The following is a 114,657-nucleotide window of genomic DNA, read 5'->3' as shown; positions in this document are numbered from 1 at the left end:
GACCGCGGACTGCCCTGGCCAGTTCGGGCAGACCTGCCAGGCTCCTGCCCTGGTTCTTGCCGATCAGGATGCGACCATCGGGCGCGAGCAAAAGGATCGAGGCCAGCGTGGCGTCCGATGTCGCGTTCACCACAGGGGCGAGGCGGGCCGCGGCTGCCTGGACATCGGGCGCCGGGCCGCCGGGCAGGGCGGCGGGCTCGGGTCGCTCGGGCAGCGGCCTGGTGCCGAGGTCGATGGTCGAGAGCGGCCCGCCGGCAATACCGCTCGATACGCGCGGGGTGAGCTCCGGCCCGGTCGAGCCCGGCCATTCGGCGCTGGCGAGCGCGGCGAGCGCGGTCCCCTGCGCGATTAGCTCGGCCTCGGTTTGGCGGACCAGGGTGTTCTCATAGACGCGCAGGAACAGCGCGCCGACGCCGGGCAGGGCGGCCACGAACACGAAGGTGACGAGCAGGATCGTCCGCAGCCGCAGCCTTGGCCAGTAGCGGCGGACCGGCGCCTTGATCGCCTCGATCAGCCCTCCGAACATGCGCCGATACGGTAGCCGATGCCGGCCCGCGTCTCGATCAGGTCCTGCGCGCCCGCCTGGCCGAACTTGGCGCGCAGGTTGCGGACATGGCTGTCGATCGTCCGGTCGGTGAGCGCGAAGCCCGGGCCGCGCAGCCGGTCGATCAGCGCGTCGCGGCTGAACACCTTGGAGGGCATGGTGGCCAGGGTGCGCAGGATGCCGAATTCGGTGACGGTGAGCGGCACGGCGATGCCCGCCCAGCTCGCCTCCCAGCTCTCGGGATCGAGGCTGAGGCGGCCGTGGCGGATCGCTGTGCCGGCGCGATCGACATCGGGGGCATGGGCGGCGGTCCGGCGCAGCACCGCCATCACCCGCGCCACCACTTCGCGGGGGGAGAAGGGCTTGGTGACATAGTCGTCGGCACCCAGCTCGATGCCGATGATCCGGTCGATCTCGTCGTCGCGCGACGAGAGGAACAGGATCGGCAGCCCGCCCTCGGCGCGCAGCCGCCGACAGACCTCGAGCCCGTCCATCCGCGGCATGTTGATGTCGAGCACGATCAGGTCGGGCGCCTGGGTCTCGGCGATCTGCAGCGCCTCCTCGCCGTCCGCTGCCTCGATCGTCTCGAGCCCGGCCTTGGCGAGGGCGAAGACGAGCAGCTGGCGGATGTGCGGATCGTCATCGGCGACGAGGATGGTGCGGGGCATGGGGCATTGGATCATCGCGAGGGTGTTCCGGTCAACGGCGGAGTGGTGGTGGCGACGGCATTGGCGACCGGATCGCTCTCGGAGGTGACGCTGGGCGCGGGCTCGGGAGCAGGGTCGTCGCGGATCCAGCCATCGCATTCGCGGTGCGTTCCCGGCCAGGTCGCGGCAGGGGCCGGCGGATTGGCGCCGAGCAGCCGCCGCGCGGTGTCGAGCCGGCGCTGGTTGCGCCAGGTCCAGCTGCGCCAGTCGGCCTGGCGGCGGACCAATGTCTCCAGCACCTCGGCGCGCACATAGCGGACGCGGTCGCGGAACCTGGGCGGCAGCGGCCGGCGCTCGAGTTCGATCAGCGAGAGGAGCGAGGAGGGGCCGGTCCAGGAAAGGTAGCACAGGTCGAGCTCGACGCCGCGCCCGCCCACCTCGCGGGCATGGCGGACGTTCCAGGCGGCGGCGCTTGCGTCGAGGTCGACGACGCTCGCCGCGCCCAGCGCCAGCGCGGCCATCAGCGCATTGGCGTTGATCAGCCAGGCGGCACTGCGTCCCGCCAGCATCCGCCAGCAGATCAGCACCAGCCCGATCGCCACCAGTCCCATCCAGGCGAGCGCCGCGATGCGGAAGCCGGTGAGCGAATAGGCCTCGACATAGTCGAGCGTGCGCAGGATCGAGGAGGCGACGAGCAGCAGGTTCTGGGCGACCCACAGCACCACCAGCCGGCGGATCGCCGGATTGGCGGCGCTGGCCGATCCGGGCTTGAGCGCGACGAGCACGAACAATCCGGCGAGCAAAGCGGTGGCGATCAGCGGATAGGCGCCGCGATGGGCATAATCGGCCAGGGTGACGCCTTCGGGCAGCGCCGCGCCGCTCCACAGGAAGGCAAGGTCGAGCCCGTTCTGCAGCGCGAACACCGCGTTGAACAGGATCAGCGAGAGCAGCAGGGTCGCCTGGGGAAGGCCCGGCAGCTCGATATCGGCGCTGGGCATCCTGGCGACGATCCGCGTGGCCCAGCGCGTGGGGCGCAGGCTCGGCCACACCACCAGCAGCACCAGGGCCCAGAAGATCACGCTGAACGACGAGGGCAGGCTGACCTGGGTGAGTCCCCGGGCGATCAGCGGATTGGCGCTGGCGAACAGCGCGAGGAACAGGCCGGTCATTGCCAGCGGCAGGACGAGCAGTGCGGCAAGCCCCGAACTGCTCGGCCGTCCCCGCCGCGGCCGGGCGCGGAACAGGCGGATGCCGTCGAGAAGCGGGGCGAGCGGGCCGGTCATCGCATGGGCGAGCAGCCTCAGGCCCCAGCGCCAGGCATCGTCGAACCTGCCGATCCGCGGCATCAGCGCCGCGATCGACAGCGCGCTCCAGAACAGCACCCAGCCGAGCAGGCTCGGGGCATGTGCCAGCACCCCGGTGAATCCGGCTGCGACGGCCAGCGCCACCAGGCTTGGCCGCCGGCGGAGCGCCGGGCGGCTGAGCAGCAATGCCAGGATCCAGCCGAGCGCCAGCGCGCCGATCCACGAGCCGATCGCCGTGCCCAGGAACAGCTGGTCGGCGGCGGCGATCAGCGCGATCGCGGTAGGTAGCTTGACGAGAAAACTGTAGCGGTTGCGGGCCATGCGGGTCTCCCAGGTTCGGGAGCTTCTATGGCGGCCGGCCGTCCAGCGCCGGCGGCGCGGCGCGAGGAGAAGCCGTGCAGAATCGGTGCAGGCGCTAGGCGACCAGCGCCGGAAGCTCCGATCGCTGGCGCCCGCCGATCCAGGTCGCGCTGGCCTGCCCGGCATCGTCGAGCAGCACCAGGTCGGCGGCGAGGCCCGTGGCGATACGGCCATGCGACTCGGCCAGGCCCATCAGTGCCGCCGGGTTGGCGCTCGCCATCTGCACCGCGGTCGCCAGGTCGAGGCCGAGCATCGACACTGCGTTGCGCACCGCCGTCGCCATGTCGAGGTGCGAGCCGGCCAGCGTGCCGTCGTCGCTGCGGCAGACGCCGTCCCGCACGGTGATGCGGCGGCCCTGGAGCAGGAAGCTGCTCGCATTCGAGCCGACCGAGGGCATCGCATCGGTGACGAGCATGAAGCCGCTGGCCGGCTTGCAGCGCAGCGCCAGGCGCAAGGTGTCGGGGCTGACGTGATGGCCGTCGACGATCAGCCCGCAGACCAGTTCGTCGCTGTCCAGGCTGGCGCCAACCATGCCCGGCTCGCGCGAGCCGAGCGGCGACATCGCGTTGAACAGGTGCGTCACCCCGCGCATGCCGGCCGCGACCGCCGCCTTGGCCTGGGCGTGGCTCGCATTGCTGTGTCCGGCAGCGACGACGATTCCGGCCGTGACCAGCGCTTCGATCTGGGCGGTCGAGACGCGTTCGGGCGCCAGCGTGACCAGCGTGCGGCCGCGTTTCAGGCCCGCCAGCACCGCCATGCCCTCGGCATCGAGCGGGCGGATCTTCTCGCCCGAATGGATGCCCTTGCGCTCGATGTTGAGGAACGGACCCTCGATATGGATGCCGAGCACGCCGGGCACCCCCGCCTCGATCGCGGTATCCACCGCCGTCACCGCGCGGCGGATCACGTCCAGATCGTCGCTGATCAGCGTCGGCAGGAAGCCGGTGGTGCCGAAGCGGCGGTGCGCGGCGCCAATCGCGGCGATCCCCTCGACCGTCGGCGAATCGTTGAACAGAACTCCGCCGCCGCCATTCACCTGGGTATCGATGAAGCCGGGGACGAGCGTGCCGAACAGGCGCTGCCGGTCGACATGCGCGGGCAGCGCATCGGCCGGCACCACGCCGGCAATCCGGGCGTCCTCGATCAATATCGCGACATTCTCACGCAGCGCCCCGTGGATCAGCGCGCGATCGGGAATCAGCCCCCGCATCGGATCGTTTCTGCCCCTCCTTGCCCCGTTGGTCCGGCCGTTACCGGATGCGGCATTAGTACCAATAACATACCATATGTCAGCAGAAAATTGCACAGGTCTGTAACCTGAGTGTAAAAATGTGTCTTGACGCCTATCCCACTCTAAGGAATGGTACAGGTATTGGTATGCGACTGGTCTGCCGGCGACGTACCACAACAAATTATAAGCAAGTTCAGAATCCATTCTGACCAAGGGGATGAGACATGGGGATCCGGGGATTTCTTATCGGCACGGCCAGCGCTATGGCGCTGCTCACCGGTGCCGCGCATGCACAGACCAGCGACACCACTGCCCAACCTGCCGATGAAGGCGAGATCGTCGTCACCGGCTTCCGCGCCTCGCTCGCGCAGTCGATCGACGCCAAGCGCAAGGCCGATGCGATCATCGACTCGGTTTCGTCCGAGGATGTCGGCAAGTTCCCCAACACCAACGTCGCCGAAGCGCTGACGCTGGTTCCGGGCGTCACCGTCGACCGCCAGTTCGGCCAGGGCGAGAAGGTCTCGATCCTCGGCACCGATCCGGCGCTGAACCGCACGCTGCTCAACGGCCAGACCGTGGCCTCGGCCGACTGGTTCATCCTCGATTCGCCGGGCCGCACCTTCAACTATGCGCTGCTCGCGCCGCAGCTGGTCAACCGCGTCGACGTCTACAAGTCGCCCGAGCCGCGGATCGACGAAGGCTCGGTGGGTGGCACCGTCAACGTGCTCACCCGCAAGCCGCTCGAGCTCAAGCCGTTCGTGGTCGCCGGCTCGCTCGGCTATCTCTACAATGACCGCTCGGAAAAGGGCGACGTCCAGGGTTCGGCGCTGGTCAGCTGGCACAATGCGAGCAAGACCTTCGGCGTCCTCGCCTCGTTCCAGCGCACCAAGGACCGGCTGCGCCGCGACGGCCTGGAGGCCTATGGCACGATCAACGCGAACTTCTGGAACGGCGCCAACGATGCGCTGACCAGCTCGCTCCCGCAGAGCATGATCCCGGTCAATCCGGATCCGACCAAGCAGGTCACCGGCACCGGCCAGTGCACCGGCACCTGCGCCACCACCCTGCTCGCCAATCCGAACGCCAAGTTCCCGAACGCGTTCGGCACTTCCTATTTCGAGCAGGGCCGCGAGCGCCTGACCTATTCGGCCACCGCCCAGTGGAAGCCGGTCGACCAGCTGACGATCACCGCCGACTGGCTGCGCATCGACGCGACCTACGACAATCTCAACCAGTCGATGTACGCCTTCCCGGGCAACACCTGGAACAGCGCGGGCCGCCTGACCGGGCTCAACGTGCAGGACGGCATCGTCAAGTCGGCGACGTTCAACAACGCGCTCTCGGTGCTCGATGCGCAGTACCGCGTCGCCGAGATGCACTCGCAGACCTTCCACGGCCAGATCGGCTGGGACGACGTGCACTGGGACCTGAACGTCGAAGGCGGCGTGTCCGATGCGGACGGCGGCACCAAGAAGCAGGTGTTCCTCGAGTTCCTCAACTGGGCGAACTACACCGTCGACATCAGCGGCGCGCCCGACAAGCCCGGCACGATCAGCTACACCAGCAACGTGCTCGGCAACCCGGCCGCCTTCGCGACCGATCCGGGCTGGAGCGGCAACCTGGTCAACAAGCCGACCACCGACAAGGAGCGCTATGGCCAGGTCGATTTCGGCCTGAAGTTCGACGGCGTGCTCAAGCGCATCCAGCTCGGCTACAAGTACCGCAAGCACGAGACCGCCCAGGAATATGAGGGCATCGCACTGACCGGCCTGGCCGTGCCGGCCAGCAATTTCGACACCCGCACCGTCAAGGACAATTACCTGTCCGGCTTCGACGGCATCAACGACCAGATGGCGGGCCGCTTCATCATCAACGGCGATTCGATGGTGAACTATGTCCAGGGCCGTCCGAACCTGCCCACCCCGTCCAAGTTCGCGGCTTCGGAATTCACCGCCGGCAACTGGGACATCAACGAGCAGATCCACGCCTTCTACGCCCAGGCGAACTTCGACGCCGGCGGCTTCCGCGGCAATTTCGGCGTGCGCTACGTCCACACCAGCACCGACAGCGCGGGCTATGTCTGCAAGCCGGGCGCGACCTGCAACGCCCAGGCCGACTGGGTGTGGCAGACGACCAAGTCGAGCTACGACAATGTCCTGCCGAGCGTGAACATCATCGCCGATGTGAAGAAGGACCTGATCTTCCGCTTCGCCGCGGCGCAGGTGATCGCCCGCCCGAACTATGCCGACATGACCAACTATTTCTGGCTGTCGGACCAGATCGGCACCGGCGGCGGCGGCAATCCGGACCTGAAGCCCTACAAGTCGAACAACTTCAACGCGTCGCTCGAATGGTATCTGGCGCCGCGGGCGATCCTGTCGGGCGAAGTGTTCTACAAGGACATCAGCAACTACATCCTGCAGCAGACCGCGCCGGAGCAGCACTTCAATTCGTCGCGCAATGCGGTGACGACCTATCAGATCGCCCGGCCGTTCAATGCCGGCTCGGCCGAGGTGAAGGGCTTCGCCATCGCCTATCAGCAGAGCCTGCCCTTCGGCCTCGGCATCCTCGCCAACTATACCTACTCGGATGGCAAGGCGAGCACCGGCGGCGACCTGCCCTACAACTCGCGCCACCAGGCCAGCCTGAGCCCGTTCTTCGAGACCGGCCCGATCGCCCTGCGCGCGACCTATACCTGGCGCTCGAAATACTTCACCGGCATCGACCGCGGCGACCAGATGTACGTCCGCGACGCCGCCAATATCGACGTGTCGGCGACGTACAACATCACCAAGGAAATCGGGCTGACCGTCTCGGGCATGAACCTGACCGACAGCCAATACTATGCTTATGCCAATACGCAGGCGCTGCCGCGCGGCGTGTACAAGAACGGCCGCAAGCTGCTCGCGACCGTCAATGTGAACTTCTGATCTCCAACCTGGTGTAGTGCACTGGGGCGGCGGCGGGGCGAGCGATCGCACCACCGCCGCCCCTCTTCTTTCTGAGGGGCGGCTCGGCCGGCCAAGGTCTGGTCGGCGTTGCGTTGGTTACTCCCCGACGAAGGCAGGGAGCAGAATGTCGCCTAGGAGGTAGTCCCGCCGGGCTGAGAGCCTGCCTCCGGCGCGGCAGGCGCCTCTTCCTCCGGCTCGCTCCAGGAACCCCGCTGCACCGGGATCACCGAAACCGGCTCGGGCAGGGCGGCCTGCTCCTCGATCGGCGCCGGTTCGGGCTCGTAGATCGGCTCGGGCTGATAGTCGGCGGGCTCGGCCGGCAGGGCGATGGGGCTCGCGCGCGGCGGTACCAGGTTCTCGGGATAGGCCGGCGGCGGCGCGGCGCGGCTGACCGGATAATAGCCGGCGCTGTCCGCGGTTGCCGCCATATCGTAGGTCGCTGGCGGCCGCTGCTTGTAGAAGTCGAACGCGCCGGTGCGGGTGTAATTGGCCAGCCCCATGCCGGCCAGCCCGCCGCCGAGCAACGCTACGCCGGCACAGACCAGCATTCCCTTGTGCAAAGCAGTCGCCATATGCGCCTCCGAAGCGCTGAACCCTTGGCGGGGGCCTGCTGTTCCAAGGCACCGTCGAGTCGAACTTGCTCCCGCTTTCCCACAGGCGTAGCGCTGCCGCATGACCGACTCCTCCAAGCCGCTCGACTATGTCGAGGCCCATCTCGACGACAGCCTCGACCGCCTCTTCGCGCTGATGCGCGTGCCTTCGGTCTCGACCGATCCCGCCTATGCCGAACAATGCCAGCATGCCGCGCAACTGCTCTCCGACGAGCTGAACGCGCTCGGTTTCGATGCCCGCGTTGCGCCGACGCCCGGCCACCCGATGGTCGTCGCGCATCACGACGGTGACGGTCCGCACATCCTGTTCTATGGCCATTACGACGTGCAGCCGGTCGATCCGCTCGAGCTTTGGAAGCGCGATCCGTTCGATCCGGTGATCGAGACGCGCGGCGACGGCGCGAAGCAGATCGTCGGCCGCGGCGCCTCGGACGACAAGGGCCAGCTGCGCACCTTCGTCGAGGCGTGCCGCGCCTGGAAGGAGACCGAGGGCCGGCTCCCCTGCAAGGTCACCATCCTGTTCGAGGGCGAGGAAGAATCCGGCTCGAAGAGCCTCGAGCCCTTCCTCCATGCCAATGCCGAGGAGCTGAAGGCCGACTTCGCGCTGATCTGCGACACGCTGATGTGGGACACCGAGACGCCGGGCCTCACCATCGGCCTGCGCGGCATGGCTGCCGGCCAGGTGACGATCCGTGCGGCGTCGCGCGATCTCCACTCCGGCCTCTATGGCGGCGCTGCGCGCAACCCGATCCAGCTGCTCTGCTCGATCCTCGGCGAGATGAAGGACGCCGATGGCCGGGTGACGCTCGACGGCTTCTATGACGGCGTGCCGGAGCTCGACCCCGCAGTGCGCGCGAGCTGGGACGCGCTGGGCTTCGATCCGGCGGAGTTCCTCGGCGAGATCGGCCTCAGTGTGCCCGCCGGCGAGAAGGGCCATGACGTGCTCGAGCAGATCTGGTCGCGCCCGACCGCCGAGGTCAACGGCATCTGGGGCGGCTATACCGGCGAAGGCTTCAAGACGGTGATCCCGGCGGAAGCGCATGCGAAGGTGAGCTTCCGTCTGGCCGGCACGCAGAATCCGGAGAAGGTCTGGGCGTCGTTCGAGGACCATGTCCGTTCGCGCCTGCCCGCCGATTGCTCGGTCGAATTCACCGGCCGCGGCCCGGGCAGCCCGGCGGTCACCGTCTCCAGCGACAGCCCGCCGCTCGAGGCCACCCGCGCCGCGCTCGATGCCGAATGGGGCAAGGCGGCGCTGATCGGTTGCGGCGGCGGCATACCCGTCGTCACGTCGATCTCGAAGATCCTCGGCATGGACACGGTGCTGGTCGGCTTCGCGCTGACCGACGACAATATCCATTCGCCGAACGAGAAATACGATCTGAAGAGCTTCCACAAGGGCATCCGCTCCTGGGTCCGTATCCTCGAGAAGATCGGCGAGATGGCGAAGGTCCCCGCCTGATCGCACTGGCCCGAATCGGCCATCTCGGCTAGGTTCGGGCCATGCGGACAGGGGCTCATATCATCGCAGCTTTGATCGGTTGCGCGGCGTTGGCGGGGTGCAACCAGGGGCCCGTGAAGCCGGTGCAGAAGGCCCAGGCGAGCGAGGTCCGGCCCGTTGCCGCCGTGCCCAGGCCCGCCGGCCCGGCCGCACCGCTTCAGGCCTGGCTGGTCGGCAGCTGGTCGTTCGAGAACAGCTGCGCCAGCGATTTCATCGCGCACTATGCCGCGGACGGCGCGCTCGACAATAGCGGCGAGACCGGCAGCTGGGCGCTGGCCGGCGACACCGTCACCGAGACGATCCGCGAGCGCTATGACAGTGCCGCCGATGGCACCGACAAGGTCAACCCGCCCGAGACGCGCAGCTACACGATCGCCCAGATCGACAAGGATCACGGCACGATCACCTATCAGGGCCGCAAGGTGCCGATGCTGCGCTGTTGACGGCGCGGGCGCGGCGGCCGATAGCGGGGGCATGGTTCCCCTTTCGTTCGCTGGCCATGAACTGATGGCGCTGCCCGAAGGCGCGCTCTACTGGCCGGCGCGCGAGGCACTCCTCGTCGCGGACCTGCATTTCGAGAAGGGCAGCTGGTTCGCCCAGCGCGGCCAGATGCTGCCGCCCTATGATTCGATCGCGACGCTGCAGGCGGTGGCGGCGCTCGCCGAGCGCACCCGGGCGCGCGAGCTCTGGTGCCTGGGCGACAGCTTCCACGATTCCGAAGGGTGCGAGCGGTTGCCCGGCGATGCCCGGGCGCTGCTCACCGATCTCACCGCCCGGCTCGACTGGCGCTGGATCACCGGCAATCACGACAGCCTGCTGGTCGATCCTTGTGGCGGTACGATCCTGGAAGAGGCCGAGGTCGATGGGCTGGTGCTGCGCCACGAGGCCGAACCCGGCGATCCGCGTCCTGAGCTTTCGGGTCATTTCCATCCCAAGCTCCGCCTGCGCGTCCGCGGGCGTCAGGTTGCGCGGCGCTGCTTCGTCGCGTCGGCGACCAAGCTGATCCTGCCGGCGTTCGGCGCGCTCACCGGCGGGCTCGACGCGCATCACCCGGAGATCGTCCGCGCGGTGGGGCGCAAGGCCCAGGCACTGGTCGCGCTCGAGGATCGGCTGCTCCGCTTCCCGCTCGCCGCCTGACCGGCCCTGTCTAGTTCGCTTCCCGGCCCTTCTCGAAATCGGCGCATTCCACCGGGCCCTGGCCGATCACCGCGCATTTGGCGTCGCCGAGCACGCGCACCACGCCGCTCGAGGTCGTGCTGATCCGGGCATTGTAGCGCACGGTCATCGCCAGTTCGCCGCTGCTGCCGGAGACGAGCTGCGCGTCGGCGGTGGTGAAGGCCGCGGCGTCGAGGCTGCTCGATCCATAGAGCCGCACCCGCGCGCGCATCGCGGTGCCGGCGATCGCGATCGTGCCCGATCCGGCCAGGGTAAGGCTGATGTCCTGCGCATCGACCCTGGTGATGTCGATGCGCCCGGTGCCGTTCTGCGCCACGTCGAGCTTGTCGCCGCGCATCTCGGCCAGCTTGAGCTGGGTGCCGCCATTGGTCTGCACCACGCGTAGTGCCGGCACGGTGACGCGGATGCGTGCGCCGCTCGCCATCTTACCGGCGGCGGACTCCCAGCTCTGCGTGCCGGAGTTGAGGATGAGCGTGCTCGCATCGACGCGCACGTTCACGGCGTCGATCGCCGCGCGGTCGCCGCTGATCGTCACGCCGGGCGATCCCGGCGCGACTTCCACGGCGAACGGTCCGTCGATGCGCAGCCGGTCGAAGCCGGTGACCATCACCACCCGCTCGTCGCCAGGCGCGGCGGCTCCGAGGAGCAGGAGGAGCGGGGCAAGGGCGAGCCGGTGCATGGCTCACCCTCGCGCGGCTTCACGGCTTAGGCAAGCTCAGGAGCAGTGCGCCTCGCCCGGGCCGGTCGCGCTGATCGAGCATTTCGCACCGCCGGTCAGCTCGACATCGCCGGGGCCGGCGATCGAGATCGAGGCGCCGCCGGTCACCTTGCCCTTCAGGCTGCCCGGGCCGAGGATGGAGATGCTCGCGCTGCCGGCGGTGAAGCCGGTGGCATCGATGTCGCCGGTGCCCTTGATCGAGGCGTTGAGCCGGTTGGCGGTGCCCGCGACGGTGATGTTGCCCGTGCCGGTGATCGACAGGTCGGCATCGGTGGCGGCGAGCGCGCCGACGCTCAGGTCGCCGGTGCCGGTGACCGCGCCGCGGAAATCGCCCTCGGCCTTGTCGATCTTCATGTCGCCGGTGCCGGTCAGGCTCGCGCCGGTCAGCTTGGGCAGGGTGACGTGCACCTTCACGCCGTGATCGCCATCGCTGCTCCACGAGAAGCCGCGGCGGTCCTTGCGGGTGACGCGCAGCGTGCCGTCGACTACCTGGACCACCAGTTCGTCGAGCACCGCGCTGTCGCCTTCGGCGCTGACCGCGAACTGGGCGCCGCTGGTCACGTCGATATCGTCGGGTCCGCGCAGCTCGACCTTGGTGAAGCCGGTCGCGTCATAGCTGCGCTTGGCGGTGACGCCGCTCGGCTTGACGTCGTGACCGTCCTTGCCGCCATCCTTTTCCCAGCTGGCGTGACAGGCGCCGGTGGCGAGGAGCGGCACCAGGGCGAGGGCGATCAGGCTGCGCATCGAATATCTCCCGAATATGTGTGTTGCTTGTGCAATACACTATCGATCAGACAAGGAAAAGGGGCGGTTTTCAAGGCCGCCCCTCTCCTGAGGTCTTCGATGCCAACCTGGATCAGGCCGGAACCTTGTCCTTGTTGTGGATCGCCGCAGCCTTGCGCAGGATGTCGAGGATCTTCTCGAGCGCGGCCGGCTCGTCGGTCTCTTCCATCGCCGCGAGCTCGCGGGCGAGGCGGCTGGCGGCCGCTTCGAAGATCTGACGCTCCGAATAGCTCTGCTCGGGCTGGTCGTCGGCGCGGAACAGGTCGCGGACCACTTCGGCGATCGACACCAGGTCGCCCGAGTTGATCTTCGCTTCATATTCCTGGGCGCGGCGCGACCACATGGTGCGCTTCACCTTGGGCTTGCCCTTCAGGGTCTCCAGCGCTTCCCTGAGCGTCTTGTCGCTCGAAAGCTTGCGCATACCGACGCTTTCCGCCTTGTTGGTCGGAACGCGCAGGGTCATCTTCTCTTTTTCGAAGCGCAGAACGTAAAGCTCGAGCTGCATTCCAGCGATTTCAGATTTCTGGAGCTCGATAACACGGCCAACGCCGTGCTTGGGGTAAACGACATAATCGCCGACATCGAAGGACAGCGCCTTTGCAGCCATGTGCGAGGAACCTTTCGTGATAACCGGCCCCGACGGGCTCGGCGTCCACCCCGGCAATGCAGGGCAGGCAGATCGGGGCGACTTCTCTTTGCTTCTCCGGGCGGAGGTGAGTCTTCCTCCGTCGCGCCCCATTTAACACGCTTGCAATAAAATTACCAGCCAAACGTCACCGTTTGACCGCGCAAAAATGCGGTTTCTCGCAGGTTTATGTGGATTTCGCGTTGGTAACCGCCAAATCGGGTAAGCCTAGCTGCCCGAACCGGGCTCCGTCGAAAAGAACTGCTCGAACTTGCCCTGCACGTCCTTCATGGCATCCGCATCGGCGGGTACGTCGCCCTTCTGCGTGATGTTCGGCCAGGACTCGGAATAGGTGCGGTTGAGCTCCAGCCACTTCTCCAGGCCGTTCTCGGTATCCGGCAGGATCGCCTCGGCCGGGCATTCGGGCTCGCAGACGCCGCAGTCGATGCACTCGTTCGGATTGATGACGAGCATGTTCTCGCCCTCGTAGAAGCAGTCGACCGGACAGACTTCGACACAATCCATGTACTTGCACCGGATGCAATTGTCGGTGACGACATAGGTCATGGAAACGGCCCCTTGGAACGAAAACGTGCCGGTCCTGCTATGCCTGTGACACTGCCGCGTCAATCAAATGGCGCTTCCTGCGAGACGTTCTCAGTCACCCTCAGGTCCTGATAACAGGCGCTTCCTTCGGCCGGCGGGCCCCTTCGCGCCGGCAATTGCTCGACCCGGATCACGCGCACCTTGCCATAGAGCGGGAAGGCGACGACGCAGCCGATGCGCACCGTGGCGGAGCTGCGCTCGATGCGGCGGCCGTCGATGCGCAGCGTGCCCTTCTCGGCGATCGCCTGCGCCGCCGAGCGCGTCTTGGCGAGGCGCGACCACCAGAGGAACCGGTCGATCCGCATCGCCGCGCCCTCAGCCATGTTTCAGCTCCGCGAGCACCGCAAAGGCATTGTCGCGCGGCGGCGCCTTGGGCTTGGGCGGCGCGACCAGGCCCTGCCAGATCCAGCGCTGCGGCTCGCCGTCCATGCCCCGGGCGGTGCGGAAGCCGAGCTGCGCCATCAGTCGCGCCAGCGTCTCGGGCGTAAGTCCCATCGACGTGGCGAGCGCCGGATCGGGGGTGAAGGGCTTGCGGCCCCCCTTGTTCTCCTTGGCGCGGCTGTCATGCGCGGCGCGGGCGATCCGCTCGACCAGGTCGACCCGCACCGCCTGCGCGCCGAGCGGACGATAGCCGTGCGGCAAGTCGGCGCCCGGCGTGCCGCGCGGCAGCACGGTGGCACCTTCGCGCGGCGCTTCGGCCAGGCCCATCAGCTCGCGTCGCCAGCGTGCCGCGGCAGGCTTGAGCAGGGCGGGGGCGAAGATGTCGAGCGTGCCGATGGTGATGCCGAGCTTGCGCAGCCGCTGGCGTGCCGGCGTGTCGAGCGCCTCGAGCAGCGTCGCGGCGGCGCGGCGCGGCAGCAGCCCGCCCGCCTCGAGCAGCGCGGCGGCGAGTGCACGCAGCGGCGAGCCGGCCTGCGGGTCGCGCGTCGCCTCGTCGAGCTTGCCCAGCACGGTGAGGTGCCTGCCGATCTGGTCGGCGAACCAGCGCTCGACCCGGGCCTGCACGGCGGCCTTGGCCTGGGGTTCGAGCACGTCGAGCGAACGGTCGAGCCGGATGCGCGGACGGGCGATATTGGGGCCGGGCTCCAGCGCGGCCACCGCCACGCCGTTCCAGCTAAGCACCGCGCCGACGAGCGCGATGTCCGTGTCGGGCGCGTCGATCAGCGCCTGGCCGCGCTTGCGATACTCCTTGCCGAGCCGCTTCTCGGCGGCGGCGAGCAGCATGCGCTTGTCCGAGGCCCGCGCCTCGGGCGCCACCGAGAAACGGAAGCCGGTGAGCGTGCCGAGCGCATGCTCCTCGACCGTAACTTCGCCTTCCGGCCCGATCTCGACAGGCAGGTTCGAGGCATCGGCGCCGATCTGGCGGAGCAGCACGGTGGTGCGCTTGTCGACGAAGCGCTGGGTGAGGCTGGCGTGGAGCGCGTCGGAGAGCTTCTCCTCCACCGCGCGGGTCCGTTCGGCCCAGTGTATCGGGTCCTCCAGCCAGTCGGCGCGGTGGGCGATATAGGCCCAGCTGCGCGCCGCCGCGATGCGCCCGGCGAGCGTCTCGACATCGCCGCCCATATTGTCGAGCCGCTGGATCTCGTCGGCGAACCATTGGTGCGGAACATGGCCGCGTCCTTCGGAGAGATGCCCGAACAGGCGGCCGACGAAGCGACTGTGCGGCTCGGCGCCGAGCTTGCGGAAATCGGGCAGGCCGCACGCCGCCCAGAGCCGCTTGACCATCGCCGGCGAGCGCACCCGCTGGCGAACCCAATCCTCCTCGGACAGGCGCTTGAGCACCGAGAGGTCGACCGCTTCGGGGGCGGCGCGCAGCACCTCGCTGTGCGGCTTGGCCTCCAGGCTGGCGATCAGCGCCTCGACGCTGCCGAAATCCGGTTCGCCCTGGCGCCAGAACAGCTTTTCGAGCGGCGGCACCCGGTGCGCCTCGATCGCCAGCACTTCCTCCGGCGTGAAGGCGCCGGGACCCTCCTCGTGCAGCGCGCCGAAGGTGCCGTCCCGCTGGTGGCGCCCGGCGCGGCCGGCGATCTGCGCCATCTCGGCGATGGTCAGCCGGCGCTGGCGGCGCCCGTCGAACTTGGTGAGCGAGGCGAAGGCGACATGGTGCACGTCCATGTTGAGCCCCATGCCGATCGCATCGGTGGCGACGAGATAATCGACCTCGCCGGCCTGGAACATCGCGACCTGGGCGTTGCGGGTGCGCGGGGACAGCGCGCCCATCACCACCGCCGCGCCGCCCCGGAGGCGCCGCAGGGCCTCGGCCACCGCATAGACTTCCTCGGCGCTGAACGCGACGATCGCCGAGCGGCGGGGCAGGCGGGAAAGCTTCTTGGCGCCGGCATAGCTCAAGGTCGAGAAGCGCGGCCGGCCGATCACCTCCGCCTCGGGCACCAGCGCCTTGAGCATCGGCTTCAGCGAATCCGAGCCGAGGATCATCGTCTCCTCGCGGCCGCGGGCGCGCAGCAGCCGGTCGGTGAAGACATGGCCGCGCTCGGGATCGGCGCCGAGCTGCGCCTCGTCCAGTCCGACGAACGCGACCTCGCGCTCCAGCGGCATCGATTCGGCGGTACACAGGAACCAGCGCGCCTTGGGCGGGCAGATCTTCTCCTCGCCGGTGATCAGCGCGACCTCGGCGTCGCTGCCCTTCATTTTCACAACGCGATCATAGACTTCGCGCGCCAGCAGCCGCAGCGGGAAGCCGATCATGCCACTGGCATGACCCGCCATCCGCTCCACTGCCAGGTGCGTCTTGCCGGTGTTGGTCGGGCCCAGCACGGCGGTGATCTCGGAACGCGCGAAACGACTCATTGCAGTTCCCAAGATCGTTCCGAGTCAGCCCTTAAGCAACTCCCCCGGATTGGTGATTCGCCTTAACCATGTTGGAATTACTCACGAATATGCTGAGAGCTTCGCTTCATCGGCGAGCCGGCACAACTCGCCGCACGAGTCGGCCCCAGACCGGGTACTTAATTTGACTTTAAGCCCTGCCTTGCAGAGTGATTATGTCGGTAGCCGGGGGTTTACGGCACGACATCGACGACCTTTTGGGGGGCGTTGCGCCTTGTATTTGCGGAGTGACCATGGAGAGGGCCTGACGGGCGGAGCCGCATCGGCACGCGCCGCGGCCCCTGCGCGTGGCTTCTCCGCCCGGTTGAGCGAGCGCTTGGCCGACTTCGAATTCGCCCCCGATCTCGGCTCGCGCATCGGCACGCTGACCTGGTATCGCGGCGCCGCGACCTGTGTCGGGCTGATCACCGCTACCCTGCTCCTCGCGCCCGGCTTCGAGAACCCGATCTACGGCACCGTCCCCGCGCCGGTTTCCGGTGCCGAGTTCGACGCGACCCAGGCCCAGGCGATCAAGCCGATCGGCATGGGTTCGGGCACCGGTGCGCGCCTGGCCGCGACCAATCTCGTCGCGCCGCTGAGCGACACGCCGGAGCGCCCGATCCTCGAAGGCTCGACCAAATATACCGGCTCGCTGCTCGGTTCGCTGCTGCGCTCGGGTGTGGGCAAGACCGACGCGAACATGGTCGAGCAGCTGGTCACCAAGGCAGTGGCGAGCGGCGACCTCCAGCCCGGTACCCTGCTCGACTACACGCTCGGCCGCCGCGTCGACAAATCGCAGCCGCGCCCGCTCGAGAAGCTCGAGATGCGCGCGCGCTTCGACCTCAAGCTCGAAGTCGCCCGCAATGGCGGCGCGCTCGATCTCAAGCAGATCCCGATCGCGATCGACCGGACGCCGCTGCGCATCCAGGGCACGATCGGCTCCTCGCTCTATCGCTCCGCCCGCGCCGCCGGCGCTCCGGCCAAGGCGGTCGAGAGCTATATCCGCACGCTCGCCACCCGCACGCCCGTCTCGCGGCTGGGGTCGGACTGCAGGTTCGACATCATCGTCGGCCAGGCGCGCGCCGAGACCGGCGAAGTGCAGCTCGGCAGCCTGATGTACGCCGGCGTCAGCGGCTGCGCGAGCAAGGTGCAGCTCGCGCCGTTCGAGCAAGGCGGCAAGACCACCTGGTTCGATGGTGCCGGCAAGGGCAACTCGACCGGCGCGATGGCGATGCCGGCCAATGGCCGCTTTTCCTCGGGCTTCGGCATGCGCCGCCACCCGATCCTCGGCTATACCCGCATGCACAAGGGCGTCGATATCGCTGCGCCTTGGGGCTCGCCGGTGTTCGCTGCCAGCGACGGCGTCGTCCAGTTCGCCGGCCGCAGCAGCGGCTATGGCAACTTCATCAAGGTCACGCACGGCAATGGCTATGGCACCGGCTATGGCCATCTCAGCCGTATCTTCGTCCGCAATGGCGAGACGGTGCGTCGCGGCCAGCGGATCGGCGCGGTGGGCAATACCGGCCTTTCGACCGGCCCGCACCTCCACTATGAGCTGTACCGCAACGGCATGGCGGTGAACCCGCGCTCGGTGTCGTTCACCTCGACCCAGCAGCTCACCGGCGGCGATCTCGGCGAGTTCAAGGCGCAGCTCAACCGGCTGCTCTCGGTGCCCGTCGGCCATGGCGCGGTGAAGGACGCCGAGGACTGAGGCGCATCCGCGTTCGACGCATGCGATCCGTGGAACCCGCTATGCCCGAACTTGCAATGTAGGATTTCGCCTGCTCCATACTGGTGGATGCGAGCTCCTGTCCTCTTCCGCACCGATTGCGTCCGCCGCGATCCCTTGCGGGGGAGGGGAGAACAGGGGCCCCGTGCCATAAACTTCGTAAACTTCCGCGCATCGGGGCGGGCGCGAATCGGCGCTGGTTCGCCGGGGCGATCGGCCTTCGGGCCTCCGGCACGGGCTGAAATCGACGCCGCCCTTTTGCACTGCACCGCAAACGCGGTATCGCTGCGATGCAATGGACCTCTACCTCCCGATCGCCAACCTGTCGGTCAACGCGCTCGTCATCGTGGCGCTGGGCTTTGGCGTCGGGCTGCTCTCGGGCATGTTCGGGGTGGGCGGGGGCTTCCTCACCACGCCGTTGCTGATCTTCTACGGCATCCCGCCGACCGTTGCCGCCGCATCCGCCGCCAGCCAGGTGACCGGTGCCAGCGTCTCGGGCGTGCTCGCGCATTTCCGCCGGGGCGGAGTCGATCTGCACATGGGGGCGGTGCTGGTGGTAGGCGGCGTGATCGGCAGCATTGCCGGGGCGGGCCTGTTCACCCTGCTCCAGAAGAGCGGCCAGATCGATGTGGTGATCGGCGTGCTCTATGTGCTGATGCTCGGATCGATCGGCGGGCTGATGCTGCACGAATCGGTCCAGGCGATCCGGGTGACGCGCGGTGCCCGCCCGCCGCGCCCGCGCAAGCGGCGGCATCATCCGCTGGTCGCGATGCTCCCCCTGCGGTGGCGCTTCTATTCCTCGGGCCTCTACATCTCGCCGCTCGCGCCACTGCTGCTCGGCTTCTTCACCGGCATCCTGACCGTGCTGCTCGGCGTCGGCGGCGGGTTCATCCTGGTGCCGGCGATGCTCTATCTGCTCGGCATGGGCACCCAGGTCGTGGTCGGCACCTCGCTGTTCCAGATCCTGTTCGTCACCGCGGCGGCGACGATGGTCCACGCCACGACGACCAAGGCGGTCGACATCGTCCTTGCCGCGCTGCTGCTGCTCGGATCGGTGGTCGGCGCGCAGATGGGCGCGCGTTTCGCGCTGGCGGTGAAGCCCGAATATCTGCGCTTCATCCTCGCGGTGATCGTGCTGCTCGTCGCGGTGCGCATGCTGCTCGGCCTCGCCTGGCAGCCGGACGAGATCTATTCGGTGGAGCTGTTGTGAAACGGTTCGCGCTGCTCCTCCTGGCCCCCCTGCTGATGGGGCAGGCCAAGCCGGTGCTGGTCCCCGATGTCTCGCAGCGCGACATCGAGATCGCCTATTCCTTCACCGGTGCCGAGCTGCTGCTGTTCGGCGCGATCCTCTATCCCGGCGGCCGTGCGCCCGGGCAGGACGAGAAGCCCGCCGACATCGTCGTGGTGGTGAAGGGGCCGACCCAATCGGTGCAGGTGCGCGAGAAGGAGAAGGTCGCCGGCATCTGGGTCAACGCCCAGCGGATGCGCTATCGCTCGGCGCCCAGCTTCTACGCGATCGCCTCGTCGCGCCCGATCGACCGGATCGTCGACGAACGTACGCGCGCGATCTACGAGCTCGGCGTCGATAGTCTGCAGCTTTCGCCAGCCTCGGGCGCCACGCCCGAAGTGCAGGCCCGCTTCGACAAGGGGCTCGAGGATCTGCGTGCCAGCACCGGCCTCTATTACCAGGCGCCCGGTGCGGTGGAGATCACCGATGGCGTGCTGTATCGCGCCCGGCTGGCGATTCCGGCGCGCGTGCCGATCGGCAAGTTCACCGCCGAGACCTTCCTGATTCGCGACGGCCGGGTGCTCGCCGCCGCCGTACGCGGGATCGAGATCCGCAAATCAGGCTTCGAGCGCTTCGTCGCGCATTCGGCAGAACACTATTCGGTACTCTACGGTATCGTTGCCGTTGCCCTCTCGATTCTCTTCGGTTGGGGCGCCGGCGCGATCTGGAAGCGCTTCTAGGGGCGGTCGGGACTCATCCAATATTTACCTCCGCTGGCGCAGATTGCGTGCGTCAATGGGGAGCAGCCGAATGGACGGCCAATTTGGCGCGCGCGGGTTTGAAGGCGCGGCGTCGGTTTCTGTGAATGAGGGCCTGCCCTCGCGCGCGCCGATCGAGCCGATCGGCGCGGTGCTGGAGATCGCCGGTTCCTCGAGCCAGGTGCTGATCGATCCGGAGGCGCTGAACGCGCTCGCCAGCCATGGCGACCCCACCGTCGCCAATGCCGGCCAGGTCGGCAGCCAGGTGAAGGTGCGCGTCGGCGCGACCTGGCTGATCGCGAACGTCCGCTCGCTCAAACTTCAGGGCGACCATATCGCCGCGTACATCGACTTCCTGGGCGAGGGCGATGAGGAGCGGCTGACCGGCAAGCTCTACAAGTTCCGCCGCGGCGTGACGCGCTATCCGACGCCGGGCGCCCCGGTGTTCCCGGTCTCGACCGCGGACCTGAAGCAGATCTACGCGGCCGAGGACCGGGCGCATATCGAGATTGGCAATGTCTATCCGACCAAGGACATCCGCGCGGCGCTCTATGTCGATTCGATGCTCGGCAAGCATTTCGCGCTGCTCGGCTCGACCGGTACCGGTAAGTCGACCGCGGCGGCGCTGATCCTCCACCGTATCTGCGAGCTCGCGCCGCAGGGCCATGTCGTGATGATCGATCCGCACGGCGAATATGGCAGCGCATTCAAGACCACCGGCGCGCTGTACGACGTCACCAACCTGCAGATGCCCTATTGGCTGATGAACTTCGAGGAACATTGCGAAGTGTTCCTCACCACCGAGGGCTCGGACCGGCAGGTGGATGCGGACATCCTCGCCAAGTGCGTGCTCGCGGCGAAGCAGAAGAACCGGCTGGCCGCCGAGATCGGCAAGCTCACCGTCGATGCGCCGATCCCCTATCTCCTGTCGGACCTGACCCAGATCCTGCAGCTCGAAATGGGCAAGATGGACAAGTCGACCGACACGGCGCCCTATCTGCGCATCCGTGCCAAGATCGACGAGATCAAGGGCGATCCGCGCTACGCCTTCATGTTCTCGGGCATGCTGGTGGCGGACACGATGGCGAGCTTCCTGTCGCGCGTCTTCCGCCTGCCGGGCGACGGCAAGCCGATCTCGATCATCGACGTGTCGGGCGTGCCGAGCGAGATCACCTCCGTGGTGGTTGCGGTGCTCAGCCGCATGGTGTTCGACTTCGCGATCTGGTCGCGCGGGGAGAACAAGCGGCCGATCCTACTCGTCTGCGAGGAGGCCCACCGCTACGTCCCCAACGAGCGCAATGCCGATGGCTCGTCGGTCGGCCGGATCCTCAGCCGGATCGCCAAGGAAGGCCGCAAGTACGGCGTCTCGCTGGGCCTGATCACGCAGCGCCCGTCGGATCTGGCCGAAGGCGTGCTCTCCCAGTGCGGCACGATCCTGTCGATGCGCCTCAACAACGAGCGCGACCAGGCTTTCGTGAAGGCGGCAATGCCCGAAGGTGCGCGCGGCTTCCTCGATTCGATCCCGGCGCTTCGGAACCGCGAGTGCATCGCGGTGGGCGAGGGTGTCGCCACGCCGATCCGCCTGTTGTTCGACAATCTCGAGGACAACAAGCGGCCGGCTTCGGACGATCCGCTCTTCTCCGAGCTGTGGCGCGATACCGGCGGCGAGGAGCAGATCCTCGAGCGCACGATCCGCCGCTGGCGCGCGCAGGGCAAGTAGGCTCTAGAAATCGGCACCGAGGGTGAGCGCGAGGCCCGAGCCGGGCCTTGCCTCGCCGGCGACGCGCTGCCGCCAGTCCAGCGCCAGGCGAAGGTTGCGCACTGCCAGCGTCGCCGAGGGACCGACATCGAGCCTTTGCGCGTCGCGTTGCACGGCACCCCAGGCGCCCGCGCCCAGGCCGAGACGTAGGGGTCCGCTCGCTCCCATCATCCGCATGCCGCGAGCCGCGCCATCGGCATAGGGTTCGGCGCGTCGCCGCAGTACCGCTCCGGCCTGGCCATAGGCCTCCAGGCGGAAGCCGCGCCAGTCCCGGTCGATTCCCGCGATGGCGCCGATCCCGGTGCCGCCGGGATTGCCGTCGAGCCCGAAACGGCGTTCGGCGACCAGCCGGACCGGTGCACGGGTCGGCTGCCATTCCAGGCCCAGTGCCGCCTCCCGGCCCTTGCCGGATAGCGGGGCGGTGACGCGGCCATAGGCGGCGATCCGCTGGCGCGGTGCGACCAGCCAGGCGACTCTCGCCCCGGCCTGGCCGCCGCCGATCTGTCCGCCGGGTGCCGCCACCGGGCTGCCATTGCCCCGCGCGACCATCCACAGGCTCAGCGACCAGCGATCGGGCAGCGGATCGAGCCGTTCGGGGGCGGGCATCGCCATGGGCGGCAGCGATGTCCGCGCCGGTGTCACGGCGAAGGACGGCTGCAGGGGCTCGGCTTCGCCATATTGGGCGAGCGCCATCAGTGCGAGCTGCACGCGGGGATCGTCGTCGCCGAGCGGGAGGCGATAGCGGGGCGGCAGCGGCGCGGATGTCCTTTGGAGCGAATGTTTCCCGGCCACGGGCTGCCGGACGTGCGGGGTCTGGGGCAGGGGTTCCGTCCCGGCGAGGGGCAGGGCGGCCTGGATCGCGGCGGGCAGCGAACCGGTCTGCGGCCAGAGCATCGCCACGCGCGCGCCCGTCCAGGTGACAGCGACCATCGCCAGGAAGCGTAGTGGCCGCCCGCGTCCGATCATCCGCCTTCTGCCGGTTTGAGATCGGGGAAACGGTGCGCGGTCTTGTCCCAGCGGGGCGGGGCGCCGGCGAGCATGCGGACATAGAGGCCGAGCGCGCGCCGTGCGGCGAGCAGCGCGACGGCGTTGCTCGAGAAGATGCGCGGTACCGACCACAGGCCTTCGCGCCAGCCATAGGCGCGGGTGACGAAGGCGGCGCGGACGGCTAGGCGCCAGGTCAGCAGCGCGAAATTCGCCAGGAGCAATGCCTGCATCAGCGGCGACTGGTCGGGTGGCACGCTGCCCGCGAGCAGATGGGCGCCGAACGAAATTCCCCAGGCGACGATCGACAGATAGGCGAGGGCGAGCACCGGGATCTCCAGCGTCGCGCGGCGGTCACGCATCCGCATCCAGTTGTCGCCGATCTGCCGCCAGCCGCCCCAGCCCGTCCGGTCCCAGCCGGCGAGCGCGATGCCGGTCATCCAGCGCGCCTTCTGCCGTACTGCCGCCTCGATCGTGTCGGGGAAATAGGCGCGCACCGCCACCAGCGGGCCGCCCGGCGCCTCCGCGATCCGGACCAATCGGGCCGGCGCGCCGAGCGCCGCGATCGCGAAGCCCAGTTCGTAGTCTTCGGTCAGGCTGGTCGCGTCGAACGGCGCACCGTCGCGCAAGTCGGCGAGCCGCCCCAGCACGTCTCGTCGGATCGCGCAGCCGACCCCGGCGAACGGCAGCCCTGCGCCGATCGCCTGACGGACGACCAGCGATCGACCATGGCTCTCTGCGAACTCATCCAAATAATGCCCGGCGAAGAAGCGCGAATGCGCATGGGCGAGCGGCAGCACCGGCAGCTGCACCGCCGGATGCGTGAGCAGCTCCCGGGCATAGACGCGCAGCTCGAGCGGATGGACCAGGTCTTCGGCATCGTGCAGCGCCACCGCGCTGGCGGTGAAGCCTTCCGCCGCCTCGTCGCGCAGCAGCGCGCGCCACAAGGTGTTGAGGCAGTCCGCCTTGGTCGTTCCGCCCGGGCGCGGACCGATCACCAGTCGGACGCGTGCGTCCATGAGGGCGACTTCGGCCACCGCCGTGATGGTCGCCGGATCATTGGGATAGGCGCCGACATAGATCCGGTAGTCCGGGTGATCGAAGCGTTCGAGCGCCGAGCGTAGCATCTCGCCGATCACCGCGGCCTCGTCCCAGGCGGGCACGAAGACCGCGATCCGGCCGGCCGGAACCGCCTCGTCGAGCGTGGGCGGGAGCGCCTCGCGACCGCGCAGCCGCCGCGACGCGTAGATCAGGTCGACGAGCAGGTCGTCGATCCCGCCGACGACGAACCACAGCGCCGCGAACAGGGTCATCTCGCGCGCCACGACATCCATGACAGTGATCAGCGCCTCCCCAGTCGGCACCGCGAGCCCCTCCGATTCGGAAGCGGAATTAAGCCGTGCCGCTGACGGAACGATCAAGCGGCGCAGTGCATTTTGGCTCCGAAACGGACGCGGTTGATTCGTCGCTGGACTCGCAACAGGGCCCGGCTATCGTGCCGCCGCTGCCCGAGGGGAGGTTGCCACCATGAAGCTTGTTGCCCGTCTAGGCGTTTTGGCGCTGGTCCTGGCGCCGATCGGCGCCGTCACTGCGTTCGGCGACAACAGCCCGCAGGTGGAGATGGCGACGCCCGGCGTCGGGGACGGCGCGATCGAGCGCTTCACTGCCCGCTTCAACGTGCCGATGGTGCCGCTGGGCGACCCGCGTGCCGAATCCCCCTTCAAGGTCGATTGCCCCACCGGCGGCCAGGGCCGCTGGGTCGACCAGCAGACCTATGTCCACGAATTCGCCAGCCCGCTCCCCGGCGGGGTCACCTGCAAGTTCACCCTGCGCGACGGGATCAAGAGCCTGTCGGGCTACGACCTGCAGGGCCAGAAGGAATTCACCGTCGATTCGGGCGGCCCGATCGCCCGCGCGGTGCTGCCCAATCGCTATGGCAGCGAGATCGAGGAAGACCAGGTCTTCGTCGTGGCGGCTAACCTCGCGCCCGATCCCGCCTCGGTCGGTGCCAATGCCTATTGCGCGGTCGATGGCCTGGGCGAGAAGATCCCGGTCGACGTGCTGCCTGCCGATGTCGCGCCCAAGCTGCTCGCCGATCTCGGCACCGATCGCTGGCAGGTCCAGAGCTTCCTGAGCGAGGCAGGACTGCCCCAGGCGCTGCCGGAAAAGGCCGAGGATCGCGCCAAGTCGCTCGCCAGCGTGGTGGCGGTGAAGTGCCGCCGCCCGCTGCCGCCGGGCCGGGACATGGCGTTGGTTTGGGGGAAGGATATCAAAAGCGCCTCGGGACGCGCCGCCGGCACCGATCAACGCTTCGATTTCACCGTCCGCAAGGAATTCAGCGCCCGCTTCGAATGCTCGCGCGTCAACCCGACCGCGGGCTGCAGCCCGGTGCAGGACGCCTGGGTGCGCTTCTCCGCCCCGATCCCCAAGGCGCAGGCGGAAGCCGTCCGCATCAAGGCGGCCGACGGCAAGGAGCTGAAGCCGATCTTCGGGGACGACGACAAGAACAAGGCGACCGTCGCCGACCTGAAGTTCAAGGCGCCGCTGCCGGCCGAGACCACCGCCAAGGTCGTCTTCCCCGCCAACATCACCGACGAGAGCGGCCGCAAGCTCGCCAATGCCGAGCGCTTCCCGCTCGACGTGAAGTTCGACGCGCCGCCGCCGCTGGTGAAGTTCGCCGGCAATTTCGGCATTCTGGAAGCTAGGGAAGGCGGCGTCCTCCCGGTCACCGTCCGCAATGTCGAGCCCGACCTGCAGGGCATGCAGATGGCGGTGTCGGGCCAGAGCCTGAAGGTCGAGGGCGGCGATGGCGAGATCGCCAAGTGGTTCCGCGCGCTCGCCGACGCGGCCGAGGACAAGTCCGACGAAGTGAAGCGCGGCGAAGAAACCGTGAGGATCAACCAGACCGGCGCCAAGCCGCTGCTCACGCCCGCCACCGGCAAGCCGCTCAAGATCGGCCTGCCCGGCAAGGGCAAGGAGTTCGAGGTCGTCGGCATCCCGCTCGGCAAACCGGGCTTCTACATCGTCGAGCTGGCCAGCCCGCGGCTGGGCGAGGCGCTGCTCGGGCGCAAGGCGCCGCGCTATGTCGCCACCGGCGCGCTCGTCACCAACATGAGCGTCCATTTCAAATGGGGCCGCGACCAGTCACTGGTCTGGGTCACCGCGCTCGACAGCGGCCAGGGCGTTGGCGAGGCCGAGGTGCGCATCACCGACAGCTGCACCGGCCAGCTGCTCGCCAAGGGCAAGACCGATGCCTCGGGCCGCCTCGGCGTCCCCGCCGGCCTGCCCGCGCCGGAGACCTATACGAGCTGCGAGAACGACTCGAGCCCGCTGATGATCTCGGCACGCAAGGCCGACGATTTCAGCTTCACCCTCACCCAATGGGGCGAGGGCATCCGCCCGTTCGACTTCGACCTCAACTATGGCTGGTCGGCGCCGGAGGAGAAGTTCCACACCGTGTTCGACCGTTCGCTCGTCCGCCAGGGCGAGACGGTGCACATGAAGCACATCGTGCGCACGCCGATCGCGACCGGCTTCAGCGCCTCGCCGGCGTTCAGCGGCACGCTGCGGCTCAGCCACCGCGGCTCGGACACCCAGTACGACCTGCCGCTTGCCATCGACCAGAACGGCGTGGGCGAGACCGAGTGGACCGCGCCGCAGGGCGCCAAGATGGGCGATTACGACCTCACCGTCCTCACCAAGGACGGCGAGGGCAAGGAGAAGACGATCTGGACCGGCCAGTCGTTCAAGGTCGACGAGTACAAGCTGCCGACGATGAAGGCATCGGTCGCCGGGCCCAAGGACGCCGCGGTGCGCCCCTCCACGCTGCCGCTCGACCTGTTCGTCGGCTATCTCTCGGGTGGCGGTGCCGCCAGCCTGCCCGTCGAGACGCGGATCGGCTATTTCGCCGACTTCAAGACCCCCGAAGACTATGACGGCTACAGCTTCGGCGGCCGGGCGATGATCGAAGGCACCAAGCCGATGAACGGCGAGGGCGAGGACGAAGAGGTCAAGCTGCCGCCGACCCAGACGTTGCCGGCCACGCTCGGCGCGGATGGCACCAGCCGGATCAATGCCGAGGTGCCGCAGACGCTCGAGCAGAACACCACGATGCTGGTCGAGATGGATTATCAGGACGCCAATGGCCAGATCCTGACCTCGTCGCGGCGCATCCCGATCTTCACATCGGGCGTCCAGCTCGGCGTGAAGACCGATGGCTGGCTGATGAAGCAGGACGATCTGCGCCTGCGCTTCGTCGCGCTCGACACCAATGGCAAGCCGATCGCCAACCAGGCGATCTCGGTCGAGCTGTACAGCCGCGAGATCCTCACCGCGCGGCGCCGGCTGATCGGCGGCTTCTACGCGTACGACAACCAGATGAAGACCACGCGGCTGAGCGCCACCTGCTCGGCGACCACCGACGCCCAGGGCCTGGCGAGCTGCGCGCTCGACCCCGGTGTCTCGGGCGAGGTCTATGCGGTGGCGACCACCAAGGACGCCAATGGCAATGTCGCGCGGGCGACCAAGTCGGTCTGGCTGGTCGGCGATGACGACTGGTGGTTCGGCGGCGACAATGGCGACCGCATGGACGTCATCCCCGAGAAGCTCGAGTACAAGGCGGGCGAAACTGCGAAGTTCCAGGTCCGCATGCCCTTCCGCGACGCGACCGCGCTGGTCACCGTCGAGCGCGAAGGCGTGCTCTCCAGCTTCGTCGTCGGGCTGACCGGCAAGGACCCGGTGATCGAAGTGCCGATGCCGGGCGATTATGCGCCGGACGTGTTCGTCTCGGTCATGGCGGTGCGCGGTCGCGTGACCGGCTGGCAGAACTGGCGCTCGAACATCGCGCGCGACTGGGGCGGTCCCTGGTCGAAGGACGGCGGCGAGCCGACCGCGACGGTCGATCTCGCCAAGCCCGCCTATCGCCTGGGCATCGCCAAGGTGAAGGTCGGCTGGGAAGGCCATAAGCTCGACGTTGCGGTGAAGGCCGACAAGCCGAGCTATGCCGCGCGCGACAATGCGCAGGTCGACGTCACGGTGAAGACGCCCGACGGCAAGCCGGCCGCCAGCGCCGACGTCGCCTTTGTCGCGGTGGACGAGGCGCTGCTCCAGCTCTCGCCGAACGAGAGCTGGGACGTGCTGACCGCGATGATGGGCGATCGCCCGATCTCGGTGCTCACCTCGACCGCGCAGACCCAAGTGGTCGGCAAGCGCCACTATGGCAAGAAGGCCGTCGAGGCCGGCGGCGGCGGTGGCGGCGATCTCTCCGGGCTCAACCGCGAGAATTTCCAGCCGGTGCTGCTGTGGAAGGGCAAGGTCGCGCTTGATGCCAATGGGCATGCGAAGGTGCAGGTGCCGCTCAACGACGCGCTGACGTCGTTCAAGCTCGTCGCGATCGCCACTTCGGGCCCGCAGCTGTTCGGCACGGGCAGCGCGAGCATCCGCTCGTCGCAGGACCTCACCATCTATGCGGGCGTGCCGCAGCTGGTGCGCACCGGCGACCAGTTCGGCGCGATGTTCACGCTGCGCAACGGATCGAGCAAGCCGATGAAGGTCACCGCCACGGTGGCGCTCAACCCGGCCTATGCGACCGGCAAGCCGCTGACTGTCGAGATCCCGGCGGGCGGCGCCGCGCCGGTGGTGTGGAACCTCACCGCGCCGCCGCGCGACGGCAAGCTCAGCTGGACGGTCACCGCCAAGTCGGCGGACGGCAAGTCGGCCGACAAGGTCACGGTGGCGCAGGTCGTGGCGCCGGCCGTGCCGGTCGAGACCTGGGCGGCGACGCTCGGCCGGGTCGGCACGGGCACGCAATTCCCGATCGCGCCGCCGGCGGGTGCGCTGCCCGGCTTCGGCGCGGTCGAGGTGAGCCTGACCGACAGCCTCGCCCCGCCGCTTTCGGGCGTGCGCGAGTACATGTCCGCCTATCCGTACAACTGCCTCGAGCAGCGCACGTCGCGCGCGATCGCGCTGGGCGATACGGGGATGTGGAACCTGATCGCCAGCGACATCCCGGCCTATCAGGACGGTGACGGCCTGCTGCGCTACTGGCCGGGCGACTGGCCGGGCTCCGAGGCGCTGACCGCCTATATCCTGTCGGCCAGTGGTGAGGCGGGCCTGCCGCTGCCGGAAGGCCCCAAGGGCAAGATGCTCGAGGCGATGAAGGCCGTACTCGACGGGCGTCTGCGTCACGAGGACTATGGCGATGTCCGCCTGCAGCGTGTCGCTGCCTTCACCGCGCTGGCGCGCCAGGGCGCGGCGACTTCGGCGATGCTCGGCCAGATCGGCATGGCGCCGGCCGAGATGCCGACCAGCACGCTTTCCGACTATGCCATGGCGCTCGGCAAGGTGCAGGGCCTGGCCAATGGCCAGCAGCTCCGCATCGATGCCGAGAAGGTGCTGCGCACGCGCCTGGTCTATGAGGGCACCCGCGTCGACATCTCGGACAAGGGGCACATGGCCTGGTGGCTGATGTCGTCGGACGACGAAGCGGCGATCAAGGTGCTGCTCGCCACGCTCGGCCGCCCCGGCTGGGAGAATGACTCGGCCAAGCTGATGGTGGGCATCGCCGCCCGCCAGCAGCGGGGGCATTGGGACACCACGACTGCCAATGCCTGGGGCACGATCCTCGCGCGGCGCTTCATGGGGCTCTACCCGGCCGAGGCGATCGCGGGCGTGACCACTGCCAGCTTCGGCAGTGCGAGCCCGCTGAGCCTGAACTGGCCGCTCGCTGAGCCGCAGCGCAGCTTCAGCTTCCCGCTGCCCGCCCAGGCCACGCCGCTGGTGCTGAACCAGTCGAGTGCGGCCGGTCCCTGGGCGTTCGTCCGGGTGAAGGCGGCGGTGCCGCTCACCCAGCCGCTGATGGCCGGGTACAAGGCGACCAAGAAGGTCGAGGCCGTGAAGCAGGCGGTCGCCGGCCGCTGGACGCGCGGCGACGTGGTCAAGGTGACGATCAGCGTCGAGGCTTCGGCCGAGCGCAACTGGGTGGTGATCAACGATCCGGTGCCCGCGGGCGCGACGATCGTCGGCAATCTCGGCGGCCAGTCGGAGATGCTCGCCAAGGACGCCGGCACCAGCGAAGGCGTCTCGCCCAGCTATATCGAGCGCGGCAATGACAGCTGGCGCGCCTTCTATGGCTGGGTGCCGCGCGGCAGCTTCACCGTGTCGTACGTGATGCGGCTCGACGCGGCGGGCAAGTTCAACCTGCCCGCGACCCGGATCGAGGCGATGTATGCGCCCGAGATCCGCGCGCAGCTGCCCAATGCCGTGCTGTCCGTGGCGCAGCGGTGACGGCGAAGGAGGCACTCGACCACCTCCTCGCCTTCGCCCGCCGCTGGACGAAGCGCATCGACGATGCCCCCGAGGCGCTGCATGCTTGGTTCGGGCGGGAGCGGGCGGCGTGGAAGGACAAGGGGTGGCGTGGCGTCGTCACCCCGCCGCGCGTGGTCGGCACGGTGCTCGGCCTGTTCCTGCTGGTGTCGGGGAGCTTCTGGTGGGTGACGCGCCCGCCGGCGCTGCCCGACTATTCGGCGGTTCGGGCCGGCTGGCATCCGTCCGAGGCCTGGCTCTACGACCGGCACGGCGTGCTGATCGACTCCAGCCGCATCGACTACCAGGCGCGCCGCCTTGCCTGGACCCGGCTGCAGGACGTTTCCCCGGTCGCGCGCGATATCCTGATCGCCGCCGAGGATCGCCGTTTCCGCGCGCATGGCGGCGTCGACTGGATGGCGCTGACCGGCGCGGCGCGCGACCGGATCGAGGGCAAGCGCGGGCGCGGCGCTTCGACCCTGTCGATGCAGGTCGCCGCCTATCTCGCCCCCGATCTCGCCGCGCCGGGCAGCCGCGGGGTGCGCGAGAAGCTTCGCCAGATGCGCGCGGCGTGGAGCCTCGAATCGCGTTGGAGCAAGGACCAGATCCTCGAGGCCTATCTCAACCTCGCCGGCTTCCGCGGCGAGGCGCAGGGGATCGGCGCCGCCGCGCTCGGCCTGTTCGGCAAGACGCCGGCGACGCTGACCCGCGACGATGCGCTGCTGCTCGCCGCCCTGCTGCCCAATCCGCAGGCAGTACCGGGCGAAGTCGCGCGCCGGGCCTGCGCGCTGAGCCGCGACAGGGATTGCACCCGCTTCGCCGGCGCCGCTGCCTCGATGCTCGGCCCGGCGCGCAGCCTCGCGCTCGATCCGGGGCTGGCGCCGCATCTCTCGGCCGAACTGCTGACCAAGCCGGGCGCGAAGATCACCACCACGCTCGATGCCGGCATCCAGCGCGCCGCGATCACCGCGCTCAAGCGCCAGCTCCAGGGGCTGGGCGGCAGCCGCGCGCGCGATGGCGCGGTGATCGTGGTCGACAATGCGAGCGGCGACGTGCTCGCCTATGTCGGCGGGATCGGCGGCGAGAGCACCGCGCCGGCAGTCGATGGCGCCTCGGCCTATCGCCAGGCGGGTTCGACGCTGAAGCCGTTCCTCTACGCGATGGGCATCGAGAAGGGCTATCTCACCGCCGCCTCGATCCTCGACGATTCCCCGGTCCAGCTCGACACCGCCTCGGGCCTCTACGTGCCGCAGAATTACGACAAGGCGTTCAAGGGGCCGGTCTCGGCGCGCATCGCGCTGGCCGGCTCGCTCAACGTGCCGGCAGTGCGCACCCTGCTGCTCACCGGGGTCGATGCGTTCCGCGACCGGCTATGGGACACCGGCTATCGCGGGCTGGTCGAGGACGGGCAATATTATGGCTATTCGCTCGCGCTCGGATCGGCCGAAGTGACGTTGATGGAGCAGGTCGACGCCTATCGCAGCCTGGCGCTTGCGGGGCGCTGGTCGCCGCTTCGCCTGACGATGGACGCCAAGACCGAGGCGCCGCGGCGCACCACCACGCCCGAGGCTGCCTGGATCGTCGCCGACATGCTCGCCGATCCCAATGCGCGGGCCGGCACGTTCGGGGTCGATTCGGCGCTGCGCCTGCCTTTCTGGGCGGCGGTGAAGACCGGCACGTCCAAGGCGATGCGCGACAATTGGTGCGTCGGCTTCACCGATCGCTTCACCGTGGGTGTGTGGGTCGGCAATCTCGAGGGCGATCCGATGCGTGCCGTCTCGGGCACCAGCGGCGCGGCGCCGGTGTGGCGCGACGTGATGCTGGCGCTCAATGAGGCGAACCCCGGCAAGGCGCCGCCGCGCCCGGCCGATATCGAGGAGCGCCAGATCCGCTTCGCCGCCGGGATCGAGCAGCCGCGCCGCGAATATTTCCTGAAGGGCACCGGGCTCGACCGCGTCGCCTATGCCCCGGCCGAGGCGCGCCGGCCGCGGATCGTCAATCCGGTCGCGGGCAGCGTCTATGCGCTCGATCCCGATATCCCCCAGGACAATCAGCGCCTGGCGATTTCGGTGTCCGGCCAGGCGCTTGGCCACCGGCTGATTCTCGACAAGCGCGACCTGGGCACCGCCGATTCGCACCCGCTGATCCTCGCCCCGCCGGGCAAGCATCGCCTCGCCTTGGTCGACCTGGACGGCAAGGTCGTCGACCAGGTGCTGTTCACCATCCGATAGCGCGTAAAATCGGGGAATGTTGAGGGAGCGAAACGCTGATTCGGGCGTTTCGGCAAATGGTCCCACCCCCTTTCGGGACCGTGCCCAACGGCACCGGCCGCACGGCCCAAAGGGCGGTGCGGCCGAAGCCTTTGATCTTGCGAGATTACCAGTAGAAGCCGGGGATCGTGCGGATCACGATGCCGCGCCGCGTGTCGATCAGCAGCACGTCGTTATAGTGGCGCACCCAGCTCTGGTAGCGGTCCGCGCGCGGCAGGTGATAGCGCCACGGATCGGCGATCACATAGCGCGAGCCATAATAGCTCGGGGCGATCCGGCCGCCGGCGCGGAACGCATTGTAGCGGAACGGCGCGTTCCAGCTGCCGCGCGAATAGAGTGCGCGGTTGCGATCGCGATTGTAGCGCCAGTCGTCACGCGCCCAGGCGCGGTCCCGGTCGCGCAGGTCTTCGCGATATTCGCGGTGCGCCTCGCGCACGTCGCGCCGCTCGTCCCGGATGTCGCGACGGTCGCCGCGGCGATGGGCATCGCGCAGCTGGCGCTCCTGCTGGCGGATATCCTGGCGGTCGCGGCGCAGCTCCTCGCGCGACTGGGCATTGGCTGCGGTCGGCAGCGCCACGGCCGGCATCGCGACGGCGGCGAGCAGCGCGGCGGTTACGAACGTCTTCATGTCTTCCTCCAAAGCACTGACCGGATTTGCTTTCCGGTAGAGCGCCTGTTTGGAGAAGCCTCGCTGAACGGCCCGGGAACGGCGCCGTCAGCGAAATGAAAGGCGCAGGCCGCGGCCAGCTACTAGGGGCCGTTGCCGCCGCCACCGCCCGGGCCACCGGTACCCGGCGCGCCGACGGTGCCGATATTGCCGAACAGATCCTCGAAGAAGCCGCGCTTGTGGCCCAGCGTCGGGGTGGTCTTGCCGTACGGATCGACCGAGGCGATCAGGTCCTTGCCGGTCCGGTCGACCGCGGCGACGTTGCCCTTCGCGTCGAAGGTGATGCGCAGCGTCGTCTGGTCCTTCGCCTTCAGGCCCTGATAGCCGAGGTTCGCGCTCTGGCGGGAGATGTAATACCACTCGCCTTCGTTGAACTGGCTGGTGAAGGTCGGGCGGCCCAGCGTCTGGAGCACCGATTCGCGCGTATCGATGCCGGGCTGGACCGAATCGACCAGCTCGGTGTCGATGATATAGCCCTGGTGGGTGCGCACCGGCACGCAGGCGGTGGTGCCAAGCGCGGCTGCCAGCAGGGCGGCGCCAAGCGCGCGGGCGGGAATCGACATTCTGGTCTCCAGGCAAACGCGTACCGGCGTCACGCATTGCATCGCACGCCGTTCGCCTCAATATGCGGCAAAATGCGGCCAAACAAGGTCGCGCTCCCAGATAGCAGGACCGAACCGGCACATGCGCTTGCTCCAGCGGCTCTTCCAGGCTCCCGACCGCGGTGCCGCCCCGATTCTCTACGCCGCGATCGTCGCGCGCGGTCGCCAGCCGCACTGGTACGAAGCCGGCGCGGTACCCGACACGATCGACGGCCGGTTCGACATGATCGCCGCGGTGATGAGCCTGGCGCTGCTCCGGCTCGAACAGGACGAGGCGGCGGTGCCGTTCAGCACGCACCTCACCGAAGTGTTCATCGACGACATGGACGGCCAGCTGCGCCAGATCGGCATCGGCGACATCGTCGTCGGCAAGCATGTCGGCAAGATGATGGGGATGCTCGGCGGCCGGCTGGGCGCCTATCGCGAGGGCCTGGCAGGGAATACGCTGGGCGAAGCGCTGGTCCGCAACCTCTATCGTGGCGAGGCGCCGGACCCGCAAGCGCTCGCCCATGTCGAGACCGAGCTGCGCGCCCTTCATGCGAAGCTGAGCGAGACGCCGGTCGCCACCCTGATCGCCGGAGAGCTGGCATGATCCAGAACGAGTTCAACCGCCCGCAGCGGCTCGACACGATCGGCGCCGGCGAGAGCCAGATCCAGGTCCAGGCCGAGCCGGCCGAGCGCATCGCGCTGGCCGAGCGTTTCGGCCTCAAGTCGATCGGCAACCTCACCGCCGACTATCGCATCCGCCGCGACGCGCAGGGCATCATCGCCACCGGCCATCTCTCGGCCAAGGTGGTCCAGGCCTGTGTGATCACCGACGACCCCGTGCCCGCCCGGATCGAGGAGGATTTCGCGATCCGCTTCCTGCCCGAGAGCGAAGGTGAGGACAGCGACGACGAGACCGAGCTGAGCGAGGACGAGTGCGACATCGTCTTCTATTCGGGCGGCGCGATCGATCTGGGCGAGGCGGCGGCCGAGACGCTGGCGCTGGCGCTCGACCCCTATCCGCGCAGCCCCGCCGCCGAGGCCGCGCTGCGCGATGCCGGGGTGATCAGCGAGGACGAGGCGAAGCGGCTCGCCGAGGAAAGCGGCCCGTTCGGTGGTCTGGCCGGCCTGAGGGACAAGCTGGGCAAGGGTTGAGGCGGACCGAGGGGCAACATGCCCCTTCGATCCTCCCCCTAACGGGGAGGATTCTGAATATCGTACGCCCTCAGGCGGCTTCGCTCTCGTCTTTGTCGACGATGCCGGCGCGCTCTCGGCGATCGACCGAGAGCTCGAACACGTCGTGCCGCGCCTGGGCGCCATCGACGTCCATCGTCGCCAGCCCGCGATCGACTTCGTCCAGGTCGATCTCGGCGATCAGCAGTTCGGGCGCGGTGCCGGCCTGGGCGATCACCACGCCGTCGGGCGCCAGGATCGCGCTGTGGCCGCGCTGGATCTGGCCGTCGGGAAGGCGATCGAGCAGCTTGCGCGCCGATCCGTCGCCGCCGGCCTTCTCATAGCCGGCGATCAGCTCCTGCTTGTACTGGATGGTGCCGGCCGCGAGGACGAAGGCACGGCCCTCATAGGCATAATGCGCCGAGGCGAGCATCGCGATGTCGGTGACTTGCGGCCAGGCGGCGACGTGCACCGTCTCGCCCTCGTGATGCATCGCTGCGCGGGCCAGGGGCATCCAATGCTCGGTCGAGGCGAGCTGGCCGATCTTGCCCCAGGGCGCGGTGTGCAGCCCCAGCGTCGATCCGTCGCCGCGCCCGAGCATCAGCTTCTCGGCGGGTGTCAGGATCAGCTTGCGGTGGCGGAGCACCGGCGCCTTGGGCCGGAACAGGAATTGCGTAGCGTAGAGGCTCTGGCGGACCCGCTCATAGCCGCCGATCGACACCGCGACATCGGCGATGTCCACCGTCCATTGCAGCGGCTGGAAGCGCGGATCGTCGCCGCGGATCGCCTGGTCGAGCAGCAGCGCGTGCAGCTCGCGGGTGCCGGGATGATCCCAGAGGCGTGCGGGGGCGATATGCTCGAGCCAGGCCGGATAGCCGCCCAGAAAGCCTTCCCCAAAGGCGATGACGCGCGCGCCCTTCTCGATCGCCTCGCGCGCCTTGGCAATGGCTCGGTCCAGCCCAGCGCCGATGGCGAGGGGAACCGGCGAATCCTGTACGATGGCGACCTTGAGCTTTTTCGTCACTCGACCCAGTCCAACCCGATCTCACGGTAAAGCGAACGGTCTTCCTGCCATTCCGGCCTTACCTTCACGTGAAGATAGAGATGAACCTTTACGCCCATGAGACGGGAAAGCTCCGCGCGGGCACGGGCGCCGATCTCCTTGATGCGGGTGCCGCCCTTGCCGAGCACGATCGCGCGCTGGGTCTCGCGCTCGACCAGGATCTGCTGGTGGATCTCGACCGATCCGTCCTCGCGTTCCTTGTACTGTTCGGTCTCGATCGCGCTCGAATAGGGCAGTTCCTGGTGGAGCTGGAGATAGAGCTGCTCGCGGGTCACTTCGGCGGCGAGCATGCGATCGGTCGCGTCGCTCACCTGGTCCTCGGGGAAGTGCCAGGGGCATTCGGGCATCGCTACGGCCAGCGCTGCCTTCAGCTCGGGCACGCCGTCGCCGGTCTGGGCCGAGACGAAATAGGTCTCGTCGAACGGCAGGATCTCGTTGAGCTTGGCGGCGTGACCCAGGAGTCGCGGCTTGTCGGCCACATCGACCTTGTTGAGGATCAGGATCTTGCGCTCGCGCCGGCCCTTCAGGCTCTCGATCACGGTGTGAACCTTGGGGCCGATGCCGCCCTTGCCATCGACGATCAGCGCGATCAGGTCGGCACCCTCGGCGCCTTCCCAGGCGGCGGCGACCATCGCGCGGTCGAGCCGGCGCTCGGGGGTGAAGATGCCCGGCGTGTCGACCAGGATCAGCTGGGCGTCGCCCTCGATCGCGATGCCCATCACCCGGGTGCGCGTGGTCTGTGCCTTGGGGCTGACGATCGCGACCTTCTGGCCGACCAGCGCATTGACCAGCGTGGACTTGCCGGCGTTGGGAGCGCCGACGATCGCGATCAGGCCGCAGTGCTGGGTGGGGAGGGTGTCGGTCATATCAGTTCCAAATTCCCCTTCCGCGTGGCGGAGGGGTTAGGGGAGGGGGTGTCGAATATAGCAGGAAGGGGAATTATTGCCCCTCCCCCGGTCCCTCCCGCAAGCGGCAGGGGAGAAACGGGTCACGCCTTGAGCTTCACCAGCAGCGCCGCCGCGGCCGCGGTCTCGGCATCCTGCTTGCTCGTGCCCTGCGCCTCGGCCTCGGCGAAGCTGCCGATCGACACCTTCACGGTGAAGCGCGGCGCGTGGTTCGGTCCCGAGCGATCGGTCACCGCATATTCGGGCGGGCGGCGATTGTTCGCCGCCGCCCATTCCTGCAGCGCCGATTTGGGGTGCCGGGGGGCGCTGGCATGCGCGTCGATGTGCTTTGCCCAGGCCTTGCGGACGAAGTCGCGGGCCGGTGCGAAGCCGAACTCGAGATAGAGCGCGCCGATCAGCGCTTCCATCGCATCGCCCAGCACATTGTCGCTGTCCGCGGCGCCGTCGCCGCGTGCCTGCTTGCCCAGGCGGAGCAGCGGCGGCACGCCCACTTCGCGCGCCACGTTCGCGCACATCGCGCCGGTCACCAGCGCGTTGAGCCGGCGCGACAGCGCGCCCTCGGGCTCGTTGGCGAAGCGCTCGTACAGCCATTCGGCGATGGCCAGGCCGAGGACCCGGTCGCCGAGGAACTCGAGCCGCTCGTAATTCTCCGCCGCCTGGCTGCCATGCGTCAGCGCGCGCTGATAGGGGGCCAGGTCAGAAGGGCGCTGGCCGAAAGTCTTGGCGATCCATTCCCCCAGGTCGGGAATGCTCAAAAGCCTTCCCCGATCCGGCTCCAGCGCGCCGCGGTGAACCAGGTCCAGGGCAGGAACCAGTTGGCGCTGCCGTCGGTCGACCAGAAGCTCAGCACGGCCTTGCCCTCGATATTCTCGAGCGGGACATAGGCGATGCCCTGGCCCTCGGGCGGCTGCGAGAAGCGGCTGTCGGTCGAATTGTCGCGATTGTCGCCCATCAGGAACGCATGGCCTGCGGGCACGTGGAAGACCTCGGTATTGTCCTGCGGGGTCAGCCCCTGGTCGAGCACGTCATAGCTCTTGCCACCCGGCAGCGTCTCGCGGAAGCGCGGCAGCTTGCACACCGGATCGCCCTTGGCGCTCACGCCCTGGAACAGGGTGGGGCAATTGGTGAAGTTCGGCGTGACCGGCAGCTCGAGATCGGCGACCTTCTGCTTGGGGATCGCCTTGCCGTTCAGGATCACCTGGCCGTTGACCACCTGGACGCTGTCGCCCGGCAGGCCGATGACGCGCTTGATCCAGTCCTCGCCATTATGGCCGGGCGCCTTGAACACCACCACGTCGCCGCGCGCCGGCGTGCCGGGGAAGATGCGGCCCGGGATCAGCGGCAGGCTCCAGGGCAGCGAGTGCTTGGAATAGCCGTAGTTCCACTTGGTGATGAACAGATAGTCGCCGATCAGCAGCCGCGGCATCATCGATTCCGAGGGGATCGAGAAGGGCGAGAAGATGAAGCTGCGCACCACGAACACGATCAGCGCCAGCTTGACGAGGAAGAGGCCAAGGTCCTTCCACTCGTTCTTGGGCTTTTCGGCCGTCGCCGCCGCGGCGGGAGTGGCAGGCTTCTCGTTCAGGGAATCGGCGGGGGTGTTTTCCATGGATATCTGCTCTGCTTGGGGCGGGCGGTGAGGTCAAGCCGATGAATGGAGTGGCGGCGGAGAGATTGGGACGATAGGGGCTGGCTTGTCGCAAATGGAGATGAACATGAGCTTGCCCGACTGGTCCGCCGTAAAATCGCTCGAGGCCTCCACGCTGACCGAGCTGTTCGCGCGCGACTCCGACCGGGTCGCCAAGCTCTCCGCCGATGTCGCGGGCATCCACTTCGACTGGTCGAAGACCCATCTGACGCCCGAGCTGATCGCGGCCTTCACCAGGATCGCCGCCGACATGGGCCTGGTCGCCAAGCGCGACGCGCTGTTCGCCGGCGAGAAGATCAACGTCACCGAGGGGCGCTCGGTGGAGCACACCGCCGAGCGCGGCGAAGGCTCGCCCGACAGCGTCGCCCGTGCCCAGGCCTATCATGCTCGCATGCGCGCGCTGATCGACGCGATCGAGGCCGAGGCGTTCGGCCCGGTCCGCAGCGTCATCCATATCGGCATCGGCGGCTCGGCACTGGGCCCGGACCTGCTGGTCGACGCGCTCGGCCGCGACGCCGACCGCTATGAGGTCGCGGTGGTCTCGAACGTCGACGGCGTCGCGCTGGAGACCGCGCTCGATCGCTTCGATCCGCAGACCACGCTCATCGCCATTGCGTCGAAGACCTTCACCACCACCGAGACGATGCTCAATGCGGAGAGCGCGATCTCCTGGCTGATGCAGGGCGGCGTCGAGGATCCGTACGGCAAGCTCGTCGCACTCACCGCCGCGCCCGAAAAGGCGATCGCCTTCGGCATCGACGAGACCCGCGTGCTGCCGTTCGCCGAGTCCGTCGGCGGCCGCTACTCGCTCTGGTCGTCGATCGGCTTCCCCGCCGCCCTCGCGCTGGGCTGGGACGCGTTCGAGGAACTGCTCGAGGGCGCTGCCGAGATGGACCGCCATTTCCGCCTCGCCCCGTTCGAGGCGAACGCGCCGGTCCTCGCGGCGTTCGCCGACCTCTATTACACTCAGGTCCGCGGCTGCGAGACCCGGGCCACCTTCGCCTATGACGAGCGCCTGGGCCTGCTGCCCAGCTATCTCCAGCAGCTAGAGATGGAGTCGAACGGCAAGCGGGTGACCGCCAAGGGCGAGCCGGTGACCTATCCGACCGCGCCGATCACCTGGGGCGGCGTCGGCACCGATGCCCAGCACGCCGTGTTCCAGCTGCTCCACCAGGGTACCCGCCTGGTGCCGCTCGAGTTCATCGGCTCGATCGAGCCGGGCGACGGGCTTGCAGAAGAGCATCACCGCCAGCTGCTGCTCAACATGTTCGCCCAGGGTGCCGCGCTGATGGCCGGCCGCAAGAACGACGATCTGGCGCGCGACTATCCGGGCGACCGTCCGTCCGCCACGCTGCTGCTCGACACCGTCGATCCGCGCACGTTGGGCGCGATCCTGGCGTTCTACGAGCAGCGCACCTTCGTGAACGCGGTGCTGCTCGGCATCAACGCGTTCGACCAGTTCGGCGTCGAGCTGGGCAAGGAAATGGCCAAGGCGGCGGGTGCCGGCGACCAGAGCTTCGACGCATCGACCAACGACCTGATCGCCCGGGCGTTCAAGTGAGCGGCGACGACGAGTACGTCTATGACGAGGCGAGCGGGGAGTGGGTCCCCGCCGCCGAAGCCGCGGCCAAAGCGGGCGCCGCCGATAGGGTCGAGGTCCGCGATTCGGTCGGCAACCTCCTCCAGGACGGCGACCAGGTCACGCTGATCAAGGACCTGACCGTCAAGGGCGCTGGCCAGACGCTCAAGCGCGGCACGCTGATCAAGTCGATCCGCCTGACCGGTGACGCGCAGGAGATCGACTGCAAGTACGAAGGCATCAAGGGCCTCGTCCTGCGCGCGGAGTTCGTGCGGAAGCGGTAACAGCCTCCTCCGTCGGGATGACGGTTGGCGGAAAGTCCCCGTTTACCCGCTTCCGTTAGACTCGCCCCTTCACGGCAAGGGGCAGGCCGATGGACCAGCGGCGGATCGTACGGGAAAGCGAGCGGGCGGCGATCGAGCGCTGGTTCCCGGTGAGCCCGCTCGGGCCGTTGTTCGATCCCGGCACCGGCGATCTGCTGCCCGCGCCGGCGGCGTCGATCCCCGGCTGGCAGGCCGAGGCGTTCGCGCGGATCGATCGCTATGTGGAGCGCGAATATGTCGCCGGCCAGGTCCATGGCTGGATGTTCGTGGCGTTCATGATCGGCCTGTCGCTGATCGCGACCTTCGCGCATCTGCCCGTCGGCACGACGCTGGTGATCGGTGGCGCGGCGGGCGGGGCGATCCTGCACGGCTGGCCGATCTGGCAGCTCTATCGTTTCCGCCGCGACCTGCGCCTGATCCGCGAGCGCATCCGCGGCGAGCTGGCGCTGCGCACCCCGATCCCGCGCGAGCTCGCCGCCCGGTATCGCCGGCGCAATCCGTGGCGGATCGCGCTGCATGCCTGGGTGTGGGGGCTGATCTTCCTCGCCCTTGCCGCCCAGCATTTCGTGTCGCCCGAAAGCGTGCCCGCGGCGCTGCTCCCGCTCGCGCTCGGCGCGGTCGGAATCGCCTGGATCCTGCATTTCCTGTCGCGCCGGATCGACCTGGGCCAAGGGTGAGATTGGCAGAGCGCCGCGCGCATCCTATCTCCCGGCCTCGAAACGACCCGGAAGGACAAGCACGTGGCCGAATACGACTATGACCTCTTCGTGATCGGCGCCGGTTCCGGGGGCACCCGCGCCTCGCGCGTCTCCGCCGCGTACGGCGCGAAGGTCGCGGTGGCGGAGGAATATCGCATCGGCGGCACCTGCGTGATCCGCGGCTGCGTGCCCAAGAAGCTGCTCGTCTATGGCGCGCATTTCGCCGAGGACCTGAAGGACGCGCGCCGCTTCGGCTGGAACGTGCCCGAATGCGATTTCGACTGGGCGGTGCTGCGCGACAACGTCATGGCCGATGTCGATCGCCTCAACGGGCTCTACACCCAGACGCTGCACAACAATAACGTCGAGACCTTCCTCGAGCGCGCCACGGTCACCGGTCCGCACGAAGTCACCCTCGCCTCGGGGCGTAAGGTCACCGCCAAGTACATCCTCGTTGCCACCGGCGCGCATCCGCACGTGCCCGAATTCCCGGGCAGCGAGCATGGCATCACCTCGAATGAGGTCTTCCACCTCGAAAAGCTGCCCAAGCGCATCCTGATCGCCGGCGGCGGCTATATCGCCAACGAGTTCGCCGGCATCTTCAACGAGTTCGGCAGCCACGTCACGCTGGTCAACCGCACCGACGTGATCCTGCGCGGCTATGACCATTCGATGCGCGACCGCCTGCTCCAGATCTCGCTGATGAAGGGGATCGATTTCCGCTTCCACTGCGACTTCAAGTCGATCGAGAAGCTGGAGAATGGCGCGTTCAGGGTGACGCTGAGCAAGCACGAGCCGATCGAAGTCGATTGCGTGCTCTTCGCCACCGGCCGCGTGCCGAACACCGAGGGGCTGGGCCTCACCGATGTCGGCGTCGAGCTCGACGACAAGGGTGCGGTTAAGGTCGACGCGGACAACAGGACCGCGGTCGATTCGATCTATGCGGTGGGCGACGTGACCAACCGGGTGCAGCTCACCCCCGTCGCGATCCGGGAAGGCCAGGCGTTCGCCGACACGCTCTTCGGCGGCAAGCCGCACCAGGTCGACTACAGCTGCATCCCCAGCGCGGTGTTCAGCCACCCGCCGCTCGCCAGCGTCGGCATGACCGAGAGCGAGGCGCGCAACAAGCTCGGCTCGATCGCGGTCTACCAGTCCGATTTCCGCGCGATGAAGAACGTGCTGGCCGATCGCAACGAGCGCGCGCTCTACAAGATGATCTGCGACGGCACGACCGGCCGGGTCGTCGGCCTCCACATGATCGGGCCGGATGCGCCGGAGATCCTTCAGGCGGCGGCGGTGGCGGTGAAGGCCGGCCTCACCAAGGACGCCTTCGACCAGACCGTGGCGCTGCATCCGACCATGTCGGAGGAATTGGTGCTCATGAAGTAACCAATTCCTCCCCCAGCTTGTCCGGGGGAGGGGGACCGCCGCCGAAGGCGGTGGTGGAGGGGCCGTCACGGCACTCGGCGGTGTTCCACCGTCGCCCCTCCACCCCGACGCTTACGCGTCGCGGTCCCCCTCCCCGAGCAAGCTCGGGGAGGAATTTGATTTGGCGAAACGGGTGGCCGCCGCCCTCGCCAGCGTCGGCCCCAGCGCCAGCACCGCCAGGAACCGCAGCGCCTGCATCGCCATCACGAAGGGCTGGTCGACCGGCACCGAGGTGGCGATGATCGCCACCGAATCGAGCCCGCCCGGGCTCACCGCCAGATAGGCGCTGACCGGATCGATCCCCGTAAGCCGGGCGACCACCAGCGACAGCGCTGCCGAAAAACCGATCAGCACGAAGGTCGAGAGCAGCACGCGGGGTAGCGCCTTCGCCGCCAGCGCGAATGTCTCACGGGTAAAGGCGAGTCCGATCCGCCATCCGACCAGCGCATAGCTCACCGCCAGCACCGGCTCGGGCAGGGTCATGCGCAGCACGCCCATGGCATGGAGCGCGATGCCCACCGCCATCGGCACCAGCAAGGCGCCCGCCGGGATTCGCAGCTTGAGCCCGGCGACCGCCCCGATCCCCGCCACCGCCAGCGTCGCCAGCGAAGGAATCAGCGGCGCAGGGGCGAGCATCGTCACCAGCCAGTCGCCGCCATGATGCGCGCCCAGCGCCGCGGCGAGGATCGAGGCGGCGCCAGCCACGCACACCACCCGGGTATAGGTCATGAACGCCACCAGCCGCGCGTCCGCGCCGAACGCATCGGCCATCACCACCATCGCCGAGGCGGCGCCCGGCATCGATCCCCAGATCGCCGTGCTTCCGGGCAACACCCGCCAGCGGCTGAGCAGATAGCCGAGCAGGCTGCTCGCCCCGAGCGTCGCCGCGGTCACGCCGAGGAACAGCGGCCATTGGGTCACCACCCGGGCGAAGGTGCCGATATCGAGCGTGCCGGCGATCAGGCAGCCGATCACCGCCTGGGCGCCGACGAACAGCGGCCTCGGCAGGCTCAGCCCCGCGCCGCGCGCCGAAAAGGCGATCGCGGCCACCATCGGCCCGAGCAGCAGCCCGGCCGACAGCCCGATCCATTCGAGGATCGCCGTGCCCGCCGCCGACGCCGCGAGCAGCGCCAGCCACAGTCCGGCGGTGCGGCCGCTCAAAGCTCTTCGGCGAGCAGCGCGTCGGTCTCGGTCTTGGGCTCGCCGTCGCCGGTGCGGCGGGCGATCGTCGCGGTCACCGCGACGTCCATGGTGACGTTGCCGAGCGTGCGGAACAGGTCGGGCACCGTTTCCACCGCGACGAGCAGGCCCAGCGCCTCGATCGGCACGCCCATCGCCACCGCGACCGGCGCCACCGAGGCGAAGAAGCTGATCGTGCCGGGCAGGCTCACCGATCCCATGGTGGTGATCGCCGCGGTGGCGATGCCGGCGGCGAGCTGGCCGGGGCCGATCGGCGTGCCGGTCAGGTGCGCGACATAGAGAGCCACCGCCAGGTTCATTGCCGGGCTGGTCGCGCGGAACACCGCCACGGCGATCGGCAGCACCACGCCCGATACGGTGGCGGGCGCGCCCAATGCCTCGCTGGAGCGGAGCATGGTCGGCAGGCTGGCGAGCGAGGAGGAGGTGCTCAGCGCCACCACCTGGCTCGGCAGCACTTCGCGGGCGAAGCGGCCGATCCGCATCCGGGCGCCGATCGCGGCGATCGGATAGGCGGAGAGCAGCACGATGATGCCCAGCGAAGAGACGATCAGGATATAGTGGAGCAGCGCACCGAACGCGGCTGCGCCGGTCTCCATGCCCAGGCCGAAGGCCAGGCAGAACACGCCGATCGGGGCGAGCATCAGCACCCAGCCGATCACCACGATCATCGCGTCGGCGATCGCCTGGAAGAAGTCGAGCAGCAGCTTGCGGCGCTCGGTCGGCAGCCGGGTGATCGCGAAGGCGAAGACCATGGCGAACACGGTGAGCGGCAGGAAGGCATCGGCGCTGGCGGCGGCGACGATGTTGGTCGGCACGATCTTGTCGAAGAAGTCGCTCAGGCTCGGCACCTGCCCGGCCACCTTGGCGCTCGACAGCGAGGCGCGCAGTGCCTCGGCCCATTCGTGCGGCAGCGGGAAGAGCTGGAGCAGCATCGGCGTGACGAACGCCGACAGCAGCGTGTTGAACCACAGGATCGCGACGAAGCAGATCAGCGCGCTCGCGGCGATGCGGCCGGCACGCGCGGCCTCGGCCGAGGCGGCGATGCCGATCACCAGCAGTGCCACGACCAGCGGCACGATCACCATCTGCAGCCCGTGCAGCCAGGCCGAACCGATCGGCTTGGTGAAATAATGCAGGGCGAAGCCACCCGCGCCCGGCGCGTAATTGGCAAGCGCTATCCCCACGCCCAGTCCCGCGACCAGCGCGATCAGGATTCTCAATGCTTGCGACATGCTCGCCCTTTTTGATTTTCCGCGCTAATCGGATGGCGGTTGAGGGCCCGCAAGGTCGCGAGAAAACGGCACATGGCAAGAAAATATTTCGGTACGGACGGAATCCGCGGTGCGACCAACGTCGCGCCGATGACCGCGGCGATGGCGATGAAGGTCGGCATGGCGGCCGGCGCGCATTTCCGCCGGGGCGATCATCGCCACCGGGTGGTGATTGGCAAGGACACGCGGCTTTCGGGCTACATGCTCGAAAATGCGCTGGTCGCCGGCTTCACCTCGGTCGGCATGGACGTGGTGCTGCTCGGGCCGATGCCGACTCCGGCGGTGGCGATGCTCACCCATTCGATGCGCGCCGACATGGGCGTGATGATCTCGGCCAGCCACAATCCCTATGCGGACAACGGCATCAAGCTGTTCGGCCCGGACGGCTTCAAGCTCTCCGACGCGGACGAGCTGGCGATCGAGGCGCTGATCGACGGCGAGGTGCCGCTCGCCCAGTCGGCCGATATCGGCCGCGCCCGTCGCGTCGAGGATGCGCGCGGCCGCTACATCCACTTCGCCAAGTCGACCTTCCCCGAGGAACTGACGCTCGACGGCCTCAAGATCGTCGTCGATTGCGCCAATGGCGCGGCGTACCAGGTCGCCCCCTCGGCGTTGTGGGAGCTGGGTGCCGAAGTGATCGCGATCGGCGTCACTCCGAACGGCAAGAACATCAATGACGGCGTCGGCTCCACCGCGCCGGGCACCTTGTGCGAGACCGTCGTGGGTTCGGGGGCGCATATCGGCATCGCGCTGGACGGCGATGCGGACCGGCTGATCGTGGTCGACGAGCAGGGCAAGGTCGTCGATGGCGACCAGCTGATGGCGACGATCGCCGGCGGCTGGGCGCGTCAGGGCCGGCTGGCGGGCGGCGGCCTCGTCGCCACCGTCATGTCGAACCTCGGGCTCGAGCGGCACCTGTCGGCGCAGGGCCTCGGCCTGATCCGCACCGCGGTGGGCGATCGCTACGTACTCGAGAAGATGCGCTCCTCCGGCTACAATGTCGGCGGCGAGCAATCGGGCCACATCATCCTGTCCGATTATGCCACCACCGGCGATGGTCTCGTCGCATCGCTCCAGGTGCTGGCCGAGCTGGTCCGTGCCGGTGCGCCGGCCAGCGAAGTGCTCCACCGCTTCGATCCGCTGCCCCAGCTGCTCAAGAATGTCCGCTTCAAGGGCGGCAAGCCGCTCGACGATCCGCGGGTCAAGGACGTGATCGCCGCGGCCGAGGCCGAGCTGGACGGCAAGGGCCGTCTCGTCATCCGCGCCTCGGGCACCGAGCCGGTGATCCGCGTGATGGCCGAAGGCGACGACAAGGCGCAGGTCGAAACGGTGGTCGACCGCATCTGCGGCGTGGTCGCGGAGGTCGCGGCCTGATGCTCGAGATGCGCCCCGATTGCGAACGTTGCGGCGTCGATCTGCCGGCGGACGAGGGCGGCGCGTTCATCTGTTCGTTCGAATGCACTTATTGTGCGGACTGCGCCGACGCGTTCGACGAACGCTGCCCCAATTGCGGTGGCGAACTGTTGGACCGGCCGGCGCGTGTCGGTAAGGCGCTGGCCAGCAACCCGGCCTCCACGGCGCGCCGGTTCAAGGGTTAACTCCAGGGGCAGAGGCACATGACTCCTCGCATCCTCATCATCGCCGGCTCGGATTCCGGCGGCGGCGCGGGCATCCAGGCGGACATCAAGACCGTCACCATGCTCGGCGGCCATGCGATGACCGCGATCACGGCGATCACCGCGCAGAACACGCTCGGGGTCAGCGGCGTCCATCCGGTGCCCACCGAGATGGTGATCGCCCAGATCGAGGCGTGCGTCGCCGATATCGGCGTCGACGCGGTCAAGATCGGCATGATCGGCTCGGCCCGCACCGCGCTGGCGGTGGCGGAGAAGCTCGCCGAGCTGCCCGGCGTGCCGGTGGTGTTCGATCCGGTGATGGTCGCGACCAGCGGCGCCACCCTGGCCGACGATGCCACGATCGCCGCGTTCGAGCGGCTGATGGACCGCGCCACCGTCGTCACCCCCAACATTCCCGAGCTCGCCGCGCTCGGCGGCGATGCCCGGGCGCTGGTCGCCGCGCATCGCTGCGCCGTGCTGGTGAAGGGCGGCCATGTCGAGGGACCGGTGGTCACCGACCGGCTCTATTCCGCCGATCCCGAGGATCCGCCCGAGATCGAGTGGAGCAATCCGCGCATCGATACCGACAGCACCCACGGCACCGGTTGCACCCTGTCCTCGGCGATCGCCTGTGGCCTGGCGGTCGAATGGGACCTGCCGGAAGCGATCCGCCGTGCCCGCCGCTTCGTCCGCATCGCGATGCTGGAGGCACCGGGGCTGGGCCGCGGCCATGGTCCGATGGGGCACCAGGCGGTGCGGCTCGACCTCAACATGAGCTTCTTCGAGCCGATGCTGAACCAGGTGACCGTGCCCGCCACCGATCTGGCGGCGAGCGAGCGCTTCTACCGGCTGCTCGGTCTCACCCAGGTGGTCCGCGCCAGCCCGCGCTATGCCCGCTTCGAGACCGAGGGCGGCGCCACCTTCAGCATCGCCACCGATCCCGGCTACACGGCGCCGGTCGTCTATTTCGAATGCGGCGACCTCGACGTCACCGTGGCCTATCTCCAGCAGCAGGGCGTGCAGTTCGAGCAGGACCCCAGGGACGAGAATTGGGGCTGGCGCGAGGCGCGGCTGCGGGATCCGGCCGGCAATTCGGTTCGTCTCTATCAGGCTGGCGAGATGCGCCGCTATCCGCCATGGCGGGTCGGTGATGCCTGACCTGAAGTTCGAGCGGAAATACGGAAAGCTGCACAATGGCCCGGTGGCCGGGGTGGACGAGGCAGGCCGTGGCCCGCTCGCCGGGCCGGTCGTTGCCGCCGCCGTGGTGCTCGATCCGAAATGCATTCCCGAGGGCATCGACGATTCGAAGGTGCTCACCGCCGCCAAGCGCGCGCGGATCAGCGCCGAACTGCTCGGCTGCGCCAGGGTCGGCATCGGCATCTGCACGGTCGAGGAGATCGACAGCCTCAACATCTTCTGGGCGACGATGCTGGCGATGACCCGCGCAGTCGCCGCGCTGGAGCTGGCGCCGGCCTTCGTGCTGGTCGACGGCAATCGCTGCCCGGACTGGGAGCATCGGAGCCATGCCGTGGTCGGCGGCGACGCGCTCAGCCTGTCGATCGCCGCTGCCTCGATCATCGCCAAGCATCACCGCGATTCGATGATGATCGCGCTGGACGCGCTCCATCCCGGCTATGGCTGGGCGAGCAACAAGGGCTATGGCGCCAAGGTCCACCAGGAGGCGCTTCGCACGCTCGGCCCCACGGTGCACCACCGCAGGAGCTTCGCGCCGGTCGCCCAGGCGCATTTCGATTTCGGGATGCCGGCGGCGGAATGAGGGCGCGTGCCTCCCTCCTGGGAGGGAAGCACGCGCATCGCGTCAGGCGGATTCGGGGACCGCCGGATCACGTTCAGGCATATTCATAGACCAGCACGAGCCCGGCCGCCCCGGCGCCGCCCTGGAAGCCGGACTGGCTGGCGATCGCCGCGGCGCCGCCGCCACCCGCGCCCGGTGCCTGCCCGGCAGAGCCTCCAGTCGCGCCGCCGCCGCGCCCGCCGCCGCCGAAGGCCGAGGAGCCGCCGATGCCGCCGACGACGATGGTGGTTGCCAGCGCGAAGCCCTCGCTACCCGTCGCGCCGGCCGCGGCGACCAGGTTGGCGCCGGTGGGAAGCGCGGAAGTGCCGGTGCCGCCGAACAGCAGCGGTGCAGTGCTCGCGATGCTGCCGAAGCCGCCACTGCCGCCGGGGACCGCGAGAATCGAGCCGAAGCTCGATGCGCCACCGGCACCGCCGCTATTGTTGCCGATCGCGGCCGGCGCGCCGCCCGCACCGACGACAACCGCAGCGCCGTCGAAGCCGCTGGTGATCAGCGTCTCGGCATAGGCGCCCGCGCTGCCGCCGCTGGCGCAGGACACCTGGCTCGACGAGGTTGCCGTGCAGCTGCCGCCGGCGCCGCCACCGCCCACTGCACGGATCAGCACCCGGCTGGTGCCCGGCGTCGCGGTATAGGTCGCGCTGGCGGTGAATCGCTGTACCGCCAGCAGGCCGCCACCGCTGCCCGCTGCCAGCGTAACGCGCTCATCCCTGATTCGCGCATTGCTGATCGCGGTCATGCCGGGATCGAGCCGCAGCTGTGCCACCGGCAGCTGGCCGGCCGGGAGGGCGGGCGGGACCGGGTTGGCCGCTTCCGTGCCCGTCGTGACCGTGAGCAGCCCGGTGGTCGGGCTGATCGTCACCCGGTCGATTCGCGGGCTGGCGGCAGGCGGCGCGATCGCCCCGCTGGTCTGCGCCTTCACTTCGAGCGGCGCGCCGGCGACGATCAGTGCACCGGCGTCGATCGACACCGCCATCGACGGCGGGGCGGTCTCGTGCGGCGCGAACGCGGCGGCCAGCCGGGCCAGCACGGTCAGGTCGCCGTTCAGCGTCGGAAAGGGGGAGCCGGTGTTCGGCTGGTTGAAATCGATGCTGCCGTAAGTGTGTACGGTCATGAGGATACTCCAATGAACATGAACCACATGCCGGGCGATCCGTCGGGGGCGCCTCCCGTCCGAATCACTCAACGTTCATGATATGTTCTTCGATTTCCTACATGTCACGGGGAAATCTCGGTGCGTGAGCGAGGCCGGGAATGCGCACATCTGCCGAACGCTGCCCGCCGGCATGCCCGCATGTGATTCGGTCGACGGGCGCCGGTCGCATCGTCGCGTCGATTGAATCGCAGGCTGGGCGCGAAATGAGTCTTTTTCGTCACACCCCATATCTAGTGCCTGTGGATAACTTCTTGACTCAGTATGTGGATAAGTTCGCTCGTCGTTCCACAAGTTAACGGAATCACAGGTTTTTTCGTTAACTAATCTCCGCTTGACGGATGACCGTTCCGCGACAGAAACCGCCTCTCCAACAAGGGGAAAGAGGTTAATGGGGGTTCTCGAAAAGGGCAGACTCAAGCCGGCAACGGTGCGTAACTGGGTCGATGTGTTGCCCTACGACACGATCCTGCAGCAGGACTGCATCGAGGCGATGCGGGCACTGCCGGCGAAGTCGATCGACTGCATCTTCGCCGATCCGCCCTACAACCTGCAGCTCGGTGGCGACCTGAACCGTCCGGATGGCAGCGCCGTCGACGCGGTCACCGACGAATGGGACAAGTTCGACAGCCTCGCCGCCTATGACGCGTTCACCCGCGAATGGCTGGCCGAGGCGCGCCGCATCCTGAAGGACGACGGCACGATCTGGGTGATCGGCAGCTATCACAACATCTTCAAGGTCGGCTCGGCGATCCAGGACCTCGGCTTCTGGATCCTCAACGACATCATCTGGCGCAAGGCCAACCCGATGCCCAACTTCAAGGGCACCCGGTTCACCAACGCGCACGAGACGCTGATCTGGGCGAGCACCGGCGAGAAGGCGAAGTACACCTTCAACTATCGCTCGATGAAGACGCTGAACGACGAGATCCAGATGCGCTCGGACTGGGAATTCCCGATCTGCGGCGGCCAGGAGCGCCTCAAGAAGGGCGGCACCAAGGTCCACCCGACCCAGAAGCCCGAAGCCCTGCTCTACCGGATCATGCTCGCCTCGACCAAGCCGGGCGACGTCGTGCTCGACCCGTTCTTCGGCACCGGCACCACCGGCGCGGTCGCCAAGCGGCTCGGCCGCCGCTGGATCGGCATCGAGCGCGAGACCGCCTATGTCGAGGCGGCGAACGAGCGCATCGCGGCGGCGCTGCCGCTCGACGAATCGGCGCTGAAGACGATGCAGGCGCCCAAGAGCCAGCCGCGCGTCGCCTTCGGCCAGCTGGTCGAGAATGGCTTCCTGAAGCCCGGCACCGTGCTGACCGACGGCAAGCGCCGCTGGAAGGCCGTGGTCGGCGCCGACGGCTCGCTCACCTGCGAAGGCCAGGCCGGCTCGATCCACAAGCTCGGCGCTACGCTGCAGAACGCGCCGTCGTGCAATGGCTGGACCTTCTGGAACTATGAAGCCGCCGACGGCCTCAAGCCGATCGACGCGATCCGCCAGAACTACCTGCTGGCGACCCAGCCCTGACCATAACCGTCATCCCCGCGAAGGCGGGGATGACGATTCGAGGGGGAAGGGGAGCGCCGCACTTTCCGCTTCCAATGTTGGATTTCGTCTGAGACGGTTTTCCGCATGGCCAGCCGCTCTCTCCGCACTTTCCGCATCAGGCCGTCCGATGGGACGGGAAGCCTCGCGCGCGTGGATGTCGTGACTTTTGTGACTTTCCGCGGCGCATGACCCTCGATCTCCCCCTGTCCGCGCGGCTCTATCTCCGCCCTGTCCAGCTCGCCGATTCGCCCGTGGACCGGGATGGCGAGGTCGTCCGGCTCGCCGGTGGCCTCAGCTGGTGCTCGGCTTTCGAGCTGATCGCGCGCGAGGGCGGCAAGCGCATCCTCCAGCGCACGATCCCCGTCGCCGATCTGCCCGACGATCCCCGCATCGCCGCGATCCTCCAGCGGATCACTGCGCCCCGCGCGCCGCTGCAACTGGGCGAGCGTATCGTCCGGCTCGATCAGCCCCAGGTGATGGCGATCCTCAACCGCACGCCCGACAGCTTCTCCGATTCACGCGCGCTTCGCGAGGATGTCGATGCCGCGGCGAGTGCGGGCGTGGACATGGCGGCGGCCGGTGCGGCGATCCTCGATATTGGCGGCGAATCGACCCGGCCGGGTGCCGCCGAGGTCTGGGAGGGCGAGGAGATCGAGCGCGTCGTACCGGTGATTCGCAAGCTCGCCGCCGGCGGCGCAGCGATCTCGGTCGATACCCGCCGCGCCGCGGTGATGGCGGCTTCGCTCCAGGCGGGCGCGCACTTGGTCAACGACGTCGCGGCGCTGCTCTACGATCCCCAGGCGCTCGACGTGGTGGTCAAGGCCGGCTGCCCGGTCGCGCTGATGCATTCGCCCGAGCCGCAAAAGGGCCCGCATGGCGGCGATGGCTATGCCGACGTGCTGCTCGACGTGTACGACTGGCTCGAGAAGCGCGTCGAGGACGTCGTCGCCGCGGGGGTCGACCGGTCGAAGATCCTGGTCGATCCGGGCATCGGCTTCGGCAAGTCGCTCCAGGACAATCTCGCGCTGATCAACGGGCTGGCGCTGTTCCATGGCCTGGGCTGCGCGATCCTGCTCGGCGCCAGCCGCAAGCGGATGATCGGTGCGCTGTCGAACGAGGCGCCGGCCGACCAGCGGCTGGGCGGCAGTCTCGCCATCGCGCTCAAGGGTGCCGATGCCGGGGCGCAACTCATACGTGTTCATGATGTATTCGACACGGTTCAGGCGTTGAGGGTCTGGCGGGGCCTGCGCGATTCGGCGTTGGTCGCCCGCTAGAGAAACGGAGAAGAGTATATGCGTCTCGCTTTCGCCCTTGCCCTGATTGCCGCTCCCACCGCCGCGCTGGCCCAGGAGCCGGGCCCGCAGGATGCCCGCGACACGGTCCAGGCCTATTATGCCGCGATCGAGCGCGGCGATTTCCGCACCGCCTATGGCCTGTGGGACCGGGGCGGCCAGGCGAGTGGCAAGAGCTTCGCCAGCTTCCGCCAGGGCTTCGCGTCGACGGCGCACAGCCGGGTCGAGACGCGCAATCCGGGGCGCGAGGATGCCGGGATGAGCCAGCGCTGGATCACCGTGCCGGTCGATGTCTATGCCACGCTCAAGAACGGCAGGCGCCAGCATTTCCGCGGGTCGTACACGCTCCACCGCGTGGTGCCCGGCGTGAGCGCCAACCGCGCCGATACGCGCTGGCATCTGTCCAGCGCCAAGCTGGTCGCGGTCCGCTGAGCGTGCTTGCAATGTAGGATTTCGTCTGGTGGTCTCGGGCGGCTGGTCCTCGTGCCGGCCGCTCTTTGAAACCATCGGGAAATAGCTACCCGCGAGACGGCCGCCGTCGCGGTGCCGGAGGCCTAGAACCAGCCCTCCGCCTCCAGTCCGGGTGCCTGGGCACGGGCGACCGGCGCCTCGATCCCGCCGGCGAGCTGCAGGCGGACATTGCGCCCTTCGCGGCGCACGCCCTGCACGGCGTCGCGGGCGACCCACCAGCTGCGGTGGACCAGCGCGCCGGGCAGTCCGTCGAGCTCGGCCACCGCGTCGCGCATCCGCATCAGCAGCAGGGTGGATCCCTGCGCGGTGTGCACGCGGACATAATGGTCCTCCATCTCCAGCGCGATCGGCGCGGCGCGGAGGTGTGGGGGCAGGCGGTGGGCCAGCCGCGGCATGCTGGGCTCCATTGCCGGTTCGGTGACCGGCCCGGCCACCGCTTCGTCCCGCGGCCGATGGCGCTGCCGGGCGAACCAGAACAGCGCGCAGACCAGCGCCCCCATGATCAGCACGTTGCAATAATGGGCGAGGGCCTGTTCCAGGGTCGGCCAGCGGGGCGGATGCCAGACGAAGTTGGCGGTCCACACCACCGCGCTCATCGGCAGGGTGACGACCAGGCACGCGGCGGCCCATAGTGCCGGCTCGGGGAGCTGGAGCCGCGGGGCGAGGGCGCTCATGCCGCGCATCGCCGGGAAATAGAGGAAATAGCCGGCATAGCTCATCGCCAGCCAGTAGAGCAGCCGCAGCTCGAACGGCGCGGCGAAGCTGCCGAACGGGCCGACCAGCGCCAGCACCAGCCCCACGCCGAAGATGATCGCGCAGTCGATCAGGATTCGCCGTGCACCGTTCACGCGTCCGTCTTCCCCCGTCCCGTTCGCGCTTCGCCAAATGGCAGCGCCCAGCGCGCCGCCGTCCGTCCACGCAGCAATCGGCCCGGCCACGCAGCCGCGATTGCGGCGGATCGGCCCGGCGCCATCCTGACCTCGCCAATAGCGTCGGGAGGCAAGCAATGGCCAGTCATGCAGTTGTTCGGGAAGCGGCGGCGATCGATCTGTCGCGGGTCGCCAAGGGGATCATGTTCGTCGCGGCGGGGGCGCTGACGGGAGCGACCGGCTATGCGGTGGCGCGGGTGCTGCTCGGCCTGACGCCGGCGACCTATGAGATTCGCCAGGTCGCGATCGCCGTCCACCTGGCCACGGTGCTGCCGGCGATCCCGCTCGGCCTGTGGGTGCTGCTGTCCCGCAAGGGCGATGCGACCCACCGTATGCTCGGCCGGATCTGGGCGGCACTGATGGTCACCGGGGCGGGGTCGGCGCTGTTCATCCGCCACCTCAACCACGGCCAGTTCAGCTGGTTGCACCTGTTCGTGCCGATCGTGTTCTTCACGCTCTACCGCGCCATCCGCCAGGCCCGGGCGGGCCAGATTGCCGCGCACAAGGTCAATATGTGGCGGCTCTATGCGCTGGCGCTGCTGCTACCGGGCATGTTCGCCTTCCTGCCCGGCCGGCTGCTTTGGCAATGGCTGATGGTCTAGCCGAGGCCGGCCCTGCGCCGTGCCGCCGGCCGGGCGAGGTCGCGCGCCGCGTCCCGCCCGATCCAGCGGGCGGCGGGGGCGGGGGAGGCGACGAGCCGATCGGCCATTTCGCTGGCCGCGGCATGCAGCACGGGATTGCGCATGCCGATCCCGCGCAGTGCCCAGCTCACGCCCTTCTTGACGAAGTTGCGCTCGTCGATCGCTGCGGTCTCGATCAGCGGCAGCGCCTCGAAGAACGGCGCATCGGGGAGTTTCTTCGCATGCAGCGCCAGTCCGGCGAGCAACGCGAAAGCGGCGCGGCGCACGAACTCACGTTCGTCCCCGGCCCAGCGGTGGACCGCATCCCAGGCGAGCGGGCTCTTGTCGAACAGGTCGAAACAGGCGGTGTCGCAGACTGCCCAATTGTCGAATGCCGCGGCCCAGCGGTCCATCCCCTCGGCGGTGATCCGCCTGGGTTCGCCGACGAAACAGGCGAGCAGCCGCGCTTCGTACACCCCGGCATCCCAAAGCGCTTCGGCCAGCGCGTGGTCGCGGCCCAGGCCTTTGGCGATGCCGCGTATCGTGCCGACCTTGATACCGATCACCCGGTCGGCAGTGGCGATGCCGAATCGCGCCATGCCTTCGGCCACGCCCGGTTCGGCGGCGCGTTCGAGCAACAGGAGTGCCTCGCCCAGCATGGGGCGAAGGCTAGGCTCAGGCGGCGGTCTGGTCGATCCCCAGCTCGCCGAGCTTGCGGTAGAGTGTCGAGCGGCCGATCCCCAGCCGCCGGGCAACCTCGGTCATCCGGCCGCGATAATGGCCGATGGCGAGGCGGATCACATCGGCCTCGATCTCGTCCAGCGCGCGCAGGTTGCCGTCGGGCCGGAACAGCGTGACGCCGGCATTGTTCGCACCCGGCGCCTGCTGGCCATTGCCCGCCGGGCGGCCGGCGGCGAGCTGGGCGATCTGCGGGAAGTCGAGACGGGTCAGCCCGTCACCGTCGCAGAGCACCGCGGCCCGGAACAGCGCGTTCTGGAGCTGCCGGACATTGCCCGGCCAGTCATAGGAGCCGAGCAGCTGCAGCGCGTCGTCGGTGATGCCCAGCTCGCGCAGACCCGGCTGCTCGGCGATCCGCGCGAGCAGGTGCCGGGCGAGCGCCGGGATGTCGCCGGTGCGTTCCCGAAGCGGCGGGATCGTCACCTGGACGACGTTGAGCCGGTAATAGAGGTCCTCGCGGAAGCGCCCGGCTTCGACTTCGGCCTGCAGCGTCTTGTTGGTCGCGGCGATCACGCGGACGTCGACTTCACGGGCATGGCGCGCGCCGAGCGGCTGGATCTCACCTGACTGGAGCACGCGCAGCAGCTTCACCTGCGCATCGAGCGGCATCTCGCCGACTTCGTCGAGGAACAAGGTGCCGCCATCGGCTTCGGCGAATCGGCCGATCTTGCGTTCGAAGGCGCCGGTGAAAGCGCCCTTCTCGTGGCCGAACAGCTCGCTTTCGACCAGGTTGGCGGGGATCGCGCCGCAATTGACGCAGACCATGTCCTTCTTGCTGCGCGGCGAAGCGGCGTGGATCGCCTCGGCGACCACTTCCTTGCCCACGCCACTCTCGCCTTCGATCAGGACGGGGACACGGGCGCGGGCGGCCTTGGCGGCAATGGCGAGGGCGGCGCGGAACTGCGGCGCGCTGCCGACGATCTCGTCGAAGGCGAGCGGGGCGGAGAGCTTCTCGGTAAGCGGGCGCAGCTCGCCCGCGGTCTTGCCGCCCACGGCGGCCTCGAGCGCGGCGAGCAGGCGCTCGGCGGCGAGCGGCTTCACCAGGAAGTCGGTCGCGCCGGCACGCATCGCGTTCACCGCATTGGCGACCGATCCGTTGGCGGTGAGCATCAGGATGGGCAGTTGCGGCCGGCGGGTGCGCAACTCGGCGATCAGGCCCGCTGCATCGGCGTCGGGCGAGCTATGGTCGAGCAGGATCGCGTCGAGCGCCATTCCGTCGGGTGTGCCCAGCGTGGCGATGCCGGTCTCGGCCTCGCTCGCGAAGATGGTGCGCCAGCCGCGGCGTGCGGCGATGGCCGCGACGAGGCGGCGTTGTGCCGGCTCGTCGTCGATCAGCATCAGGAGGCGCTGGCCGTTGCGCGTCATCGCTCTTTGTGTCCCCAATGTCCCGTTTCAGGTCGTCCGTCTTAAAGCAGATGGGTAAAGGCGGGCTTAAGCTTGCCGAAGTCGCACCGGGGTTGAGGGACTGCGCGCGGGGAGCTAACATCCCTTCACAAAGTTTCAGGGGAGAGACGAATGGCTGACACCGGTGACAATGCCGCGCAGCTCAAGGCACATGAGCAGACGTGGAACGGTTTCAAGGCGATGATGACCTGGGGCACGGTGGGCGTGGCTCTGGTCGCGGCCCTCGTCGTCTTCCTGATCTCCGCCAAGTGAAGATCGCGGTATTGAAGGAGGCCGCCGCCGGCGAGCGGCGCGTCTCCGCGACTCCGGAAACGGTGAAGAAGTTCGTCGGCCTCGGCGCGCAGGTGTCGGTAGAGGCGGGGGCGGGCACCGATGCCACGATCGCCGACCAGGCCTATGCCGATGCCGGCGCCAGTGTCGGCGCGCGGGCCGCGGTCCTCAAGGATGCGGACATCGTGCTCGGCGTGCAGGGTCCCGATCCGGCAAATCTGGCTGGCGCCAAGGCGGGGGCCTGGGTCGTCGCGGGGCTCAACCCTTTCGGTGAGCGTGCCCGGGTCGATGCCTATGCCTCGGCCGGGTTCGAGGCGCTGGCGATGGAGTTCATGCCGCGAATCACGCGCGCGCAGTCGATGGACATTCTCTCGTCCCAGTCGAACCTGTCCGGCTACAAGGCGGTACTCGACGCGGCGGCCGAATATGGCCGCGCCTTCCCGATGATGATGACCGCGGCGGGCACGGTCTCCGCGGCCAAGGTCTTCGTGATGGGCGTGGGCGTGGCGGGGCTGCAGGCGATCGCCACCGCGCGGCGCCTCGGTGCCCAGGTTTCGGCGACCGATGTGCGCGCGGCGACCAAGGAACAGATCCTGTCGCTCGGCGCCAAGCCGATCTTCGTCGAGGCGGTGAAGGGCATCGAAGGCGAAGGCACCGGCGGCTATGCCACCGAGATGAGCGACGAGTACAAGGCCGCCCAGGCCGAGCTCGTCTCCTCGCACATCGCCAAGCAGGACATCGTGATCACCACCGCGCTGATCCCGGGGCGGCCTGCACCGCGCCTGATCAGCGACGCGCAGATCTCCACGATGAAGCCGGGCAGCGTGATCGTCGACCTCGCGGTCGAGGCGGGCGGCAATGTCGAAGGTGCGGTCGCCGGCGAGATCGTCGTGAAGCACGGGGTGAAGATCGTCGGGCACAAGAACGTGCCCTCGCGCCTCGCCGCCGACAGCTCGGCCCTGTTCGCCCGCAACCTGTTCAACTTCCTCTCCGCCTTCTGGGACAAGGAGCAGGGCAAGCCGGTTCTCGACGAGGAGATCGGCAACGCCATCCGCCTGACCCAGGGCGGCAAGGTGGTGAACGAGAGGCTGCTCGGGTGAGTGCTCCCGCAGACAGCGTTGAGAATCTTGACGGTGAATTGATCCAGCCTGCGCAAGCGAAGCCTGAATTTCTACTGGCGCATTACCAGCAGCTATTCGACCGAAATGAAAAGGCTCAGCAAACGCGATGGCAGTTCATACAACTGTCGCTCGCTGCTTTGGCTGCTTTCTATGCTGCAATTCTCGGAGACAAGCTCATTCCTGACGGGCCTGCCAAGATGCTAGTAGGAATATTACCAATCTGGCTCAGTTTCCTGGGTCGAGCCCACGCAATGTCTCAACGCAATGGCATGATTGAACGTGGTGAGGTGATGCGCAGCATTGAGCGCAAATTCGGTGCTGTTGGATGGCAACTGAATCGTCGGATGAAGCGTGAGCGCGCGATAAAAAGCTACATCGAGGAGCATCCAGGCGCGAATCGGGAAAGCGCAGAAGCCAATGTTCGGCATATTTCCGACGGACAGTACGGCGTGAGCAGGCTGTATTGGAAGATTGCGATAGGGGTTACAGCAGCTATCGAGGTCTATTTTTTCTTGGTTTGGGTGTTCCCCAATATCTTTAAGGGCTGATGATCTATGGACTTCATTTCGATCCTGTCGATCTTCGTGCTGGCCTGTTTCGTCGGCTATTATGTGGTCTGGTCGGTCACGCCGGCGCTGCACACGCCGCTGATGGCGGTGACCAACGCCATTTCCTCCGTGATCATCGTCGGTGCGCTGATCGCGTCGGCCGCATCGGGCGCGGAAGTCGCCAAGTGGCTCGGTCTGGTCGCCGTGGCGCTCGCATCCGTGAACATCTTCGGCGGCTTCGCCGTCACCGAGCGCATGCTCGCCATGTACAAGAAGAAGGGCTGAGCCGATGCACGAGGGGGCACCTGTCAATCCGTGGGTGGCGCTGGCCTATCTGGTCGCCGGCATCTGCTTCATCCTCGCACTGCGCGGGCTTTCCAGCCCTGCGAGCAGCCGGCGGGGCAACCGGCTCGGCATGCTCGGCATGGCGATCGCGGTGGTCACCACGCTGATCACCCACGAGATCGCCAGCCCCATCGAACTGGGCGCGGCGATTGCGATCGGCGGCGTGATCGGCTTCGTCACCGCGCGGCGGATCGCGATGACCGCGATGCCGCAGCTGGTCGCCGCCTTCCACTCGCTGGTCGGCATGGCGGCGGTGCTCGTCGCGGCCGCGGCCTTCCTCAACCCGGGTGCCTTCGGCATCCTGGGTCCCGACGGCGAGATCCTCAGCATCAGCCGGATCGAGATGGGCCTGGGCGTCGCGATCGGTGCGATCACCTTCTCCGGCTCGGTGATCGCGTTCCTCAAGCTCAACGGCAACATGTCGGGCAAGCCGATCCTGCTGCCCGGCCGCCATGTCATCAACCTGGGCGTTCTCGCCGGCATTCTCGGCCTGATCGGCTATTTCGTCACCGACCAGAGCCCCTGGGTATTCTGGACGGTGACCGCGCTCAGCTTCGTCATCGGCTTCCTGCTGATCGTGCCGATCGGCGGCGCGGACATGCCGGTGGTCGTCTCGATGCTCAACAGCTACTCGGGCTGGGCGGCAGCGGCGATGGGCTTCACGCTGCACAATACGGCGATGATCGTCACCGGTGCGCTGGTCGGCTCGTCGGGCGCGATCCTCAGCTACATCATGTGCCGCGCGATGAACCGCAGCTTCATCAGCGTGATCGCGGGTGGCTTTGGCGCCGTCGCCGATTCGGGTGGCAGCGGTGCGGCGATCGACCGGCCTTGGAAGCGTGGATCGGCCGAGGATGCGGCCTTCCTGATGAGCCAGGCGGAACAGGTCATCATCGTGCCGGGCTACGGCATGGCGGTCGCCCAGGCGCAGCACGCGCTGCGCGAGATGGGTGACAAGCTCAAGGAGCATGGCGTGCGCGTGAAATACGCGATCCACCCGGTCGCGGGGCGCATGCCTGGTCATATGAACGTGCTGCTCGCCGAAGCGAACGTGCCCTATGACGAGGTGTTCGAGCTGGAGGACATCAACAGCGAGTTCGCCCAGACAGACGTCGCCTTCGTCATCGGCGCCAACGACGTGACCAACCCGGCGGCGAAGACCGACAAGTCCTCGCCGATCTATGGCATGCCGGTGCTCGATGTCGAAAAAGCCAAGACGGTGCTTTTCATCAAGCGCTCGATGGGCGGTGTGGGCTATGCCGGCGTGGACAATGAGCTGTTCTACCGCGACAACACCATGATGCTGCTCGCGGACGCCAAGAAGATGGTCGAGGAGATCGTGAAGAGCCTCGATTGACGCTGACGGACTGAGCGAATGGGGGAAATCGAATGGCGAGCGTGGGTTCGATTCTGGGGGGAGCGTTCGGGCTGCTGCGCGATCGCCCCGCGTCGGTGGTGATCTGGGCGGTCACCTATTGCGTCGGCGCGCTGGCCATATCGCTGGTCATGGGGCTGCTGATGTACGGCACGATGATGCCGAGCGTGGCCGATACCAGCGCTGCGGTCTCGGCGTTCGCCGGGCCGGCGTTCAGCCTGATCCTGCTCCTCAACCTCTGCCTGCTGTTCCTCGTCGTGGTGCTGATGAACGCGGTGTTCCGCGCAATGTTGCGACCCGAGGAGGGCGGCTTCGCCTATATGCGCCTGGGCATGGACGAGTTCCGCATGTTCGGGCTGGTGATCCTCGTCGTCATCGGGCTTTTCGTCGCGGTGTTCATCGCCGAGCTACTGCTGCTGCTGGTCATCGCCGCCCTGGGCTGGATCGTGGGGCAGAACGTCGTCACCGCCATTCTTTCGTTCCTGCTTGTCCTCGCGTTCATCTGTGCCGTGATCTGGGTCGAGGTGCGCATCTCGCTGATCTTCCCGCTGAGCTTCTACCGCCGCCGGATCAGCCTCGATGTCGCCTGGGACCTGACCCGCGGCCGCTTCTGGCTGCTCTTTGCCTGCTATTTCCTGATCAGCCTGATCTTCGTCGTCGCCGGCGTCGCCGTCATGTCGTTCGTTATGGGCGATTATCTCGCCGCGCTGTTCGCGGCCAATGGCGACCGAGAGCAGATGCAGGCTGCGGCCGAGGCGTTCGCCGCACAGCAGCTGGCGATGCCGCTCGTCACCAAGATCCTGTTCGGCGTGGTCGGTGCGGTGTTCTTCGCGGTCGGCCTGGCGCTCGGTCCGGGTCTGCTCGCCAGCGCGACGCGCGAACTTCTCGGCGATCCGAGCGAAGCTGCGGTATTTGCAGCCGAATCCGACGGATCAGTCGTGGACTGATCCGGAACGGGCGGGCAATGATTCTCCCGCCCGTCCGGGTCGCGCCATAAGCTCCGAAACGGGGCGGATCGAGCAATCCGTTCCGGAGGGTGGGCCTCTCCGGGAACATGACCCGAGAAGGCAATGGCGAACCTTTCCGCGGCTCCCGAGCTGGTTGGCGCTCCCTATGATCTGGCGGCCAACGCGCTGCTGATCACCAGCGCGGCGCGAACCGATGTGATCGAGACGCTTACCGCTGCCGGGATCCGGGTGCGGGAGGTGGCCGATATCGCCACGGCGCCTGCCTTGCTCGATGGAGCGGCGCTCGATCTGGTGCTGCTCGATGCACGCGGAGCCGCCGAGACCGAGTTGGCCATGGTACTGGACATGCTGGGCGACGCACTTGCCGGGCCGGCGCTGGTGGCGATCTTCTCCGACGGCCAGATCGACCTCGCCGGGCCGCTTATCGGTAAGCCGCGGACCCAGTTGCTCTGCGATCCCGGCACCACCGAGCTGCTCGGCGCGCTGCTTCGGGCCCGGGCAGAAAACGAAGGCGCGCCACGTAGCCGCTGGACCGACATCACCCGCGACACCGAAGTCGCGCGCCTGCGCCGTCTCAACGAGGAGGTTGCGCGCATCGCCGATGCGCTTGCTCGGCTCACCCGAGGCGAACTGGCCGAGGAGGAAGAGATCGGGCGCAGTAGCATCCGCGCGCCCGAAATGGAGTATCGCGGTGCCGACGAGCCGCTGCCGGACATTTCGTCGGGCGAGATCCGCGCGGTGATCCGCGCGCGCCGGCTCCGCGGCCAGTATTTCGCGACCGAGCTGTTCGCCGATCCCGCCTGGGACATGCTGCTCGATCTCTTCGCGGCCAGCCTCGAACGGCGGCGGGTCTCGGTCTCGAGCCTGTGCATCGCCGCCGCCGTGCCGCCCACCACGGCGCTGCGGTGGATCGGCACGATGCACGAAGCCGGGCTATTCGGGCGCCAGGCCGATCCCGGCGACCGGCGCCGCGCCTATATCGTGCTGAGCGAAAAGGCGGTGCAGGGCATGCGCGCCTATGTTGGGGCGATCCGCCGTGCGGGGCTCGGTCTCGTCTGAGGGCTTGCCCTGAGGCCAAGGCTTTGGCATCGGACGCAAACTGGCATTGCCAGGGCGCTTAGCTCAGTTGGTAGAGCATCTCGTTTACACCGAGAGGGTCGGCGGTTCGAGCCCGTCAGCGCCCACCACTTCCCAGTATCGGTGTCGAGCACGGATAAAAGTGCCTCATCCGTGAAATAAGATTGCCTCAGCGCGGGTCGCGCGGTCGAGCAGGTAAGGCTGTTAGGCTGCGAATGCCTCGCTTCAGAAGGTCTGCTCGACATCAATCGAGAATATCCGCCGATCCCCGGCTTGCCGGAAAAAGGGGGCATCTCGGTAAGTGGCAGGCCGAGATTGTCATTCTGCCGGATCGCGCCCTGCGCCAGCCGGTATGGATTGGGTAGCGGCCGGCTTGGCGCGCGGCGCGGCCAGACTTGCCGGCGGGGATAGTCGGTCAGCACCGTGTCTTTGTTGGCCACCCTGTCGATGTTCGGCGTGGCGTCGGCCTGGCCCGCGGTCGGTCCGACATCGCCGAAGCCGAGATCGTCCATGGGATCACGATGATATCGGGCTTGGGCCGCGCGTTCGCCCCTGCGGCAAGAAGTTGAAGGCTGCCGCTGCGATCGTCGCTGCCGATGCGCAGGGGAAAGTCCGCCGATTCACCCTTCGTCTCCTTGCCCGAGGTCGATCGATCAGCGCTCCAGCCGGCAGCCCTTGGGGGCATTGACGGGGTTGCAGCGCGCCTCGCCACCACCCGGCAGCCGAACGACATAGCTGGTGCCATAGGCGTTGCCAGGCTTGTAGAAATCGGTCGAGACGATCTGGGCGCCGCTGGCAAATGCCTGATTGGCGCGGCTTGGATCGTTCACCTTTGCCTCATAGGTTTCGATATCGGCGCGGGCGCGGACCAGATAGCCTTGCTTCACGCGCTCGGGAATCTCCTTGGCGCGGACATTGGCGTTGTCGAGCAGCAGGAACGCAGCGTAGCTTTGCCCCGGCGTGGCGCGCAGGAATGCGGCGCGGCCTTCCAGATTCTCGTGTCCCGCATGATAGGCGGCGAGCGCGCGGGGATCCATCGCGGTAAGCAGCAGGAAGACGAACTTGCCACGCGACTTGGCGAGCGTTGGCCAGTTGTGCGCGAGCACGCCAGCTTCGAGCGTGGGATAGGTGCCGCGGACCTGATCGGGCGTCACCAGCTTGTCGCGGCCGATCTCGCGGAAGATCGACTGGTCCATCTCGTCGAACGCCGCGCGATCAAAGGCGAGCGGCGGCGTCGCGCCTGTGAACACCGGCACGGCATCGCTCTTCGCTTCGACCAGGATGAAGATCGGCGCATGGTTCGGATGCGCATCCGACCAGGCGCGCAGATTCTTCAGGCAGCGGCTGAACAGGTTGCAGCTGGAGCGCACGTCGAGATCGGCGACGTGGAACACCTTGAGGCCCGGCTTTTCCATGTCGGTTGCGTCATAGGGCAGCATGTCACTGTCCTTCACGCCCGTAGCGCGGAGTGCCGCGAGGCCCGCCGGATGGGCATAGCGCCCGCCTTGGGGGTCGTTGTTGATGTCGATCTCCAGGCTGCGCATGCCGGCATCGAGCTGTTCGGTCAGCGAGGTGTAGCGATAGTTCAGGCCCTCGCTGAAGCTGATGAAATTGGGGTGGTATTCCTGCCAGTCGGCCTTCATCGCTTCCGGCATGTTCTTCACGAAACCGGCCATCATCGGGCCGATCCGGGCATCGGCCAAGGCGAGCAATCGAGGATCGACGCCCTGCGAATAGCTGTTGTGGGTGCCGATCACCTGGATCTCGTTGAGCCGTACCTCTTCGGTGCGGGGCGCTTCCTGGGCAATGGCGATCGCGGCGGCGCAGGTGGCGATCAGGCCGAGGCCGATTGCGAGCTTCTTCATGTCGTAGGTCCTTGGTGCGACGGATCGCGCGCGGCCTCTCACCGAATGGCGGAGGCGGCGGCGAAGGCGCGTCAGAAGTTGATCTTGGCGAAGGCGCCGAGCGTCCGGTAGGCGTTCGGCGAGGTATAGTGCAGCAGGCCGAGCGGGCCGTAGATCTGCCAGCCGGTGGAATAATAGGTGTTCAGCAGATTGCGGGCATAGACGCCGAACTCGACCGCGCCATCCAGCTTGGCCAGGCTGACGCGCCCGTTGAGCAGGCCGTATCCCGGGATCCGCGAATAGGTCGAATTGGGCGTCTTGGTGCCGTCCGCGTTGCTGACGGCCGGGGCGAGGATGTCGCCCAGCATTGCGCCCGTCACCGTCTGGGTGTCGCTGCGATAGCCATAGTCGAGATGTGCCTTGAAGTTCAGCCCGGCGCCGATCTCGTCGGCATAGTCCATCGTCACGCTTGCCTGCCATTCGGGCGCGTTGGTGAGGCGCGTGCCGGTATAGTTGGCGGTCGGGCTGGCGACGTAATCGGTGAAGGTGGCGTCGGTATAGGTGACCGAGCCGCCCAGCGTGATCTGCCGCGCCGGCTTGACCGTGAGCGATGCCTCGACGCCGCGCGAGCGCAGGCCCGGTGCGTTGCCGATGGCCGATGCCAGGATGAACCCGCCGATGCCGGTGCTCACCGGAGTCAGGATCGTCGCCTGGAAATCGGTGAACTTCGACGAGAAGGCTGCGAGGTTGAACCGCGCGCGGCGATCGAACAGCTCGCTCTTCAGGCCGATTTCCCAGCTCTTCACCGATTCCGGATTGTACGGGTCGTACCGGTTGCCGACGAACGCGACGCCGCCCGGCTTGTAGCCCGTCGCGTAGCTTGCATAGACCATCACGTCGCGGTTGATCGCGAACTGCGGCGCGATGCGATAGGTGAAGCGGCCACCCTTCTTCGATCCCGTGCGGAATGCCTCGGTCGGTCCTGCGCCGGTGGCGACGAAGATCGGCGAATAGCCGGTGATGGGCCTTGGATCGATATTGATGTAGCTGATCGTCTGGCTGTTCCAGTCGTAGTTGTAGCGCCCGCCAAAGGTCACGCTGAACTGGCGTGCCGGCGTGATCTTGACCTGGCCGAACGCGGCCGCCGCTTCGTTGGTGGCGTCGAACAGCACGGCGTTGCCGAGCATTGCCTTGGTGATCGGATCGAAGGCGCCGGTCACTGCATAGAGCGTCGGCGAGGGAACGCCGGCAGGCGACAGCAGCGGCGTGCCGAGCGTGCCCCATTGCAGCTGGGTCTGCTTGGCGTTCAGCTTGTTGTAGAAGGCGCCGACCAGATATTCGATCGTGCCGCCGGTGGGTGAGGCGAAGTGGATCTCCTCGCTGAACTTGTTCGTCTTCAGCCGGCCCGAATTGAACGGGATATAGGCATAGACGTTGCGGGGAAGCAGATCGGCGGGCGTGTCGTTGTCGAACGTCGTCTCGCGATAGGCGGTGATCGAGGTCAGCGTGTGCTGGCCCATCTCATAGTTCACATGGAGCGAACCGCCCTTGTTGGTCGTGGTGTTGTGGCCCAGCGATCCGTCGGCGCTGTCGGCATTCTCCGGTCCCGGGACCACGCCAAGCGCGATCTGCGCCGCGGTTAGCGCGGCGGCGGGTGCGAAGGTCGAGCCGGCCGGGCCGCCAACGGGCACGCGGATGGCAGTGTCGATATGGTGGGTATATTCGCCGGCGAGCACCAGCTCGAGCGACGGGGCCGGCTGGAACAGCAGCTTGCCGCGCACGCCCCATTCGCTGACCAGGCCGAGATTGCGGTCGAGCACCACATAGCGGCCCTTGCCGTCCTGGCCCAGCGCGAAGGCGGACAGGCGAAGTGCTGCCTGCTCGCTGATCGGCAGGTTCACGGTCGCATTGGTGTTGCGGTCGTTGCGTTCGCCATAGCTGGCATAGGCGGTGCCGGAGAACTGGCCGATCACCGGCTTGTTGGTGGTGATCGCGATCACGCCCGAGGTCGAGTTCTTGCCGAACAGCGTACCCTGCGGGCCCATCAGCACATCGACGCGCTGGATGTCGGTGAGGCCGATCAGGCCGTTGTCGCGCTGGGCGTCCATCACGACGTCATCGACGACGACATTGACCGATTTGGCGTTGGAGAAGTCGAACGATGTGCTGCCGACGCCGCGGATCTGGAAGGCAGCGCCTTGGGTGGGGTCATATTGAACGCCGGGCACGACATATTGCAGGTCGGTGAGCGAGGTGAAGCCGCTGTCCTCGAGCGCCTGGCCGCTGACCGAGGTGATCGAGATCGGTACCGATTGTGCCTTTTCCTGGCGGCGCTGCGCAGTGACGACGATGTCGGCGAGGCCGGTATCCCCGGAGGCCTCACTCGTCTGTACGGGCGCGGTGTCTGCGTTCTGTGCAAACGCTTGTTCAGTAACGCCGAAGCCGCAGCTGAGCGTTGCCACGCTGGCCGTCAGCGCGCGAAATAGGTCGGTTCTCATCCGGGATCCCCTCGAAGTCCCGCCGATTCGGCGGGATACGGGGCACCTCCTATGATGTGTCCATGACGATATAATTACACTTGTTCAGTCAATGCCTCAGGGGTCATGCGTGTTGCCGAAGATGCTCCGGCAGGCTCGTCCAGCGAGGAATCTGCCAGAATTCTGAGTGAAACCAGCGTGATCAGCGCGGCGGCCACGCTCGGGACGAGCAGCACCGGCGCGAACGTCTGTTCAGGCCCAAGGGCTGCGCGCGGATCGAAGCCCAGGGTGCGATAGCCCGCGAACAACAGTCCCGAGGCGATGGCGCCACATAGATTGAAGGGCAGGTGGAACCCGGCATAGTGCGCGGCGGCACGCTTCCCCGAGGGCGCGCCTCCGGCATCGAGCCGCGCGCCGAGCAGCATCCGCAGGGCCATGAAGTCGATCGCGGAGGTCAGCCCGAACGGCACCGTCCACAGCATCAGCGCGACTGGCGAGCCGGCGGGCAGCAGTGGCAAGGCAAGCGCCAGAACCAGATTCGCCAAGAGCGTCAGTCGCAGCAGCGCGTGCGCGCTGAGGCTGGCACCGATCCGGATCGCCGCCAGGATGCCGATGGCGGCGCAGATGGTCTGGACGAGGATCCCGGTCGGCGCCCAGCCGCGCAGCCCCAGGCCATTGTCGACCATGTAGAAATAGCCGGTGGTGGTGATCGCCGCATGTGCGCCGTTTAGCGCGAACAGCGCTGCCAGCCGGCGGTTGCCGCGATTGGCGAACAGCAGCCACAACGGATCGAGCAGGGAGGCGAGCCGCCATCTGTCCGGCGCGGGCGCCCGGTCGGGCAACAGGGTGGCGAGTGCGGCGTGCAGCACCAGCGCACCGAAGGCAACGGTGATCATGATGATCGTGAAGGGGGAGGGCCAGGTGGCGATCTGCAGCGCGCCGATCGCCGAAAAGCCGATACCGCCGGCGATCCCGAACAGCGTCCGCGTGCCGAATATCCGCCCTCGGGACCGGCTGTCGTGCGCGGCCTCGAGTGCCCAGGCGCCGTGCGTGACGTTGCACAAGGCCCAGCCGACCACCAGCGCGACCAATGCGACGGCCACCGAAGCGATCGATGGTGTGCTGCCCTGTCGGAGCAGTCCGGCGGTGCCGATCAGCACCAGCGCGGTACCCAGGATCATCCATAGTCGCCGCCGCCCGATCCGGTCCGATCCGTGATCGCCCATCGATCCCGCGAGCAACTCGGCTGGAATCGATGCGAAATTGGCGAGCAGCACCAGCCAGCCGACAACCCCGACCTGCAGCGCGAGTTCGCCGGAAAGATACGGTGCCAGGAACACCCGCCGGGCGAGGTCATAGCCTGCAAAGGCCAGCGACGGCAGCGAGAGCACGACGAGGCGCGTGCCCGACAATATTTCCCGATCCGCCATCCCGCCGCACTCCGGTCGGGCGCCTATCAGCGGGTTGTGCCGTTTCGATGACTCTGCGGGATCAGCCGGAAGATCGGATACGCCAGGCTTCGAAGGCGGTGAAGGCGCGCCTGTAATGGTCGCGCTCGGCTGTCTTCCGGGCCATGCCAACCATGCCCATGCCGAAGGCCGCGATCGAGAGGACTTGGGCCGCGGTACGGTCAAAGCCTGCGCCGGTGCCGATTCCCATCGGGGCCATGTCGTCCACGCGCCAATTCTCGCCGCGCCGCCGCCGCATGTCGATCGCGTAGGGCAACAGGCTGGGCTCGCGGGTACTTGCCAGCGCGATCATCGAGGTGGCCTTGATCAGATCCTGGATGCTTGTGTCATTCGGTGGCGCGCCGCCGCGATCGGCGGGGATGTCGCCCCGCCGCTTGTGGAAGCGCGCGATGACGGCGTGCAGCCCCGCCACCACGAGTGCCGGCCGCGCGCCGAAATGATACACCACTGTCGAGGCAGGTACGCCCGCGGCGAGCGCTACCGAGCGATGCGTCACGCTTTCGATGCCCTGGGAAACGATCAGATCGGCCGCACTGCGTACGATCCTCTGGCGTTTCGCATCCTCTTCCTCGGCGGCAGGCGGTACAGCCGGATCGAGAAGTCCGATCAGCGGTGTGATCGTGTCGGCTGCCGCTTCACTCCCTGCAGGGAACATGCCGTTCGCGAAGCGCTGGAGACACAGGGAGCGCAGCAGCGCATATTTCGGATTATCGTCGGCGCCGAGCGAAAACCCTGATTCGTCGAGCATATAGCCGAGCGCCAGATCGGCCAGCGCGGCGTCGCCGAAGATCATCTCGGCCCAGAACTGGCCCGCATCGTCGAGCCAGTCTTCCAGCGGCTGGAAGCGATCCGGGCGCAGCGCGCGGTCATGGACCAATTCGATAAGGAGAATGATCTGGCGCCGCTCGCGCGTGACCCAATCGCGCAGCGCCAACTCCGCCATCGCGGCGTGCATCGCCGCATCCATCGGCCCGATGGCGTTGGCGAGGTCGCGCCACCTGGCAAAAAAGGCGAGGTCGCGCCTATGCGCTGCCTTCGTCACGCCCTCGAGCAGTTGCTCCTTGCTACCCATGCGCGCCGAGATCACCGGCACGCTGACGCCCAGCCCCATCGCAAGCGGCCGCAGGGTCAGCTCGGCGAGGCCGCCGGACGCGATAAGGTCGAGCGCCTTGTCGACGATTGCATCGACGGAGATGCCAAGGGGCGCGATCGATCGATTCAAGGACACGGCCGCGCGTCTATAGCAATCGCTTCGTCGGGTCACGGTCCACCTCGTGTCATCGGGAGGCTTGCGTGCATTTGGGCGGCTACGAAGCGCAGGTCAGTAGACCATTTCACCGTTGCGACTGTCTGCTTGTCGTTCGAATCGCGAGAGAAGCAGTCAGTCAGCTGCCGGCCACGACCGTCGCCAGCGGCTTCTGCACTTCCGCACCGGCGCCGCGACCAAGCGCCGTCGGAAGAAAGCCAAGGCTCGCCACCAGGGCCATCATCGCCACGGGGCGAAGCCGAGCCAGCGCACCTTCTCGCGCCGCGGTCACCCCATCCCGTCCGTCCACGGAGAGCTGCTGAATCGCGGTGAGCATGCCCAGTCGACGTGCGCGTCGGCTTCGCATCCCATTTGCGGTAATTCGGGGCGCTCGCGCCGGAACTGGAAACGAAATTTCGTGACTGGGTGCGGCTGGTTCGTCGTCATTGGCGATAGCGCAAAGCGTCCAGAACGAGGCTGAAGGCCGGAGAAGGCTGTCGTCGGCTGGGATAATAGAGATAATAGCCGTCGAACGGCTCGCACCAGTCCTCCAGCACCCGCACCAAGCTGCCGTCGTTCAACTGCTTGGTTACATGATCCTCGAGCATATAGGCGATGCCATGACCGGCGAGCGCCGCTGCCTTGATGAGGTCCGCGTCGTTGAAGACGAGTTGCCCTTCCGCCTTGACCCTCAGTTCCTTGCCGGCCCTCTCGAATTCCCAGGCATAGAGTCCGCCCGAGCTCGACATGCGCAGGCTGATGCAGCGGTGCTTCGCCAGATCATAGGGAGTCTGGGGTGTCCCATGTTCCGCGAAATAGGACGGCGCGCCGAACGCGGCCATCCGCAGCCTGGGGCTGATCGGCACCGCGATCATGTCCTGTTCCAGGCGCTCGCCAAGCCGGACGCCGGCGTCATACCGGTCGGCCACGATATCGACGAGGCCCCCCTCTATGTTCACCTCGATATTGATGTCGGGATTCTCCGCGGTCAGGCGGTCGATGGCAGGCCAGAGCACGGCGCGAGCCGCGTGTGCGCCTGCGGTGATGCGTACCGTGCCGGCAGGTCTTTCGCGAAGCTCGGTCAGCGATGCGAGCTTGTAGTCGATCTCTTCGAGCGCTGGGCGGAGGGTTTCGATCAGGCGCTCGCCGGCATCCGTAGCCGCGACGCTGCGCGTCGTCCGCGTGAGCAGGCGCAAACCCAGCCTTGCCTCCAGTCGCCGCATCGAATGGCTGAGCGCGGACTGGGAAACACCGAGCTTGGCCGCTGCCCTGGTAAAGCTGCGTTCCTCCGCGACGGACAGGAACATCGCGAGGCTGCCCAAGTCTTCACGCCGCATATCGCAATCCCCGCAATCTCGATTTCATGACACCTAGTCATAGGCTCAAGCGATTTACCCTGTCTAATCGGGGGAGGTCGGACGGCGTATATCAAACCGGTGCCGACGCCGGCTCGGCCTGCGTTTCACGGACTCGCGAACGCTTCCGCAACCATCGAGAGAAACCGACGATGAGCGACAACATCCCCGCCGTCACGCTGAACAATGGCGTGGAGATGCCGATCCTCGGCTTCGGCGTGTTCCAGGTGCAGAATCCGTCCGAATGCGAGCGAAGCGTTCGCGATGCGATCGACGTCGGCTATCGGCTGTTCGACACCGCAGCTTCCTATGGCAATGAGGAAGCAGTCGGCAACGCGTTCCGTAGCCACGGGATTGATCGCAGCGAATTGTTCGTCACGACCAAGCTCTGGGTCGAGGATGCGAGCTACGAGGGTACGAAGGCGGCTTTCGAGCGCTCGATCGACAAGCTCCAGCTCGACTATCTCGACCTCTACCTGATCCATCAACCCTATGGCGATGTGTACGGTGCCTGGCGCGCGATGGAGGAATTGCACCGCGCCGGGCGCATCCGCGCGATCGGTGTCAGCAATTTCTACCCCGACCGACTCGTGGATTTCGTCCTCCACAACGAGATCGCTCCTGCAGTGAACCAGATCGAGATCCATCCCTTCCACCAGCAAGGCGACGCGCAGGCGATCTTGGACGAGTACAAGGTTCAGGCTGAGGCTTGGGGACCGTTCGCCGAAGGCAAGAACGGGTTGTTCTCCAACGAACAGCTCCAGTCGATCGGCGAAAAACATGGCAAGAGCGTCGCGCAGGTCGTGCTGCGCTGGCTAATGCAACGGAGCATCGTCGCCATCCCGAAATCGGTCCGCAGGGAACGTATGGCCGAGAATTTCGCGATCTTCGATTTCGAGCTGGACTCGGATGACCTCGCTGCGATTGCCACGCTCGACCAGAAGGCCAGCAGCTTCTTCGATCACCGCGATCCGGCGATGGTGAAGTGGCTCGGGACACGAAAGCTCCAGCAGTGACGTCTCTGGCCGCCCGCCCGCAATCGCGGCCGCCCCTTCAACGCCGTGGAAGGTACCTCCCGATGATCAAGCAGTTCGCATTCGCCCTCTTGACGACGGCCATGCCGCTCGCCGCCAGCGCCCAGACCGCAGCCGGCTCGCAATCGCTTCAAGCGGATCCCCGCGAGGCCGAGCTGATCGCGCTCTCCAAGCAGAAATGGCTGTGGATGGCGGAGCGCAATGTCGAAGCGTTGTCCGAGCTCTTCGATGAGAAGGCCATCTTCGTTCACATGAGCAGAACGATGACCCAGCCGCAGGAGCTGGGGGTCATTCAATCCAGGAACATCGAGTACAGGCGGGCCGACATCAAGGAGATCTCGGTCAGATTCATCGGTGACACCGCAATTGTTGCCAGTCGGATCGACCTCCATGCCATTGTCCGTGACCAGGTGGCGGATAATCCTTTCTCGGTTACCGAGACCTACGTAAAAGTAGATGGCCGATGGAAGCTCGCTGCCCTTGCTTTCTCGAAGAGGTCTGTGCCGAACTGATGCCGGTGTCGGTGGCGATATGGAGGGGGTGGGCCGCGCTGCGTAATTCCGTTCTCGGAAGGTGCCGGTCAGCTAGAGACCCAGAATAAGCCCTCCTGCAGCAACACGCGGCGGCGGGCGCTGCATCCCGATACCCGCCATCCGCTCAACAAGGGCGACGCGCAGTACCCGTGCCAAGAAACCAACGGCAGTCTTGTCCGGTCTCAACATATCGGCGCCGTCGCCGCAGGCATGCGCGCAATCCCTTGTGGTTCGGAGCGCCGCAGAATGTGGCGCTCCGCCATTCGTGCATCGCGTGGATGCGGATCAGTTCGCCGTGAAGGCGGGCGCGCCCGCGGCGTTGTACTTCACCGTGATGTAGGAATTGTCGCACACGTTGATGCCGGTCCACACGCCGTCGCTGTTGTCGGCGAAGCTCAGTTTCACGTCGTACTTGCAGCCTGCGCCCTTGTCGAAATGGACCGTCATCCGCGCGCCCGGCTTCACCGTGGCATCCGCCTTCTTAAACTCGGGATCGACCTTGTTGGGCTGCCAGGTCGTGGTGCCCGTCGGCGCGATCTCGACCGTCTTGATCGCCTTGCCGCTATTGTTGATCAGCACGAAATCCCACTCGTCCGCCATTGCCGGTGCCGCGATGACGATTGCGGCGGCTGCCGCCAGACCCAGTTTCAGCATGGTATGCCCCTCCTGCTTTTGCCAAGCAGACTGCGCCTGTCCGTGGCGCTCCGCAAGGTGATTCAGAGGGCGCGGACCAGACGGATCGCCACGGCGATCCAGGGCGGATCGGTGATCACCTGCTGGCGTGCACCGGCGCCCAATGGAAGCAGATGGAGCCGGTCACCCTCGCGTCCGATCAGCCGCCCGAACAGGAAGCGTCCGGCGGGGCGGGGGACGAGCACGTCGCGGTTGAGCGCGGCCGCAAAGCCTTCGGGCGCCAGCGTGTTGCACCAGATCTCGTCGCCGGCGCGGTAGTCGCCGACCCCCGTCACGACGGTTACCGCGACCATGCCGGGCTCGGCGTGCGGCGGCACCACTGCGGCGGTCCTGCGTGGGGCCTGGGCGCCGGTGCTTTCGAGTAGTGCGGCCACCGGAATCTCCGGGCGCTCGGGAAGCCTGACCAGATCGGCGGCGTCCACCCCCAGCGCCGCGGCGATGCGGTTGAGCCAGCCGACCGAGACGGTGCGCGTGCCCGTCTCCAGGCGACCGATCGTCTGCGCCGTGGTCGGCGGCACGCAGCGCGCCGCGACTTCCTCCAGCGTGAGCCCCTTGGCGCGGCGTACCTCGCGGATTGCGGTGATCATGGATATGTTTCTCTAACCAAATCGGTTTCCCTCTTTCCTACAATCGTGCCGCCATGGCAAGTCTTGCGAATCGGAACAAAAGGAGATCATCGATGCGCGAACTGGTTGAGCGGACGATCGAGGACATTGGTGGCGTCCAGCGCCGTGTCATGGTGAACCTGACCGAATCACCGATGGCGTGGCTCGCGTCGCGGGGGCATGTGGACACGCGGCAGCTCGAGGCGGGGGAAAGGCTGCGCAGTGACTATGAGACTGCGGCGCTGGGGCCGCGCGTCACGATGCGCTGGGATGCCTCGCCGGCGGCGCGAACCCCGGGTGGGGTGTCGGAGCGGCTCGACCCTACGCTCGCCCAGATCGCCGCGCGCCGGCGATTCGATGGCGCGGTGGCGGCGGCGGGACCGGGCCTGGTCGACATATTGTGGAGGGTGGTCTGTGCGGGCGAAGGGCTCGGGCCGGCGGAGAAGGCGCTGGGCTGGCCGAGCCGGGCAGGCAAGCTGGTGCTGTGTTTCGCGTTGGACCGGGTTGCGGATTTCTACGGGATCAGGTGACCGGTTCGGCGTCCGGCGCGGCGCCCTTGCCGACGAAGCGGCCATAGGCCCAGCCGATCCCGATCAGCGCGAGGCCCAGCCCGAGGAAGGAGAGGATGCGCAGCACCCCGTCGAGCGCGGCGGCGTCGATCAGGAATACCTTGAACGTGACGCCGGTGAGCAGGGCCAGGCCGAAGATGCGCAGATCGCGCGCGCCAGTGGTGATGCCGCGCCACAGCCAGAACAGCGCCAGGCCCAGCATCGCGGCGCTGTATCCGCCATTTTCGGTTGTGCCGATCGGGCCGGTGAGCAGGCTGCCATGCGTGGCCTGGCGTATCGCGGCGAGTACGGCCAGGAGGCTGAGCAGCGCGGCGCCGGTCCGCCAGCGCGGCGGCAGGGTCCAGAGCCAGAAGCTGGCCAGCGCGAGGTGCAACACCGCGGCGTTGAGGAGTGGCAATGGGCCAACTGCCTGTGGTTCGATGAGTGGGGTGAGCAGGAAAAGGTCGAACCAGAGGATCCGGAACAGGCCGAGCGCGAGCAGGGCGTGGCCGAGCGTGGTGACCTTGCCCTGGCGGGCCAGCCACCAGCCGGCGGCGAGGCAGGCCTGGGTGAGCAGCGCACGCTCGAGGAAGCCCCAGTCGAGGAAGCCGGGCAAGGTGGTGATGGCCAGGACCTGCTTGGCGAGCGCATAAAGCAGCAGGATGCCCAGCCCGGTGGAGACCAGTGACACCGGACGTCGGACCCGGCCGAACTGGGCAGGGTCGAGCAGCAGCGCGATGGCGAGTGCTACCGGCGGTGCCAGTTCACGCAGCAGTTCGAAGAGGTCCGGAAGCAGCGGGTAGGTTAGGCGCTCGCCGGACAGCGAGGCGAGCACCAGCTCACTAAGGGCGCCGAGCGGCAGGGCAGCAGCGACCAGTGCGGCGGCCAGCGGATAGGCGGGCAGCTCGTAGAGCAGGCGCGCGCGGGTGCTGCGTGCCCACCAGGCCAGTGACGCGGCGACAAGGGTGAGCGGCACGGACAGCCAGTCGCCCGGCACGAACTGGCCGAGGCCCAGGCCAGCGAGGAACGCGGCCAGCGTCGTTGCGGGCACGAGGATCGGATGTTCAGGTTCGCTGCGGGTCCGCCAGGCAAGGCTGAAGGTGAGGGCTGCCGCGGCGAGTTCGATCACGCCCCATTGCATCGCCGTAAGCAGATCGGGTGCGCGCAGATGCGCGACCAGCAACGGACCGGAGGTGCCCGACAAGGCGATCGCTGCCCAGATCGGGTTACGGCGCGCAAGGACATGGCCGGGAGCGGCAAAGAGAAGGGTGGCGAGGACGGCGGCGATTGGCGTGAAGCCGGGATCGGGCGGCACGATCGCCAGCATCTCCAGCATCAGCAACAGGATCAGCGCGGCGAGCGCGCCGGGCAGGTAGACGGCATCGCGCCAGGCAAGGAACAATGCGGCTGCGGCGAGCACCAGGTAGAAGCTCCAGGCCAGCCAGCCAAAGTCGAGTGCCGGGGCGAGCACGGCGAGCTGGAGGCAGCCTGCGAGCAGCGGTGCGAGGCGCAGCCAGCGATTGCCGGCGCCGGTCGCTGGCAGTGCCAGGCTGGCGCCGATCGCGAGCAGCATGGTGAAGGCGCCGACTGCGGAGAGATCGCCCGCCCGTGCCGTCAGCATCGCGATCAGGAAGTTGATCCAGGCGAAGCCGGAGACGCAGGCGGCGAGTGCCAGCCAGGCCCAGCCACGATGGATCGCCAGGCCAAACAGGGCCGCGGTGAACAGCCCGAGATAGACGAGCAGGGGACCGATCCCGGCCGCGTCGAAGCCGGCCACCAGCGGGGCGGCGAATCCGCCAACCAGTGCCATTACTGCCGTGGGTGGGCCATGGCGCAGCGCCAGGGCGAGTGCCCCGCCGGTCACGACCAGCACGAGCAGGAAGGCCGCCAGCGGCGTGATCAGGTGATAGAGCGCCGCCGCCATGTAGAGCGTGCCGTAGAGGCTGGCGATGCCGGCCCCGGCAAGCGCCTGGGCCACGCGCGGGTCCTCGGCGGTGGCGGGCAGTCGCCGCGTGATTTCGCTGCCCGCGACCAGGGCCAGGCCGAACAGTGCCGCGAGCAGGGTGCGCGTCGCGGGGCCGAGCAATCCGCTTTCGATCGAGTAGCGAACGAGGAAGAAGCCCGCGAGCACCAGCGCCGCGCCCCCGATCCAGATGGGCAGTCGCCCGCCGATCAGCGTCTCTAGGCTGAGCTGCGGGGATGGCCGCGGCTCAGGGGCGCGGGCCTGAACCGGCTCGGGTTGCGGCGCCGGTGCTTTGGCGATGCGTGCCGGCGCCTCGGTGGCGCGGACAGGCATCGGTTTGGGCTCGGCTCGGTGAATCGGCGCTTCACGCACTTCCGGGTCGCGCGCCAGGATCAGCGATTCGACACGGCGCAGTTCTTGTTCCAGAAAGGCCACGCGCCGCAGCACGATATAAAAGGCCGCAGCCGCGCCCAGTGCGACAAGGAGCGTGAGAGCAATCACGCGCGTCCTCTTCGCACAGCGGAGCGCACCTGTCGCGCATAACCCGGTTGCCCCGTGCAATCGATCGGATAGCCTTTGCCAAAGCCTAGGAGAGGTTGGCATGATCGTGTTTGGTTCGACGCTTTCGCCTTATGTGCGGAAGGTCATGGTGTTCGGCGCCGAAAAGGGCCTTGATCTCGAACTGCAGGCCGCCGGCATGGGCCGCGGCGGCCCGGATTTCATGGCGGCGAGCCCGTTCGGCAAGATGCCCGGCTTCAAGGACGGGGACTTCCTGATCTCCGACAGCTCGGCGATCGTCGCCTATCTCGATGCCAAATATCCCCAGCCCAGCCTGATCCCCACCGAACCGCGTTCCCGGGCACGGACGATCTGGTTCGACGAGCTCGCCGATACGATCATGATGGCCGCTGGCGGCGCGATCTTCGGCCAGCGCTTCGTGCGCCCGCGCGTGCTCAAGATGGAGTGCGACCATGATGCGGCCGATGCTGCCGAGCGCGACCTGATGCCCCCGATCCTCGCCTATCTGGAAAGCGCGATTCCCGAGAGCGGTTACCTCGTCGATGACCGGCTGACGCTGGCCGACATCGCAGTGGCCAGCCCGCTCGCGACACTGGGGTGCATCGGCGTGACGGTGGATCCGGCGACCTATCCGCGCCTGGCCGCCTGGGTGGCGTCGATGCACGCGCGGCCCAGCTTCGCCACGATCATCGCGCGCGACAGGGCGGCGGTCGATGCGATGGGTGGCGCCGTGTCCCGCGAAGCCGTCGCCGGCTAGCCAGCGAGGCCGCATGCGCCTAGATGGGCGCCATGCGGTTCGCCTTCATCAAGTGCCATGGCTCGGGGAACGATTTTCCCCTGATTGACGCGCGCGCGCTCGACCTGTCCGATGCGGACTGGGCGGGCGTGGCGCGTGCGCTGGCGGACCGCGCGGGTCCGGTCGGTGGCGACGGGCTGTTGCTGCTCACCGCGGGCGACGATGCCGGGCACGATTTCGGCATGCGCATGTTCAATTCCGACGGCTCGGAGGCGGAGACTTGCCTCAATGGTCTGCGCTGCACCGCACGGCTTGGCTTCGAGCTGCTCGGTGTCGATCATGCCCGGGTGCGGCTCAAGACGAGCAGCGCCCAGGTGGCGCGTGCCGAACCGCTCGCGCCTGGCGTGGTGACGATCCGCGAGACCGCCGGCCCGGCTTCGACTCTGGCTTCCGATGTCGGCCTGCGCGTTGCGGCGGCGGAGATCATCGACGCCGTTGTTCCCGGCCTGCCGAGCCCGCGCGCCTTCACGGCGATCGCGATGCCCAACCCGCATCTCGTCACATTCGTTGAATCGGTTGATGAAGCCGAACTGGTCGCGCTGGGCGACTGGTGCGAGGCTGGCCCGGATCTGCTCCCGGCGCGCGCGAACGTTTCCTTCGTCGAAGTGCGCGGGAACGATCTCTTCGTGCGGACCTATGAGCGTGGCGTCGGCCTGACCGACAGTTGCGGCAGCGCCATGGCCTCCTCGGTCTATGCCGCCGGCCGCACCGGTCGAGTGCCCTTCGGCACCGTGATGAAGGTGTTCAACAAGGGCGGGCTGGTGATGGGCGCGTCGGATGCCGCTGGCATGGTGACGATCCGCGGCAATGCGACCTTCCTCTACGATGCCAGCATCGAGGTCGATCCCGCGACGGCCACCGCCGAGCCGCCGCTGGTCCATGCCCGGCGCGAGGATGAAGCAGAGGCCTGGGCCGCCGCGATCCCGGCCTAGCCGCCGACGTAGCTGGCGAGATTGGCCAGCGAGGACTTCAATCCCTGGAGATGATCCTGCTTGCGGATGCCCTGCGGCACGTCCTCGCAGCTGATAGCGACACGCGTGCCGCCCTCGGCCGGCTCGAAGCTCCAGGTCATCCGCATCGTGCCGGCAAAGGCCGGGTCCTCCGCATCGAACACTGCCGTCTGGACGATCAGCCTGCCCGGCTTCAACGTGACGAAGCGCGTCTCGACGACATCTTCATGGTCGGAGGTCTTGCCCGCCGCGTCCTGTCCGGGCTCGTCATAGCGCAGCGCCATGCGATAGCCGCCACCCGGTCGCGCGTCGAAGGCCAGCATCTCGCCGGTCATGCCTTCGGGCGGCAACCAGCGCACCAGCGCATCGGCATCGATGAAGGCGCTATAGATCTTGCTCGCCGGTGCCTTGATCAGCCGTGACGCGCGATCGGTACGCGAAACCGTCCTCACCCGAACTCGACCGCCTCGAAGCGCACCGGCCGGCCGATCGCGCGGTGGGCCAGTTCGGCCTCCCACATCACCCGGTGGCCGCGCACGATCGTGCCGATCGGCTTGCCGGTGAGCTGCATGCCGGTGAAGGGCGACCAGCCGCAGCGCGACGCGAGCCAGCTCTCCTCGATCGTCCAGCGCGCCTTGAGGTCGACCACGGTGAAATCGGCATCATAGCCGACCGCGATGCGGCCCTTGCCGGCAATGCCGAAGATGCGTTGCGGTCCGGCGCTGGTCAGGTCGATCACACGCTGCAGCGTGGTGCGGCCTTCGGCGACATGGTTGAGCATCAACGGCAGCAGCGTCTGCACGCCGGGCATGCCGCTGGGGCTGTCGGGATAGGGCTTGGCCTTTTCCTCGCGCGTGTGCGGCGCATGGTCGGAACCCAGCACGTCGGGCACGCCCTGGTTGAGCCAGTGCCACAACCCGGCGCGATGCGCGGCCGAGCGGATCGGCGGGTTCATCTGCGCGAAGGTGCCGATCGTGGGATAGGCTTCCTCGCCCGCCAGCGTCAGGTGCTGCGGCGTGACTTCGCAGGTTGCGATGTCCTTGTTCTGGCCCAGCACTTCCAGTTCGGCCGGCGTGGTGACGTGGAGGACATGGATCCGCCGCCGTGCGGCGCGCGCCAGCCCCAGGATGCGGCGGGTCGCCAGCATCGCGCTCTCGTCGTCCCGCCATACCGGATGGCTCGAGGGATCGCCGGCCACGCGCTCGCCCAGCCGATCCTGCATGCGGAACTCGTCCTCGGCGTGGATCGCCACGCGGCGATGCCCGGATGCGAGCACGCGCGCCAGATTCGCATCGTCGGAAACCAGCAGGTCGCCGGTGGAGGCGCCCATGAAGATCTTCACGCCGGCCGTGCCCGGCAGCCGCTCCAGCTCGGCGAGATGCTCGGCATTGTTGTTGGTCGCGCCGACGTAAAAGGCATGGTCGCACCACATCCGGTCGCGCGCGCGGGCGAGCTTGTCCTGCACCGCCTCTGCCGAATCGGTATTGGGCTTGGTGTTCGGCATCTCGAACACCGCGGTGACACCGCCCAGCACCGCCGCGCGAGCGCCGCTCTCCAGGTCTTCCTTGGCTTCGAGGCCCGGCTCGCGGAAATGCACCTGGCTGTCGATCACGCCGGGCAGCACGTCGAGCCCGGTGCAGTCGATCGTCTCGCCCGCTTCCAGCGAGCCGCCGATCGCGACGATACGTCCATCCCGGATGCCGACATCCGTTTCGGCAGGACCGGAGGGCAGATGCACGCGCCCGCCCTTGAGCTTCAGATCGACATTCATAACCGCGCCTCTTCCGTCGCCCCCGGCCACCCCCTACCTGTTCGGAATGAGCGATACCAGCACCTGGCTAGATGACCGCGCCCTGATCCGTATTTCAGGCGAAGACGTTCGGGGATTTCTCCAGGGACTGGTGACACAGGATCTGGCGCTGGTCACTGCGGAAACGCCGCAATGGGCGGCGCTGCTCACCCCCCAGGGCAAGGCGCTGTTCGATTTCCTGCTCTGGGCGGATGGCGATGCGATCCTCGTCGATTGCGAGGCGGCCCAGCGGGAGGCCCTGATCCGGCGCCTGACGATCTACCGCCTGCGCCGCGCGATCACGATCGAAGCGGTCGAGGGCGGGGTACATTGGTCGCCCGAGCCGGGGCAGGGCATTCCCGATCCTCGCCTCGCCGCTCTCGGCTGTCGTTGGCTGGGGCAGGCTTCGGGGGGGATTGCGACAGGCTGGCGCGCGCATCGTCTGCGGCTCGGCGTTGTCGAGGGCGTGGAGGAGCTGGGCCAGGACAAGACACTGTGGCTCGAATGCAACGCCGCCGAGCTGAATGGTGTCAGTTATGCCAAGGGTTGCTATGTCGGCCAGGAGAACACGGCGCGCATGCATTATCGCGCCAAGGTCAATCGCCGCCTGGTCGTCGCGCCGATCGGAGAAGCCGGCGATCGCACCCGGGCCAGCTATCCCGAACTCGGCCTGATGGTGGAGCTTCGCCGGGCCGAGGCGCTCGGCGATGCGCTGGTGCCGGAATGGCTGGCGGATGCCCTGGCGGAGACGCCGGCCTAGCGCTGTAGCGCGCCCAGCCAGGCAAGTATCCGGGCCTGGGCAACGGGTTCGAATGCCAGTTCGTGCCCATAGCCTGGTACCAGTTCGAGGTCGGCCCGTGGTGCCGCGGCGGCGAGTGCGCGGGCATGTGATGCGGGGATGAGCGTGTCGGCAGTGCCGTGCAGCACGAGAACTGGTGCGCTGACCTGCGGCAGCTTGGTCAGATTGTCGTAGCGGTCACGCAGCAGCAGCCTGGCCGGTAGCCATGGATAGTGACCGGCGGCGACATCCGGCAGGCTGGTGAATCCCGAGATCAACACGAGGCCTGCAATTGGTTGTTCCGTCGCCAATTGGGTCGCGACGCCGGACCCTAGCGAATTGCCGATCAGGATGCGCTGGTTCGCGGGCACGCCGTGCCCGTCCAGCCAGGCCAGCGCGGCGCGGCCATCGGCATAAAGACCCTGTTCGCTCGGCTTGCCGGGGTTGCCGCGATAGCCGCGATACTCGACGAGCAGCAGCCCATTGCCGCGCTGGCCCAGCAGTGCGGTCGCCAAAGCCGATTCCTCGATCCGGCTTCCATTGCCGTGGAAGAAGACGAGGGTCGGATGGCCGGGCGCGGCAGTGCGGTAGGCAGCATGGAGGTGCAATCCGTCACGGGTTGCAAGCGTGACCGGGGCGAAACCGGGAGGAACGTCGGCGGGATTGATGCTGGCCGCTTTGGGCGCTGGATAGATGAGTGCGCGCTGGCCAAGGGCGAGCGACACCAGTGCAGTGAGATAGAGGAAGGCGAGTATCGCCAGCACTACCAACGCTATCCGCATCGCCGTCGATTTCCACCTTGGCTCGAGCCACACAAAGAAAAAGGGAGGCCGGTTTCCCGACCTCCCCAATTCTGTCAGTCCCTTGAGACCGGTCTGGCTTAGTAGCCCGAACCCGGACCGTAGGTGACTTCCACGCGACGGTTCTGCAGCTCGCGAACGCCGTCGGCAGTCTCGACGCGCGGCTTGCTCTCACCGAAGGCTTCGGTCGAGATCGCGCCGGCACCGATGCCACGGGCGGTCAGGTAAGCCTTCACCGAGTCAGCACGACGCTGCGAGAGGCCAACGTTGTAGCTGGCCGAACCCGAGCGATCGGCGTGGCCAGCCAGCATGACCTGCGCGTTACCGCAGTTCTGGTAGTTGCTGATGGCGTTGTCGAGGATGCTCGCGGCTTCCGGCGTGATGTCCGACTTATCCCAGTCGAAGAACACGATGTACGGTCCCGGGGTGCAGACGACGGTCGGCGTCGGGGTCGGTTCCGGAGTCGGGGTCCAGGTCGGCGTCGGAGTGGGCTCCGGCGTCGGGGTCGGCGCGGGAGCCGGCTCTTCCGGGGCACCGAAGTTGAAGGTCAGGCCGCCGAGGATCGAGTGCGAACGGAAACGACCGTCCCAAACACGACCCGAGGCGTCGGTGAGCTTCACATTGTCGGCGTTGAAGAAGCGATACTTCAGCGACACGTCGATCGAGTCGGTCAGCGGAGCGCGGATGCCCGCAATCGCCTGCCAGGCGAAGACCGTGTCCGAATCGTCGAGGGTGTTGGCGTAGGTGTTCAGGCCAACCTTGCTCTTCACGCGAGCGACACCGACGCCGCCGCCGACAAAGCCCTGCACGCCGGTGTCTTCACCGAAGTCGAGCAGGCCGTTGACCATGAAGCTGAGCGCCGTCGAGCGGCCGCCAGCATAGCTGTAGTCGCCCGGAGGAGCGTTGAGCGCAGCGCCGGCCGCATTGCGGTACGGCTGCGTGACGGTGCTGGTCAGACGATTGACCGAGGCCGAACGATAGCCAACTTCGGCTTCCGCACGGAACGGACCGAAGTCGTAACCGACAGTGGCGTCGGCGTCCCAGCCAGCCTTGTGATGCACGGTCGCGGCGTCGGTGGCAGCGCCGACGTCGAACTTGATGTCCTCGACCAGCATCGCGCCGCCTTCGACACCCACGTACCACGCGTCGTCGCGAGCGAGGGCGGGCGTGCTGAGCGCGGTCGTTGCGAGTGCCAGAGTTACGGCAAGCTTCCGCATCTTAATCCCCTTTCATGATTGTCACTACGGACAGCGAAAAACTCAGTACCGAAACGAAAGTTTCTACGCAAGCGCACAAATCCGGGCACTGTTGCATGAACGTCACAGTTGGTCGGGTTCGATCAGACCGTGCACGCGCAAAGCAACGAGTACCGCAGAAATTGCGGCTCGCGCTTCCGCATCAACCACCGGCCCGCCCTCTGGTTCCGCTATGCCGGCGGCGCGGGGGCCGACTACCTGCCGGCCTTCCACCAACACTCGGCCATGGACCTCTCCGGTACGCCATTCCCCGCCGGTGAAAAGCGCGTATCCGCCAACCTCGCCCAACCAGAGGCGCATCCCCTCGAACGGTGCCACGAACCGCCAGCCGCCCTCGGTCCAGCCTGCGATTTGGCCACCGCGCCCTGCCCAGTCACCCTCCGGTACCCTGCCGAGGATCCAGCAGGCTCCCGGCATGGGGTCTGCGGGGGGCGTCTCGGTGCCGATCGCCACCGCGCTCGCCTGGGTGAGCAGGTCGAGCCGCACGATCGCCTGCCGTGCAGCAGGATATGGGCGGCCAGCGTCTCGATCAGCGGCTGGCCGCCCGATCGCGCCGTCACCAGCGCGAGCAGGGCGGGATCGCTCGCCTTCAGCGCCGCGCTGCCGGCGCCTTCGGCCACCAGCTTCACCGCCCGCTGCGCCACCGGATTGTGGCAATAGGCCTCGCGCACCTGCGCCTCGTAGCTGCGCGGCCATTCGCCGATGGCGCCCGCAAAACTGCCCGCGCGCGACAAGGCCGGCCGCGCGCCTTCGCGCACGGACTTTCGCCCGAACCATTTCATGCCTGATCTCCTGAATTGTCGGACGACTATGCCGCGAGAACCGGTTCCCGGCCTTCGCCGGGGAACGATCCGGGCATCACGCGCAGGGATCGCCCGCCGCCAGCTCCGCCGCGCTCAGCCGTCCATCCCGGTTGCAGTCCCGCGTCCAATATCCTGCCGCCAGCCCGGCGCGCAGCGCGTCGAACTCGGCGCCCTTGCCCGGTACCGCGGCGGCGACCATCGCGGTCACTTCCGCGGGATCGAGGCCGCCATCGCGATCGGTGTCGAAGCGCGCCACCAGGGCCGTGCTGCCCGCATCGAGCAGCGCGCCCACGCTCAGCGCACAGCCGCACAGCCCCAGCATCCCGGCAAGCGCGATCGCCCGCCGGAACATGTTCCGTTCCGTCATGTCGATTCTCCTGATTTGTCCCTGCAGGCCCTTTTCTCGTCATCCCCGCGAAGGCCGGGATCCAGGGTCACACAGGATGTCGCTCTGTTACTCTGGATCCCCGCCTTCGCGGGGATGACGACGAGAGGGAGGCTGGAGCGAACTCACAGCACCCGTATCGCCGCCTTGCCCCGCTTGCTCAGCATCAGCTCGGTCAGCGCCCAGACCAGCGCATCCGCCCGGTCCGGCGATCGGCCCGGCCCTTCATAGCCGCCGCCGGCGACCAGCCCGCACAGCTCGTCCTCCAGCGCCGGGAAGGCGCCGGCATGCCGCACCTTGCCCGCCTCGTAGAGCAGGCTCACCGGCTCGGCGCGTGCCGCCTTGCCCTGGCTGGCATGCACCAGGGTAACCGGCAGCGCGCTGTCCGCGCCGAGCAGCACGGACTTCACCATTGCGCCGCCCTGGTTCTTCTCGGCGATCACCCGGCTGGCGTCGTGCCGCGCGGCACAGGCCGCCACCGCCTGGGCCCAGCCCTCGGGCGTCGCGCCCGAAACGCTGGCATCCTCGATCACATAGCCCTTGCCGTCGCGGCCCAGCCCGACCGCGACGATCCCGCAGGAATCGCCGCCGACGCCCGCCGGCGGATCGACGCCCACCACGCGGCGCACCAGTTCGGGCGTTTCCGCGACACGCAGCTTCTCGATCAGCGCGCGGTTCCACAGTGCGCCCTGCAATTCCTCGATCATCTCTCCATCCAGTTCCTGCCGGCCGAGCAGCGTGCCGCCATAATCGGCGGTCATCGCCTCGACGAAGCTGCGCGGCAGCCAGGGGTTGGCGCGGGTCTGCCCGCGCGTTTCGATCACGCCGGGCAGGGCCATCACCTTGCGCATCAGCTTCACCGGGCGCGGCGTCGTCGTCACCAGCATCTGCGGATGCTCGCCCAGTCGCAGCCCCAGCATCAGATTGTCCCAGGCGGTCTCGCCGCCCCGTCCCCATTTCGCCAGCTCGTCGCACCAGGCGAAATCATGTTCGGGCCCGCGCAGCGTATCGGGCGCGCCGGCCGAATAGGCATGGGCCTGCGCGCCGCTCGGAAAGCGCAACTCGCCCGAGCTGCGATGCCAGACCAGTTTCTCGTCCTCGCGCGCGGCCGCCAGCAGGCCGCTCGATCCCTCGATCATCACGCGGTGGACATCGTCGATATTGCCGCCGACCAGCGCGATGCGCGCGGCCGGGTTGGCGCGGGCCCGGGCGAGCACCCATTCGGCGCCCGCCCGCGTCTTGCCGAAGCCGCGGCCCGCCCGGATCAGCCAGATGCGCCAGTCGCCTTCGGGTTCGAACTGGCCCGCATGCGCCCATTGCCACCAGCGCTCGGCGAACTCGCGCTTCTGCGGTCCGCTCAGCGTCCGGATCGCTTCGGCGCGTTCATCGGGTGTGCGGGCCATCAGCGCTTCGAACGCAGCCCTATTGCGCACCTTTCTCCTCCGCCTCCAGCGCCCGAACCCGATCCATCGCGGCAAGTTTCTTCAGGATCGCCGTATCGGTATCTTCCGGGCAGGCGCGTTTCAGCTTCGGGCCGCCGCGCCACTTTCCCTGCATGGCGTTGCGATGCTGGCCCAGCAGTTTCAGTGCCTGCTCGACGATGATCCTGCTGCCGTCGGCACGGTCGATCGTGTCGCCGCCGCCGGCGAGCATATGGCCGAGCAGCTCGGTCTCCAGCATCTCGTATCCGACGTGGAGCGCTTTCTGCCACTCCTCGCCGAACGCCTCGTCCTTGCGCCGCAGATGATAGACGCTCGGCGGCGTCATCCCTGCCGCGGCGGCTGCCGCCCGCACGTTGCAGGTGCCGGCGAGATGATCGAGGAAGTCTGTGCGCTTCTTCTTGGTCCAGCGCACCCAGCGCCGTCTCTTCTTCTCCACGGCTCCTCTCCCGAAAAAGAAAAGGGCCGGAAGGCGTTGCCGCCCCGGCCCGACTCGCAATTCTTCAGCGTGCTCTACTTGTGCCATATCAGCGTGACGATGTCAAGCCAAAAGTGCCTATATGGTTCGTTACATGGCACGATTTGTGGTTCGCTGCCGCTCGGTTTCCTGGAAAATCAACCCCTTAGAAGGGGAGCCAGCGGGCCTTTTCGCTGAACTTCATATAGCCGGCGTTGACGCCCAGCCGCCAGCCGACGCCCAGCCGCACCGGGATCAGCACCACGTCGCCGCGGCGCAGGTACGAGGCGGAGAGGCCGCCGACGAAATAGGCGCGGCCCTCGCCCTGGGGGAAGCGCTTGTAGAGGTCCTGGCTGTCGTAGAGATTGTAGACGAGGACGAACACCTTGTTGGCGTCGCCGCCCAGGTCGAAGCCGATCGACGGGCCGGTCCAATAGACCTTCCGCTGGCCTTCGACCTTGTGGAACAGCATGCCCGAGCCATAGCGCAGGCCGACGCCGATCGCGCCCGAGGCTTCGCTGCCGGCGATATAGCCGTTGGGCTGGCCCTGGTCCTTGAGGATGTTCTCGATCAGCTTGGCCAGGCCCGATGCGCCCTTGCCGAACACGCCCTCGGCGGCGCCGACCAGCTCCTCCTGCTGATAGGTGGTGGCCTGGTCGCGCGAGGCGCCGCCCTGCTGGTTGTAGGGGGCGGGCTGCTGCTGCTGGCCGGCCGGGCCCTGCTGCTGGGGATAGGGGTCCTGCGGGGGCGGGGCGGGGACGTCCTGCTGCTGCGCCGGGCGGTTGTACGGGTCCTGTGCGGGGGGCGGGGTGTTGATGTCCGAATCGATCGCGGTGTTGGGGTCGATCGTGGTCATCTGCTGCTGGGCGGATGCGGGCATGCCCGTCATCCCGAGCGCGGCGGCCGCCGCCATCAACACCAGTGCACGAACGTTCATCGCGGAAATACCCCAGCCCAGCAGATCGGCCCTTTTTACGGGGTGCGGCTGTCGCGGCAATGAACGAGCGGCAAATAGAGTCGATTTCACGTCAAGCTGGGCGTTGCCTGCTGCGAAACCGCTCGTTATAGGGCCTGCCTTCGAGCCGTTATCCGGAGACGTGGGTGAGTGGCTGAAACCAACGCTTTGCTAAAGCGTCATACGGGAAACCGTATCGAGGGTTCGAATCCCTCCGTCTCCGCCATCTTGCCCTAGGCAGGGCTCGCCAACCCCCCCCAAATATGCTAGGAAACCGCAGAAATCAGCGGCTTTTTCGTTCCGCTGCGTTTCACTCAATCCGACACAGTCTCGCACGGAGTGTGGGGAAAAGTGTGGGGAAGAATGAGGTGAGGTGGCATGGGGAAGCTCACTGCGCTCAAGATTCGTTCGCTGACTGAACCTGGCCGATATTCCGATGGGGACGGCCTTTTCCTTGAGATCAACGGAAAAGGCACGGCCAGCTGGATTCTTCGGATCCAGACCAGTGGCAAACGCCGAGACATTGGCCTTGGCTCTGCAAAATCTGTCTCTCTCAAGGATGCCCGCGATGCCGCCTACGCGACTCGGCAGAAGATCGCGCAAGGCATCGATCCGGTCGCTGAACGTAAGCAAGAGCGACAGGTAATCCCAACCTTCCGTAAGGCAGCAGAGGTGGTTCACGCGGAGCGCGAGAAGGGGTGGAAGAACGGGAAACATCAGAATCAGTGGATCGCGACGCTGAAGACCTACGCCTTTCCGAAGTTGGGCGATCTACTGGTCAACGAGATCGAAGGGCCCATCATTCGCGACGTCCTCGCCCCGATCTGGCTGGCCAAGCCAGAGACTGCGCGTCGAGTGCGACAACGCATCGGTACTGTACTCGACTGGTCGTATTCTCGAGGCTTTCGCGCGACCGAAGCTCCGATGCGGTCGCTTTCGAAGGGATTGCCGCGGCAACCGAAAAAGGACGGGCACTTCGCTGCAATGGCTTACGCGGCTGTTCCGGGCTTTATGGAGAAGTTGGCCGAACGTGAGTCAGTAGGGCGCCTTACGCTTGAGGCGCTGATCCTGACCGCGACCCGCTCGGGAGAGGTGCGGGGTGCCACCTGGTCGGAACTTGATCTGAAGTCTGCGCTGTGGACCATACCTGCGGACCGTATGAAAATGGGGAAGGTCCATATTGTCCCTCTCTCGCCCGAAGCCGTAGCGGTGTTCGAACGTGCCAAAAAGTTCAAGGCTGGGGCCAGTGACTTGGTGTTTCCAGGTCAAAGCGTGAAGAAGCCGCTCTCGGACATGACCCTTCTCAAGATCCTACGCGATATGGAACTCGCGGTAACGGTGCACGGCTTCCGCTCCGCGTTCCGAGACTGGGTCGCGGAGCAAACCGATTACTCTGGCGAGGTGGCCGAGGCTGCTTTAGCGCACACGGTATCGAATAAGGTTGAAGCGGCCTACCGGAGAACAGACTTTCTCGACAAGCGTCGCCTCTTGATGCGCGATTGGGCAAGCTTTTGCGCACCAACAAAGGCCGAGTAGCTGAAACCAGAGGTCTCCGAGCCAGCCTCATGAATCTCGCTCAAATATCCTGGCTCGCCTCCTCGACCGGGGCTTGAACAGCTTCAAGGTGTACGGGGCTCGACTGCGACGGCGCGAGGATTCGCGATAAGTTCCCGGATAGCAGCTGTGTCTCCTTGATTCACGATGCCATATACCGGGATGTTGGCGGCGCGAGGATCGGTCAGGATCAGGCGGTCCTTGGCGTATCGGTTCACCTCGACGATCACCTCGCTCAACGGCTCTCCCTGGAAGACTAGGCGACCGCGCGTCCAGGCGACGGCGCTATCAGCATCGATGTCCGCCGCCTGGCGGATGAAGCCAGTATCGCCGCGGGTACTCGTCATGACGCCGAACGACAGGCGCTCGCCCTTATGTGCCAGCTTCTCGATCGGTTCGGCGGATCCCCGTCGGCCAGGTTCGGACAATGCGACCCGCACCACGCCCTCAACTACCGTAACTTCCGCCTCGCGTTTGCCAACGCTGACGTCGAACATCGTGCCGACCGCGACGACATCGCCATGCCGGGTCTCGACCACGAACGGCCGACTCTTGTCATGTGCGACCCTGAACAGGGCTTCGCCGGAGATCAGCCGCAGCCGGCGCTCCCCGGCCAGATAAGCGATATCGACCCGGCTGTCGGCCGCCAAGGTCACGACGGATCCGTCGCTAAGTGCGATTCGGCGACGCTCGGCATGTCCGGTGGCGACACTCTGCAGAGTCTCGCGGGTCGGCATCGGATGCGTCATCCATAGCGTCCCGCCAAACACAGCCAGCACCGCGACCGATGCTGCCAGCGCTCGCACTACCCAGACGGGGCGATGGCGCGTCGGAGCAGGGCCCGGGCGCTCGAGCTCGCCGAGCCAATTCCAGAATTCGGCAGCCTCCGCTCGGTCGTCCGGATGGAGGTGGGCGTCGCGGCCGTCGAGGAAGGATTCGAACACCGCTGGCGCGCGCTTGCCGAGATCGCGTTTGCTCATGCGCCGCGCTCCATCAGATGCGCGAGCCGATCGTAGAGGTGCGCGACCGCATGGGTGAGGTGCTTCTGCACCATGCGCGGCGAGATGCCGAGTTCGCGGGCGATCTCGCCCGTGCCGCGCTCGTCGAAGCGGCGCATGACGAACACCTCGCGGCAGCGTGGCGAGAGTTCGTCGAGCGCCGCCTCCAGCGCGGCCTGGAGGTCCGCCGCCCGGCGGCGATCCTCCTGCGCCGGGCGGACCGGCGGATGGATCTCGGGATCGAGCGGCACGACCGGCAAGGCCCGGCGGTGGCGATCCGCGATCAGGTTCGCGGCGATGCGGAAGAGATAGGCGCGGGGCTCGTCAACGGTGCGTTCGCGCGCGCTTGCGACCAGCCGGGCACAGGCCTCCTGCACCAGATCATCGACCTCGGCGGCGTCATCCACCCGCCGTGCGACGAACGCCCGCAAGGCCGCCCGATAGGCGTCGAGCCCGCCATGCCCGTCGTCTGGCGCCTGCAGCATTTCAGGTCGTCCGGCAGCCAAGCGCGCATCTCCCCCCAGCGCCCCTGCGCAAGGTTCCTCCCTGCCATGACGCGCAACAATGGCAAAGGCGAACCTTGCAACCATGCAACACTCGAAAAAAATTGATCCACTTCGGTTCGCGGTTGTGACTTGCCCGCGTCATAAACCCTGATTGCCGGGTCCAGGCATCGATTCAGGGGGGTCGATTTCCATGAAAACACGCCAGCTTCTTCTCATGACCGTTGCCGCCTTTGTCGCGGTGCCGGCCGCCGGACAGGCGCGCGAGACCGTGCGCCACGAGATCCATTTCTCAGGCGGTCGCCTCGATACGGCGCTGATGCAGGTCGCCCAGCAGACGGGAGTCCAGCTGGTCTTCACCGATCCGGCGATCGCGCGGTTGAAGGCGCCCAGGCTCGAGGGCCGCTACACGATCGGCGACGCGCTCGACCTTCTGCTCGCCAACAGCCGCTACACCTATCGCTTCACCGGTCCGAACAGCGTGCGGGTGATGGCGAGGGGAGATGCGCAGCCGGACGCACGACCGGTCTCGCTCTATCAGGACGCGCCCGTTCCCGCGCCGACCGGTGACCAGCAGGCCGCGGCCGAGACCGCAGCCGTGGAGCAGGCGGTGAACGGCGACGCGCCGGCCTCGGCGGAAATCGTCGTCGTCGGCTCGCAGATCCGGGGTAGCAAGGTGACCGCCGCGCTTCCCGTCACCGTGGTCGACGAGGCCCAGATCGGCGCGACCGGCGCCACTTCGGGCGACGAGCTGTTCCGTTCGATCCCGCAGCTCGGCGACGTCAGCTTCAACAGCTCGTATCTGCCGAACAGTTCGAACTCGGCGCGCGGCGATGTCGGCTCGATCAACCTGCGCAATCTCGGTGTCGGCAACACGCTGGTGCTGCTGAACGGTCGCCGCGTGGTCAATCATCCGACCAGCCGCGCCGACGACAACCTCGTGCCGGTGCTCACGGTCAACACCAACGCCATTCCCGTCTTCGGCCTGGAGCGCATGGAAGTGCTGCGCGACGGCGCTGCCGCCATCTACGGCTCGGACGCGGTCGCCGGCGTGGTCAACACCGTGCTGAAGACCGACTATAACGGCGTCGAGCTCGAAGGGCAGGTCGGCTGGGGCGAAGGCTCGAGCCTGTTCGAGACCAACACGCACCTGCTCGCCGGCCGAAACCTTGGTGACCGGGGCAACATCACGCTCTTCGCCAGCTACGACAAGCGCGACGGCGTGATGGCGAATGATTTCGACTATACCCGCACCAACGACCTGCGTTCGCTGTTCGCCGGCACGCGCTTCGAAGGCTCGACCTCGCTCGACGGCCGTTCGACGATCACGCCCTGGGGTTCGTTCCAGACGGTGGGCAATGTCGTCGTCCGCCAGGGTACGACCGTACTGACCAACACCTCGGGCCAGTTCCACATCCAGCCGACCAGCTTCACCGGCTGCCCGGCGGGCGGCGCCGGCATCATCGGTGGCACCAACTGCGTCGCCACCGGCACCAGCTCGGCGGCGGCGATCCGCGAGCTGCGCTTCGACGCGCCGCTCGCTTTCAACACCAACGTCACGCCGAATATCCGCCGTATCAACCTGTTCGTGAACGGCCATTACGAGCTGGGCGGCGGCATCGAGCTGTTCGGCGAGGCAGGCTATTACAATGGGGAGAGCAACAGCATCCAGGCGTCGAGCGGTACGCTCTCTTCCGGCCCGCTGACCATTGCCGCCAATGCCTATTACAATCCGTTCGGCCTGGCCGGCAGCCCGAACCGCCTGCCCGGCATCAACGCGGCAGCCGGCGGCCAGGCGATCACCCTGTCGAGCTACAATTTCGCCGATGTCGGCCCCAATCGCGTCGAGGTGCTCAACACGCAATATCGCCTGCTGGGCGGCGTCCGCTTCAAGGCGCTCGGCCTGGAGTGGGAAAGCGCGGGCCTCTATTCCGAAGCGCGGGTTCGCGACCGTTCCGACGGCATCAGCCAGACCCTGCTCCAGCGCCAGATCAACCTGACCACGCCCGATGCGTACAATCCGTTCAACGGCAGCGGCATCACCCCGCCGAGCGGCATCGACAATACGCCCAGCAGCGCGGCGGCGATCGCCGCGATCAAGGTGAAGACCACCCGGATCAGCAAGTCGACGCTCGCGATGTGGGACATCAAGGGCTCGACCACGCACCTGCTGCACCTGCCGGGCGGCGATGTCGGCCTGGCGATCGGCGGCGAAGTGCGCCGCGAGACCCAGAATGACGACCGCGACGGGCGCGTCGACGGCACGATCCAGTTCACCGACTCGATCAACGGTGCGGTCAACGGCTCCGACCTGGTCGGCACCAGCCCCTCGCCCGACACAAGCGGCCGCCGCACCGTCGCCGCTGCCTATCTGGAACTCGCGGTGCCGGTCGTCTCGCCGGAGATGAACATCCCGCTGGTGCGCAACATCGAGCTCCAGCTCGCGGGCCGCTTCGAGAATTACTCCGACGTCGGCTCGGTCGCCAAGCCGAAGGTCGCCGCGGCCTGGGACATCGTGCGCGGCCTGCGCGTGCGCGGTTCCTATGCCGAGGGCTTCAAGGCGCCGAACCTCGAGCAGATCAACGCGACGATGGTGACGCGGTCGAACACCCGCACCGACTGGGTTCGCTGCGAAGCGCAGCTGCGCACCGGCGCGATCTCCAGCTTCGCCAATTGTTCGCAGGGCTTCGCCACCACCGCGCGGCGCTCGGGCAATCCCGACCTGAAGCCCGAACAGTCCAAGACCTGGACGGTGGGTGTCGTGCTGGAGCCGCACTTCCTGGATTCGGCGATCGGCCGGATGACCTTCACCGCCGATTACTGGCATGTCGACCAGAAGGGGATCGTCGGCCTGTTCGGCGAGGGCAATGCGCTGATCAACGACTATCTGCTGCGCGTGCAGGGATCGAGCGATCCCAACGTCATCCGTGCCGCGCCGACCGCCGAGGACAATACGCTGTTCGCCGGATCGGGCCTCGCCCCGGTCGGCCGGGTGCTCTACGTCAACGACAAGTACGTCAACCTGCTGCCGCAGGAAGTCGCGGGCGTGGACTTGGGCTTCAACTGGCGCCTGCCCGATTTCGGCGCGGGCAAGATCAGCCTGAATGCCAATGCCGCCTATCTCGACAAGTTCTTCCTCGAGCCCTCGCCGCCGATCCAGACCCTGATCGCCGCGCGGGCCGCGGGGACCATCAATGCCGGCACCAACATCGCCGATGCCGGTGATCTCGTCCGGCAGAACGGCAAGCCGCGCTGGAAGGTGACCGGATCGATCACCTGGGAGAAGGGGCCGTTCCAGATCGGCGGCTTCACCCAGTACACCAGCGACGTGGACGATACCGGCCTGCTCGATTCCGCCGGCGCCGCCTGGCTGATCGAGGACCGCATGACCTTCAACCTCTACGGCCAGGTCACCGTGGGCAAGCGCGACAATGGTGGGCGCTACCGGCTGCGCATCGGCGTGCGCAACCTGACCAATGAGGGGCCGCCGCTCAGCTCGAGCGGGTTCCTCGGCTCGCTCTACAGCCCCTATGGCCGCTACTGGTACGCCAACATGCGGGCGAGCTTCTGATGCGGATCGCCCTGATCCTCGCGCTGGCGTCGCTCGCGACGCCGGCCTTCGCCCAGGAAGCTACCGAGGCGCCTGCCGCGCAGCGCGTCTCCGGCGGCGACATCGTCGCCTATGACCAGATCCACAAGCCCGCGATCGGGCGCGGGGGCATGGTCGTCAGCCAGAACAAGATCGCGGCGGAGGTTGGTGCCGCGATCCTGCGCAAGGGCGGCAATGCGGTCGATGCCGCGATTGCCACTGCCTTCGCGCTCGCAGTCACCCTGCCGCGTGCCGGCAATGTCGGCGGCGGCGGCTATATGCTGATCCACATGGCGGCGAAGGACGGCAAGCCCGCCCAGACCCTGGCGATCGACTATTACGGCCAGGCATCGCGCAACACGACGCCCGACCTGCTGCTCGGCGCCAATGGCAAGCTGGATCCGGCCAAGGGCTATTCGATGAAGGGCGTGGCGATCCCCGGCACGGTCGCGGGCCTGTGGGAAGCGCACAAGCGCTTCGGCTCGCTGCCCTGGGGCACGCTGATCGCCCCGGCGATCGCGATGGCGCGCGACGGTGTCATCCTGTCGGACGACGAGGCCCAGGCGAATGCCGACCAGAAGAAGGCGATGCACGACGATCCCGCCGCGCTCGCCGTCTTCTTCAAGTCCGATGGCAGCGCCTATGCGCCGGGCGAACGCTGGAAGCAGCCCGATCTCGCCGCGACGCTGCAGGTGATCGCGGCCAAGGGGCGGGACGGCTTCTACACCGGCGCCATCGCGAAGAAGATCGCGGCCGGCATGAAGGCCGGCGGCGGCGTGATCGACGAGGTGGACCTCGCCGCCTACCAGCCGGTGATCTCCGAGCCGATCTGGTCGAGCTATCGTGGGCTTCCGATCGCGTACATGCCGCCGACCGCATCGGGCGTGAGCGTCGCCGAGGCGATGAACATCCTCGAGCGCTTCCCGGTACGCGAGCAGCGCTGGGGCAGCGTGGCCAATCTCCATCTCCTCGCCGAGACGCTGAAGATCGTCTGGTCGGACCGCAAGCTGATCGGCGGCGGACCGGACTGGCGGACGCCGGCAAAGGGCCTGGCGAGCAAGGAATATGCGGCCGAGCGCGCAAAGTTGATCCAGCCGGGCAGTTCGCTTGACGCGAAGGCGCTGCCCGACGGCAATCCCTATCCGTTCGAGAGCAAGGACACGACGCACTTCTCGGTGGTCGACGCGGCCGGCAATGCGGTGAGCAACACCTATACCTTGTCGGCTTCGTACGGCGCGCACGTCGTCACACCGGGCACCGGCATCCTGCTCAACAACTCGCTCGGCAACCTCGCATGGGGCCGCCGCGGCGACGAGTGGAAGGCGACCCAACCGGTCCCCGGCAAGCGCGTCGGCTCGACGATCACGCCGATGATCGTGTTCAGGGGCGACAAGCCCTGGCTGGTCACCGGCACGCCCGGCGGCGGCTACATCATCGCGACGATGGTGCAGATGCTGTCCAACGTGATCGATCACCGGCTGAACGTGGCCGAGGCCGCCGAGCGTCCGCGCATCAACCAGTCCGGCGGCGACGGCCCGATCGAGCTCGAGGAGGGCTTCTCGCCGGATATCGTTCCCCTGCTCGAAGCCAAAGGGCACAAGGTGCGCAGCTCGAACACCATGGGATCGGTCCAGTCGATCATGGTCGAGGGCGAGAAGTTCCTGGGATCGGCCGATACGCGCCGCCCCGATGCCGCCGCCGTCGGCGCGAAATAGGAGAGTGCACGAGATGACGATCAAGACCGCGCTGCTGCTGGCCGCCGGGCTCGCACCGCTCCCCGCCTTTGCCCAGGCGCTGCCCGAGGCGCAGCGCGGCGCGATGCTCGCGGGGATCGAGAAGCGCACGCCCAGTCTTGCCGCCACCGCCAAGGCGCTGTGGGGCTGGTCCGAAGTCGGCTATCAGGAGAACAAGTCGTCGGCGCTGCTACAAGCGCAGCTGAAAAAGGCCGGCTTCTCCGTGACGCCGGGCGTGGCCGGCATGCCGACGGCATTCGTCGCCAGCTTCAAGCAGGGCAGCGGCCCGGTGATCGGCATCCTCGCCGAATATGACGCGCTGCCCGGCCTCGCCCAGACCACCGACCCGACCAAGACGCCGATCGCGGGCAAGGCGGCCGGCCATGGCTGCGGGCACAATCTCTTCGCCGCGGCCAGCGTCGAAGCGGCGATCGCGATCCGGGAATGGATGATCGCCAACAAGGTCCAGGGCGAGCTGCGCCTGTACGGCACGCCTGCCGAGGAGGGCGGCTCGGGCAAGGTCTATCTGGTCCGCGCGGGGCTGTTCGATGACGTCTCTGCCGTGCTTCACTGGCATCCGGGCGACGCCAATGGCGTGTCGACCGGCAAGAGCATGGCCAACATCTCGGGCAAGTTCCGCTTCCACGGGGTGAGCGCGCATGCCGCCGCCTCGCCCGACAAGGGCCGCTCGGCGCTCGACGGCGTCGAGGTGATGGACGTCGCGGTCAATTTCATGCGCGAACACATCCCGTCCTCGACGCGGATCCACAACATCATAACCGCAGGCGGCGAGGCACCGAACGTGGTGCCCGACTTCGCCGAGAGCTATTATTATGTCCGCAACGTCGAGCCGGCGATCGTGCGCGACGTATGGGCGCGAGTGGTGAAGGCGGCCGAGGGCTCGGCGATGGCGACCGGCACCACGGTGGATCACGAGATCACCGGCGGCGTCTATTCGATGCTCGCCAGCGAGACGCTTGCCAAGGTGATGACGCGCAACCTCGATACGGTAGGCGGGGAGCAGTGGACGCCCGAGGAGATAGCCTGGGCGACCGAGCTGCAGAAGAGCCTTCCCGTGCAGAAGCCGCTCGACAGCGTCAGGGAGACCGGCTCGCGCGAGCGTGGTCCCGATGGCGGCGGTTCGACCGACGTGTCCGACATCAGCTGGACGGTGCCGACGATCGGCCTCAATACCGCCACCTGGGTCCCGGGTACGCCGGCGCACAGCTGGCAGGCGGTCGCCGCATCCGGATCGAGCATTGGTGCCAAGGGCGCCGCGGTCGCCGCCAAGACGATCGCACTGACGGCGGCGGACCTGTTCTTAAGCCCTGAAACGCTGAAGGAGGCGAAGGCCGAGCTCGACAAAGCACGCGGGCCGAATTTCAAGTATGACGCCTTGCTAGGCAACCGAGAGCCTGCGCTGGATTACCGTAAGCCTACGCCTGCTTGGGAAGGCGGGAAGACCAAATAGCTCCAAACGGCGCCTTGCGGATCGATAGGGCTGCGTGAGTTTCTGTCGCGTTGCGGAGGTCATATCGTGCTCTTTCCGCGTGACGGTTTCGCCCACCAGCCCAGCCCAATATCTTGTCGGTTTAAATTGCTATGGGCGCGGGGAACTTAACTCGCGGCGCCCTTTTGCTGGTCTCTAGGAGCGGGAGGAAGGTGAAATTCCCGCATAACGACTTGAATAGGCTAGGGAAATTGCGAGACTGACACTCCCTACCCACCACTTTTCCTACCACCGAGCGTGCGATTTTCTGGCGCGACATGACGCAATTAGCGACCGCTATGCGCCCTCACATTGGTCGTTAGGCGGGAACACTTCCGATCCCGAAAGCTGACATTCGCTCACGCAACATAGGGATGGCCATTTTTGGGAGCTTGGCGTCCAGTCTCAGGGCGAGCAGATGATTTCGAGATCAATGCCGACGGTTTCCTTGAGATAGGTGAGCGCAGCAGCCAGGACCGTCGATTGGGCGTCGGTGCGCCGGCCCACGGACAGCCCGGGCTGCACGACCAGAATCGAGGTGCGCACGGGCACGAAGCGGTTTCGCTTGAGCAACTGGTTGAGTTCGGAATGGCCGCCGCGCAGGAAGCGCGTCGGGCGCCCGCCACCCCGTAATGCGACGTCGCGTGCTTTGAGGTGATGGGCCAGCGCTGGAATCTTGCCCAGCCAGCGGGCCGAGCGGATCGCCTGCGACGAGACTTCCACCACATCGGCGACACGCGCGCCGGCATCGGTGCCGCCTGAGAATTTGCAATGGACCAGGGCAAGCTTGATATGATCGCCGGCGTCCTTGAAACAAACCAGGTCGGCAGCTTCGCCGCTGGCATCGTCGTCGAAGACCACATCATATTCGGCGGCGATATAGTTGCTGGCGACCCGCCACTGGATCGAATCTTTGCGAATGCTCCCATTCTTCCAGAGCGATTCCTTGGCGATATCGACCCCGTCCCAGTCCCACCCTTCGAACCGCGCATCGTCGATCGTCAGGTCATAGGGGGTCTGGGGGGTAATGTGGAGGTTGGCGTCGAGTTCTGACAAATCGACGAAGCGAAACAACGGCGGATAGTCCGAGAAATATTGGGCGAGAGGCGCACTCACTTTGCCGATCGTGATCTGGACCGCCTCGCCGGATAGCTGGGTGACCGAGAATTCATTCGGCCCGCCCAGCGCAAAGCGGAACGAGCCCCAGATGCCGGAAGCCGCCTCGCAAAGATCGAAGTCGATCGTATTTGTGGCGCGGTCCAGCCCGGTAAGGCTGAGTTCGAAGACCGTCTGTGCGGCTTCGCGCGTGCCTTTATTGAAAAGGACGCGTTCCTCGACTTGACCAAGGATCTCGACCGGCCAGTCGATACCGAGCAACTCGGCATCGGGCAGGGTGGACACCACCGTTGGTAAAAGCACATTGTCGATCAGCTTGGTCGTATCGATCGATGCGTCGACGATCTTGTCGCCAATCGATTCGCACCATTCGTTGAGCCGCGGCACAGGGCCGCCCGCATCGCGCGACCAGATACGGCCCTTGGCCGAGCATCCGATCGTGGTCGGCGCGCCATTCTCCCAGCCGGTCCCGCTCAGCATCGCTTTGACCGAGCCGCTTTTCTCGGCCTGGCTGAGCGCCGTCACGACTTCGGCGCCGGTGTAGGAGGCATAGGAGAGATTGCGCCGGCCATGTTTCTTGACGCCGAGATTCTGGAAGATCAGCCGGGTGATCCGACCGAGCGCTCGAAAGACGATGTCGCCGTAAATCTGTTTGCCCGCGCCGACTGCCTTGGCCAGCGCTTCGGTGCTGATCTTGTGATTGCTCGAGGACAAATAGAGCAATTGGCGTGCTTCATCGAAATGAAGGACAAACAGCGCCCAGTTGCGGTCGCGTACTGCCTTGGACCGGCTCCACTTCACGGTCGGTTCCTCGCGGGTCACGAAGAATAGCGTGTTTGAGGGAGCATGTAGCCAGACGCGATAGGGAACCAGCCCGCTAGGCAGCCCTTCGTGAAAGGCCTTGGGTGTGAACTTGGTAGCGCGGTAGATCAGCGTGCTGAGCGTTGGCTTTATCAGCTTGTGCGTAATCGGAATATCGTCATCGGCAACCCCTTCGTCGAGGCGTTGCGCTTCACTCAGGAATTTAATCAGCTTGGCATGATCCTTTGCCGCCGCCGAGCTCATTTCGCTCAGAACTTCGTTCCAGTCGGCATCCTCGCTGTACAGGCGCTCGAGCGCGGTTGCGACATTCGGCTCGGCAACATTGGCGATGATCGTCGCATTGCCGATCACCGCGCCCGCGCTGCGGGTGAAACGCCCGGTAAATTGCAGCAGGATTGCCAGGCTTTGATGGAGATCGTGAATCGCCGCGATCTTGAGCTGCGGCAGGTCGAAGCCTTCGCCCAGCATGTTGACGCAAACCGCGATGCGGCTCTTTCCTTCGCGCAGCGCGGCGATCCGCGTTGCAGAGTCAGCCTGTCTGGAATGAATGATCGTCGGGCGCAGCTCGGGTGCAAGCGTCTGATACAAGGCATGCACGGCCAGCGCTCGCTCGATATTGACGCAGCGTGCCATCATCAGGTGATCGAAGCTGGCGGCAAGGTCGGTACGGAGCTTGGCGACAGCGGCGGTTGCAATCGCCATATCGGCATTGGCCGGAACCGGTTCATAGACTGGCTCGAACGAAATCGGCTTGAAATAGCCATTCTGCTGCGCCAGCCGCAGCGGGTAATTGTAGATTACCTGGCCATCGACCAGCGCACCGTCGCGCCGGAACGGTGTTGCTGTAAACTGCAGCGTCGGCACGCCGCTGAACGCTTCGCGGAATTTGGTCCAGCGCGCTGCGCCGATATGATGGGCTTCGTCGATGACCAGGACCCCGGTCCGCTTGGCGATTTCACTCCAGAAGGGCTCGGCGCTTTCGTCGCCAAGCGAGGACATCGTCGCGACGATCACATTGCAGCGTTCGAAGATTTCGAGCGCCTCGGCAGTCTTGGGGACGCCTTTGACAATACCGACGATCGGCTTGGCGGCACCAGGCGCCAATACGCCCAGCCGGTAGAGATGGCCAAAGGAGAGGAACTTGTCGGCGGTCTGCTTGCGCAACGCGTCTGAGGGCACGATGACCAGCATCGGTTTGCGGACATAAGCAGCCAGCGCTGACAGCATCGTCTCGGTCTTGCCGGTACCCGTCGGCATGACGATGGTAGCGGGGCTGCGATACAGACTCCAATGCGTCCCGATCGAAAGCAGGGCGCCCACTTGCGGCGGTCGCAGTCCCGGCGTCTCGGCTTCTTCTGAACGCGCGCTCAACCGCTCTGTCTGAAACGAAAATTGGCCGTTCCAGCTGATGGCGCGCTTCTCCACGATCTTGCTCCAGCCATCTTCTTGAGCCGCCAAAAGCAGATCGTCGATGGCTCGGTGGCCGAGCCAGCGCAGCCCGCCACCGGGCAAGCGCTGCAACAGGCCATCGACATCGCTGGGCCGTGTGCCCTTGTCGCGATCGGTAATGGCGATGATTTCGCCGCTGGCCAGGCGGAAACAGGGGATTTTGATCCGTGGTGTCAAAGCTACCGGCGGTGTTTCGCGCGCAACCTGGTTTTCGGGGTCGCGCAGCACGGCGGAAATCGTGCCGATCGGGGTTCTAACGGGACCGAATTCAATTGCAGGAAGGACTAGCTCGACTGTCGCGGCAAATAGATCGTCCATTTCGGGCCCCCGCTGGTGCTTAATCAAGTTGAGATAGGAACAAATGAAGATCAAGCCAGAGGGCGGGTCGCCAAAAAATAACCGAATTACATCCGATCCGGACTCGGCTTTTGAAATCCATTGCTAGGCCAAGGCGTTACACGCCCCAGGCTTTTTTCGCAGGCGATCATTTGCCCGGTGTCGGCCGGAACGCAGTCGTTCAACAGCGCCAACACGCTGCGTCTGCTCGGCCGCTGGATGCGGATGTTCACGATCCACAACAAGTCGTCGGTCGCCATGGCCTACAAGGAGTTCGGCGACGACGACCGGATGCGGCCGCCCAGCTATTACGACAGCATCGTCGAGGTGATGGAGGAGCTCGTGCGGATGACCGTGCTGATGCGCCCACGTATTGCCCAGCTCGTCCACCGATATTCCGAGCGCAAGGAGGGCTGCCTCCCGGTCGCACGCGAGGATCATTCGGCGATCGCTATCGGACGGCAAAATCTCACTCTGGACGACTGGTAACAAGGATGATGGCGCGTCGCTGACACGGCAACAAATGGCCGATTACGGACTGACGGCTTTCGGACAGAACCTCGCTGGAACAGACGTTCAATCTAGCGGCCGTACAACGGTCTTCGATGTGGCGATGATCTTGTCAGCCAACGTTCCGTCTCACCGATTTGCTCGCAGACCCCGCGATTTTTGTCCTAGCCAAGCCCCGCGGCGCGCAGCACGCCCCAAATCCGCGCAACCTCCCGGCCAGCCGCCTCTAGTGATTCGCGAGCCAGCTCAGAGACGGGCGTCAGGTTTGTCGTACCAAGCAACTTCGGCGGCAGCTTGAATTCGTTGAGCGCCCGGGTCTCAAGTACATGTGCAACCCGGTGCGCAGCCACGAGATCTTCACGCGCCACGCTCTCCCGGCCCAGCTCACGAGATACTTCGAGATACGCCATTGGGAAAACCGCGACTTGGCTAGAATTCCTAGCATGATGCCATGACGTAAGCACCAGCTCCGCCAGAACCTGAGCGACGCTCGCCCGGTTCAGCGTCTCGCTCGCCAGAAGCCGCGCATAGCTACGCAGACGGTAGTTCAGCTGCCAATCGCTATCCTGCAGTTCTCCAATTAGCTCATTCGCGCCGAACTGCACAAAGCGATAGTTGGCATCGAGCAACGCCCCGATGATCTGACGATATTCCGGATCGGAGAGCCGCTTGGACCGCTGCGCTTGTTTGGTAAGGCACTGCGTCCAGGTGACTTGAGCGCCCGCCTCTTGAGCAACGACGCGATAGCCAAAGTCATCCGTAATCAGCGCCCGCTGCGGCTGGAGCGACGCGATGAGCGTATCATGATAGGCAGGGTGCAGATCACGTAGCAAATCCGCAATTTTGTCCGGCAGAGCCTGCTCCGCCTCCGCTGGCACGAGCGGCAGCGTCTCGGCCAGTTCAAGCGCAGCATTGGCTTCCGCAAGCTGGCGCTCGAAGACCTCTTCCGTCATTTCGACGAGCTGATAGTGCTCTCCGTCATAGCCGAAGGTGCCCATCTTGCGGCCGCGCTGCGACTCTCGTTCCTCCGCCAACTCTCTAAGTGCATCGATCGTGGATTGGACCACCGCAAGCCGCTGCGACAATTTGCGTATCAAAGGCGCCACGCCCATACGCACCCAAGCATAGATGGAAAGCGGATCGACCACCCCGATGGGCCGCGCGGCAGCCAAACGGCCCGCCTCGAATTCTCCTTCGATGCCCAGCGCGACTCTGAGCCCGATGTCAGGGTTCGACGAAAATCCATCCCATACATCGAAGATGCTCGCTCCGCTGAACCGCGAGAACATTGCGATTGGAATCACGTGATCGCGGTAGGTGGCCTCGAGTTGCTTGCCCCGTTCTGCACGCCCGCGCGCAAGCGCGAACATCTCCTCGAACCGCTCATCACCTTTGCTGTCGTCAATAGTAAACGAGCCAAAGGCCGGATTGTCTGGGAACAGTGTCGGAAAATCGCGCATAGTGCGGCGAAACGCAAAGAGATAGCGCGATTGGATTTCCGCTAACCGGTAGATTTGCGGTCCCACACCAACCTTGGGGAACTCAATAGTTTCACCCACCGCCAGCCCCAGCAGGCGCTTCGCCAACGCATCGTCAGGGGAAAGCTCCTCGCGCTCGACAATCGGGTTGGCTGCCGTCTCGATGATCCGATGCAGTACCTCCCCAGTGTCATCATTTACGAGCACCACGCCGGTACCAGGATTTACCGTATCCGGCACACTCATCACCACATCGCTGACCCGCCCCCCGATGATAAGGCCAAGCGCGTACGCGAGATGAACCCTCGGGTTTCCATAGCCGGCACGCAGCGCACGATACCCAATCCTCAAGGCTCGCTCATCGTTTCCGACGTAGCGATCGATCAGCTGCGCGAGGCTGATGAGCTCGATCGGCGAACCTTCGATTTCCGCCGGCACGGTCGCGAGCCAATTCTGCATCGGCGCAGGCCGGCCTAGGCGGATCAGAAGTTGGATCCAGGACAAACGATTGCGCAGCACATCATGCCGCTCAAGCGCGCGCTCGACGAGTTTGAGGGCCGGCTTAAGCAAACCGGCGCGTTCATAAACCCCTACACCTAGGCCGAGATAACCATCCGACACACGCAACTCAGGCGACAATGACTCGAACAGCTTGCGTGCCTCGGAACGTCGATCAGCGAGATGCAAGGCTTGTAGCGTACGTCGCAGCGCATAGCTGTCCGCCGTACCCGACAGCGGCGCATATAAGTCCGCGGCCATGGAATAATGGCCTGAAACATAGAGAGTTTCGGCGGCGTGAAGCCGTTCACGTAGGCTCAGCTCCCCTGCCGCGAGGGCTTCGATCTCACGCACCAACTGCTCGCGCAGCGGATCCTTATCATCCATGTCATCGAACAGAACAGAGCGAAGGATGATCGACTTTGGTCGATCCTCAAGGGCCGCCTTGATCGCCTGGTCGCTGTCAGCACCCGCCAAGATTGCAGCTCGTACCCGCAAAGCTTCGACCAATTCCCGCCGATCAGGCAGGTCTGGTCCGGGCCGCGGCATGGCCCCCAACCTGTCCGCCCAAGCGATAGCGCCAGCTCCATCCTTCAGCTGAAATGCGGCGTGAGTCCGCAATAGAACCACATCGAAGCTAAGCTCATCATCCGGGATAGCGTCGACAATACGGGCGACAGTCTTCCAGTCGCCTTGCTCTCCCGAACGTCGAGCGCTCAAAATCGCCAGAGGCGCATAGTCGGCCTCGAAGGCTAGCGCCTGGTCGAGTATCTGCTCCGCTTCGGCATCGCGCCCGAGCAGCCCGAGCAGCCCAATCAGATTGGCTGCCACATGGCGGCCTTGGAAGACCGAATCACGCTCCGAAAGCTTTGCCCAAGCCGCTTTCATCAAGACGACCGCCCGCTCAACATCAGCGCGGTGCTCGTCGGGCAACGCGTGCGTGATAGCCAACCCGTCGAATGCAGACAGAGGCTGCGCTAACGCCTCAGCCACTGCGGACATGGCGCGCCAATCTTCTGGCGCAATGCGGAGTGCTGCTTCGGCATGCGCCCGATGGCCAGCCGGGTCACCGTTCTCGTGAGACTGGAGCGCGAGATGCAGTTGGATGTCGAAGTTATCGAGAATATCTGGCGATAACACTGCTTCGATCTGAGCAACGGGGGTACCCGGCTCCATCGTGTCGATCCAAATGCTCGCATTACGGCTTGAGCTTCGGTCAGCCACATAAGCCGCGCGGGCGATCGGCTCTGCCTCTTCCCGCTTACCCTCCAGTGTGAGCGCCATCGCTTCGGTCGCTCTGGCGTTGGGATATTCGGGGTGGGCCGCGAATGCCTCATGAAAGAGGCTGATCGCGCGCGCTTCATCACCAAGCGCGAAGTACGCATTGCCGCGGCTCGCCAAAATGCGATACCGGGCGAGTGAGCTGGCGGCTTCGCCTTCTTCAGCTTCGATACGCTCAAGGGCTTTCAGCGCTGCGCGGGGAGCCCCATCGCCAATTAGTTTGCTGACCTCCGCCACGCGTGCTGCTAGCTGGTCACCAGCATCCGGATTGTCAGATCTGTCTCCGATCATGCGCATCGTGGTGCGCAACAATTTCTCTGTCTGCGCAAATCCCTGCGCTTGCTGTTCGGCGGCCCCCGCTATCTGGGCCGCCACATCCACCGGGGCCAGATCCTGATAATATTTCAACAACACATCCGAATAGTCGGCGACGTAGCTACGAAAGGTCGTCCAGCCGGTGACCCGTACTTCGAACAATCCACTTTGAGCGTGCTCACCCGTGATCTGACGCGCTACGCTTTGGATCGCATGATCATTTGGCGCTGTGGTGACGAGCACAAACACTTCAAGCGGAGGCTGGAACGTGCGCGCCTTTGCCACCTCGCCACGCAACTCAGCCTCTGTCACAGCACTGTTTAAGTCACCATCCTTGCCTTTGCACTGGACCCCGGTGAAGCGCTGCTCGACCCGATCAGTGCCATAGACATCGACGCCAGCTTGCGGCTGTCCTTGACGTCCATGCATCTCCGCATCATTCGTCTTCCACATTCGCCGATAGACGTCGAAGGCTAGATTTTCGAATTCCTGCCAGTTCTTCGGCGCTGGCAGTTCTCGGGATATGACGGACATACCACGAGCATAGTTGTTCTTGCTTTGATCTTAAAGGGGTGAACAACTAAAAGCTGTGGAAGGTGAAAGACGCCCTTCCTCGTGGAGGACAAAGCCCTGCGCCATACATCTCGCAATCATCACCTTCCCTGTAGAGTGCCGCCAGATCGTGATAGGCTCACACTCGGGGCTTAAGATCGGGGCGACAGCGTGACATGTTTTTTCCTCGCCGTGGGGCACTGGATCTACGACTTTCAGACGCTGATTACTGGGCTTCTTGCCGTGGGAGCAGCGTTCTACGCGGCTCGCTTTGCGCAAAAGCAGGTTAACGCAGCGAACTCCCAGATCGAAGTGGCGCGCGAACAGATCGCAGTGGCCAAGACCCAATCGGATCACGAGCGGGGGGCGAGGTTGCGAGCAGCACGCGCATCGCTACCGACGACGTTGAGCTCGATTTGCGAGTTTGCCCAAGAGGCCGGCAAGACGCTCCATGCCGCGTGGCCATCAGCGGCAAAGCTCTACCCTGAGGACCATCATTCAAACTCGGTACAACCCGTAAAAGCCGACCTACCACTATTCCCCTACGAGCTTCTGGAATCGCTGGAGAGAATTGTTGAACTGACCGACGCCGAGGACGTAGCAGAGCGCATTGAGAGCATCCTTCGGGAAGCCCAGATTTTTTCTGCCCGCACACGGCCTTTGGTCGCTGGGACCGACATCAATACCGATCTTCTGGCAATCCACATCATCCAGGCAGCCGCGCTGTACGCGCGCGCGGAATCGCTATTCACCTATGCGAGGCGCAAGACGCCCGGCGTGAATTCGGCAAACCTGTGGGACCGCGTGTTCGCTGCCCTAACGTTAATGCGGGTTGATGACCCAGCTGTCCTTAAGGAAGCGCAGAGGCAGCGCGAGCTAGGACTCCCCCCAGGAGAAGCCGATAGCGTCGAGCCCGATTGAGGAGTTTGCCCCGATTGACCGCTTTTGGGGTCGACAGCAGACCAATCGAGCGGCCGAAATGAGGGCGCGAAGCGGACATAATCTGCTGTCGGCATTTCTCAGCCGGCAATGGCTCGCACGAGCAGGCACCAAAGAATGATAGCGCCGACCGCGCTGCCAGCGCAGCACCAGATGAGTCGGCGCCTTTGCCCTTCGACCGATTGGCCACGTGCGATCATCCCGTCGATCCTTCCGATCGATCGGGAAATCGTGTCGCGCGCCTCATCGAGCTTGCGCGCATCCTCCGCCCGAGCCTGGGTCGCAGAGGCGTTGATCTGCCGGGCCAGGTCAACCGGCGTCAGCGAAACAGCCGGCGCTTTGGCGATCCGTTCGAGCGCGGCAAGGACGTTGGTCAGCTGGTTGGCCATATCGGCGAGCGTCGGGGTATAGTCCGGAACGCGCTCGCGGGCAGCGGTCAGTCCTTCAATCGCCCGGCGCATCAGGCTGATCTCGGCACGGAGGTCTTCAAAGGCGGCGGCATCGCCGGCGGCTTGGGTCATGTCCTCGGTCATGGAAGAGAGATTAGATGCCGATGCCGCGCCCACGCGAGAGGCCGGGCCAGTGTAGGAGATCATGGGACAATGAGCCCGTGCCACTGGGCGTGATTCCGAGTTCCTTGACGCGGGTTCGGAGCAACGACTCGAGCTGTGGGTCGCGCTGCAGGCTCTTGGCCATGGTGGTCATCGCGGTGCGGACCTCATCACCGCGCCAGCGCTCACCTTGCCGGTCAAAGGCGGCGGCCCGCCTGGCATGCCGGTTCCAGTCTGCCACGAAGCGATCGGCGCGCGCGATGCGGTCATCGTGCAGCTCGCTCTCCAAGGTCATTGCCTGCAGCACCCGCGCGGTCCTGCCTTGCGCTGCATCCGTGACCAGCTCGGGATTGGTCCGGAATGCCGCCTGTAGATCGCGCGATCCATTCGGCCGCAACGCGTTCAGTTCCTTTGCCGCCGCGTCCAGCGCGACCCGCTGATGGGGGAGTTCCGAACCGCCCAGAGCGCGCAACCGCATAGTGTCGGCAACTGCCCGACCGAGCCTGGCGACCGCGCGATCCAGGGGCGCTGGCGACAGCTCGGACGCGACCGGCGGACGCAGCCCTTCGAAGCGGCCGCGCCGGGGCGCTGGCGCAGAGATCTCGACGGCTTTGGCGGGCTGGAGATAGTCCGACGCCATGTCCTTGCCGCGCTCGCGCGACAGCGTGCGCACCAGGCGCCCCTGATCGGCAAAGTCATCGCGCCCGTAATGTAAATCGACCTGGTCGCGGTGCCGCGACAGCGCGACATAGGCAGCATGCCGGTCGAGCCCGGGCGTGGCGAGCACATGCACGCGATCAACGGTCATGCCCTGCGCTTTGTGGATCGTGGCAGCATAGCCATGATCCACATAGGCATAACCCTTCAGGTCGAACGCGACCGCGCGGCCGTCATCGAGCAGCACCGCCATGCGGACCTGGCTCACGCTCTGAACCGTCCCGAGCGAGCCGTTCTTCACGCCCAGGCCGCGCTCGTTCTTGAGGAACAGGACGCGGTCGCCAGACGCGAAGCTACGCCGTCCGCGCTCTGCGCCGATCTCGACGTCTTCGCCAAGCGCGCCGGCTCCCCGCATTCGCTCGCGTGCGAGGCCATTGAGCGCCTGTACCTCGTCATTGGTGTGCGTGAGGATGATGCGGCTCGCGTCCGGCACGGCCTGCCGGTCACGATCCCAGCGATCGACAAGTTCCGCGCGTGCCAGCTCGCGAGTCTCGGCCGCATGCACTGCGCCGTGCTCGGCATAGGCGGCAATGGCATCACCGGTGCGCTCGGTCGCTAGCCAGCGCGTGGCGTCGCGCTGCCACTCGGCACGCTGGCGGCGGACATGGGTCAGCTCAAAGCTGCCGTGCCGCTCGGCGATCGAGCGAAATGCGGCCCCCGCCTCGATCGCCTGGAGCTGCTCGGGATCGCCGACCAGCACGACCTTGGCGCCGCGCTTCTCGGCCTCGGCAATCACGCGCTCCATCTGGCGTGTACCGATCATGCCGGCCTCATCGATCACCAGCACATCGCGGTTTGTGAGTAACTCGCGTTCCTGTGCCCATTGATACTCAAGGCTGGCGATCGTGCGCGACGCGACGCCGGAGCCGCTTTCCAGATTCTCCGCGGCAATGCCGGATAGGGTCGCCCCTTGGACACGGTAGCCGGCCAGCTCCCAAGCTTCCCGCGCGACGCCGAGCATCGCCGACTTGCCGGTCCCGGCATAGCCGATGATGGTGCTCAAGCCTTGCGGCTTGGTGACCAGATCAAGCGCATCGCGCTGCTCGGTTGAAAGGAACAGCCCTCGTGTCGCGGCACGGGCAAGTGCACGATCCTGGTCGCGAGTCGCAACTGCGTGGTGACGCCGCGCTTCGAGCGTGACGGTGGCGCGCTCCAGACGCTTCTCAGTGTCGATCATGGCGCGCGACGTGAAGCGATCCTCGCCGCGTCCGTCCTTGCCGAGCGTGACCAGTTCCGGCGACGCGCGCACCGCCGCCATCACTCGGTCGAACTGCTCTTTCCCCTCGCTGTGCCGGTGTACGAACTTCGCGAGGTCACGGGTGGTGAAAGTCGCCTGTCCGTGCGTGATTGCAACGAGCGCGAGTGCTGGGTTGGCGAGCAGCTTCTCGCCATTGGCGCGCGCGATCGCGTGATGCTCTTCGAGCCGCTCGGAGGCGAGCCCTTGCTCGACCATCCGGGCGGCAGCCGGCCCGATCTTATGCTGCGGCTCAAGGTCGATGCCCTGCGCTTCAAGGCTGCGATGATCGATGCGTGCATCGATATCGAGTTCGGCCAGACGCTGATTGGCATGTTCCGCCCAGCGCTCGCGCCATTTCTCCAGAAGGTCGGTGCGATTCCAGTCGCGGTTCTTCTTGCCGAATCCGTCCTCGCCGACGTCGCGCAGTGTGAGCATCACATGCGCGTGCGGCTTGGCCTCGCCATCGGCGCCGGTGTCCCAATGGACATTGAGATCGGCGATCATGCCGTTCGCGACGAACTCGCGCTCGACAAACTCGCGCGCCAACCGAATGCCTTCTTCCTGGTCAAGCTCGCGCGGGATGGCGAACTCTACCTCCCGGGCCAGTTGCGCATCCTTGCGCAGCTCGGCTGCCTCGACCGTATTCCAGAGCTTCTCGCGGTCGGTGAGATACTCGGGCGCGCCGTCGGGCAGCAGCACTTCGGAATGGACGACGCCGGCCTTGTTCGAGAAGTCGTGGTGCCGGTCGAGCCGCTGGCCGTGGAGACGGGACGCGGAGCGATAGGCAGCCGCCGCCAGCGCCGACGAGCCGTTGGCGCGGGAGATGATCTTGGCTGAGAAGTGGTAGATCGCCATCGCGACCATACCATCTACACCGCACAAGCGACGTCGGCACGACGTATAAGCGCGCCCTCGAAAGAATTCATCTTTCTCAGGACTGCGCAATCCCAAGAGATTTCAGGGCGTTGTCGCTGATCGAGAGCAGCGATAACTGGTTCGCCTTTGCTGCACAACGCAAAGGATGAACCATGCGCAAACCCCGGGATTTCGATGCCGAGCTGAAGGCGCTGGCCGACAAGGCCAGGCAGCTTCAGCAGCAAAAGCTCCACCAGCTTGGCGAGCTGGTGACCGTTACCGGCGCGGACACGCTGTCGCCCGAACATCTGGCCGGCGCGCTGCTCGCTGCGGTCGAGATGAAGGACGCGCCGACGAAGGAGGCGTGGCGCAAGCGCGGCGCTGCTTTCTTTCAGAGCCGGACCCGCAAGAATTCCGGAGCAAATGCGCAGGAATCAGGTGTCGTTTCGGCACGCGCTGGCGGCGCGGCATCGTCTGCGCGCGCAGATAGCGCGTCAGGATAAGCGAGCTTGGGTCGTGAAGCGGCGCGAGCGCACGCGGCAGCTGATCGAACTGGGCGGCCTGGTTGCAAAGGCAGGCCTGGTAGAACTGGCCGATGATGATCGCGCGGTGATCTTCGGATTGCTGACGAGCGCCGCCGGGACTTTGCAAGGCGAGGATCGCGATCAAGCACTTGTGCTATGGCGCCGACGCGGAAAGCGCGCATTCGGCAATGAAAGAGATGGTTGACCGGGAGTTGGTTGCGTCGCCAACCAATATACTACAGGGACGACGATCAGGCGTGCAGCTATCAAATCCGATATCGCGCTGCGCCAACTAAGAAAGGGCCGCAAATGTCCGACGAGAACTCCCTGAACGCCGTTGAGCTTGCCACAGAGCTCACGATTGCCTGGCTTGGCAATCAGAATAACCGCGTGAACGCCGAGGATGTACCTGCATTCCTGCGCACGATGCACGCGACTGTTATCGAACTCGATGGAAAAGCGGCGCCCACAACTGAGGCGGTCGATGAAGCCGGCAGTGAGTCCGAATACACGCCAGCTGTCTCGGTACGGAAGTCGCTCGGTTCGAAAGATCACATCATCTCGCTGATCGACGGCAAGCCCTACAAGACGCTGCGTCGGCATCTCTCGACGCATGGACTCACGCCCGAGGAGTATCGCGCGCGGTATAACCTCAAGGCGGATTATCCGATGGTAGCCCCGAACTATTCGGAAGCACGCCGCGCGATGGCGCACAAGATCGGCCTGGGCGCCAAGGGCCGCGCAGCCAAGTCGGGTGCGGCCGCAACGCCGGCCCCGTCTCCGGCACGCAAGCCGCGTGCGAAAGCGAGCGCTTCGTAACGAGCGTCCGCGCGCCGGGCGCGGTGCGCCCGGCACGCTAGTCGCAGGCGGCTGATCCAGGCTGCGAGATTTCCGCCAGCGGCCGGCGAGCAAGCATCGGCCGCTCCTGCGACAACGCGATTTTAACGCGGCTGCGCAAGGCTGACTGCATGTCTTTCCTTGTCCTCGCTTGCGTGTTGATCGCCGTGGACGGCGACACGCTCCGCTGCGACCAGGAACTCATTCGCCTGATAGGAATCGACGCGCCGGAGTTGCCGGGGCATTGCCAGAACGGGCGCGATTGCGCTCCTGGTGATCCGCTGGAATCGAAGCGAGCGCTGGAAGTTCTGGCGCGCGGCGCCGCGTCGATCCATCGACAGGGCCGGGATGTATATGGCCGAACCCTGGCTCGAGTGCAGGTCAATGGAGTCGATCTGTCATGCGCGCAGCTTGCGGGCGGGCACGCAATCTACCGGGCGGATTGGGATCAGTTCGGTTTGGTCGGCACCGATTGTGGCGTAGCGAAGCCACCCCAACCCGTTTGGGCTTCGCCATCGGCTCGGCGCGCTCGATCAGCTCCAGCACCGAAAGCTGTCACCGGTTGGAGCTATCGCAATTGCGCAGAGGCTCGTCGTGCGGGCGCGGCCCCGCTGCGCCGCGGGGAGCCCGGCTATGGTGCTCACATGGACGGCGACGGTGATGGCATCGCCTGCGAGCCATTCAGGAGATAGTGTCGTTCGGCACGCGGCGGCTTCGTGTAGCCCCATGAGCATCAGGCGAGGCGCTCCTCGCATACCGCGCGAACCAGATCGCGCAGCACCGCGACCCGCTCGCCGAGCCAGGCCAGTTCCTCGGCGGTGATCTTGTAGTGCGGCGAGTAGCGCGCGTTCACATAGGCTTGGCGCAGCAGCTCGAAGCGCCTGCGGCTGTCCTTGTCGTCGCGCGGCCACGCCTCGATCAGTGACGGCGCGATGTCCTCCGCACGCGACCGGAGGAAGTTCAGCTTGTGCGATTTGGGACTGTAGAGTGACAGCACAAGCAGTGTGCAGTGGTAGAGTTGCTCCACAGTCTGATGGAGGTCGAATGCCGCCTGCTTTGAATAGCCCCTCTCAATTGCAGTGCAGGCCAGATCGAAGCGCTTGATTGCGTCCGGATACCACTCCTCGAAGTATCTCTGTGCCTCGGCCCGTGCCTCCTCAGGCGGCAGGTTCTGAGGCGCCGCGAACGGAAACCCCTCGGCTTCGTACAGCGCGATGCCTTGCTTGAGGCTGTCGACGAAGAACGGCCGCCCGCGCTCGAGCTGCTTGTTCACATCGCTGAGGGTGTGGACGATGAAATTGACCGGTGCGCTCAGCGTCTGGGCGATGGTCACTTCGCGCATCAGCCGGTCATCGGCGGCGCCCCAATATTCGGTGACATCGGTCAGCCGCTCGTCATTGACGACGACGAGGATGTCATAATCCGAATGATAGCCGCCGATTGGATCATCAACCCAATCGCCGCGTGCGTAGGAGCCGAACAGCACCAGCTTGAGGATCCGCGCCGCCTTCTTCTTGGGATCGGTGGTGCGCGCGGTGATCTCGGCGAATTCCTCGAAAAGGATGCGCACGACATGGGCCAACTCGCGCTGCTTGGCCTGTGGCAGATGGTCGAGATCGGTTCGCATAAGACAGCTTCAACCTGTGGCAGGCGCGGACCGGATGGCAAGGCCTATCCGGTCCATAACCCGAGGATCATTGCTGGCGTTGATCCGGTTCGGCTTGGACAAAGCCAAGCAGATAGTCTGCCGCCTTGCTGGCAGCGCTCGCGGCGCGAAAGATTGCCTTCTCGTCCTCGCGCAGCACGGCGAGCCACGAGCCGATATAATCGGAATGCCGGACGGTCGGTAAGATCGACAGCGATGCACAGGTAAAGGCACTCGCCATCTCGGCGACCAGCTCCTCGCGGGCATAGTCGGCACTACCGAAGCTACCGCGCTGGTCTCGGTTCAGCCGGCTCGCATGGCCGGTCCAGTGCCCCAGCTCGTGCAGCGCGGTGCGGTACCAGTTGATCGGGGCGGGAAAGGCTGCCTGCGGCGGCACCTGCACATAGTCATGCGGCGGGGAATAATAGGCTTCGCTGCCGCCGATCCGGAAGTCTGCGCCGGTGGCTGCAATCACCGCCTCGGCAAGTGGGATGGTCTCGCGCTCGGTTGCCATCGCAGGAAGCGCCGTCACCTTCTCCGGCAGGTCCTCGCACTGGTCGATGTTGAAGACAGTGAAGCGCTTCAGGAACGCCAGCTGCCGCGCCTCGCGGTCCTCGCTCCGCGCGCGCTCGGCCTCGTCCTTCGGGGTGAAGCGATTGGCATAGCAGATGGTGGTACCATGCTCGCCCTTGCGGACATTGCCGCCAAGCGCCTGAGCCTGCCGATAGGTCAGCCAGCGCTGCGAGGCATAGCCACCCTCGATGACGGCCGCCCAGAGGATCAGCACGTTGATCCCCGAATAGCGTCGCCCCGTTCCCGCGTTATGCGGCATGGTGCAGCCGCACGCCGCGCTGTCCCAAGGCTGCACCCAGGGCAGCCGCCCCTGCTCCAGCTCGGCAATCACCCGCGCGGTCACCTCGCCATAGAGGCTCTCACGGTTGGTTCTGGTCGTCTCCATCTTTCCTGCTCCTCAAACCACCGCAACCGGCGCCGGAATGGCGGGTGGGCGGCAGGAGCGGTCCCACGGTCCCGCCGGTAGAGGCGGGGTGCACCCGCAGGGCTGCAACGCAGTGGAAGACCCGGGCATCGCCCGGGTTGCGGCACGCCGCGGCGGGATCACAGGGCAGCGACGCCCACCCGCCAGAACGAGTGCCGGAGGCCAACGCCGGCGCATCCGCGCCGTCCGCAGATCTCAGCGCGAAGCGCTGCCCAGCGCCGCAGGTGCCAGCAAACATGCACTCTCGAATCCGGCCGGCCGTCGCGGCGGCTTGCGCGCGCGCCCGTGCGCCAGCCGCCGCCGCGCCTTCCGGCGCGGGTCGAGTGTGCGACGCGGAAAGCAAGAGGCGCCGCGGACCCTGGCGGCTTCGCGGAAGCCCGCCAGCGAACTCCCATCAGATATCGCGTTCCACTACTCGCCGGCTCCACCGGCCATTACGTCAGCGATCGTCACCCGAATGGACCGAGACGCGCAGCGACTCGGCGCCGCGCGGCGGCGTAGAGCGCGATCACACCGCAGGCATGAGACGCTCTGACACGCGACCCTCGAGAATCGCGAACCGCCTTTATGTACGAAGATCGACGCCCAGATACGCCCATATACGCGACCGACACGACCACCCCTTGCCCAGATGAACAACCCTGCACAGCCTCCCTCCGGGGAGCACCAATCAGACGCAAATAATGCAAGGTGATACCAATGCAGGCCGACACTCCAGACCGTATCCTCCGGATCAAGACCGTCCTCGATCGCACTGGCCTCAGCCGATCGACTCTGTACCGGAAGATGCAGAACGGCACCTTCCCCAAGAACGTCCAGATCAGCACGCGCTGCGCCGGCTGGAGGGAGTCGGCGATCAACGCCTGGCTGCGCAACCCGATGTTCTACCAAGCGACCGACGCACCATGAGGAACCTCCAAACGGTTCTCTTCCGAAAGAACCCATCCGTTTTGAATGTGGACCAATCGGATTTGACCGGATAGTTGCTTTCCGAAGGCGCGATGCGGGGCAACGCAGCAGATCCGCGCCCGTAGGGGGTACGTTTGCGTTATCTGAAGCAGCTTGCTCTGCCGGTTTCCTTCATCGTGCTTGGCATGGCGACCTTATCGGCCACGGCTTCCTCGTCGCCGATGAATGAGACCGTCAATTACAGCTATGACGAGCTCGGCAGGCTGGTGAAGGTCGAGAACAGCGGCAGCGTGAACAACAACGTCGTCTCGAACTACGCCTATGACAAGGCAGGCAACCGCACCAACGTCAAGGTGACCGGCGCGCCCTGAGGGATGCTCGGGTGAGCTGACGTCTTGGGGCATGTCGGCCGCCCCATCAAACCAATACACTCATAGCTGAGGCACGCGCCGCTGCGGTGCGGGAGGCAATCTCTCGACCAGTTGAGTGGTGCCCGAGAAATCCACGCGGGGGTACATGACAAGTTCTGGAAAGCTGCGCGCTGCGCTTTTGGTGACAGCGCTGATCTGCCCTCTGTTGGCAACCAGTGCCGCCTGGGGCCAGTCCACCCTCGCGCCGCCAAGGCAGAGCGCCGAGAGCCCCACCGGCGTGAACTATCGTAGTGGCAGCCTGAGCCTGACCGAACAGGATCTATCGATCGGCGGCGAGGGGCCGGCAGGATTGTCGCTCAGCCGCGTGTACAGCAGCGCCGTCGATCGCGTCGGGCCCGCCGCAAACTGGGGTTACAGCACCGACGG

Annotated in this window: 99 protein-coding genes, 2 tRNA genes and 2 pseudogenes (1 of these 103 only partly in view); 52 read left to right on the top strand and 51 right to left on the bottom strand. The window is 66.6% G+C overall.

What is annotated here, in order from left to right:
• From GGR46_RS15560 to nagA, 4 genes are all read right to left on the bottom strand, one after another.
• Positions 1–526, bottom strand: the 5' end (the start) of a protein-coding gene (locus GGR46_RS15560; RefSeq protein ID WP_246426183.1) for a sensor histidine kinase. It extends 1,061 nt beyond the left edge of the window; the window shows 526 of its 1,587 coding nt (coding positions 1–526); the start codon lies at positions 524–526; its stop codon lies beyond the left edge, outside the window.
• Entirely contained in the window at positions 511–1,212 is a 702-nt protein-coding gene (locus GGR46_RS15555) for a response regulator transcription factor (RefSeq protein WP_183998957.1), read from the bottom strand. The genes GGR46_RS15560 and GGR46_RS15555 overlap by 16 nt, the downstream gene beginning before the upstream one ends.
• Positions 1,213–1,223: 11 nt before the next feature.
• Entirely contained in the window at positions 1,224–2,816 is a 1,593-nt protein-coding gene (locus tag GGR46_RS15550; RefSeq protein WP_183998956.1) for a DUF4153 domain-containing protein, read from the bottom strand.
• Between the two features lie 94 nt (positions 2,817–2,910).
• Positions 2,911–4,065, bottom strand: a complete 1,155-nt coding sequence (nagA, locus tag GGR46_RS15545) for an N-acetylglucosamine-6-phosphate deacetylase (protein ID WP_183998955.1) — start codon at positions 4,063–4,065, stop codon at positions 2,911–2,913.
• A 245-nt stretch (positions 4,066–4,310) separates the two neighbouring features.
• Here nagA and GGR46_RS15540 point away from each other — a divergent pair, with 245 nt between their 5' ends.
• Complete coding sequence (locus tag GGR46_RS15540; protein ID WP_183998954.1) at positions 4,311–7,016, top strand: TonB-dependent receptor; 2,706 nt, start codon at positions 4,311–4,313, stop codon at positions 7,014–7,016.
• Between the two features lie 152 nt (positions 7,017–7,168).
• On the opposite strand, the gene GGR46_RS15535 is transcribed toward GGR46_RS15540, so the two are convergent.
• Positions 7,169–7,609 carry a hypothetical protein gene (locus GGR46_RS15535; protein ID WP_183998953.1) on the bottom strand — a complete coding sequence of 147 codons (441 nt, stop codon included), beginning with the start codon at positions 7,607–7,609 and terminating at the stop codon, positions 7,169–7,171.
• A gap of 100 nt (positions 7,610–7,709) precedes the next feature.
• Here GGR46_RS15535 and GGR46_RS15530 point away from each other — a divergent pair, with 100 nt between their 5' ends.
• The 3 genes from GGR46_RS15530 (at position 7,710) to pdeM (ending at position 10,283) form a co-directional block, all read left to right on the top strand.
• Positions 7,710–9,107 (top strand): M20/M25/M40 family metallo-hydrolase, encoded by a 1,398-nt coding sequence (locus GGR46_RS15530; RefSeq protein WP_183998952.1) that lies wholly within the window; start codon positions 7,710–7,712, stop codon positions 9,105–9,107.
• 113 nt (positions 9,108–9,220) lie between these two features.
• Positions 9,221–9,589 carry a hypothetical protein gene (locus GGR46_RS15525; protein ID WP_183998951.1) on the top strand — a complete coding sequence of 123 codons (369 nt, stop codon included), beginning with the start codon at positions 9,221–9,223 and terminating at the stop codon, positions 9,587–9,589.
• A gap of 31 nt (positions 9,590–9,620) precedes the next feature.
• Positions 9,621–10,283, top strand: a complete 663-nt coding sequence (gene pdeM, locus GGR46_RS15520; protein WP_183998950.1) for a ligase-associated DNA damage response endonuclease PdeM — start codon at positions 9,621–9,623, stop codon at positions 10,281–10,283.
• 10 nt (positions 10,284–10,293) lie between these two features.
• On the opposite strand, the gene GGR46_RS15515 is transcribed toward pdeM, so the two are convergent.
• The 6 genes from GGR46_RS15515 to GGR46_RS15490 form a co-directional block, all read right to left on the bottom strand.
• Positions 10,294–11,001, bottom strand: coding sequence for a GIN domain-containing protein (locus GGR46_RS15515; RefSeq protein ID WP_183998949.1), 708 nt, complete (start codon positions 10,999–11,001; stop codon positions 10,294–10,296).
• Positions 11,002–11,037: 36 nt separating this feature from the next.
• Positions 11,038–11,784, bottom strand: a complete 747-nt coding sequence (locus GGR46_RS15510) for a head GIN domain-containing protein (RefSeq protein WP_183998948.1) — start codon at positions 11,782–11,784, stop codon at positions 11,038–11,040.
• A gap of 112 nt (positions 11,785–11,896) precedes the next feature.
• On the bottom strand, positions 11,897–12,430 hold the full coding sequence (locus GGR46_RS15505) for a CarD family transcriptional regulator (protein WP_183998947.1): 534 nt from the start codon (positions 12,428–12,430) through the stop codon (positions 11,897–11,899).
• A gap of 246 nt (positions 12,431–12,676) precedes the next feature.
• Positions 12,677–13,015, bottom strand: coding sequence for a ferredoxin FdxA (gene fdxA, locus GGR46_RS15500; RefSeq protein ID WP_183998946.1), 339 nt, complete (start codon positions 13,013–13,015; stop codon positions 12,677–12,679).
• Positions 13,016–13,074: 59 nt separating this feature from the next.
• Positions 13,075–13,377: an RNA-binding S4 domain-containing protein gene (locus GGR46_RS15495; RefSeq protein WP_246426182.1), complete on the bottom strand. Its 303-nt coding sequence runs from the start codon at positions 13,375–13,377 to the stop codon at positions 13,075–13,077.
• Complete coding sequence (locus tag GGR46_RS15490; protein ID WP_183998945.1) at positions 13,370–15,862, bottom strand: helicase-related protein; 2,493 nt, start codon at positions 15,860–15,862, stop codon at positions 13,370–13,372. Before GGR46_RS15490 ends, GGR46_RS15495 begins: the two co-directional genes overlap by 8 nt.
• Before the next feature lie 355 nt (positions 15,863–16,217).
• Here GGR46_RS15490 and GGR46_RS15485 point away from each other — a divergent pair, with 355 nt between their 5' ends.
• From GGR46_RS15485 to GGR46_RS15470, 4 genes are all read left to right on the top strand, one after another.
• A complete protein-coding gene (locus GGR46_RS15485; protein WP_246426181.1) occupies positions 16,218–17,591 on the top strand; it encodes a M23 family metallopeptidase in 1,374 nt (457 codons plus the stop codon).
• A 313-nt stretch (positions 17,592–17,904) separates the two neighbouring features.
• A complete protein-coding gene (locus GGR46_RS15480; protein ID WP_183998943.1) occupies positions 17,905–18,819 on the top strand; it encodes a sulfite exporter TauE/SafE family protein in 915 nt (304 codons plus the stop codon).
• Between the two features lie 35 nt (positions 18,820–18,854).
• Positions 18,855–19,577, top strand: a complete 723-nt coding sequence (locus GGR46_RS15475; RefSeq protein ID WP_184000047.1) for a TIGR02186 family protein — start codon at positions 18,855–18,857, stop codon at positions 19,575–19,577.
• A gap of 70 nt (positions 19,578–19,647) precedes the next feature.
• Positions 19,648–21,315, top strand: a complete 1,668-nt coding sequence (locus tag GGR46_RS15470) for an ATP-binding protein (protein ID WP_183998942.1) — start codon at positions 19,648–19,650, stop codon at positions 21,313–21,315.
• 3 nt (positions 21,316–21,318) lie between these two features.
• On the opposite strand, the gene GGR46_RS15465 is transcribed toward GGR46_RS15470, so the two are convergent.
• On the bottom strand, positions 21,319–22,284 hold the full coding sequence (locus GGR46_RS15465) for a hypothetical protein (protein ID WP_246426180.1): 966 nt from the start codon (positions 22,282–22,284) through the stop codon (positions 21,319–21,321).
• A 32-nt stretch (positions 22,285–22,316) separates the two neighbouring features.
• Entirely contained in the window at positions 22,317–23,702 is a 1,386-nt protein-coding gene (locus tag GGR46_RS15460) for a glycosyl transferase family protein (protein WP_343058193.1), read from the bottom strand.
• Positions 23,703–23,865: 163 nt separating this feature from the next.
• Between GGR46_RS15460 and GGR46_RS15455 the strand changes: the two genes are divergently transcribed.
• Both GGR46_RS15455 and pbpC read left to right on the top strand, forming a co-directional pair.
• On the top strand, positions 23,866–29,622 hold the full coding sequence (locus GGR46_RS15455) for an alpha-2-macroglobulin family protein (protein WP_183998941.1): 5,757 nt from the start codon (positions 23,866–23,868) through the stop codon (positions 29,620–29,622).
• Between the two features lie 152 nt (positions 29,623–29,774).
• Positions 29,775–31,871: a penicillin-binding protein 1C gene (gene pbpC / locus GGR46_RS15450; RefSeq protein ID WP_184000044.1), complete on the top strand. Its 2,097-nt coding sequence runs from the start codon at positions 29,775–29,777 to the stop codon at positions 31,869–31,871.
• Between the two features lie 145 nt (positions 31,872–32,016).
• Here pbpC and GGR46_RS15445 read toward each other — a convergent pair whose 3' ends face one another.
• Both GGR46_RS15445 and GGR46_RS15440 read right to left on the bottom strand, forming a co-directional pair.
• A complete protein-coding gene (locus GGR46_RS15445; protein ID WP_183998940.1) occupies positions 32,017–32,538 on the bottom strand; it encodes an RcnB family protein in 522 nt (173 codons plus the stop codon).
• A gap of 122 nt (positions 32,539–32,660) precedes the next feature.
• Entirely contained in the window at positions 32,661–33,140 is a 480-nt protein-coding gene (locus tag GGR46_RS15440; RefSeq protein ID WP_183998939.1) for an outer membrane protein assembly factor BamE, read from the bottom strand.
• A 121-nt stretch (positions 33,141–33,261) separates the two neighbouring features.
• Between GGR46_RS15440 and GGR46_RS15435 the strand changes: the two genes are divergently transcribed.
• Both GGR46_RS15435 and GGR46_RS15430 read left to right on the top strand, forming a co-directional pair.
• Positions 33,262–33,771, top strand: coding sequence for a ubiquinol-cytochrome C chaperone family protein (locus tag GGR46_RS15435; RefSeq protein ID WP_183998938.1), 510 nt, complete (start codon positions 33,262–33,264; stop codon positions 33,769–33,771).
• Complete coding sequence (locus GGR46_RS15430) at positions 33,768–34,319, top strand: YceD family protein (RefSeq protein ID WP_183998937.1); 552 nt, start codon at positions 33,768–33,770, stop codon at positions 34,317–34,319. Before GGR46_RS15435 ends, GGR46_RS15430 begins: the two co-directional genes overlap by 4 nt.
• Positions 34,320–34,389: 70 nt before the next feature.
• On the opposite strand, the gene GGR46_RS15425 is transcribed toward GGR46_RS15430, so the two are convergent.
• The 4 genes from GGR46_RS15425 to lepB form a co-directional block, all read right to left on the bottom strand.
• Positions 34,390–35,361, bottom strand: coding sequence for a nitrilase-related carbon-nitrogen hydrolase (locus GGR46_RS15425; RefSeq protein WP_183998936.1), 972 nt, complete (start codon positions 35,359–35,361; stop codon positions 34,390–34,392).
• Positions 35,358–36,266, bottom strand: coding sequence for a GTPase Era (gene era, locus GGR46_RS15420; RefSeq protein WP_183998935.1), 909 nt, complete (start codon positions 36,264–36,266; stop codon positions 35,358–35,360). The genes GGR46_RS15425 and era overlap by 4 nt, the downstream gene beginning before the upstream one ends.
• Positions 36,267–36,388: 122 nt before the next feature.
• Positions 36,389–37,054, bottom strand: a complete 666-nt coding sequence (rnc, locus tag GGR46_RS15415; protein WP_343058282.1) for a ribonuclease III — start codon at positions 37,052–37,054, stop codon at positions 36,389–36,391.
• 2 nt (positions 37,055–37,056) lie between these two features.
• Positions 37,057–37,914, bottom strand: a complete 858-nt coding sequence (gene lepB, locus GGR46_RS15410; protein ID WP_183998934.1) for a signal peptidase I — start codon at positions 37,912–37,914, stop codon at positions 37,057–37,059.
• A gap of 106 nt (positions 37,915–38,020) precedes the next feature.
• Between lepB and pgi the strand changes: the two genes are divergently transcribed.
• From pgi to gorA, 4 genes are all read left to right on the top strand, one after another.
• Complete coding sequence (gene pgi / locus GGR46_RS15405; RefSeq protein WP_425506572.1) at positions 38,021–39,514, top strand: glucose-6-phosphate isomerase; 1,494 nt, start codon at positions 38,021–38,023, stop codon at positions 39,512–39,514.
• A complete protein-coding gene (locus GGR46_RS15400; RefSeq protein ID WP_183998932.1) occupies positions 39,511–39,816 on the top strand; it encodes a PhnA domain-containing protein in 306 nt (101 codons plus the stop codon). Before pgi ends, GGR46_RS15400 begins: the two co-directional genes overlap by 4 nt.
• 89 nt (positions 39,817–39,905) lie before the next feature.
• Positions 39,906–40,532: a hypothetical protein gene (locus GGR46_RS15395; protein ID WP_183998931.1), complete on the top strand. Its 627-nt coding sequence runs from the start codon at positions 39,906–39,908 to the stop codon at positions 40,530–40,532.
• A 63-nt stretch (positions 40,533–40,595) separates the two neighbouring features.
• Positions 40,596–41,942 (top strand): glutathione-disulfide reductase, encoded by a 1,347-nt coding sequence (gene gorA, locus GGR46_RS15390; RefSeq protein ID WP_183998930.1) that lies wholly within the window; start codon positions 40,596–40,598, stop codon positions 41,940–41,942.
• Positions 41,943–42,053: 111 nt separating this feature from the next.
• Here the strand turns inward: gorA and GGR46_RS25210 are convergent, their stop codons facing one another.
• Positions 42,054–43,142 carry an AbrB family transcriptional regulator gene (locus tag GGR46_RS25210; protein ID WP_221262823.1) on the bottom strand — a complete coding sequence of 363 codons (1,089 nt, stop codon included), beginning with the start codon at positions 43,140–43,142 and terminating at the stop codon, positions 42,054–42,056.
• The gene (locus GGR46_RS25205; RefSeq protein ID WP_221262822.1) at positions 43,139–44,413 is read right to left on the bottom strand and encodes a dicarboxylate/amino acid:cation symporter; all 1,275 of its coding nucleotides are present in this window, start codon (positions 44,411–44,413) and stop codon (positions 43,139–43,141) included. The genes GGR46_RS25210 and GGR46_RS25205 overlap by 4 nt, the downstream gene beginning before the upstream one ends.
• A 72-nt stretch (positions 44,414–44,485) precedes the next feature.
• Here GGR46_RS25205 and glmM point away from each other — a divergent pair, with 72 nt between their 5' ends.
• From glmM to GGR46_RS15365, 4 genes are read left to right on the top strand one after another with little or no spacing between them, the layout of a single operon-like run.
• The gene (gene glmM, locus GGR46_RS15380; protein ID WP_183998929.1) at positions 44,486–45,826 is read left to right on the top strand and encodes a phosphoglucosamine mutase; all 1,341 of its coding nucleotides are present in this window, start codon (positions 44,486–44,488) and stop codon (positions 45,824–45,826) included.
• Entirely contained in the window at positions 45,826–46,050 is a 225-nt protein-coding gene (locus GGR46_RS15375; protein WP_183998928.1) for a DUF1272 domain-containing protein, read from the top strand. The genes glmM and GGR46_RS15375 overlap by 1 nt, the downstream gene beginning before the upstream one ends.
• Positions 46,051–46,068: 18 nt before the next feature.
• Positions 46,069–47,226 carry a bifunctional hydroxymethylpyrimidine kinase/phosphomethylpyrimidine kinase gene (gene thiD, locus GGR46_RS15370; protein WP_183998927.1) on the top strand — a complete coding sequence of 386 codons (1,158 nt, stop codon included), beginning with the start codon at positions 46,069–46,071 and terminating at the stop codon, positions 47,224–47,226.
• On the top strand, positions 47,219–47,845 hold the full coding sequence (locus GGR46_RS15365) for a ribonuclease HII (protein WP_183998926.1): 627 nt from the start codon (positions 47,219–47,221) through the stop codon (positions 47,843–47,845). Before thiD ends, GGR46_RS15365 begins: the two co-directional genes overlap by 8 nt.
• Positions 47,846–47,918: 73 nt before the next feature.
• On the opposite strand, the gene GGR46_RS15360 is transcribed toward GGR46_RS15365, so the two are convergent.
• Entirely contained in the window at positions 47,919–48,995 is a 1,077-nt protein-coding gene (locus GGR46_RS15360) for a glycine-rich domain-containing protein (RefSeq protein WP_183998925.1), read from the bottom strand.
• A gap of 430 nt (positions 48,996–49,425) precedes the next feature.
• Between GGR46_RS15360 and GGR46_RS15355 the strand changes: the two genes are divergently transcribed.
• From GGR46_RS15355 to GGR46_RS15345, 3 genes are all read left to right on the top strand, one after another.
• The gene (locus GGR46_RS15355; RefSeq protein WP_183998924.1) at positions 49,426–50,553 is read left to right on the top strand and encodes a site-specific DNA-methyltransferase; all 1,128 of its coding nucleotides are present in this window, start codon (positions 49,426–49,428) and stop codon (positions 50,551–50,553) included.
• A 206-nt stretch (positions 50,554–50,759) separates the two neighbouring features.
• Positions 50,760–51,848, top strand: coding sequence for a dihydropteroate synthase (folP, locus tag GGR46_RS15350; protein ID WP_183998923.1), 1,089 nt, complete (start codon positions 50,760–50,762; stop codon positions 51,846–51,848).
• A gap of 18 nt (positions 51,849–51,866) precedes the next feature.
• Positions 51,867–52,298 carry a hypothetical protein gene (locus GGR46_RS15345; protein WP_183998922.1) on the top strand — a complete coding sequence of 144 codons (432 nt, stop codon included), beginning with the start codon at positions 51,867–51,869 and terminating at the stop codon, positions 52,296–52,298.
• 122 nt (positions 52,299–52,420) lie between these two features.
• Here GGR46_RS15345 and GGR46_RS15340 read toward each other — a convergent pair whose 3' ends face one another.
• On the bottom strand, positions 52,421–53,185 hold the full coding sequence (locus GGR46_RS15340) for a LytTR family DNA-binding domain-containing protein (RefSeq protein ID WP_343058192.1): 765 nt from the start codon (positions 53,183–53,185) through the stop codon (positions 52,421–52,423).
• A 158-nt stretch (positions 53,186–53,343) separates the two neighbouring features.
• On the opposite strand from GGR46_RS15340, the gene GGR46_RS15335 reads away from it, so the two are divergent.
• Positions 53,344–53,868: a DUF2306 domain-containing protein gene (locus tag GGR46_RS15335; protein WP_183998921.1), complete on the top strand. Its 525-nt coding sequence runs from the start codon at positions 53,344–53,346 to the stop codon at positions 53,866–53,868.
• On the opposite strand, the gene GGR46_RS15330 is transcribed toward GGR46_RS15335, so the two are convergent.
• A complete protein-coding gene (locus tag GGR46_RS15330) occupies positions 53,865–54,545 on the bottom strand; it encodes a DNA alkylation repair protein (RefSeq protein WP_183998920.1) in 681 nt (226 codons plus the stop codon). The two genes, GGR46_RS15335 and GGR46_RS15330, sit on opposite strands and share 4 nt — an antisense overlap.
• 16 nt (positions 54,546–54,561) lie before the next feature.
• On the bottom strand, positions 54,562–55,989 hold the full coding sequence (locus tag GGR46_RS15325) for a sigma-54-dependent transcriptional regulator (RefSeq protein WP_183998919.1): 1,428 nt from the start codon (positions 55,987–55,989) through the stop codon (positions 54,562–54,564).
• A 150-nt stretch (positions 55,990–56,139) separates the two neighbouring features.
• On the opposite strand from GGR46_RS15325, the gene GGR46_RS15320 reads away from it, so the two are divergent.
• From GGR46_RS15320 to GGR46_RS15285, 8 genes are all read left to right on the top strand, one after another.
• A complete protein-coding gene (locus GGR46_RS15320; protein WP_183998918.1) occupies positions 56,140–56,280 on the top strand; it encodes an aa3-type cytochrome c oxidase subunit IV in 141 nt (46 codons plus the stop codon).
• On the top strand, positions 56,277–57,398 hold the full coding sequence (locus tag GGR46_RS15315; protein WP_183998917.1) for a Rossmann-fold NAD(P)-binding domain-containing protein: 1,122 nt from the start codon (positions 56,277–56,279) through the stop codon (positions 57,396–57,398). Before GGR46_RS15320 ends, GGR46_RS15315 begins: the two co-directional genes overlap by 4 nt.
• A 38-nt stretch (positions 57,399–57,436) precedes the next feature.
• Positions 57,437–57,967: a hypothetical protein gene (locus GGR46_RS15310; RefSeq protein ID WP_183998916.1), complete on the top strand. Its 531-nt coding sequence runs from the start codon at positions 57,437–57,439 to the stop codon at positions 57,965–57,967.
• Positions 57,968–57,973: 6 nt separating this feature from the next.
• Positions 57,974–58,252 carry an NAD(P) transhydrogenase subunit alpha part 2 gene (locus tag GGR46_RS15305; RefSeq protein ID WP_183998915.1) on the top strand — a complete coding sequence of 93 codons (279 nt, stop codon included), beginning with the start codon at positions 57,974–57,976 and terminating at the stop codon, positions 58,250–58,252.
• A gap of 4 nt (positions 58,253–58,256) precedes the next feature.
• The gene (locus GGR46_RS15300; protein ID WP_183998914.1) at positions 58,257–59,669 is read left to right on the top strand and encodes an NAD(P)(+) transhydrogenase (Re/Si-specific) subunit beta; all 1,413 of its coding nucleotides are present in this window, start codon (positions 58,257–58,259) and stop codon (positions 59,667–59,669) included.
• Positions 59,670–59,701: 32 nt separating this feature from the next.
• Positions 59,702–60,634, top strand: coding sequence for a hypothetical protein (locus GGR46_RS15295; RefSeq protein ID WP_183998913.1), 933 nt, complete (start codon positions 59,702–59,704; stop codon positions 60,632–60,634).
• Positions 60,635–60,757: 123 nt separating this feature from the next.
• Complete coding sequence (locus GGR46_RS15290) at positions 60,758–61,714, top strand: helix-turn-helix domain-containing protein (protein ID WP_183998912.1); 957 nt, start codon at positions 60,758–60,760, stop codon at positions 61,712–61,714.
• A 52-nt stretch (positions 61,715–61,766) separates the two neighbouring features.
• A tRNA-Val gene (locus GGR46_RS15285) sits at positions 61,767–61,842 on the top strand.
• Positions 61,843–62,385: 543 nt separating this feature from the next.
• Here GGR46_RS15285 and GGR46_RS15280 read toward each other — a convergent pair.
• The 6 genes and pseudogenes from GGR46_RS15280 to GGR46_RS15255 all read right to left on the bottom strand — a co-directional run bounded on the left by GGR46_RS15280 (position 62,386) and on the right by GGR46_RS15255 (position 70,105).
• A complete protein-coding gene (locus tag GGR46_RS15280; protein ID WP_183998911.1) occupies positions 62,386–63,597 on the bottom strand; it encodes a Ca2+-dependent phosphoinositide-specific phospholipase C in 1,212 nt (403 codons plus the stop codon).
• A gap of 71 nt (positions 63,598–63,668) precedes the next feature.
• Positions 63,669–66,074, bottom strand: coding sequence for a TonB-dependent receptor (locus tag GGR46_RS15275; protein ID WP_183998910.1), 2,406 nt, complete (start codon positions 66,072–66,074; stop codon positions 63,669–63,671).
• 74 nt (positions 66,075–66,148) lie between these two features.
• On the bottom strand, positions 66,149–67,483 hold the full coding sequence (locus GGR46_RS15270) for an MFS transporter (protein ID WP_183998909.1): 1,335 nt from the start codon (positions 67,481–67,483) through the stop codon (positions 66,149–66,151).
• 61 nt (positions 67,484–67,544) lie between these two features.
• On the bottom strand, positions 67,545–68,786 hold the full coding sequence (locus GGR46_RS15265; protein WP_183998908.1) for a TetR family transcriptional regulator: 1,242 nt from the start codon (positions 68,784–68,786) through the stop codon (positions 67,545–67,547).
• A gap of 127 nt (positions 68,787–68,913) precedes the next feature.
• Positions 68,914–69,111: pseudogene (locus GGR46_RS15260) on the bottom strand (efflux RND transporter permease subunit); the annotation flags it as partial.
• A 100-nt stretch (positions 69,112–69,211) separates the two neighbouring features.
• Entirely contained in the window at positions 69,212–70,105 is an 894-nt protein-coding gene (locus GGR46_RS15255; protein WP_183998906.1) for a LysR family transcriptional regulator, read from the bottom strand.
• Between the two features lie 170 nt (positions 70,106–70,275).
• On the opposite strand from GGR46_RS15255, the gene GGR46_RS15250 reads away from it, so the two are divergent.
• Positions 70,276–71,139: an aldo/keto reductase gene (locus GGR46_RS15250; RefSeq protein ID WP_183998905.1), complete on the top strand. Its 864-nt coding sequence runs from the start codon at positions 70,276–70,278 to the stop codon at positions 71,137–71,139.
• 62 nt (positions 71,140–71,201) lie between these two features.
• On the top strand, positions 71,202–71,669 hold the full coding sequence (locus GGR46_RS15245; RefSeq protein ID WP_246426178.1) for a nuclear transport factor 2 family protein: 468 nt from the start codon (positions 71,202–71,204) through the stop codon (positions 71,667–71,669).
• Between the two features lie 306 nt (positions 71,670–71,975).
• Here the strand turns inward: GGR46_RS15245 and GGR46_RS15240 are convergent, their stop codons facing one another.
• Both GGR46_RS15240 and GGR46_RS15235 read right to left on the bottom strand, forming a co-directional pair.
• Entirely contained in the window at positions 71,976–72,344 is a 369-nt protein-coding gene (locus GGR46_RS15240; RefSeq protein ID WP_183998904.1) for a hypothetical protein, read from the bottom strand.
• A 62-nt stretch (positions 72,345–72,406) separates the two neighbouring features.
• Positions 72,407–72,970 carry a helix-turn-helix domain-containing protein gene (locus tag GGR46_RS15235; RefSeq protein ID WP_183998903.1) on the bottom strand — a complete coding sequence of 188 codons (564 nt, stop codon included), beginning with the start codon at positions 72,968–72,970 and terminating at the stop codon, positions 72,407–72,409.
• Positions 72,971–73,062: 92 nt separating this feature from the next.
• On the opposite strand from GGR46_RS15235, the gene GGR46_RS15230 reads away from it, so the two are divergent.
• Positions 73,063–73,518 (top strand): DUF6456 domain-containing protein, encoded by a 456-nt coding sequence (locus GGR46_RS15230; RefSeq protein ID WP_183998902.1) that lies wholly within the window; start codon positions 73,063–73,065, stop codon positions 73,516–73,518.
• Here GGR46_RS15230 and GGR46_RS15225 read toward each other — a convergent pair.
• Positions 73,511–75,946 carry a DUF2339 domain-containing protein gene (locus tag GGR46_RS15225; RefSeq protein ID WP_343058190.1) on the bottom strand — a complete coding sequence of 812 codons (2,436 nt, stop codon included), beginning with the start codon at positions 75,944–75,946 and terminating at the stop codon, positions 73,511–73,513. The genes GGR46_RS15230 and GGR46_RS15225 overlap by 8 nt on opposite strands.
• Positions 75,947–76,100: 154 nt before the next feature.
• On the opposite strand from GGR46_RS15225, the gene GGR46_RS15220 reads away from it, so the two are divergent.
• Both GGR46_RS15220 and dapF read left to right on the top strand, forming a co-directional pair.
• Positions 76,101–76,775, top strand: a complete 675-nt coding sequence (locus tag GGR46_RS15220) for a glutathione S-transferase family protein (RefSeq protein ID WP_183998900.1) — start codon at positions 76,101–76,103, stop codon at positions 76,773–76,775.
• Positions 76,776–76,807: 32 nt separating this feature from the next.
• Positions 76,808–77,746, top strand: coding sequence for a diaminopimelate epimerase (dapF, locus tag GGR46_RS15215; RefSeq protein WP_183998899.1), 939 nt, complete (start codon positions 76,808–76,810; stop codon positions 77,744–77,746).
• On the opposite strand, the gene GGR46_RS15210 is transcribed toward dapF, so the two are convergent.
• Entirely contained in the window at positions 77,743–78,216 is a 474-nt protein-coding gene (locus GGR46_RS15210) for an SRPBCC domain-containing protein (protein WP_183998898.1), read from the bottom strand. The genes dapF and GGR46_RS15210 overlap by 4 nt on opposite strands.
• Entirely contained in the window at positions 78,213–79,535 is a 1,323-nt protein-coding gene (locus GGR46_RS15205; protein WP_183998897.1) for a dihydroorotase, read from the bottom strand. Before GGR46_RS15205 ends, GGR46_RS15210 begins: the two co-directional genes overlap by 4 nt.
• Before the next feature lie 46 nt (positions 79,536–79,581).
• Between GGR46_RS15205 and ygfZ the strand changes: the two genes are divergently transcribed.
• Complete coding sequence (ygfZ, locus tag GGR46_RS15200; protein ID WP_183998896.1) at positions 79,582–80,313, top strand: CAF17-like 4Fe-4S cluster assembly/insertion protein YgfZ; 732 nt, start codon at positions 79,582–79,584, stop codon at positions 80,311–80,313.
• Here the strand turns inward: ygfZ and GGR46_RS15195 are convergent.
• The 7 genes from GGR46_RS15195 to GGR46_RS15165 all read right to left on the bottom strand — a co-directional run bounded on the left by GGR46_RS15195 (position 80,310) and on the right by GGR46_RS15165 (position 86,408).
• Positions 80,310–81,113, bottom strand: a complete 804-nt coding sequence (locus GGR46_RS15195; protein ID WP_183998895.1) for an alpha/beta hydrolase — start codon at positions 81,111–81,113, stop codon at positions 80,310–80,312. The genes ygfZ and GGR46_RS15195 overlap by 4 nt on opposite strands.
• A 98-nt stretch (positions 81,114–81,211) precedes the next feature.
• Positions 81,212–82,348, bottom strand: coding sequence for an OmpA family protein (locus GGR46_RS15190; protein WP_183998894.1), 1,137 nt, complete (start codon positions 82,346–82,348; stop codon positions 81,212–81,214).
• Positions 82,349–82,450: 102 nt separating this feature from the next.
• Entirely contained in the window at positions 82,451–83,083 is a 633-nt protein-coding gene (locus tag GGR46_RS25925; protein WP_425506569.1) for a DUF2793 domain-containing protein, read from the bottom strand.
• A 162-nt stretch (positions 83,084–83,245) separates the two neighbouring features.
• Entirely contained in the window at positions 83,246–83,557 is a 312-nt protein-coding gene (locus GGR46_RS15180; RefSeq protein ID WP_183998892.1) for an EF-hand domain-containing protein, read from the bottom strand.
• A gap of 143 nt (positions 83,558–83,700) precedes the next feature.
• A complete protein-coding gene (locus tag GGR46_RS15175; RefSeq protein ID WP_184000039.1) occupies positions 83,701–84,978 on the bottom strand; it encodes a DNA-packaging protein in 1,278 nt (425 codons plus the stop codon).
• Between the two features lie 19 nt (positions 84,979–84,997).
• The gene (locus GGR46_RS15170) at positions 84,998–85,540 is read right to left on the bottom strand and encodes a hypothetical protein (protein WP_183998891.1); all 543 of its coding nucleotides are present in this window, start codon (positions 85,538–85,540) and stop codon (positions 84,998–85,000) included.
• A gap of 97 nt (positions 85,541–85,637) precedes the next feature.
• Complete coding sequence (locus GGR46_RS15165; protein WP_183998890.1) at positions 85,638–86,408, bottom strand: DUF1134 domain-containing protein; 771 nt, start codon at positions 86,406–86,408, stop codon at positions 85,638–85,640.
• Between the two features lie 154 nt (positions 86,409–86,562).
• On the opposite strand from GGR46_RS15165, the gene GGR46_RS15160 reads away from it, so the two are divergent.
• Positions 86,563–86,652: transfer RNA gene (locus GGR46_RS15160), tRNA-Ser, on the top strand.
• Positions 86,653–86,804: 152 nt separating this feature from the next.
• Positions 86,805–87,962 carry a tyrosine-type recombinase/integrase gene (locus GGR46_RS15155; protein WP_183998889.1) on the top strand — a complete coding sequence of 386 codons (1,158 nt, stop codon included), beginning with the start codon at positions 86,805–86,807 and terminating at the stop codon, positions 87,960–87,962.
• An 83-nt stretch (positions 87,963–88,045) separates the two neighbouring features.
• On the opposite strand, the gene GGR46_RS15150 is transcribed toward GGR46_RS15155, so the two are convergent.
• Positions 88,046–88,960, bottom strand: coding sequence for a FecR family protein (locus GGR46_RS15150; protein ID WP_183998888.1), 915 nt, complete (start codon positions 88,958–88,960; stop codon positions 88,046–88,048).
• Positions 88,957–89,463, bottom strand: a complete 507-nt coding sequence (locus GGR46_RS15145; protein ID WP_183998887.1) for an RNA polymerase sigma factor — start codon at positions 89,461–89,463, stop codon at positions 88,957–88,959. The genes GGR46_RS15150 and GGR46_RS15145 overlap by 4 nt, the downstream gene beginning before the upstream one ends.
• A 211-nt stretch (positions 89,464–89,674) precedes the next feature.
• On the opposite strand from GGR46_RS15145, the gene GGR46_RS15140 reads away from it, so the two are divergent.
• The 3 genes from GGR46_RS15140 to GGR46_RS15130 are packed head-to-tail and all read left to right on the top strand — an operon-like array spanning position 89,675 to position 96,274.
• On the top strand, positions 89,675–93,052 hold the full coding sequence (locus GGR46_RS15140) for a TonB-dependent receptor (protein ID WP_183998886.1): 3,378 nt from the start codon (positions 89,675–89,677) through the stop codon (positions 93,050–93,052).
• The gene (gene ggt, locus GGR46_RS15135) at positions 93,052–94,785 is read left to right on the top strand and encodes a gamma-glutamyltransferase (RefSeq protein ID WP_183998885.1); all 1,734 of its coding nucleotides are present in this window, start codon (positions 93,052–93,054) and stop codon (positions 94,783–94,785) included. Before GGR46_RS15140 ends, ggt begins: the two co-directional genes overlap by 1 nt.
• A 13-nt stretch (positions 94,786–94,798) precedes the next feature.
• Entirely contained in the window at positions 94,799–96,274 is a 1,476-nt protein-coding gene (locus tag GGR46_RS15130) for an amidohydrolase (RefSeq protein WP_183998884.1), read from the top strand.
• A gap of 423 nt (positions 96,275–96,697) precedes the next feature.
• On the opposite strand, the gene GGR46_RS15125 is transcribed toward GGR46_RS15130, so the two are convergent.
• Positions 96,698–99,997: a DEAD/DEAH box helicase gene (locus GGR46_RS15125; RefSeq protein WP_183998883.1), complete on the bottom strand. Its 3,300-nt coding sequence runs from the start codon at positions 99,995–99,997 to the stop codon at positions 96,698–96,700.
• A gap of 117 nt (positions 99,998–100,114) precedes the next feature.
• Here GGR46_RS15125 and GGR46_RS15120 point away from each other — a divergent pair.
• Positions 100,115–100,504: pseudogene (locus tag GGR46_RS15120) on the top strand (NADPH-dependent FMN reductase family protein); the annotation flags it as partial.
• Between the two features lie 185 nt (positions 100,505–100,689).
• Here GGR46_RS15120 and GGR46_RS15115 read toward each other — a convergent pair.
• Positions 100,690–104,631 (bottom strand): PIN domain-containing protein, encoded by a 3,942-nt coding sequence (locus GGR46_RS15115; RefSeq protein ID WP_183998882.1) that lies wholly within the window; start codon positions 104,629–104,631, stop codon positions 100,690–100,692.
• A 210-nt stretch (positions 104,632–104,841) separates the two neighbouring features.
• Between GGR46_RS15115 and GGR46_RS15110 the strand changes: the two genes are divergently transcribed.
• Entirely contained in the window at positions 104,842–105,570 is a 729-nt protein-coding gene (locus tag GGR46_RS15110; protein ID WP_183998881.1) for a hypothetical protein, read from the top strand.
• Between the two features lie 98 nt (positions 105,571–105,668).
• Here the strand turns inward: GGR46_RS15110 and GGR46_RS15105 are convergent, their stop codons facing one another.
• Positions 105,669–106,121: a hypothetical protein gene (locus tag GGR46_RS15105; protein WP_183998880.1), complete on the bottom strand. Its 453-nt coding sequence runs from the start codon at positions 106,119–106,121 to the stop codon at positions 105,669–105,671.
• 10 nt (positions 106,122–106,131) lie between these two features.
• Positions 106,132–108,948, bottom strand: a complete 2,817-nt coding sequence (gene traA, locus GGR46_RS15100; protein WP_183998879.1) for a Ti-type conjugative transfer relaxase TraA — start codon at positions 108,946–108,948, stop codon at positions 106,132–106,134.
• Positions 108,949–109,121: 173 nt separating this feature from the next.
• On the opposite strand from traA, the gene GGR46_RS15095 reads away from it, so the two are divergent.
• The 4 genes from GGR46_RS15095 (at position 109,122) to GGR46_RS25480 (ending at position 111,001) form a co-directional block, all read left to right on the top strand.
• Positions 109,122–109,451, top strand: a complete 330-nt coding sequence (locus GGR46_RS15095) for a conjugal transfer protein TraD (RefSeq protein WP_183998878.1) — start codon at positions 109,122–109,124, stop codon at positions 109,449–109,451.
• Positions 109,452–109,464: 13 nt separating this feature from the next.
• A complete protein-coding gene (locus tag GGR46_RS15090; RefSeq protein WP_343058188.1) occupies positions 109,465–109,677 on the top strand; it encodes a conjugal transfer protein TraD in 213 nt (70 codons plus the stop codon).
• Positions 109,678–109,781: 104 nt separating this feature from the next.
• Entirely contained in the window at positions 109,782–110,291 is a 510-nt protein-coding gene (locus tag GGR46_RS15085; RefSeq protein ID WP_183998876.1) for a Ros/MucR family transcriptional regulator, read from the top strand.
• 149 nt (positions 110,292–110,440) lie between these two features.
• On the top strand, positions 110,441–111,001 hold the full coding sequence (locus GGR46_RS25480) for a thermonuclease family protein (RefSeq protein ID WP_246426177.1): 561 nt from the start codon (positions 110,441–110,443) through the stop codon (positions 110,999–111,001).
• A gap of 41 nt (positions 111,002–111,042) precedes the next feature.
• On the opposite strand, the gene GGR46_RS15075 is transcribed toward GGR46_RS25480, so the two are convergent.
• Both GGR46_RS15075 and GGR46_RS15070 read right to left on the bottom strand, forming a co-directional pair.
• Complete coding sequence (locus GGR46_RS15075; protein ID WP_183998875.1) at positions 111,043–111,936, bottom strand: HEPN domain-containing protein; 894 nt, start codon at positions 111,934–111,936, stop codon at positions 111,043–111,045.
• A gap of 67 nt (positions 111,937–112,003) precedes the next feature.
• The gene (locus GGR46_RS15070) at positions 112,004–112,912 is read right to left on the bottom strand and encodes an ArdC family protein (RefSeq protein WP_183998874.1); all 909 of its coding nucleotides are present in this window, start codon (positions 112,910–112,912) and stop codon (positions 112,004–112,006) included.
• 738 nt (positions 112,913–113,650) lie between these two features.
• On the opposite strand from GGR46_RS15070, the gene GGR46_RS15065 reads away from it, so the two are divergent.
• From GGR46_RS15065 to GGR46_RS15055, 3 genes are all read left to right on the top strand, one after another.
• Complete coding sequence (locus tag GGR46_RS15065) at positions 113,651–113,860, top strand: helix-turn-helix transcriptional regulator (RefSeq protein WP_183998873.1); 210 nt, start codon at positions 113,651–113,653, stop codon at positions 113,858–113,860.
• Between the two features lie 185 nt (positions 113,861–114,045).
• Positions 114,046–114,231, top strand: a complete 186-nt coding sequence (locus GGR46_RS15060) for a hypothetical protein (protein ID WP_184000136.1) — start codon at positions 114,046–114,048, stop codon at positions 114,229–114,231.
• Between the two features lie 205 nt (positions 114,232–114,436).
• The coding region (locus GGR46_RS15055; protein ID WP_183998872.1) for a hypothetical protein at positions 114,437–114,657 on the top strand (221 nt) is incomplete at its 3' end.

It is taken from the genome of Sphingomonas kyeonggiensis, assembly GCF_014196745.1.
In the GTDB taxonomy this organism is placed as follows: domain Bacteria; phylum Pseudomonadota; class Alphaproteobacteria; order Sphingomonadales; family Sphingomonadaceae; genus Sphingomonas; species Sphingomonas kyeonggiensis.
The sequence above is the reverse complement of the archived record's forward strand: the minus strand, read 5'-3'. Positions and strand labels throughout refer to the sequence as shown.

Excerpts from the sequence above, each read along its gene's own strand:
- GGR46_RS15360 (WP_183998925.1), bottom strand. The coding sequence starts at position 48,995 with ATGACCGTACACACTTACGGCAGCATCGATTTCAACCAGCCGAACACC.
- ggt (WP_183998885.1), top strand. The coding sequence starts at position 93,052 with ATGCGGATCGCCCTGATCCTCGCGCTGGCGTCGCTCGCGACGCCGGCC.
- GGR46_RS15165 (WP_183998890.1), bottom strand. The coding sequence starts at position 86,408 with ATGAACGTTCGTGCACTGGTGTTGATGGCGGCGGCCGCCGCGCTCGGG.
- GGR46_RS15095 (WP_183998878.1), top strand. The coding sequence starts at position 109,122 with ATGCGCAAACCCCGGGATTTCGATGCCGAGCTGAAGGCGCTGGCCGAC.
- fdxA (WP_183998946.1), bottom strand. The coding sequence starts at position 13,015 with ATGACCTATGTCGTCACCGACAATTGCATCCGGTGCAAGTACATGGAT.
- GGR46_RS15320 (WP_183998918.1), top strand. The coding sequence starts at position 56,140 with ATGGCTGACACCGGTGACAATGCCGCGCAGCTCAAGGCACATGAGCAG.
- lepB (WP_183998934.1), bottom strand. The coding sequence starts at position 37,914 with ATGGAAAACACCCCCGCCGATTCCCTGAACGAGAAGCCTGCCACTCCC.
- GGR46_RS15375 (WP_183998928.1), top strand. The coding sequence starts at position 45,826 with ATGCTCGAGATGCGCCCCGATTGCGAACGTTGCGGCGTCGATCTGCCG.
- GGR46_RS15270 (WP_183998909.1), bottom strand. The coding sequence starts at position 67,483 with ATGGCGGATCGGGAAATATTGTCGGGCACGCGCCTCGTCGTGCTCTCG.
- GGR46_RS15250 (WP_183998905.1), top strand. The coding sequence starts at position 70,276 with ATGAGCGACAACATCCCCGCCGTCACGCTGAACAATGGCGTGGAGATG.
- GGR46_RS15355 (WP_183998924.1), top strand. The coding sequence starts at position 49,426 with ATGGGGGTTCTCGAAAAGGGCAGACTCAAGCCGGCAACGGTGCGTAAC.
- GGR46_RS15290 (WP_183998912.1), top strand. The coding sequence starts at position 60,758 with ATGGCGAACCTTTCCGCGGCTCCCGAGCTGGTTGGCGCTCCCTATGAT.
- GGR46_RS15145 (WP_183998887.1), bottom strand. The coding sequence starts at position 89,463 with ATGCTGCAGGCGCCAGACGACGGGCATGGCGGGCTCGACGCCTATCGG.
- GGR46_RS25480 (WP_246426177.1), top strand. The coding sequence starts at position 110,441 with ATGTCTTTCCTTGTCCTCGCTTGCGTGTTGATCGCCGTGGACGGCGAC.
- GGR46_RS15125 (WP_183998883.1), bottom strand. The coding sequence starts at position 99,997 with ATGGACGATCTATTTGCCGCGACAGTCGAGCTAGTCCTTCCTGCAATT.
- GGR46_RS15475 (WP_184000047.1), top strand. The coding sequence starts at position 18,855 with ATGGGGCAGGCCAAGCCGGTGCTGGTCCCCGATGTCTCGCAGCGCGAC.
- GGR46_RS15435 (WP_183998938.1), top strand. The coding sequence starts at position 33,262 with ATGCGCTTGCTCCAGCGGCTCTTCCAGGCTCCCGACCGCGGTGCCGCC.
- GGR46_RS15220 (WP_183998900.1), top strand. The coding sequence starts at position 76,101 with ATGATCGTGTTTGGTTCGACGCTTTCGCCTTATGTGCGGAAGGTCATG.
- GGR46_RS15445 (WP_183998940.1), bottom strand. The coding sequence starts at position 32,538 with ATGAAGACGTTCGTAACCGCCGCGCTGCTCGCCGCCGTCGCGATGCCG.
- GGR46_RS15510 (WP_183998948.1), bottom strand. The coding sequence starts at position 11,784 with ATGCGCAGCCTGATCGCCCTCGCCCTGGTGCCGCTCCTCGCCACCGGC.
- GGR46_RS15140 (WP_183998886.1), top strand. The coding sequence starts at position 89,675 with ATGAAAACACGCCAGCTTCTTCTCATGACCGTTGCCGCCTTTGTCGCG.
- GGR46_RS25925 (WP_425506569.1), bottom strand. The coding sequence starts at position 83,083 with ATGGCCGCGCAGCTACGAGGCGCAGGTGCGCGAGGCCTATTGCCACAA.
- era (WP_183998935.1), bottom strand. The coding sequence starts at position 36,266 with ATGACCGACACCCTCCCCACCCAGCACTGCGGCCTGATCGCGATCGTC.
- GGR46_RS15295 (WP_183998913.1), top strand. The coding sequence starts at position 59,702 with ATGGCGAGCGTGGGTTCGATTCTGGGGGGAGCGTTCGGGCTGCTGCGC.
- thiD (WP_183998927.1), top strand. The coding sequence starts at position 46,069 with ATGACTCCTCGCATCCTCATCATCGCCGGCTCGGATTCCGGCGGCGGC.
- GGR46_RS15115 (WP_183998882.1), bottom strand. The coding sequence starts at position 104,631 with ATGTCCGTCATATCCCGAGAACTGCCAGCGCCGAAGAACTGGCAGGAA.
- GGR46_RS15190 (WP_183998894.1), bottom strand. The coding sequence starts at position 82,348 with ATGCGGAAGCTTGCCGTAACTCTGGCACTCGCAACGACCGCGCTCAGC.
- GGR46_RS15065 (WP_183998873.1), top strand. The coding sequence starts at position 113,651 with ATGCAGGCCGACACTCCAGACCGTATCCTCCGGATCAAGACCGTCCTC.
- GGR46_RS15060 (WP_184000136.1), top strand. The coding sequence starts at position 114,046 with ATGGCGACCTTATCGGCCACGGCTTCCTCGTCGCCGATGAATGAGACC.
- GGR46_RS15365 (WP_183998926.1), top strand. The coding sequence starts at position 47,219 with ATGCCTGACCTGAAGTTCGAGCGGAAATACGGAAAGCTGCACAATGGC.
- GGR46_RS15075 (WP_183998875.1), bottom strand. The coding sequence starts at position 111,936 with ATGCGAACCGATCTCGACCATCTGCCACAGGCCAAGCAGCGCGAGTTG.
- GGR46_RS15180 (WP_183998892.1), bottom strand. The coding sequence starts at position 83,557 with ATGACGGAACGGAACATGTTCCGGCGGGCGATCGCGCTTGCCGGGATG.
- GGR46_RS15130 (WP_183998884.1), top strand. The coding sequence starts at position 94,799 with ATGACGATCAAGACCGCGCTGCTGCTGGCCGCCGGGCTCGCACCGCTC.
- GGR46_RS15395 (WP_183998931.1), top strand. The coding sequence starts at position 39,906 with ATGGACCAGCGGCGGATCGTACGGGAAAGCGAGCGGGCGGCGATCGAG.
- GGR46_RS15300 (WP_183998914.1), top strand. The coding sequence starts at position 58,257 with ATGCACGAGGGGGCACCTGTCAATCCGTGGGTGGCGCTGGCCTATCTG.
- pgi (WP_425506572.1), top strand. The coding sequence starts at position 38,021 with ATGAGCTTGCCCGACTGGTCCGCCGTAAAATCGCTCGAGGCCTCCACG.
- GGR46_RS25205 (WP_221262822.1), bottom strand. The coding sequence starts at position 44,413 with ATGTCGCAAGCATTGAGAATCCTGATCGCGCTGGTCGCGGGACTGGGC.
- glmM (WP_183998929.1), top strand. The coding sequence starts at position 44,486 with ATGGCAAGAAAATATTTCGGTACGGACGGAATCCGCGGTGCGACCAAC.
- GGR46_RS15440 (WP_183998939.1), bottom strand. The coding sequence starts at position 33,140 with ATGTCGATTCCCGCCCGCGCGCTTGGCGCCGCCCTGCTGGCAGCCGCG.
- GGR46_RS15465 (WP_246426180.1), bottom strand. The coding sequence starts at position 22,284 with ATGGTCGCTGTCACCTGGACGGGCGCGCGCGTGGCGATGCTCTGGCCG.
- GGR46_RS15085 (WP_183998876.1), top strand. The coding sequence starts at position 109,782 with ATGTCCGACGAGAACTCCCTGAACGCCGTTGAGCTTGCCACAGAGCTC.
- GGR46_RS15550 (WP_183998956.1), bottom strand. The coding sequence starts at position 2,816 with ATGGCCCGCAACCGCTACAGTTTTCTCGTCAAGCTACCTACCGCGATC.
- traA (WP_183998879.1), bottom strand. The coding sequence starts at position 108,948 with ATGGCGATCTACCACTTCTCAGCCAAGATCATCTCCCGCGCCAACGGC.
- nagA (WP_183998955.1), bottom strand. The coding sequence starts at position 4,065 with ATGCGGGGGCTGATTCCCGATCGCGCGCTGATCCACGGGGCGCTGCGT.
- pdeM (WP_183998950.1), top strand. The coding sequence starts at position 9,621 with ATGGTTCCCCTTTCGTTCGCTGGCCATGAACTGATGGCGCTGCCCGAA.
- GGR46_RS15325 (WP_183998919.1), bottom strand. The coding sequence starts at position 55,989 with ATGACGCGCAACGGCCAGCGCCTCCTGATGCTGATCGACGACGAGCCG.
- GGR46_RS15490 (WP_183998945.1), bottom strand. The coding sequence starts at position 15,862 with ATGAGTCGTTTCGCGCGTTCCGAGATCACCGCCGTGCTGGGCCCGACC.
- GGR46_RS15330 (WP_183998920.1), bottom strand. The coding sequence starts at position 54,545 with ATGCTGGGCGAGGCACTCCTGTTGCTCGAACGCGCCGCCGAACCGGGC.
- GGR46_RS15535 (WP_183998953.1), bottom strand. The coding sequence starts at position 7,609 with ATGGCGACTGCTTTGCACAAGGGAATGCTGGTCTGTGCCGGCGTAGCG.
- GGR46_RS15305 (WP_183998915.1), top strand. The coding sequence starts at position 57,974 with ATGGACTTCATTTCGATCCTGTCGATCTTCGTGCTGGCCTGTTTCGTC.
- GGR46_RS15430 (WP_183998937.1), top strand. The coding sequence starts at position 33,768 with ATGATCCAGAACGAGTTCAACCGCCCGCAGCGGCTCGACACGATCGGC.
- GGR46_RS15280 (WP_183998911.1), bottom strand. The coding sequence starts at position 63,597 with ATGAAGAAGCTCGCAATCGGCCTCGGCCTGATCGCCACCTGCGCCGCC.
- GGR46_RS15070 (WP_183998874.1), bottom strand. The coding sequence starts at position 112,912 with ATGGAGACGACCAGAACCAACCGTGAGAGCCTCTATGGCGAGGTGACC.
- GGR46_RS15230 (WP_183998902.1), top strand. The coding sequence starts at position 73,063 with ATGCGCGAACTGGTTGAGCGGACGATCGAGGACATTGGTGGCGTCCAG.
- GGR46_RS15455 (WP_183998941.1), top strand. The coding sequence starts at position 23,866 with ATGAAGCTTGTTGCCCGTCTAGGCGTTTTGGCGCTGGTCCTGGCGCCG.
- GGR46_RS15150 (WP_183998888.1), bottom strand. The coding sequence starts at position 88,960 with ATGAGCAAACGCGATCTCGGCAAGCGCGCGCCAGCGGTGTTCGAATCC.
- GGR46_RS15470 (WP_183998942.1), top strand. The coding sequence starts at position 19,648 with ATGGACGGCCAATTTGGCGCGCGCGGGTTTGAAGGCGCGGCGTCGGTT.
- GGR46_RS15195 (WP_183998895.1), bottom strand. The coding sequence starts at position 81,113 with ATGCGGATAGCGTTGGTAGTGCTGGCGATACTCGCCTTCCTCTATCTC.
- ygfZ (WP_183998896.1), top strand. The coding sequence starts at position 79,582 with ATGAGCGATACCAGCACCTGGCTAGATGACCGCGCCCTGATCCGTATT.
- GGR46_RS15175 (WP_184000039.1), bottom strand. The coding sequence starts at position 84,978 with ATGGCCCGCACACCCGATGAACGCGCCGAAGCGATCCGGACGCTGAGC.
- GGR46_RS15155 (WP_183998889.1), top strand. The coding sequence starts at position 86,805 with ATGGGGAAGCTCACTGCGCTCAAGATTCGTTCGCTGACTGAACCTGGC.
- GGR46_RS15275 (WP_183998910.1), bottom strand. The coding sequence starts at position 66,074 with ATGAGAACCGACCTATTTCGCGCGCTGACGGCCAGCGTGGCAACGCTC.
- GGR46_RS15495 (WP_246426182.1), bottom strand. The coding sequence starts at position 13,377 with ATGGCTGAGGGCGCGGCGATGCGGATCGACCGGTTCCTCTGGTGGTCG.
- GGR46_RS15555 (WP_183998957.1), bottom strand. The coding sequence starts at position 1,212 with ATGCCCCGCACCATCCTCGTCGCCGATGACGATCCGCACATCCGCCAG.
- GGR46_RS15335 (WP_183998921.1), top strand. The coding sequence starts at position 53,344 with ATGGCCAGTCATGCAGTTGTTCGGGAAGCGGCGGCGATCGATCTGTCG.
- GGR46_RS15515 (WP_183998949.1), bottom strand. The coding sequence starts at position 11,001 with ATGCACCGGCTCGCCCTTGCCCCGCTCCTCCTGCTCCTCGGAGCCGCC.
- GGR46_RS15505 (WP_183998947.1), bottom strand. The coding sequence starts at position 12,430 with ATGGCTGCAAAGGCGCTGTCCTTCGATGTCGGCGATTATGTCGTTTAC.
- GGR46_RS15245 (WP_246426178.1), top strand. The coding sequence starts at position 71,202 with ATGATCAAGCAGTTCGCATTCGCCCTCTTGACGACGGCCATGCCGCTC.
- GGR46_RS15540 (WP_183998954.1), top strand. The coding sequence starts at position 4,311 with ATGGGGATCCGGGGATTTCTTATCGGCACGGCCAGCGCTATGGCGCTG.
- GGR46_RS15235 (WP_183998903.1), bottom strand. The coding sequence starts at position 72,970 with ATGATCACCGCAATCCGCGAGGTACGCCGCGCCAAGGGGCTCACGCTG.
- GGR46_RS15205 (WP_183998897.1), bottom strand. The coding sequence starts at position 79,535 with ATGAATGTCGATCTGAAGCTCAAGGGCGGGCGCGTGCATCTGCCCTCC.
- GGR46_RS15480 (WP_183998943.1), top strand. The coding sequence starts at position 17,905 with ATGGACCTCTACCTCCCGATCGCCAACCTGTCGGTCAACGCGCTCGTC.
- GGR46_RS15105 (WP_183998880.1), bottom strand. The coding sequence starts at position 106,121 with ATGACCGAGGACATGACCCAAGCCGCCGGCGATGCCGCCGCCTTTGAA.
- GGR46_RS15530 (WP_183998952.1), top strand. The coding sequence starts at position 7,710 with ATGACCGACTCCTCCAAGCCGCTCGACTATGTCGAGGCCCATCTCGAC.
- dapF (WP_183998899.1), top strand. The coding sequence starts at position 76,808 with ATGCGGTTCGCCTTCATCAAGTGCCATGGCTCGGGGAACGATTTTCCC.
- GGR46_RS15345 (WP_183998922.1), top strand. The coding sequence starts at position 51,867 with ATGCGTCTCGCTTTCGCCCTTGCCCTGATTGCCGCTCCCACCGCCGCG.
- GGR46_RS15170 (WP_183998891.1), bottom strand. The coding sequence starts at position 85,540 with ATGGCACAAGTAGAGCACGCTGAAGAATTGCGAGTCGGGCCGGGGCGG.
- folP (WP_183998923.1), top strand. The coding sequence starts at position 50,760 with ATGACCCTCGATCTCCCCCTGTCCGCGCGGCTCTATCTCCGCCCTGTC.
- GGR46_RS15255 (WP_183998906.1), bottom strand. The coding sequence starts at position 70,105 with ATGCGGCGTGAAGACTTGGGCAGCCTCGCGATGTTCCTGTCCGTCGCG.
- GGR46_RS15240 (WP_183998904.1), bottom strand. The coding sequence starts at position 72,344 with ATGCTGAAACTGGGTCTGGCGGCAGCCGCCGCAATCGTCATCGCGGCA.